General features: G+C 40.7%; 97 protein-coding genes and 3 pseudogenes (2 of these 100 cut by a window edge). 56 read left to right on the top strand and 44 right to left on the bottom strand.

Annotated features, from left to right (window positions below; all coding sequences use genetic code 11):
- The 4 genes and pseudogenes from tnpA to LK453_RS12595 all read left to right on the top strand — a co-directional run.
- Positions 1-46, top strand: partial view of an IS66-like element accessory protein TnpA gene (tnpA, locus tag LK453_RS12610; protein WP_227945149.1) — the final stretch only. 350 nt of this gene lie to the left of the window's left edge; only the last 46 of its 396 coding nucleotides appear in the window; its start codon lies off the left edge, out of view; the stop codon is at positions 44-46.
- On the top strand, positions 43-387 hold the full coding sequence (gene tnpB / locus LK453_RS12605) for an IS66 family insertion sequence element accessory protein TnpB (protein WP_227945161.1): 345 nt from the start codon (positions 43-45) through the stop codon (positions 385-387). The genes tnpA and tnpB (LK453_RS12605) overlap by 4 nt, the downstream gene beginning before the upstream one ends.
- A 42-nt stretch (positions 388-429) precedes the next feature.
- A complete protein-coding gene (tnpC, locus tag LK453_RS12600) occupies positions 430-2,187 on the top strand; it encodes an IS66 family transposase (RefSeq protein ID WP_227945148.1) in 1,758 nt (585 codons plus the stop codon).
- A gap of 9 nt (positions 2,188-2,196) precedes the next feature.
- Positions 2,197-2,955 (top strand): annotated as a pseudogene (locus LK453_RS12595) (RNA-guided endonuclease InsQ/TnpB family protein); the annotation flags it as partial.
- A 175-nt stretch (positions 2,956-3,130) separates the two neighbouring features.
- On the opposite strand, the gene LK453_RS12590 reads toward LK453_RS12595, so the two are convergent.
- Complete coding sequence (locus LK453_RS12590) at positions 3,131-3,736, bottom strand: DUF6231 family protein (RefSeq protein ID WP_201538406.1); 606 nt, start codon at positions 3,734-3,736, stop codon at positions 3,131-3,133.
- Positions 3,737-4,063: 327 nt separating this feature from the next.
- Between LK453_RS12590 and pepN the strand changes: the two genes are divergently transcribed.
- The gene (gene pepN / locus LK453_RS12585) at positions 4,064-6,769 is read left to right on the top strand and encodes an aminopeptidase N (RefSeq protein WP_227674491.1); all 2,706 of its coding nucleotides are present in this window, start codon (positions 4,064-4,066) and stop codon (positions 6,767-6,769) included.
- Positions 6,770-6,888: 119 nt separating this feature from the next.
- Here the strand turns inward: pepN and LK453_RS12580 are convergent, their stop codons facing one another.
- Both LK453_RS12580 and LK453_RS12575 read right to left on the bottom strand, forming a co-directional pair.
- Positions 6,889-7,857 (bottom strand): IS4 family transposase, encoded by a 969-nt coding sequence (locus tag LK453_RS12580; protein ID WP_227945209.1) that lies wholly within the window; start codon positions 7,855-7,857, stop codon positions 6,889-6,891.
- A 295-nt stretch (positions 7,858-8,152) separates the two neighbouring features.
- Positions 8,153-9,238 (bottom strand): 3-deoxy-7-phosphoheptulonate synthase, encoded by a 1,086-nt coding sequence (locus tag LK453_RS12575; RefSeq protein WP_007393771.1) that lies wholly within the window; start codon positions 9,236-9,238, stop codon positions 8,153-8,155.
- 356 nt (positions 9,239-9,594) lie between these two features.
- Here LK453_RS12575 and lpxB point away from each other — a divergent pair, with 356 nt between their 5' ends.
- Positions 9,595-10,917, top strand: coding sequence for a lipid-A-disaccharide synthase (gene lpxB / locus LK453_RS12570; RefSeq protein WP_201538408.1), 1,323 nt, complete (start codon positions 9,595-9,597; stop codon positions 10,915-10,917).
- Positions 10,918-11,046: 129 nt separating this feature from the next.
- Here the strand turns inward: lpxB and LK453_RS12565 are convergent.
- Positions 11,047-12,066 (bottom strand): annotated as a pseudogene (locus tag LK453_RS12565) (IS701 family transposase).
- 318 nt (positions 12,067-12,384) lie between these two features.
- Here LK453_RS12565 and tnpB (LK453_RS12560) point away from each other — a divergent pair.
- Positions 12,385-13,512, top strand: coding sequence for an IS200/IS605 family element RNA-guided endonuclease TnpB (gene tnpB, locus LK453_RS12560; RefSeq protein WP_227945160.1), 1,128 nt, complete (start codon positions 12,385-12,387; stop codon positions 13,510-13,512).
- 167 nt (positions 13,513-13,679) lie between these two features.
- Positions 13,680-14,606: a ribonuclease HII gene (locus LK453_RS12555; protein ID WP_007393769.1), complete on the top strand. Its 927-nt coding sequence runs from the start codon at positions 13,680-13,682 to the stop codon at positions 14,604-14,606.
- A 178-nt stretch (positions 14,607-14,784) separates the two neighbouring features.
- Here the strand turns inward: LK453_RS12555 and LK453_RS12550 are convergent, their stop codons facing one another.
- From LK453_RS12550 to LK453_RS12535, 4 genes are all read right to left on the bottom strand, one after another.
- A complete protein-coding gene (locus LK453_RS12550; protein ID WP_201542045.1) occupies positions 14,785-17,514 on the bottom strand; it encodes an esterase/lipase family protein in 2,730 nt (909 codons plus the stop codon).
- 279 nt (positions 17,515-17,793) lie between these two features.
- Positions 17,794-18,696: a tetratricopeptide repeat protein gene (locus LK453_RS12545; protein ID WP_201530084.1), complete on the bottom strand. Its 903-nt coding sequence runs from the start codon at positions 18,694-18,696 to the stop codon at positions 17,794-17,796.
- A 354-nt stretch (positions 18,697-19,050) separates the two neighbouring features.
- Entirely contained in the window at positions 19,051-19,692 is a 642-nt protein-coding gene (coq7, locus tag LK453_RS12540) for a 2-polyprenyl-3-methyl-6-methoxy-1,4-benzoquinone monooxygenase (protein WP_007393764.1), read from the bottom strand.
- 139 nt (positions 19,693-19,831) lie between these two features.
- Positions 19,832-21,139, bottom strand: coding sequence for a L,D-transpeptidase family protein (locus LK453_RS12535; RefSeq protein ID WP_007393763.1), 1,308 nt, complete (start codon positions 21,137-21,139; stop codon positions 19,832-19,834).
- A gap of 427 nt (positions 21,140-21,566) precedes the next feature.
- On the opposite strand from LK453_RS12535, the gene prmB reads away from it, so the two are divergent.
- The 12 genes from prmB to LK453_RS12475 all read left to right on the top strand — a co-directional run bounded on the left by prmB (position 21,567) and on the right by LK453_RS12475 (position 32,902).
- Entirely contained in the window at positions 21,567-22,631 is a 1,065-nt protein-coding gene (prmB, locus tag LK453_RS12530; protein ID WP_201530119.1) for a 50S ribosomal protein L3 N(5)-glutamine methyltransferase, read from the top strand.
- Positions 22,632-22,741: 110 nt separating this feature from the next.
- Positions 22,742-23,845: a chorismate synthase gene (aroC, locus tag LK453_RS12525; RefSeq protein WP_201530086.1), complete on the top strand. Its 1,104-nt coding sequence runs from the start codon at positions 22,742-22,744 to the stop codon at positions 23,843-23,845.
- A gap of 481 nt (positions 23,846-24,326) precedes the next feature.
- On the top strand, positions 24,327-25,013 hold the full coding sequence (locus LK453_RS12520; RefSeq protein WP_201530088.1) for a nitroreductase family protein: 687 nt from the start codon (positions 24,327-24,329) through the stop codon (positions 25,011-25,013).
- A gap of 113 nt (positions 25,014-25,126) precedes the next feature.
- Positions 25,127-26,437 (top strand): NAD(P)H-dependent glycerol-3-phosphate dehydrogenase, encoded by a 1,311-nt coding sequence (locus LK453_RS12515; RefSeq protein ID WP_007393759.1) that lies wholly within the window; start codon positions 25,127-25,129, stop codon positions 26,435-26,437.
- A gap of 7 nt (positions 26,438-26,444) precedes the next feature.
- A complete protein-coding gene (gene sixA, locus LK453_RS12510) occupies positions 26,445-26,903 on the top strand; it encodes a phosphohistidine phosphatase SixA (protein WP_201538240.1) in 459 nt (152 codons plus the stop codon).
- 220 nt (positions 26,904-27,123) lie between these two features.
- Positions 27,124-27,663: a DUF4870 family protein gene (locus tag LK453_RS12505; protein WP_227672002.1), complete on the top strand. Its 540-nt coding sequence runs from the start codon at positions 27,124-27,126 to the stop codon at positions 27,661-27,663.
- Between the two features lie 203 nt (positions 27,664-27,866).
- On the top strand, positions 27,867-28,904 hold the full coding sequence (locus LK453_RS12500) for a quinone-dependent dihydroorotate dehydrogenase (RefSeq protein ID WP_201530092.1): 1,038 nt from the start codon (positions 27,867-27,869) through the stop codon (positions 28,902-28,904).
- Positions 28,905-29,079: 175 nt separating this feature from the next.
- Positions 29,080-29,613: a CvpA family protein gene (locus LK453_RS12495; RefSeq protein ID WP_201530094.1), complete on the top strand. Its 534-nt coding sequence runs from the start codon at positions 29,080-29,082 to the stop codon at positions 29,611-29,613.
- A 120-nt stretch (positions 29,614-29,733) separates the two neighbouring features.
- Complete coding sequence (gene purF, locus LK453_RS12490) at positions 29,734-31,272, top strand: amidophosphoribosyltransferase (RefSeq protein WP_007393754.1); 1,539 nt, start codon at positions 29,734-29,736, stop codon at positions 31,270-31,272.
- Positions 31,273-31,582: 310 nt separating this feature from the next.
- Positions 31,583-31,894: an IS630 transposase-related protein gene (locus LK453_RS12485; RefSeq protein WP_201538173.1), complete on the top strand. Its 312-nt coding sequence runs from the start codon at positions 31,583-31,585 to the stop codon at positions 31,892-31,894.
- The gene (locus tag LK453_RS12480) at positions 31,857-32,420 is read left to right on the top strand and encodes an IS630 family transposase (protein WP_007396008.1); all 564 of its coding nucleotides are present in this window, start codon (positions 31,857-31,859) and stop codon (positions 32,418-32,420) included. The genes LK453_RS12485 and LK453_RS12480 overlap by 38 nt, the downstream gene beginning before the upstream one ends.
- A gap of 5 nt (positions 32,421-32,425) precedes the next feature.
- Positions 32,426-32,902, top strand: a complete 477-nt coding sequence (locus LK453_RS12475) for a RidA family protein (protein ID WP_201537974.1) — start codon at positions 32,426-32,428, stop codon at positions 32,900-32,902.
- A 146-nt stretch (positions 32,903-33,048) separates the two neighbouring features.
- Here LK453_RS12475 and LK453_RS12470 read toward each other — a convergent pair whose 3' ends face one another.
- From LK453_RS12470 to yajC, 5 genes are all read right to left on the bottom strand, one after another.
- Positions 33,049-34,527, bottom strand: coding sequence for an anion permease (locus LK453_RS12470; RefSeq protein ID WP_007393752.1), 1,479 nt, complete (start codon positions 34,525-34,527; stop codon positions 33,049-33,051).
- A gap of 98 nt (positions 34,528-34,625) precedes the next feature.
- Positions 34,626-36,026, bottom strand: a complete 1,401-nt coding sequence (locus LK453_RS12465) for an MATE family efflux transporter (protein ID WP_201530097.1) — start codon at positions 36,024-36,026, stop codon at positions 34,626-34,628.
- 156 nt (positions 36,027-36,182) lie between these two features.
- Positions 36,183-37,385 (bottom strand): protein translocase subunit SecF, encoded by a 1,203-nt coding sequence (gene secF / locus LK453_RS12460; protein ID WP_201537972.1) that lies wholly within the window; start codon positions 37,383-37,385, stop codon positions 36,183-36,185.
- 9 nt (positions 37,386-37,394) lie between these two features.
- On the bottom strand, positions 37,395-39,272 hold the full coding sequence (secD, locus tag LK453_RS12455; protein ID WP_201537970.1) for a protein translocase subunit SecD: 1,878 nt from the start codon (positions 39,270-39,272) through the stop codon (positions 37,395-37,397).
- A gap of 382 nt (positions 39,273-39,654) precedes the next feature.
- Positions 39,655-39,984 (bottom strand): preprotein translocase subunit YajC, encoded by a 330-nt coding sequence (gene yajC, locus LK453_RS12450; protein ID WP_007393748.1) that lies wholly within the window; start codon positions 39,982-39,984, stop codon positions 39,655-39,657.
- Positions 39,985-40,366: 382 nt separating this feature from the next.
- Here yajC and LK453_RS12445 point away from each other — a divergent pair, with 382 nt between their 5' ends.
- From LK453_RS12445 to LK453_RS12430, 4 genes are all read left to right on the top strand, one after another.
- A complete protein-coding gene (locus tag LK453_RS12445; RefSeq protein WP_201530101.1) occupies positions 40,367-40,741 on the top strand; it encodes a lipopolysaccharide assembly protein LapA domain-containing protein in 375 nt (124 codons plus the stop codon).
- A 426-nt stretch (positions 40,742-41,167) separates the two neighbouring features.
- Positions 41,168-41,935 carry an orotidine-5'-phosphate decarboxylase gene (pyrF, locus tag LK453_RS12440; protein WP_265335042.1) on the top strand — a complete coding sequence of 256 codons (768 nt, stop codon included), beginning with the start codon at positions 41,168-41,170 and terminating at the stop codon, positions 41,933-41,935.
- A 202-nt stretch (positions 41,936-42,137) separates the two neighbouring features.
- Positions 42,138-42,932 (top strand): metallophosphoesterase, encoded by a 795-nt coding sequence (locus LK453_RS12435; RefSeq protein ID WP_201541654.1) that lies wholly within the window; start codon positions 42,138-42,140, stop codon positions 42,930-42,932.
- 207 nt (positions 42,933-43,139) lie between these two features.
- Positions 43,140-43,844 carry a histidine phosphatase family protein gene (locus tag LK453_RS12430; protein WP_201530122.1) on the top strand — a complete coding sequence of 235 codons (705 nt, stop codon included), beginning with the start codon at positions 43,140-43,142 and terminating at the stop codon, positions 43,842-43,844.
- Between the two features lie 106 nt (positions 43,845-43,950).
- Here the strand turns inward: LK453_RS12430 and rpsT are convergent, their stop codons facing one another.
- The 3 genes from rpsT to ppsA all read right to left on the bottom strand — a co-directional run bounded on the left by rpsT (position 43,951) and on the right by ppsA (position 48,333).
- Positions 43,951-44,217: a 30S ribosomal protein S20 gene (gene rpsT, locus LK453_RS12425; protein WP_007393743.1), complete on the bottom strand. Its 267-nt coding sequence runs from the start codon at positions 44,215-44,217 to the stop codon at positions 43,951-43,953.
- A 560-nt stretch (positions 44,218-44,777) separates the two neighbouring features.
- The gene (locus LK453_RS12420; RefSeq protein ID WP_201530103.1) at positions 44,778-45,617 is read right to left on the bottom strand and encodes an RDD family protein; all 840 of its coding nucleotides are present in this window, start codon (positions 45,615-45,617) and stop codon (positions 44,778-44,780) included.
- A gap of 319 nt (positions 45,618-45,936) precedes the next feature.
- Positions 45,937-48,333, bottom strand: a complete 2,397-nt coding sequence (gene ppsA, locus LK453_RS12415) for a phosphoenolpyruvate synthase (protein ID WP_201541652.1) — start codon at positions 48,331-48,333, stop codon at positions 45,937-45,939.
- Between the two features lie 880 nt (positions 48,334-49,213).
- On the opposite strand from ppsA, the gene ppsR reads away from it, so the two are divergent.
- The 6 genes from ppsR to LK453_RS12385 all read left to right on the top strand — a co-directional run bounded on the left by ppsR (position 49,214) and on the right by LK453_RS12385 (position 58,026).
- Positions 49,214-50,110, top strand: coding sequence for a posphoenolpyruvate synthetase regulatory kinase/phosphorylase PpsR (ppsR, locus tag LK453_RS12410; protein WP_201537966.1), 897 nt, complete (start codon positions 49,214-49,216; stop codon positions 50,108-50,110).
- A 273-nt stretch (positions 50,111-50,383) separates the two neighbouring features.
- The gene (gene sthA / locus LK453_RS12405) at positions 50,384-51,904 is read left to right on the top strand and encodes a Si-specific NAD(P)(+) transhydrogenase (protein WP_379652730.1); all 1,521 of its coding nucleotides are present in this window, start codon (positions 50,384-50,386) and stop codon (positions 51,902-51,904) included.
- Positions 51,905-52,207: 303 nt separating this feature from the next.
- A complete protein-coding gene (locus LK453_RS12400) occupies positions 52,208-52,639 on the top strand; it encodes an HIT family protein (protein WP_201530107.1) in 432 nt (143 codons plus the stop codon).
- A gap of 288 nt (positions 52,640-52,927) precedes the next feature.
- Complete coding sequence (locus LK453_RS12395; protein WP_201530108.1) at positions 52,928-54,970, top strand: BCCT family transporter; 2,043 nt, start codon at positions 52,928-52,930, stop codon at positions 54,968-54,970.
- A 164-nt stretch (positions 54,971-55,134) separates the two neighbouring features.
- The gene (gene dusB / locus LK453_RS12390) at positions 55,135-56,175 is read left to right on the top strand and encodes a tRNA dihydrouridine synthase DusB (protein WP_007393736.1); all 1,041 of its coding nucleotides are present in this window, start codon (positions 55,135-55,137) and stop codon (positions 56,173-56,175) included.
- Between the two features lie 126 nt (positions 56,176-56,301).
- The gene (locus LK453_RS12385; protein WP_201530109.1) at positions 56,302-58,026 is read left to right on the top strand and encodes an ABC transporter ATP-binding protein; all 1,725 of its coding nucleotides are present in this window, start codon (positions 56,302-56,304) and stop codon (positions 58,024-58,026) included.
- A gap of 64 nt (positions 58,027-58,090) precedes the next feature.
- On the opposite strand, the gene folE is transcribed toward LK453_RS12385, so the two are convergent.
- Positions 58,091-58,696: a GTP cyclohydrolase I FolE gene (gene folE, locus LK453_RS12380; protein ID WP_007393734.1), complete on the bottom strand. Its 606-nt coding sequence runs from the start codon at positions 58,694-58,696 to the stop codon at positions 58,091-58,093.
- A 234-nt stretch (positions 58,697-58,930) separates the two neighbouring features.
- On the opposite strand from folE, the gene LK453_RS12375 reads away from it, so the two are divergent.
- From LK453_RS12375 to LK453_RS12365, 3 genes are read left to right on the top strand one after another with little or no spacing between them, the layout of a single operon-like run.
- The gene (locus tag LK453_RS12375) at positions 58,931-59,740 is read left to right on the top strand and encodes an enoyl-ACP reductase FabI (RefSeq protein WP_007393733.1); all 810 of its coding nucleotides are present in this window, start codon (positions 58,931-58,933) and stop codon (positions 59,738-59,740) included.
- Between the two features lie 43 nt (positions 59,741-59,783).
- Complete coding sequence (locus LK453_RS12370) at positions 59,784-60,095, top strand: IS630 transposase-related protein (RefSeq protein ID WP_201535551.1); 312 nt, start codon at positions 59,784-59,786, stop codon at positions 60,093-60,095.
- Positions 60,096-60,117: 22 nt separating this feature from the next.
- Positions 60,118-60,621 carry an IS630 family transposase gene (locus LK453_RS12365; RefSeq protein ID WP_227954078.1) on the top strand — a complete coding sequence of 168 codons (504 nt, stop codon included), beginning with the start codon at positions 60,118-60,120 and terminating at the stop codon, positions 60,619-60,621.
- 188 nt (positions 60,622-60,809) lie between these two features.
- Here the strand turns inward: LK453_RS12365 and LK453_RS12360 are convergent, their stop codons facing one another.
- Positions 60,810-60,968 carry a hypothetical protein gene (locus tag LK453_RS12360; protein WP_167896339.1) on the bottom strand — a complete coding sequence of 53 codons (159 nt, stop codon included), beginning with the start codon at positions 60,966-60,968 and terminating at the stop codon, positions 60,810-60,812.
- 268 nt (positions 60,969-61,236) lie between these two features.
- Positions 61,237-62,403: a ribosomal protein uL16 3-hydroxylase gene (locus tag LK453_RS12355; protein WP_201530111.1), complete on the bottom strand. Its 1,167-nt coding sequence runs from the start codon at positions 62,401-62,403 to the stop codon at positions 61,237-61,239.
- A gap of 189 nt (positions 62,404-62,592) precedes the next feature.
- Between LK453_RS12355 and LK453_RS12350 the strand changes: the two genes are divergently transcribed.
- Positions 62,593-62,775: an NF038104 family lipoprotein gene (locus LK453_RS12350; protein ID WP_007393730.1), complete on the top strand. Its 183-nt coding sequence runs from the start codon at positions 62,593-62,595 to the stop codon at positions 62,773-62,775.
- 56 nt (positions 62,776-62,831) lie between these two features.
- On the opposite strand, the gene LK453_RS12345 is transcribed toward LK453_RS12350, so the two are convergent.
- The 3 genes from LK453_RS12345 to mnmA all read right to left on the bottom strand — a co-directional run bounded on the left by LK453_RS12345 (position 62,832) and on the right by mnmA (position 66,571).
- A complete protein-coding gene (locus LK453_RS12345; protein WP_201535767.1) occupies positions 62,832-63,542 on the bottom strand; it encodes a DUF2238 domain-containing protein in 711 nt (236 codons plus the stop codon).
- Between the two features lie 141 nt (positions 63,543-63,683).
- Entirely contained in the window at positions 63,684-65,087 is a 1,404-nt protein-coding gene (purB, locus tag LK453_RS12340; protein ID WP_201535770.1) for an adenylosuccinate lyase, read from the bottom strand.
- Positions 65,088-65,350: 263 nt separating this feature from the next.
- Positions 65,351-66,571, bottom strand: a complete 1,221-nt coding sequence (mnmA, locus tag LK453_RS12335) for a tRNA 2-thiouridine(34) synthase MnmA (protein ID WP_201535772.1) — start codon at positions 66,569-66,571, stop codon at positions 65,351-65,353.
- 54 nt (positions 66,572-66,625) lie between these two features.
- Here mnmA and ispF point away from each other — a divergent pair, with 54 nt between their 5' ends.
- From ispF to LK453_RS12320, 3 genes are all read left to right on the top strand, one after another.
- Positions 66,626-67,138, top strand: a complete 513-nt coding sequence (gene ispF, locus LK453_RS12330) for a 2-C-methyl-D-erythritol 2,4-cyclodiphosphate synthase (RefSeq protein WP_201530115.1) — start codon at positions 66,626-66,628, stop codon at positions 67,136-67,138.
- Positions 67,139-67,264: 126 nt separating this feature from the next.
- Entirely contained in the window at positions 67,265-67,600 is a 336-nt protein-coding gene (grxD, locus tag LK453_RS12325) for a Grx4 family monothiol glutaredoxin (protein ID WP_201530116.1), read from the top strand.
- A 288-nt stretch (positions 67,601-67,888) separates the two neighbouring features.
- On the top strand, positions 67,889-68,374 hold the full coding sequence (locus tag LK453_RS12320; protein WP_201527089.1) for a hypothetical protein: 486 nt from the start codon (positions 67,889-67,891) through the stop codon (positions 68,372-68,374).
- Between the two features lie 199 nt (positions 68,375-68,573).
- On the opposite strand, the gene creC is transcribed toward LK453_RS12320, so the two are convergent.
- The 4 genes from creC to LK453_RS12300 form a co-directional block, all read right to left on the bottom strand.
- A complete protein-coding gene (gene creC / locus LK453_RS12315; RefSeq protein WP_201527092.1) occupies positions 68,574-70,529 on the bottom strand; it encodes a two-component system sensor histidine kinase CreC in 1,956 nt (651 codons plus the stop codon).
- A complete protein-coding gene (locus tag LK453_RS12310; RefSeq protein ID WP_201542087.1) occupies positions 70,526-71,326 on the bottom strand; it encodes a response regulator transcription factor in 801 nt (266 codons plus the stop codon). Before LK453_RS12310 ends, creC begins: the two co-directional genes overlap by 4 nt.
- Before the next feature lie 276 nt (positions 71,327-71,602).
- Complete coding sequence (locus LK453_RS12305) at positions 71,603-72,385, bottom strand: sulfite exporter TauE/SafE family protein (protein WP_201527096.1); 783 nt, start codon at positions 72,383-72,385, stop codon at positions 71,603-71,605.
- Positions 72,386-72,547: 162 nt separating this feature from the next.
- Positions 72,548-73,948: a glycerophosphodiester phosphodiesterase family protein gene (locus LK453_RS12300; protein ID WP_201527098.1), complete on the bottom strand. Its 1,401-nt coding sequence runs from the start codon at positions 73,946-73,948 to the stop codon at positions 72,548-72,550.
- Positions 73,949-74,187: 239 nt separating this feature from the next.
- Between LK453_RS12300 and LK453_RS12295 the strand changes: the two genes are divergently transcribed.
- Complete coding sequence (locus tag LK453_RS12295; protein WP_201542089.1) at positions 74,188-74,856, top strand: alpha/beta hydrolase; 669 nt, start codon at positions 74,188-74,190, stop codon at positions 74,854-74,856.
- A 5-nt stretch (positions 74,857-74,861) separates the two neighbouring features.
- Positions 74,862-75,650: an esterase/lipase family protein gene (locus LK453_RS12290; protein WP_227674471.1), complete on the top strand. Its 789-nt coding sequence runs from the start codon at positions 74,862-74,864 to the stop codon at positions 75,648-75,650.
- Between the two features lie 83 nt (positions 75,651-75,733).
- Here the strand turns inward: LK453_RS12290 and LK453_RS12285 are convergent, their stop codons facing one another.
- On the bottom strand, positions 75,734-76,435 hold the full coding sequence (locus LK453_RS12285; protein ID WP_227953986.1) for an IS1 family transposase: 702 nt from the start codon (positions 76,433-76,435) through the stop codon (positions 75,734-75,736).
- A 60-nt stretch (positions 76,436-76,495) separates the two neighbouring features.
- On the opposite strand from LK453_RS12285, the pseudogene LK453_RS12280 reads away from it, so the two are divergent.
- A pseudogene (locus LK453_RS12280) lies at positions 76,496-76,768 on the top strand (triacylglycerol lipase); the annotation flags it as partial.
- Positions 76,769-76,869: 101 nt separating this feature from the next.
- Complete coding sequence (locus LK453_RS12275; protein ID WP_227674494.1) at positions 76,870-77,985, top strand: lipase secretion chaperone; 1,116 nt, start codon at positions 76,870-76,872, stop codon at positions 77,983-77,985.
- Positions 77,986-78,046: 61 nt separating this feature from the next.
- Here the strand turns inward: LK453_RS12275 and LK453_RS12270 are convergent, their stop codons facing one another.
- From LK453_RS12270 to LK453_RS12255, 4 genes are all read right to left on the bottom strand, one after another.
- Positions 78,047-78,454: a hypothetical protein gene (locus LK453_RS12270; protein ID WP_201527104.1), complete on the bottom strand. Its 408-nt coding sequence runs from the start codon at positions 78,452-78,454 to the stop codon at positions 78,047-78,049.
- A 161-nt stretch (positions 78,455-78,615) separates the two neighbouring features.
- Positions 78,616-79,611 carry an IS4 family transposase gene (locus LK453_RS12265; protein WP_227945199.1) on the bottom strand — a complete coding sequence of 332 codons (996 nt, stop codon included), beginning with the start codon at positions 79,609-79,611 and terminating at the stop codon, positions 78,616-78,618.
- Positions 79,612-79,893: 282 nt separating this feature from the next.
- Complete coding sequence (locus LK453_RS12260) at positions 79,894-80,424, bottom strand: inorganic diphosphatase (protein WP_044297946.1); 531 nt, start codon at positions 80,422-80,424, stop codon at positions 79,894-79,896.
- Positions 80,425-80,796: 372 nt separating this feature from the next.
- A complete protein-coding gene (locus LK453_RS12255) occupies positions 80,797-80,937 on the bottom strand; it encodes an entericidin A/B family lipoprotein (RefSeq protein WP_007393714.1) in 141 nt (46 codons plus the stop codon).
- A 377-nt stretch (positions 80,938-81,314) separates the two neighbouring features.
- Here LK453_RS12255 and LK453_RS12250 point away from each other — a divergent pair, with 377 nt between their 5' ends.
- Positions 81,315-81,860, top strand: a complete 546-nt coding sequence (locus LK453_RS12250) for a tRNA (cytidine(34)-2'-O)-methyltransferase (RefSeq protein WP_201527106.1) — start codon at positions 81,315-81,317, stop codon at positions 81,858-81,860.
- 57 nt (positions 81,861-81,917) lie between these two features.
- Here the strand turns inward: LK453_RS12250 and LK453_RS12245 are convergent, their stop codons facing one another.
- The 4 genes from LK453_RS12245 to tusD all read right to left on the bottom strand — a co-directional run bounded on the left by LK453_RS12245 (position 81,918) and on the right by tusD (position 83,819).
- On the bottom strand, positions 81,918-82,349 hold the full coding sequence (locus LK453_RS12245; RefSeq protein WP_227673734.1) for a TusE/DsrC/DsvC family sulfur relay protein: 432 nt from the start codon (positions 82,347-82,349) through the stop codon (positions 81,918-81,920).
- 117 nt (positions 82,350-82,466) lie between these two features.
- Positions 82,467-82,814: a hypothetical protein gene (locus tag LK453_RS12240; protein WP_201527108.1), complete on the bottom strand. Its 348-nt coding sequence runs from the start codon at positions 82,812-82,814 to the stop codon at positions 82,467-82,469.
- A 184-nt stretch (positions 82,815-82,998) separates the two neighbouring features.
- Positions 82,999-83,322, bottom strand: a complete 324-nt coding sequence (locus tag LK453_RS12235) for a hypothetical protein (RefSeq protein ID WP_201527109.1) — start codon at positions 83,320-83,322, stop codon at positions 82,999-83,001.
- Between the two features lie 89 nt (positions 83,323-83,411).
- The gene (tusD, locus tag LK453_RS12230) at positions 83,412-83,819 is read right to left on the bottom strand and encodes a sulfurtransferase complex subunit TusD (RefSeq protein ID WP_201535806.1); all 408 of its coding nucleotides are present in this window, start codon (positions 83,817-83,819) and stop codon (positions 83,412-83,414) included.
- Between the two features lie 287 nt (positions 83,820-84,106).
- Between tusD and LK453_RS12225 the strand changes: the two genes are divergently transcribed.
- The 7 genes from LK453_RS12225 (at position 84,107) to LK453_RS12195 (ending at position 93,722) form a co-directional block, all read left to right on the top strand.
- The gene (locus tag LK453_RS12225; RefSeq protein ID WP_227674369.1) at positions 84,107-85,519 is read left to right on the top strand and encodes a glycosyltransferase family 4 protein; all 1,413 of its coding nucleotides are present in this window, start codon (positions 84,107-84,109) and stop codon (positions 85,517-85,519) included.
- A gap of 327 nt (positions 85,520-85,846) precedes the next feature.
- The gene (locus tag LK453_RS12220) at positions 85,847-86,395 is read left to right on the top strand and encodes a phosphatase PAP2 family protein (RefSeq protein ID WP_044298095.1); all 549 of its coding nucleotides are present in this window, start codon (positions 85,847-85,849) and stop codon (positions 86,393-86,395) included.
- 326 nt (positions 86,396-86,721) lie between these two features.
- Entirely contained in the window at positions 86,722-89,583 is a 2,862-nt protein-coding gene (gene glnE, locus LK453_RS12215; RefSeq protein WP_201535812.1) for a bifunctional [glutamate--ammonia ligase]-adenylyl-L-tyrosine phosphorylase/[glutamate--ammonia-ligase] adenylyltransferase, read from the top strand.
- Positions 89,584-89,719: 136 nt separating this feature from the next.
- Positions 89,720-90,649 carry a branched-chain amino acid transaminase gene (locus tag LK453_RS12210; RefSeq protein ID WP_201527115.1) on the top strand — a complete coding sequence of 310 codons (930 nt, stop codon included), beginning with the start codon at positions 89,720-89,722 and terminating at the stop codon, positions 90,647-90,649.
- A 103-nt stretch (positions 90,650-90,752) separates the two neighbouring features.
- A complete protein-coding gene (locus tag LK453_RS12205) occupies positions 90,753-91,589 on the top strand; it encodes a glycosyl transferase (protein WP_201527119.1) in 837 nt (278 codons plus the stop codon).
- Between the two features lie 114 nt (positions 91,590-91,703).
- A complete protein-coding gene (locus LK453_RS12200) occupies positions 91,704-92,576 on the top strand; it encodes a glycosyltransferase (RefSeq protein WP_201535815.1) in 873 nt (290 codons plus the stop codon).
- A gap of 63 nt (positions 92,577-92,639) precedes the next feature.
- Complete coding sequence (locus LK453_RS12195) at positions 92,640-93,722, top strand: glycosyltransferase (protein WP_201527125.1); 1,083 nt, start codon at positions 92,640-92,642, stop codon at positions 93,720-93,722.
- 11 nt (positions 93,723-93,733) lie between these two features.
- Here the strand turns inward: LK453_RS12195 and LK453_RS12190 are convergent, their stop codons facing one another.
- From LK453_RS12190 to aspS, 6 genes are all read right to left on the bottom strand, one after another.
- Positions 93,734-94,501 carry a hypothetical protein gene (locus LK453_RS12190; RefSeq protein ID WP_201535818.1) on the bottom strand — a complete coding sequence of 256 codons (768 nt, stop codon included), beginning with the start codon at positions 94,499-94,501 and terminating at the stop codon, positions 93,734-93,736.
- Positions 94,502-94,595: 94 nt separating this feature from the next.
- On the bottom strand, positions 94,596-95,621 hold the full coding sequence (locus LK453_RS12185) for an NAD-dependent epimerase (RefSeq protein ID WP_201527131.1): 1,026 nt from the start codon (positions 95,619-95,621) through the stop codon (positions 94,596-94,598).
- Positions 95,622-95,700: 79 nt separating this feature from the next.
- Complete coding sequence (locus tag LK453_RS12180; RefSeq protein WP_201527134.1) at positions 95,701-96,699, bottom strand: Stealth CR1 domain-containing protein; 999 nt, start codon at positions 96,697-96,699, stop codon at positions 95,701-95,703.
- Positions 96,700-96,769: 70 nt separating this feature from the next.
- A complete protein-coding gene (locus LK453_RS12175) occupies positions 96,770-97,489 on the bottom strand; it encodes a glycosyltransferase (protein WP_201527495.1) in 720 nt (239 codons plus the stop codon).
- A gap of 128 nt (positions 97,490-97,617) precedes the next feature.
- Positions 97,618-98,532: a lysophospholipid acyltransferase family protein gene (locus LK453_RS12170; RefSeq protein ID WP_201527136.1), complete on the bottom strand. Its 915-nt coding sequence runs from the start codon at positions 98,530-98,532 to the stop codon at positions 97,618-97,620.
- 125 nt (positions 98,533-98,657) lie between these two features.
- On the bottom strand, positions 98,658-100,463 hold the full coding sequence (gene aspS / locus LK453_RS12165) for an aspartate--tRNA ligase (RefSeq protein WP_201527145.1): 1,806 nt from the start codon (positions 100,461-100,463) through the stop codon (positions 98,658-98,660).
- Positions 100,464-100,705: 242 nt separating this feature from the next.
- On the opposite strand from aspS, the gene sohB reads away from it, so the two are divergent.
- The 4 genes from sohB to hrpA all read left to right on the top strand — a co-directional run bounded on the left by sohB (position 100,706) and on the right by hrpA (position 108,213).
- Positions 100,706-101,704 (top strand): protease SohB, encoded by a 999-nt coding sequence (gene sohB / locus LK453_RS12160; protein WP_201527148.1) that lies wholly within the window; start codon positions 100,706-100,708, stop codon positions 101,702-101,704.
- 249 nt (positions 101,705-101,953) lie between these two features.
- Entirely contained in the window at positions 101,954-103,054 is a 1,101-nt protein-coding gene (locus LK453_RS12155; protein WP_227673736.1) for an alpha/beta fold hydrolase, read from the top strand.
- A 29-nt stretch (positions 103,055-103,083) separates the two neighbouring features.
- The gene (locus LK453_RS12150; RefSeq protein ID WP_201527151.1) at positions 103,084-103,707 is read left to right on the top strand and encodes a DUF1543 domain-containing protein; all 624 of its coding nucleotides are present in this window, start codon (positions 103,084-103,086) and stop codon (positions 103,705-103,707) included.
- Between the two features lie 249 nt (positions 103,708-103,956).
- Positions 103,957-108,213 carry an ATP-dependent RNA helicase HrpA gene (hrpA, locus tag LK453_RS12145; protein WP_227673737.1) on the top strand — a complete coding sequence of 1,419 codons (4,257 nt, stop codon included), beginning with the start codon at positions 103,957-103,959 and terminating at the stop codon, positions 108,211-108,213.
- 165 nt (positions 108,214-108,378) lie between these two features.
- On the opposite strand, the gene ahr is transcribed toward hrpA, so the two are convergent.
- Positions 108,379-109,419: an NADPH-dependent aldehyde reductase Ahr gene (ahr, locus tag LK453_RS12140; RefSeq protein WP_007393687.1), complete on the bottom strand. Its 1,041-nt coding sequence runs from the start codon at positions 109,417-109,419 to the stop codon at positions 108,379-108,381.
- A gap of 284 nt (positions 109,420-109,703) precedes the next feature.
- Here ahr and LK453_RS12135 point away from each other — a divergent pair, with 284 nt between their 5' ends.
- Complete coding sequence (locus tag LK453_RS12135; protein WP_201535821.1) at positions 109,704-110,609, top strand: alpha-glutamyl/putrescinyl thymine pyrophosphorylase clade 3 protein; 906 nt, start codon at positions 109,704-109,706, stop codon at positions 110,607-110,609.
- Between the two features lie 355 nt (positions 110,610-110,964).
- Here the strand turns inward: LK453_RS12135 and LK453_RS12130 are convergent, their stop codons facing one another.
- A complete protein-coding gene (locus LK453_RS12130) occupies positions 110,965-112,329 on the bottom strand; it encodes a cation:dicarboxylate symporter family transporter (protein ID WP_007393684.1) in 1,365 nt (454 codons plus the stop codon).
- A gap of 361 nt (positions 112,330-112,690) precedes the next feature.
- On the opposite strand from LK453_RS12130, the gene trpB reads away from it, so the two are divergent.
- Positions 112,691-113,911 (top strand): tryptophan synthase subunit beta, encoded by a 1,221-nt coding sequence (gene trpB, locus LK453_RS12125; protein ID WP_201527162.1) that lies wholly within the window; start codon positions 112,691-112,693, stop codon positions 113,909-113,911.
- A 133-nt stretch (positions 113,912-114,044) separates the two neighbouring features.
- On the opposite strand, the gene LK453_RS12120 is transcribed toward trpB, so the two are convergent.
- On the bottom strand, positions 114,045-114,650 hold the full coding sequence (locus tag LK453_RS12120) for an AAA family ATPase (protein ID WP_007393682.1): 606 nt from the start codon (positions 114,648-114,650) through the stop codon (positions 114,045-114,047).
- Positions 114,651-114,914: 264 nt separating this feature from the next.
- On the opposite strand from LK453_RS12120, the gene LK453_RS12115 reads away from it, so the two are divergent.
- Positions 114,915-115,343, top strand: partial view of a beta-ketoacyl-ACP synthase III gene (locus LK453_RS12115; protein WP_201535837.1) — the 5' portion only. It continues 717 nt past the right edge of the window; 429 of the gene's 1,146 nt are visible here — the first part of the coding sequence; it begins with the start codon at positions 114,915-114,917; the stop codon falls past the right edge of the window.

Genomic DNA, 115,343 nt, shown 5'->3' with positions numbered 1-115,343 from the left:
AATAGACACTCAAAGCTTGATTGACCTACTACGAGGGCTGCAATGATACCCATCACTCACATCTGGCTATCCACCACGCCTATGGACATGCGATGTGGTAGTGGCAAACTAATGGCCTACATCCTCACCGAGCACCAAAGCATTCGCCCTCACTGTGCCTACCTGTTTTACAACAAAGCAGGCACACGCCTAAAAGTATTCATTCATGATGGGCTTGGCGTATGGCTTTGTAGCCGTCAGCTCGATGACAATAAATTTCATGGCTTAACCAAGCCGCTCACCACCACTCAGACTGGTATCAGCATCAACCGTGAACAATTTAACGCCTTAATCAGTGGACTGCCTTGGCGTAACATGGGCAAAGATAAATTAACCCCCATCCTATAAATAGCAGATGACAGGCAAATAAAACTCTGGCAACATATCGCCATGACTGTTGCTAACTTATCCGACTTATCAAAAGACCCCATTTACGCCGAGCTTCTGGTGAAAATCCACCTGCTTGAACAGCGTAATGAGCACCTGCAGCAACAGCTTGTTCAAACGAACACAAGTCACGATCAACTACAGCAGCTTTTTAACCAAGTGGTTGAGGAAAACCACAAGCTATATGAACAAGTGCTTGAACTCATCGAAAAACAAAAGCAGCTTATTCACCGGCTCTATGGACAAAAAAGCGAAGGCATCACTGCCAGACAAACCCACTTAAACTATGAGGCCGCGCAAGAGGACTTAGCGCAGCTTGAACAAATCCGAGATGACTACCTTAGCGGCTTAAGCCAAGATGAGCTTGCCAAGCTGCCTGCGATTGATCGTACTGAGGCAGAAACCCTCATTAATGAGGGTGAGCTTAAAGCCGGCAAAGAGAACACAGATGAGCTGCCAGCTTCAGCCACTGATCAGCCTAGAAAAACAAAGCGTGCCAAATACACAGTGATTCCTGACAACCTTGAGGTGAAAACCTGGGTTCATGAACCACTTACCACCGTCTGTGACTGCGGCTGTCAAATGAAGCGAATTGGGGAGGATAAACAAGACAAACTTGGCATTATCCCTAAGCAGTTTTATATTGAGCGTCACATCTACCCTAAATGGGTATGCCGTGAGTGTGACATCATTCATCAAGCGGCTACCCCCAAGCAGATTATTAACAAAAGCATCGCCACCCCAGAGCTGCTTGCACACATCCTTATTAGCAAATATGCAGACCATCAGCCGTTATATCGGCAGAATATTATCTATCAGCGAAGTGGGGTAAATATCCCCGATGCTACTATGGCAGACTGGGTAGGACGCTGCGGCGTTGCCCTTGAGCCTTTAGTCAGTCGCTTGCATGAACTATTACTGTCTGAGCCTATCTTACATGCCGATGAAACCCCGGTATCTATCATGAAGAACCATGTAAAGGTAGGTGGTAAATCATTAAAAAAAGGCTATGTCTGGGCGTATCTTACGCCACAGCACAGCTCCTTAAAAGCGGTGGTCTATGACTTTGCTGAAAGCCGTCGTAATGAGCATCCTAAAGCCTTTTTAGATAAGTGGCGCGGTAAGCTGGTTTGCGATGATTACAGCGGGTATAAGTTCTTATTTCATCAAGGTGTGACAGAAATCGGTTGTCTGGCCCATGCACGGCGTAAGTTTCATGAACTGCATATCACTGGCCAAAGTATCGTGAGCATTGAGGCATTAACGTTATTTAGGCAGTTGTATGCTGTTGAACGTGAGATTGACGAGCGATTTGAAAAAAATACACCCCCAATGCCAAGAGATCCCCAAATAGTTCGGCAAATCAGGCAAGAAAAAGCCAAACCGATTGCCGATAAGCTGCACCAATGGTTACAAGAAAAAAGGCAGTTAACCACTAAAAATGCCAGTATTAGTAAGGCGATGGATTATTGCCTGAAACGTTGGCAGGCGCTGACTCAGTATCTAGATGATGGCAGGCTGCCGATTGATAATAATTGGGCGGAGAATCAGATGCGTCCGTGGGCACTTGGGCGTAAAAACTGGTTGTTTGCCGGTTCGCTGCGAAGTGGGCAGCGGGCTGCGAATATTATGTCAATCATTCAGTCAGCTCGCTTAAATGGTTTGGATGTGTCTGCTTATTTGACAGACGTGCTAAGACGCCTGCCTACTCAAGAGGGTCTGGATGAGTTGTTACCTCATCGCTGGGTGCCACCGCAATAGGGGGTTGGTCGGATGCTTACTAAGAAGGCACTTAAATCAACCATACAGCTATCCTTATCTAAAGGTCAAAAGCTCATCATCGATGTATTCGATAGCTACAACCTAAGCCTATATCAAATTAACACCTTAGAGATAGTACAAGATAGTCGTAATCGTTGGTATGCGTGTATTACCGTTAAAGACTTTCCTAAGCAGGTAAGTGGTAAGGGCAGCGTTGGTATTGATTTGGGCTTAAAAGAGTCTGCTACTACCTCAATGGGTGATAAACTCACTATTAAGAAGACTCAAAGATGGGCTAAAAAGCTTGCTGTCGCTCAACGTGCTAGCAATAAAAATCGTGTTAAAGCAATCCACGCCAAAATCAAAAACACAAGATTAGACTTAATTCATAAGTTCACCACCCAATTAGTTAAGGATAATGCCTTAATTGTAGTTGGTGATGTGAAATCATGCTCATTTACAACTAAAAAAACCAATCTGGCTAAATCGACATATGATGCAGGATGGTTTGAACTTAAACGACAACTGGAATATAAATGCAAGTATGCAGGTTGTCAGCTTGAGATCGTAAATGAGAGTTACACTACCCAGACCTGCTCGTACTGCCTTAAAATAAGTGACAGTAGTCCGAAAGGTAGAGCAGGCTTGCGAATAAGAGGATGGGCTTGTGCTGAGTGTGGCACATGGCATGATAGAGATATCAATGCTGCTAAGAACATCCTCGCGGTCGGGCTTGACCGTCTAGCGGTAGGAATCCCCTCGGTTTAGCGAGGGGAGGAGGTCAAATCACTGCTTGATTATTGACTACCATTATTGTCTTTGACATCAGTTTTTACACTAAAAACTTAATCAATAAAAGGAATCTAGAATACTGACACCTTCAAATTACGGTGACTTTAAAATTATAGTAATTAGCTAAATATAAAGAGGAACATAAAATAAGTTACCAACGATATTTGTCGAAATTTTCAGGATTGGCCCAGTATTTGGCATTTAACCAATTGGGACGCTGCTTATAGTCGTATAGATTGAACTGCCAAATGATTAAATCGGCAGTGTTGTCATCGGTGTTAAGAGGCAATGTTGTATAGCCTAAGCTACTAAAATTAAGCTGAGCAGTCGGTGTCGTAGTTAATAGTAGACTTTGTTCAGCAAATAGATCACGCAATCTAATGGCAATATTTTGATAACTTTGTTGATTAAGTTGTGTATTGCTAACCGTATCTAAATCAGACGCATTTAAAGTAGAATTTGTAGCATCAATAAAGCAGCCTAAGCTATAACGCTTGTTGAAGCCAGTGCCTAGAAACTCAGAAATAGACAGTGAAGTCAGCTCGACTTGTTGCCCTTTATCTGCACAATAATTTAAGAGATAAGCCTGAATTTCAGAATCACTGACCAGTAATATAGACATGGCCACAGGTTTAATGCTGTCATTATTTCTTTCAGTTTCTTTGATAGCGTCACTATAAAGGTGATCAACCACTTCAATAATATGGGCGCAAATCAGGTCTAACTTTAATAAAGTGGGTGAGGTAGTTAATGACATAGTTTATGCTTAATAAAAGTACGATAATTAATGAGGCATATTGATAACATATTTTGCCAAACATAGGTTTAAAAAAGGCAGAATGTTACAATATAGGACTTAGTATTCTAAAAACAGTATTATAAAAATTAGCATCAATCAGCAATAAATAATACTGCGTAAATATAAGGCTCAGAGACCATAAATATCTTGCTGACTACTCAATACTGTTTACCCAATAATAGCCACTTAGTAAACACCGCCTAATAAAGACCACTCACGATGAAATGAATGACGGTCATCTAATGATAGCTACTTAACGATAATTAGTTAATAAAGAGAAATAATATGACAGATTTAACCAATACTGATGCCAAAGACGATGCAATGATTGTCGATAGTCTGACGCCAGACGCGCCAGCCCATAATCCTGAAGCAGTCGAGGCAACTACTGAGAATACTGATAATAACAATGACATACAAAAAATTTATTTAAAAGATTATACCCCACCAAGCTACTCTGTAGACAAGGTGGATCTTGATATTAAATTATTTGAAGATCATGCCACTGTCGATAGCGTATTGATGATGAAACGACAGCACCCAGGTGACTTGGTGTTGTTAGGTCAAAACATGACCTTAACAACAATCAGTGTTAATGATAAAACGCTGCAAGAGGGAGACTATCAGCTTGATAAAGAAAAGCTGGTCATCTCAAATGCACCCGATGAGGCAATCGTAAAGATTAGCGTACATCATCAACCACAGAAAAATACCGAGCTTGAAGGGTTATATATCGCTGGAGAAGGCGATGACGTTATGTTCGTTACTCAATGTGAGCCAGAAGGCTTTCGCAAGATAACTTATTATCCAGATCGTCCTGACGTATTGTCGGTATTTACCACTCGCTTGGAAGCAGATAAGAAATTTCCTACCTTATTGGCCAACGGAGATTTAATCGAATCAGGTGAAGTGGCAGGGGACAGCAGCCGTCACTATGCGGTGTGGCATGACGTGAGCAAAAAGCCAAGCTACCTATTCGCTTGTGTTTTCGCCGATTTAGCGGTATTGGAAGACAGCTATACCACTATTGAGGGTCGTGAGGTTAAATTGCAGATTTACGCAAAAGCTTATGATATCGATAAGTGCCATGTCGCGATGCAAGCCTTGAAAGACTCCATGCACTGGGATGAGGTCAATTATGGCAGAGCCTATGACTTAGACCGTTATATGATTGTGGCGGTAAGTCAATTTAATATGGGGGCGATGGAAAATAAAGGCTTAAATATTTTCAATACCTCGTGTGTCTTGTCTAGTCCTGAGACCACCACAGATGCACGCAGCTTCAGTGTGAAGTCTATTATTGCCCATGAATACTTCCATAACTGGACTGGAAACCGCGTCACCTGTCGCGACTGGTTCCAGTTGTGTTTAAAAGAGGGCTTGACAGTGTATCGCGATCAATCCTTCTCTGCAGATCATCAGTCTCCGGCAGTACAGCGTATTGATGACGTATCGATGCTACGTGCTTATCAGTTTACGGAAGATGCAGGTCCGTTGGCCCATCCACCACGCCCTAACAGTTTTGTGGAAATTAATAACTTTTATACCACCACTGTCTATGAAAAAGGGGCCGAGGTAGTGCGTATGTTGGCCAATACCTTGGGTGACGAATACCGTCAAGGTACCGACACTTATTTTGAGCGTTATGATGGTCAAGCGGTGACCGTAGAGGATTGGCTATCAGCGTTAAGTGCTGAAGGCAAATCAGTTGAACATTTTATCGATTGGTATACTCAGCCTGGAACACCAGAGGTCCTAGGTCATCAGCATTTTGAGCAAGGTGATGACAAGGCGGGCAAGTTGACAGTCACTTTATCTCAAAAAACACGTCAAGTAGAGGGGTATGACGCACCCAAACCCTTACCCATCCCTGTAGCGACTGCCTTATTTGACAGAAGTACTGGCGAACTAATCGAAGAACGCTTGTTGATGTTAGAAAAAGAGACGCAAGACTTTGTGTTTGATAATGTGAGCACAGTAGATGGCATTGCGCCCATCGTATCTGTACTACGTGACTTTAGTGCGCCGGTACAAATGAAATATCAATATAGTGAGGCTGACTTGGCCTTCTTGTTGGCTCATGAGACCAATGGCTTTAATCAGTGGCAAAGTGCCCAAGCGTTGGTAAATCAAATTTTATTGCAAAATAATGAACCAGATGTTTATTTGCAAGCCGTCAAAAAAGCGTTTTTAAGCCTAATTGAAGAAGATGCGATGTTGGCGGCAAGAATTTTAGATATTCCTGCCGAGCGTGAACTTGCGTCAGCGCTCAGTAGTGATTATCAGCCGCTTGTCATGAAAGACAAACGAGACGCGCTAAAAAATAGCCTAGCTCAGGTAATGGCTAGTGATTGGCAACAAGTCTATAATAGCCTACCTATCGAAAGCTATGAGGACACACCAGAAGCTAGAGGTAAGCGGGCCCTACGTAATGTGGTACTGGATATGGCCCTCACCGCAGGTATTGAAGCTGCTCATGATTGGGCCTATCAGCAGTATCAAAATGCCAGCTGCATGACTGAACGCTTAGGGGCATTAAGTGCTATGGTCAATCATGATCACTCACAAAAACAAGCGGTATTGGCTGACTTCTATCAGCGCTTTAATAAAGAAGCCCTAGTGATGGATTTATGGTTTAGTGTACGAGCTGGTGATGATACTGCCACTGTTTCAGATGTTCAGGCATTAATTGAGCGCAAAGACTTTGATTGGGGTACCCCCAATAGAATTCGTGCGGTTGTGGGTAGCTTTGCCGCTCAGCCGACTAAGCTTTGGACCGAAGAAGGGTTAGCGCTTTATGTTGGTGTGGTACAAAAGCTAGATGAGACAAACCCTGTCTTAGCATCACGTTTACTGCAGACTCTATCGCGCTGGTATACTTTAGCAGAGCCAGTGCGTAGTATTGCTAAGCAGCAGTTACAGCAGCTTAGTCAGGTGGTTAAATCGAAGAACGTCACTGAGAGCTTGCATACGATATTAAAAGCAAGCTAGTTGTGCTTTAGTAGTTAGTTGTATGTTAGTAGGATGATAGTTAAATTTAGCAATAAAAAATGCCTAACGTTAAGTTAGGCATTTTTTTATAAGTAGTTGCTCTGCACACGACAAAAAAATCATCCCCACCCGATTTTCATAGGTTTAGGGGTTAAAAAGCTAACTAACTGTCGAAAGACAGTCTGATCATTGTTAAAAAACACCAAACGAAGGCCCTCAATCAACACATCCAGGCCAAGCGCAAACAAACTGGCTTGAGGTCGAGCGTTTGACTTCAACTTGCGTTTTAACGGCTTATCTTTGTCTTTATAAATACCGACATGATAAGCCCAACAAAATGCTAAGGCGTTCACTGCGACTAATTTACTGACTCGATCAAGATGGGTTAAGTGGGTATCTTCAAGATTAAAGCCACGGCCCTTTAGACAAGCAAATAAAGTCTCAATTTCCCAACGCTTAGCATAGCTTGTCATCGCATCCACTGTTTCTAGTTGATTGGTTGCGACAATCACTAAACCGTAGTCTTTATCACGCTTGGCAAATACTCGAACCAAACAACCATCGACAGTCAGTATTCGCCCATGTCGATATGTTTCTTGATGGCTAACATGGCGTAATAACTCTTTAATCTGTACCAACTTGCCATGATGATTCCTAACTTTACTGTTCTTCTTAATCCGTATGGCAAAGGGTATGTGATTATTGGTGAGCCAGTTAAACCATTTTTCGCCAACAAACTCTCTGTCTGCTACTATCATCTCAAGGTTATCTTTGCCAAATTGTTTGATAAACCGCTCAATAAGTTCACAGCGTTCAAGATGGTTTGTATTACCTCGCTTATCTAGCATTTGCCAGTATAAGGGGATGGCTATCCCTTTATATACCACCCCTAGCATAAAGATGTTGAGGTTACTTTTACCCCATTTCCAGTTGGTGCGGTCAATGGTTAAGGTGACTTTGCCTAGCCCAAATAGTCGATATATCATTAAAGCCAGTTGATCGTAGTCTATCCTCGCTTCGGCAAAAAATCGCTGTAGTCTGCGATAGTGACTGTCGGTCTTGCCACCCTTAGGAAGGTGTCTTGCTATTTTTTTTAAGATTACTGCTTTGAGCAGTAATCAGGGCTATTATCATTAGGCTCAAACATGTGATTCTTGCCTTGTTCATGCTCAGGTTTTGGGTTAAAGTTTCACTAAGTCTGTTAAGGTTTGGCATGGTCTGATTCGTCTTGAAAATTACTATTATGCCTTTGCTTTAACAGACTTTTTTGTTTTTTTTGTCGTGTGCAGAGAAGTAGTTGTTAATAAGTGCTAGTTAGTGGCTTTTAGCTAGAAGCTACTATCAGTTAAGCTCTACTATTAACTAAGCATTATTGTCTAATCACTATCGGTTAGGAAGCACGTCTTTAATAGTGTTTCTTAAGTTGTGTAAAGAGGCAACAGTGCTGTCCCAGTCTAAGCAGCCATCAGTAATTGATTTACCATACTCAAGCTGTGAAGGATCGCTGGTTAGTTTCTGATTACCACCTTTTAAGTGACTTTCAATCATAAGACCCATAATTGACTTGTTGCCATTTTTGATTTGCTCGGCCACGTTTTGGATTACCATAGGCTGTAGGTAAGGGTCTTTACCAGAGTTGGCATGACTTGAGTCAATCATAATCTTAACCATGGCATTACCTTTTTCTAACTCATTTTCAGCCTGTTCAACTGAGGACTGGTCATAGTTAGGTTTGCCATTACCGCCACGCAAGACCACGTGAGCATAAGGGTTGCCTTTAGATTTGATGATACAGACCTGACCATCACTAGATAGCCCTAAGAAGTTATGACCCGATTTAACCGCATTCATCGCATTAACCGCTACAGTCATACCGCCATCAGTACCATTCTTGAAACCAACAGGACAAGACAGACCTGAGCTCATTTCACGGTGAGTTTGACTTTCAGTAGTACGCGCGCCAATAGCTGACCAACTGATTAAGTCTTGCATATACTGCGGGGTATTCGGGTCCAATGCTTCTGTAGCACACGGCAAACCCTTTTCATTTAAGTCAAGTAACAGCTTACGCGCCATACGTAGGCCTTTTTCAATATCAAAGCTGTCATTCATGTCAGGGTCGTTAATTAACCCTTTCCAGCCCACTGTGGTACGCGGCTTTTCAAAGTAGACACGCATAACAATATAAATGCTGTCTTTTAGCTCATCGGCAAGTTTAACCAGTTTATCAGCGTATTCATGAGCCGCTTTAATGTCATGGATTGAGCAAGGACCTACCACAACCAATAGACGCTTATCAGTACCATCTAAAATATTTTGGATGGTAGTACGACCTGTTAGCACTGTGTTATAGGCCTTCTCTGACAAAGGATACTCGGCTTTTAGGCTGGCAGGGGTAATCAAGGGGATAAACTTTTCAATATTCACGTCATCAATATCTGCTGTGTGGGTAGTCGAGTTCATAGTCATATTTATAGTGCCTAGTTTAAAATACTGTTAAAAACGTTGGGAAATTAATTTTTGGTATATCGTTATAGGATAAGTGGGTTTCATTATATTTATCACTTATAGGTTTAAATGTCATACCTTTATTTATATCTTATAAGTGTATAACGGATAAGTCATGACATTTTTTAGGGTTAACTTTATTATGGAGGGTTATTCTAAGATTGACAAGTGTTAAGCTTTGCTTATTGCTTCATATAGGGAATGGGTATTACAAATATTTGTTATACTGTCGTCCTAATTTGATGCTTTGTAAAACACATCACCCTCGTTATGGTCTAAGTTTCTTCTAATCCTTTGATATTAAAGTAGAGTTAACTATGTTAGCAAGTGCTTCAGGCAATTCTGAACTCATCAATAAATCTCGGAATCCCAATAAACCATTAGTCATTGGTATTGTGGCAGGAGAGGCGTCGGGAGATTCTCTGGGTGCAGACTTTATGGCACAAGTAAATGACCTTATCGAAGAGGTGGTATGGATAGGGGTAGGTGGGCCTAAGATGAAAGCACAAGGACTACAGTCTTTATTTCCTTTAGACCGCTTAGCGGTTATGGGTTTGGTCGAGGTTATGTCGCAATTGCCAGACTTGCTAAAAGCCCGTTCCGAGCTGGTATCTGCTTTTACTGAGGTTAAAATAGATTGGTTCATTGGCATTGATGCCCCTGACTTTAACTTACGGGTTGCCAAAAAACTCAAACCAAAAGATATCTTCTGTGTTCAATACGTCAGTCCCTCAATATGGGCATGGCGTGAATCGCGTATCGAATCTATCAAAAAAGCCACTCATTTGGTGTTGTGCCTATTTCCTTTTGAGCTTGAGGTTTATCAACGCCACAATCACCCTGCGGTCTGTGTTGGTCATCCCTTATTACACAATCTTCCCAAGGAGTTGGTAGAGATAGCCACTCATGAGCAGCGACGTGAGCTAATTTGGAATAACTCAGAGCTACATAATTTCTTTGCCAATCGTAAAGAGGACATCAGTCAGATGATTTGCTTGATGCCAGGCTCAAGGCGTTCAGAGATTAATGCCATATTGCCACTGATGCTCAATGCGGTGAATCGACTATTAATGGTAGATGAAAAGCTGTGTTTTGTGATTCCTACCATAGATAAAAACCATCAGTACATTGTTCAAGATTTAATTGAGCGTCAGGATGAGTCTTTAAGAAGAGCAGTGGCGGTGGCCTATGACGAAAGCCAGGAACAAAAAGACTTCAGTCAATCTATTATGGCCATGTCCGATATGATTGTCTTAGCGTCAGGCACCGCAACACTAGAGGCAATGCTACTGAATCGACCTATGGTGGTGGTGTATCAAATGAAAAAACTAACCTATGCCATTGCTAAGCGATTGGTCAAAGTTCCTTATGTGTCCTTGCCCAATATCTTGGCAGGAGAGGAGATTGTACCTGAGCTCATTCAGGAGAAGGCAACAGGCGACAGTATTTGCCGAGCAGTGACCCGTTTAATGATACCAAGAGAATATGAGCAGCAGTTAGTTCGTTTGAATGAAACCTCAAATTGGTTGAAGCAGCAAAGCAGTCAAAGTGCGGTATCAGCGGTTATCAACACTTGGCATGATTATCTGAGCAATAATCTAAACAGCTTAAACGATACTTGGTGGTGTTCTAAAAAGTAGGCTGGCGCTAAAAGTCAATAGGAAGTCTATGCTAAGTTCTCTGATTCCATATGGCCTTCAAAGCTTTAAAAATTGTTCAAATTTTAATCAGCCTACTTTTTGAACCACCAACCGATACTTTAATAGGACTTACGCAAATTTAACTGAAGGCGAGCGCAACTGCTCCCTTAAATAACCACTAAGCAAGCCTTTTTTAACCTGATAGAGTGTTTGTTTTAGCACTCTAGCTTGCTTAGCTAACTGCACCCAAACGAGCATTGAACAACAAATATGATTACGCTGAATACGAGCCTTACGACACTGATTGGATTCAATGCCAGTTAATTGTTTGATTTCTCGGTGAAACTGCTCAATTTTCCAGCGAATGGCACACACCAATCGTGTACCAATCGATGAATCTTGAGTGGTGTCATTGGTGACAATCCAGTCCGTGCGGTTGTCATTCACCGCTACTCGGAACAGTTGCACTTTATAATCTTTGGGAAAGCCGTGTATTTTAATGCGTTTGCCGTTTTGTTGTTCTGTGTCAGTCCAAGTTAAATCACTGACGGCTTTATAAGGGTTTATGCCTTTTGAGTCATCAACTTTGCGATTGGATTTTAATGGGCAGTAAAAGATTTTTTGTAAGCCATCAATGTATAGCATGATGTCTTTGGTGGCATACCAGGTATCCATGAGAACATATTTAAATGACAGCTTTTTGTGTTCGATGCTGTGTTTAAGCATGTCTTTTAAATGGTCAAGTTTGCTTTTGCCGTCAGTGGCTCTATCGTAGATGCGGTAGTCGATAAGCCAATACTGCTGGGTTTTTGGGTTGACGTAGATACAGTTGACGATACAGATGCCTTTAATAATGCGATGAACGTTGCCACTGTATTGACGGTTGACGAGTTCAATTTTGTGGCTGTGGTTTTTGTCTAAGATGCTGTCGTCAAAGATGAGACAGCCATCTTCATCCATCACAATGTCGTCTTTGGCTTTTTCCCATACGAGCCTGGGTTTTAGTTTTTCATGACGCAGGTAGCGATTGATGCGGTCATAGCTGATCTATTCTGGATGATGCTCGGCATAGTTGGTAAGAGTGTAGTTTATTTGGCTTACCAGTAAGTATTGACAGTAGTCTAAGCGGGTGATAACTTTTTTCTTCATGCCTTTATGCTACTATAGTTCTTCAGGTTTATGCAAAAATTTATGCGTTTTGCGTAAGTCCTATTTAAGCAACAATATAACTGATAAAACATAATACTTAATAAAACATAATTTGATGAATAGGGCACAAGGTCGACACTGTTATTTATTTAATATTTAACTTATCGTGCGTAATTCTCCACCTATAATCTTTGATTTAGGTGGAGATGTAAGCACGGGCGGGGCGACCTATTCTAAGTATTTAGGTTTATTGCTGATAATTGATGCTAAATGCAAATAATGCTAGGTTATACCTATATTCAAGTTGACTGACAAACCATGCTTAAAGCCTATAAATACAGAATTTACCCAAACTACGAACAGCGAGTGCTAATCGAAAAGCATTTTGGCTGTAGTCGGTTTGTGTTCAATTGGGCGTTGGCATTGCAAAAACGCTACTATGCTATGTTTGGCAAATCATTATCACGTAGCAAAATCCAAAGCCATTTAGTAAAAAAGAAAAAGAAAGCTCAGTTTGCATGGCTAAACGAGGTCAATAGCCAATCACTACTAAATGCCTTACTAAATGTCTATACCGCTTTTACTAACTTCTTCAAAGGTCATGCCAAATTTCCACGTTTCAAATCTAAAAAAATCCCACAGCGTAGTTATCAATGCCCTCAACATTGCACCGTAAACTTTGAGCAAGGTATTATCAATCTACCCAAACTCAAGGGCATTAAAGCGGTGTTTAGCCGTGAATTTGTCGGCAAGGTGAAAACAGTAACGATTAGTAAGACAGCAACAGGCAAATACTATGCAAGCGTACTGGTTGATAATGCTGATATATTGCCAACGCCTACGACCATTGAACCTAGATTAACGGTTGGCATTGACTTAGGTATTAGTCACTTACTCAATCTATCAGATGGTAGCAAATTTGATAACCCAAAGCATTTAGCCAAAGCCAGTCAAAGACTTGCTATACAGCAAAAAATCTTTGCTCGTAAACACAAACAAAGTAAAAACTATCAAAAACAAAAGTTAGCTGTTGCTCGTATTCATGAAAAAGTACGCAACCAGCGCTTAGACTTACACCATAAAGTCACGCATAAACTGATTTGCGAAAACCAAGCTACCAGTTATGCGATTGAAGATTTAGGTGTAAAAAACATGGTAAAGAACCGAAAACTTGCCAAAGCGATTAATGACGTGGGTTGGGGGCAGTTTGTTACCCTGCTTACCTACAAGGCGAATTGGTATGGTAAAAACATTCTAAAAGTGAGTCGGTTCTTTGCCAGTAGTAAAATTTGTTCGCATTGTCATCACAAATTAGATACTGTGCCGTTGTCAGTCAGAAATTGGACGTGTCCTAGCTGTCAAACACACCATGACCGTGATACCAATGCAGCAAGCAATATACGCTCTCAGGCGTTAGCTGATGTAGCAGGACTTGCTACTGTGTAAAGAGTTCCCCCAGTACGTGACTTATCAGCGTAAGTGTACTGGCGAAAGGTAACAACTCAATCTAGGTTGGGGTTGTTATGGGTCGCAAAGATTCCCCCACCATAACCGTTAGGTTTGGTGGTGGGAGTATGTCAAACCGTAAACACTCAATACTAAGCAGCTATTTAATGACTTCGTTTTATAAAACCATTACCGAATTACCGGCTATTTCTTCTTTGCAAAATAGCTTGCCGTTACCTCTTGCCACAACGATTATTATCGAAGGAAATATCAATCATGAGGGTTTGACTGCTGAGCTTAATAATAGAGATACACTATCGGCTGAGTTAAGAGATAAGAAGCCTACGCTACAGTTTGATATTGGTATCGATGAAGTAGGCCGTGGTCCTTTATATGGCAGCGTAGTGGTATCAGGGGCTATATTGCCCTGCCAGTGGTCTGCGGAAATAGAGCAAAATCCATTACAAGACACACCTTTAGCTATCCTTACAGACTCAAAAAAGTTGACAGAGGCAAAGCGCGAGCGTCTTTTTGAGCCTATTAAGCAGCAGGCTTTGGCTTACATGATTGTCGAAATCCCTGCTTCAGTAATTGATGAGGTCAATATTCTACAAGCGACTTTGATGGGAATGCGTTTGGCGTGTGAGCAGATAATGATTGAGATGGTACAAGCTTTGCAATCGAATTTAGACAAGTCTTTAGAGGTAGAAGGCTTTTTAGACATACACAGTTCGTCACAAAATCACATTGCCTTCAACCTATTAATTGATGGTAATAAAGTACCGGATTTAGACAGTCAACTACTGCAACACTATAATATTGGTCCTGAATTAAAGCACAGTGTCAATGCTGAAGCCTGGGTAAAAGGCGATGCGCGTCACAGTGCCATAGCTGCAGCTAGTGTACTGGCAAAAGTAAGTCGTGATAGACAACTGATTAAGGATGGCGCTGCTCATCCAGGTTATGGTTTAGAAGGCCATAAAGGTTATCCCACAAAGGCCCATATTGAGGCCATTCAAAAATTGGGTGTATTGCCACAACATAGACGCAGCTTTAAGCCAGTTCAAGAAGCGCTTAGCCTACAACAATTATAATAGTGAATGGTTAGCGGTTATCAAGGCTGGAAAATCAAAGCTGAATAGTCAAAACTGTAAGCCTAAATGATCTATTAAAGACACATAGCAAGACTACCTATAATAAGGCATACCCATAACTGCATAACAAAAAAACATCTATGCGTAGCGTCTATCAAGGGCTACTGCCTAGCATATATTATGGTTCTATTTCCTCTTTTTGCGTTCCCTGTTCATAAGTCGGATGGTCTTTTAGATGTTGATGTAGAATCTTACGTAAAGTTAGTACTGCTTCTGGTGTATCCTGAATACCATGCCTACCTTTAATAATGGTCTCACTGGCTGCACCTTCTAAATGAGAGCTCTTATAAGGTACAATACCGTCAGAGGTAGGATTGGTAATAGATTGGGCCACATCTTGGACTTTTTCTGCTGCCTTACCTTGTATGCCATCTGATGTTGCCGTGCTGTTTTCTCCCAAAATCTCCGGACTCACCCCAGCTTTAAGGACTTTAGGCGCAGGGTTACTGGACAAAGCAGTATCTGGTGCTGTGGTAAGATTTAAGCGTATCAAACCGTTATATAGATCGGAGTCTCTATTGGCGATAATAGAATGATAAGTCACATTATCAGCAATTTTTAAGTCCGCCGTCAGTTTCATGAATGAGGATTTATCACTTAATTGACTGGCCCCATTTTGGAAATATAGGGCACCCAATGGGTTGCTGGCAAGCTCATCTTCACTGGCAAGACTCGCTAAGTTACCGGTAACGGTTTGGACAAACCCAATCGGTAGCTGTACCACGCGTCTTAATAGCTGAGTAAACCATCTGTCGGCAAAGTCGGTACCTCTAAAGGGGGCTGAGATAAATACTGCAGTGTCTACACTGTCAAGTTGCTTTAAATGTAACCTATTAAGTACTTTTTGTTGATCAAATTCATTGTTCAATATATCACTGAGACGAGGGGTATTTTCTTCTTGCGCTAATTTATGAAACTGATCCTGTAGATTATCATTAGAGACCATCATACGGGCAATGATGGCACCCATGCTATGACCAATTAATACTGAATTATGACTTGCTATGTGTTCAGAATTTGGGTCATTAATTTTATAAGCCGTTTCAATCAGTTCTTGAATTCTATAACGGTTCTCTAAAATTGGAATATTTGTGGGGTAGAAAATTTGCCATACTTGGTAGTTTTCACGCAATTCATCATCGTGTGAAATATCGTTGGTAATACTAATCCAAGTCGCAGGGCTTGATGCCAAACCGTGTAGCATAATAATAATGCGTTTATTAGGATCGTAAGGTTCAAGCATGAATAACTGAGGCATTATCAAGCTTTGCTGGCGGGCCAATAAGTTAAAGTAGCCCACATTATCCAGATTGTTCTCGGCCAGCCACATACCATAACTTGCAGAGAAGTTGGCGGCCAAATAATAGGGTTTACCAAGCATATCAATCGCTTCGGTGTGATGCGGGTTATAAAGTTTAATATCAAAGTTATTGGTGGCTAACACCTCTTGCAATTGCTCGCCTTCTGGAATAACCACCCCGGTGAGTAATAAATTACCGGTTAGGTGTATTCTATCACGGGGGTCTTCTGAGTTAAGTTGCTTGTTGTCAGAGGTTAACAATGCTTTGACGGACGTATTAGGGCGATCATCAAATAAGGTCACGTAGCTGATACCGACACCTTCTCGCTCACTAATAGTATTAAGTCCTGAGAAACTTATATCATGACTGGCGTATAACTTATCAATGCTTTTATTATAGGTCTCAGTATTTTGTAAGTACTCAGGCTCATTGGGCAAGTAAAGATCAATAGAAACGATGTCTTGGTTCTGATTTAAAGCTTCAAACTCTTTAATTGCCTGCTCTTTATCATCTACAGGATTTGAATCATTGCTATCGAAATTTTGTTTGGCACTACTGACTTCAACAGCACTGTCTTCAACAATACTGTCTTCAACAATACTGTCTTCAACAATACTGTCTTCAACAATACTGTCTTTGGTAATACTATTTCCATCGATGCGGTCATTTATATCAGCACCTTCTTTAGCAAGGTCAGTGCTAGACAAGTTGTCGCGCGTAAGGCTTGCGAGATATTTGTCGTCTTGGATTGAAGGGAAGGTAAAATTTAAGACCTTTATCTGTTCTCCATATTTGGGCCCATTAGCATAATTTGAACCATTACGGCTGGACAACCCACTATCACGCACCAGCTTTGAGCTAATAAAAGAGGTGACTTTGCTGGATTGTTGCGAACTGTCTTTATTAGCATAAAGTTGCTTGATGAGCGCATCAGAAGCAGCTTCATAGACATCTTGTGTTTGAATATCCAAACTTGATAATAAAGTCTTCGGCTTACTGAGCGTGTTGTCATTATCCCTGGTATTAGGGTTTAATTGTGAATAAAATAAATAAGCGTAACTGTACTTGATAGCACTTAATAGATTGTCGCGATAAGCGGCATTACATTGCTTTAAATAAATCAATGCTTCGGCTTGCTGTTCCTCGGTCAAAGGCGCATTTGCATAGTAAGGGTCAATGGGAGGCCGCACAACTCTTTCAACGCATTGTTCAGATTCTGCGATAGACTTTGCCTTTGCTAGATGCAGTTCTGCCAGTAACGCCAAATACTCTCGACTGTCTTTTTTCAAAAAACCTTTGTCAATTTGGACAAGACACTTATTAAAGTCATCTAAGCATTCGTTGTCAGGCATACCAATAGAAAGTAGCTGAGAAGCACTTTTATTACTTAAAGTGGGCCTAGTCACGATATTGCCTCGGTTATTGGCAATGGTTTGGCTAGATTTTTGTTTTTTAAAAGAGACCGTACTACACGACGTGGTTAAAACCATACTTGACGCTAACGCAAGGGCGGTAGTCAGTTTTGAGAAACTAGGTTTATTATGCATAAATATGGCCGTAATCAATGACTTAGAAGAAATAATTGCATTTTATTTTTGAAATTAAATAGATCAGATAACGAAATTTTATACAGTTAAGATAAATTATAATACTCTATTTTTAGAGCATTAGTATGACAATAGTGAGAGAGGTCAGGTCAAAAATAGGGTTGAAATTTGGAGATAAGTCACTAAGAACTGTAAGTGACGAGAGATAGAGTAAAAGCAATAAAGCCACAATTAAGTGGCTTTACTGTTATCGATAGATAGTTTTTTATCTGTTATTGATTAGCGTAAATCCCAAATATAGTATTTACCGGCTTCAATGATTTCAATTTGCTTAGCGATGGTGGCATCTTCAGGATGCTTTTGCTGAAGCGCTTGTAAACGAGATAGGGCAGCGGCGCGGTTGTCGTTTAATAAGTCAGCTTGAGCCAAACTTTGCTCTGCTTCTTTATAGTTTTGAGAAGCCGCTTTCACTAGGTATTTTTTACCTTCTTTAAAACCGCCGCCTTCAGACAGCATCATGCCATAAATAAAGTTAGCTTCAGCACTCTCAGGCTGTCTATCGATCGCTTTGGCGATAAAAGTACTGCCACGAATGGCATAGTCAGAACCTAAGTCTAGGTTACGACCCATACCATTTAGTTTAGCCGCTCTTAGAAGTACATCATAAGAAGCATTTTCGTTTTCTGCAAACGGACGAATCCAAGCTTCTAACTCTTTTAATTTTTCTTTAGCGTAGTAAAGATCAGATTTGCTATCGAAGCGCGGCGGATAATGACGTGCATTAGAGCTAATTTCATTAATGAAATCATCTAATAAGCTTACATCTAGTAAGTCATTTGGATTGATGCGCGTTTTAGGAATTAATACCGTAGTCACATAGCTTGCATCAGATACTTGAACCATTGGGGTTGGAATACCAGGTAATCTAGTTGTAGTGATGTCAGTAGCATTGACCAAAGGATTGTTTTTTAATTCGTTGGCATCGTACTTAACTTTGTACACTCTACCATTTGACGTGTCTGCGTTAATAGCTGCTGTATCATCAACAGAATCATCTGTAACCACAGCAGTAGTTGAGCCTGTTGTTCTGCTGCCAGAGTTTGGTAGTGACTCACAGCCTGTGGCCACCAAGCTCACTAAAAGTGCACTTGAAAGAAGTTTTACAGATACCGATTTATTCATTATTAGGTCCTTATAATCAATGGTAATTACTGATAAAAATTATGTATCCAAAATTGAAAACTAGCGGGAGTAAGTGACTATCTAAAATAATTTAGAGGCCAAAAAAATAGAGGTAATTTAAGCCGTTAAACAGCCAAACGCTGTCTGACATTCAATGTTTTCACCTGCTAAATTTCTAGATATAGGTTTTTCTATATATAGCTGTTTTAAGGAAAATTGGATTTTTGAATATAATAAGTTGTATAACATATCAATTTTACAAAAGGCATTAAAGAGGCCAGATGTAAACTTTGATTATGATTTGGTCCAAGAAGTTATTTTTTAAACCAAGGACAATAGCCATTAAACCAAAAGCTATAGATGATAAGCCAAGTTTTTCATACGGTTAGCCATCCAACGCATGGAGACTCTGACGGGAGCGGATAATGCTTTGCCACCGTGATTTAGCGCCGCCTCACGGTGTTGCAGTTCTTCGATGTTCATTTGAGCCAAAATCTCTTTACTTCGAGTGTCTTGCTTGGGTAATTGGTCAATATGATCTTGTAAATGCTCACTCACCTGTGCTTCAGTCTCTGCCACAAAGCCTAAACTAAACTCGTCAGAAATAAGACCGGCAACAGCGCCAAGTCCAAAAGACAAGCCATACCAAACCGGGGTAAATACACTAGGATGGCTACCTAACTCGTCAAGGCGAGTCTCACACCAAACTAAGTGATCAATCTCTTCATCGGCAGAGTGTTGCATTGCCTGTTTTACCTGTTGATCTTTGGCGGTAAAGGCTTGACCATGGTAAAGGCCTTGAGCGCATACTTCACCAGTATGATTAATACGCATAAGCCCCGCCACATGGCGAGACTCATTGATCGATAATTCAGGAAGGGTATCGGAGCTAACAGGTAAGGGGCGAGCGGTCTGATTCGAATGGGGAATGACTGAACGCAGGCTGCTATCAAAGCCAACAATAGCGCGGTCAATAATACTCAAACTTTTTGTCATAACTTGCCCCTATATATTTACAGTTATTAACTTACGGCCATTACACTAATAGTATTTGCTGAATAGTCTTTGCTGTCATTAATGTTCGATGCGATTTGCAATAAAACAGAACTAAATCTATAATCCAAAACAGGGTTTATTATTTAAGCTCTACTGAAGCGCCATTTTCAACGTTCGCATATACTTCAAGCACGTCCCAGTTGGTTAAACGCACACAACCTGCAGAAGCTTGACGGCTGATACCTTCAGGAACTGGTGAACCGTGAATACCGTAAGAAGGTTTAGATAGACCCATCCAGACCACACCTACAGGGTTATTTGGTCCTGGTGGCAACATGAATACCTGTGACTTGTCACCATTTTTGACGGTTGATTTGTACCATGGCATCTTAACTTTATTAACAATTTTGAAAGTACCTGATGGAGAAGGGGTGCTGGTGCTGCCTACAGTAGTAGGATAAGTAGCCACTAGCTTATCACCGTTATAAGCATATAAAGTCTTGGTCGCTTTATCAGCAATAACACGGTTAATCTTCTCTTTTAAGGGCTCGCCAACATTAATAACAGTCAGTGTTTCACCTTCAGTAAAGCTTTTACCCTTGTTTAACTTCTCAAGGTAGCGCACGTCCATATGGAAGCGTTCACCCAACATCTCTTTGATGTTCTGATAATACAAGCCTTTCATTTTGGACTTGGCTTCTGATCCAGAAGGGGTGTCCTGAAAATTAGTATTAACATCTTCTTTGGTTAACGTATATTGAACCAGTACTGGCTGATTGGGATCAATATTCTTGGTTAAAGCATTCCAAGTGGCGGTGTCCATTTTACCCGTGCTTGGCAATCCTTTCATGGTTTGGAAGTTAGACAGTGCTTTGGTACTGTTCATACCCCATCCACCATCAATAGGACCTGGTGAAGCATGGTTCCAATCTAGCAACGCTTGCATTTTTACAGTCATGGCTGTGTTTTTACGCATATTTGGGGTCCAAACAGCACTATTTACAGCACGAGCATAGTTAGATAGGTTGGTGGTTTTATAGACCTTACCATCTTTGTTTTCGATGCTCTTAATAGAGTCATCATCCGTGGCTGAGTTACTCATAGCGACGGCTTGACCGGTGCCAACATCATCATTAGTTTGTTCGGCAATCTCTTTATTGACCTGGGTCTGAATAGCGACGTCTTGGGCATCGTCAGAGGCCAGTTCACCACTTACATCAGCTTGCTGGGCTTTTTCAGCCGCAACTCGTTGTTGCTCGCTCTCAGTATTTTTATCTTTAATAAGCTGCTGAAGGCTATCCACTGATTTAGTGGGCTTTTTAGGTGCTGTTTCTGCCATAGCTGTGCTGCTAAAAGCAAATAAGGTAGCCGCAACAGTCGCTGCAAGTAATTTAGGAGCAAATTTAGCGGTTATCTGTGTAGTGATAGGTTTAGCGTTCATAGTCATACAGTTATTCACAATAAAAAGAGGTGTCGCTATTATGCGACGAAAAGTATCAACTGGCAAATGTTTACCACAAATTCTAAAGTAACCGTAACAATTGTGCTATTTAAGTCAGTTAAAAATAGAGGGGGATATTTATGGTGGTGATAGTGCCAAGTGCGAAATGTTGGTTATAATGGGTAAGTGCATAAAACTAACCTGATTTTTTTTATTAATATCATATAGAATGTTTTATTAGCAATTTAACTTTAGCATTTAACTCAGTAATGGGAATAGCAGATTAACTATGTCAACAGATAACTCAAGCTCAATAGACAGTTCAAGTTTAGACGAAATGACCAATCAAAGTACTTCGTTGGCTTCTTTAGATGCCCAAGCCATTCTTGCCCAAATCCAAGGTTCAGAAGGCACAGGCATAGCAGATGATGTCATGGCTAGCCCCTTAGATGGTGAATTTGATGGCTTGTTAGCCGATTGTGAGGAAGCCGCTCAGTCGCTTTATAGTATCCGTGACTTCATTCGTTTTTGTGTGACTCAGCTGCGTAACTATGAGGTAGTAGTGGCACAAGGTACCAATGATGTCTTTGCAGAAGCCGCCGCTATTGTATTGCATACTTTATCGTTGGATTGGTCTGCTGATGAGCAAATTTTAGACTGTCGCTTGACGCCTTCAGAGAAGGGCGAAGTGCTGGCTTTATTACAGTCACGTATTGTGTACCGTAAGCCTTTAAGCTACCTAGTTAATTTGGCCTATTTCTGCGACCTACCTTTTTATGTCGATGAGCGGGTGCTTATTCCAAGATCGCCTATTGCCGAACTGATTCGTCAGCAATTTTATCCTTATTTCGAGACCAATGGCGTTGCACAGCCATTGGGTGCGGACTCTACCCCAGACTTACCTTCTTTTTATCTACATGGTCTTGAGAACAAACAGCTTTACCAACCAGAACGTATCCTAGATTTATGCACTGGTTCTGCCTGTATTGCTATAGCGCTAGCCAGCAGATTTAGAGATGCTTTGGTAGATGCAGCCGACATTGACACCTCTGCTTTAGAAGTAGCGGCAGTGAACGTTGAGCATCACGGTATGGAGCATCAATTAAATCTAATAGAATCAGACTTATTTGATAAGATTCCGGCTGAAAATCAATACGAATTGATTGTGACCAATCCTCCTTATGTCGATGCTGCTGCAATGGCTGAATTACCTCCTGAATTTATTCATGAGCCTGAGCATGCTTTGGCAGCGGGTCAAGATGGCTTAGATTTGGTTCATAAGATATTAAATGAAGCAGCCGATTATCTTTCTCCAGAAGGATTATTAGTTTGTGAGGTGGGTGACAGTGATTGGGCTTTACGTCAAGCCTATCCTGAAATTCAGTTTAATTGGTTAAGCTTTGCCCGAGGCGGCAATGGGGTATTCGCTATAGATCGTGATGAACTGGTCGCTAACCGTCATCTATTTGCCGCTCAAGTGGCACAATTAGAGTCATAAGCCTATAGCAACTAACCGTGAGTGATAGTCAGCAAAGTGCTATAAATGGGGCAATTAAAGTTGCCCCAAGCATTTAGCAAAATAAACCAAAATAAGATTGAGCAAGAGTTATGGCAGGGAATAGTATTGGACAGGTGTTTAGGGTCACCACATGTGGCGAATCACATGGTGAAGGATTATTGGCCATAGTAGATGGTATTCCGCCAGGTGTGGCTTTGAGTAGTGAGGACTTACAGGTAGATTTAGACCGCCGTAAGCCAGGTACTTCCAAATTTGCCACTCAGCGCCGAGAGCCTGATGAAGTAGAAATTATTTCAGGGGTGTTCGAAGGCAAAACCACGGGTACCTCTATCGGTTTGTTAATTCGAAATACCAATCAAAAGTCGAAAGACTATAGCGATATCAAAGATACGTTTAGACCGGGCCATGCCGATTATACCTATAGCATGAAGTACGGATTTCGCGACTATCGTGGCGGTGGCCGTTCTTCTGCGCGTGAAACGGCGATGCGAGTGGCGGCAGGTGCTATTGCAAAGAAATACCTAAAGCAGCGTCTAGGCGTTAGTATTCACGGTCATGTGGTGCAGATGGGTAATGAGAAAGCTGCGTTGCAAGACTCGGCTGCAATTGATTGGCAGTTTGTCAACAGCAATCCTTTCTTTTGTGCGGACGCTGAAGCCATTCCCAGATTTGAAGCCTTAATTGAACGCTTAAGAAGAGAGGGTACCAGTTGTGGCGCTAAGCTTGAAGTGATTGCTTCAGGCGTTCCTGTCGGTTTGGGTGAGCCTGTTTTTGATCGTCTTGATGCTGATATAGCCCATGCAATGATGAGTATTAATGCGGTTAAAGGGGTGGAGATTGGTGACGGAATGAGTGTGGCTGAGCAATTCGGTCATACCTCACGGGATGAGTTGACACCAGAAGGTTTCACTGCCAACCATTCAGGCGGTATTTTAGGCGGCATTTCATCAGGTCAAGATATTAAGGTAAGCATTGCTTTAAAGCCTACCTCTAGTATCACCACGCCAGGTAAAAGTATTGATGTGGCTGGAAACTCTATAGATATGCTGACTAAGGGTCGCCATGATCCCTGTGTGGGTGTGAGAGCAACGCCTATTGCCGAAGCAATGTTGGCCATCGTTTTGCTTGATCATTATTTGCGTCATCGTGGTCAGAATGCGGATGTTCGGCCTCCTGTCTCTGCCATAGCCTAGACACCTCCAAGTTTATAAGTGTCAATTTTATAAAATAGTTAATAAGGTGTTAAAACCACAATTGCTGCTTAACGGCAGCAATTGTGGCGGATGGTAGATTTTGAAATACCTCGCCTGATAGCTGATCCACTATTAATCTAAAACACTCTAACCTACCTCCTTTCATTCGATAACTCTTTTCAAACTGTCTGCTGAGTAGCAGTTTGGTAATAAGTATTGTAAAAAATACTTTGGGTACCAATATTAGTTTAATAGCCTGCTAGCTTAAGCGCATAGATAAATTATTTTAAGCAATAATTTTAGTAGATTGGCAGATGTCTAAAAGGTTGCCTAGTAAATATGATAGTAAGACCTGTTTATTAAGACGTAATTCATAATTAGGATAAACATAATAAAGACGCACCCTGCTTAAAGGCAAATACTATCTAAGCTAGGAACAAACACTATTTAAGGACAAACACCATTTATAATAGAGGATATTATGACTGAACAAAATTTGACCGATAATTTAAACCCTAATAATTTAGACCATAATAATGACAGTGAACAGGATGTTCTAGACTCAAATTCGACCCAATCAGTGAAAGTCACTGATGAACAAGTGATTAACTGGATTAAATCACGCCGTAGTATTGGTAATTTGACCATACCTGCGCCAAAGAAAAATCAGCTTGAAGTGGCTATAGGATGTGCGATGACCGCACCTGATCATAAGAAACTGCAACCTTGGCGATTTATTGTGACAGAAGGTCAGCAAAGGCATGCTTTAGGTCGTGCTTTATTGGCAGCAGCAGAAGCAAAAGCCTTACGTGAAGGGACAGAGCTTGATGAGCGTAGTGCAGAAAAGACCTTAAAGATGCCGTTAAGAGCGCCGATGATTATCACGGTGGTTACCAACATGCAGTACCATGAAAAAGTGCCTGAATTTGAGCAGTTATTGAGTGCAGGTGCTGCGGTACAGAATTTAATTTTGGCGTTAAAAGCACAAGGATTTAGTACAGTATGGCGTACGGGCCCTTTGGCAAATGAGCCTGCGGTTAAGACTTATTTTAATGTCGGTGCAGAGGACTATGTTACAGCATTTGTCTATGTGGGCACTAGCCATTGTGTGATGCCGAGTCGTGGCGATATTGAGACTGCTGATTTCATCCACTACGACTCAGAATAAATGACTGGTTGAGTATGGAGCATGAATTAAGATAGCCAACCGTTTATAATAAAATTATGACCACTCATTTAACCTGTTAAATTTAACCCTATTAAAAAATAGAGAGCATTCTTATGTCAGATGAACAAAAGAACAAGGACGTTGAAGATAAAGACATGGAGCAGACAGAAGCCCCTATAGATCCATCTTCTAACGAAGAGAAGTCCGTATTTACCTCTGGACTTTTGGCCAGCTTATTTGACAGAGCGGCCAAAGTGAGTGCCAAAGCTAAGCGTGAAAACCCACCGCTAGACTCTGATGAGATTGAAAAAGCAGTCTTAAATAACATGAACAAACCTCAAGGGATAGCAGCACCTCATAAATTGCGTCTGGCTTTCTTAGGCGGTGGTAGCTTCGGTACCGCTATGTCTAATTTAGCGGCGCGTAATGGGTGCGACTCTACCTTATGGGTTCGTAATAAACGCACTGTAAAGTCGCTGCAAAAAACGCGTATTAATAAAAAATATTTGCCAGGCTATACCTTAGATGAGCGTTTAAAATATGAGCATGATTTAAAAGAGGCGGTGCAAAATAAAGATGTTATTTTTGTGGCGGTTCCGAGCTCAGCATTTAGAGAAACGCTAAAAAATATTCGTCCGTATCTGAGCGGTCAGTCTATTGTGTCATTGACCAAAGGTATGGAAAAAGACACATTTAGCTTGATGAGTGACATCATTAAAGAAGAGTTACCTGAGGTAAATTTTGGCGTAATGTCAGGGCCTAACTTGGCAGTTGAAATTATGCAGAATATGCCATCTGCTTCGGTGATTGCCAGTGACTCAGAGTTATTACGTCATGCTGTGCAATCTGCATTACACAGTGCCTTTTTTAGAATATTTGCCTCAGATGACATCAAGGGCGTTGAGCTTGGCGGTGCGTTAAAGAATATTTATGCCATCGCTATGGGTATGGCTGCCTCATATAATGTGGGCGAAAACACCAAAGCGATGCTGTTGACCCGTGCGTTGGCTGAGATGAGCCGCTTTGGCGTGGCTTCAGGTGCCAATCCTTTAACCTTCTTAGGCTTATCGGGCGTGGGAGATTTGTATGCAACCTGTAGCTCAGAGTTAAGTCGTAACTACCGTATAGGGAATATGTTAGGTAAAGGCATGAGCTTGGAGGCCGCTATTAAGAAGTTGGGTCAAACTGCAGAAGGGGTAAATACCATTCAGCAGGTGCATGAAAAAGCGACCAAGCTTGGTATCTATATGCCTATTACCCATGCACTACATGCGGTTATCTTTGATGATCAAGCCACATTAGGGGTTGCTCTGAATCTAATGGAGTCAGGTTTCAGAAGCGATGTTGAATTTGTTATGCCCCATGAATATAGTAATGAGGCCTTAAAAGCGCAAATGGATGCTGCCTCAAATAAACAGGACTGATAAAATTATGAAAATTATTTTAATGCGTCATGGAGAAGCTGAGCGTCAGACTCAGCAAGATTCTGAACGTCATTTAACTCCGTTAGGCGTGCAACAAGCTGAGGCCACTGCCGAATATATTATGGCGAACTATAAGCCTGATATGTTTGTGGTCAGCCCGTATGTTAGAGCGCAGCAGACATTGCAAGCATTAACCACTCTTAAGCCTGATGTGCCGGTGAAAGTGCATTCAAATATCACGCCAGATGATGACGCTATGCAGGGGTTGCACGGTCTAATGGACGTCGAAGGGGAGTGTGTGGTGGTGGTATGTCATATGCCAATTGTGGCGAAAATGGCTGGCTTACTGACTGCGGATATGCCTGAGTCCTATCATTTGGCTGAAGCGCGTGTCTTTGAAGCATCGCTCATTGCGCCTGACATGGGTGATGAAGTAGACCGTTATGTGCCTGAGCTAAGTTTGTAGTACTCTATTTAGATCACGGCTATTTATAATGCTACTATTTACAGTACTGCTACGGCTATCAATTGGTAGAGCAGCGCTAAGACAATGTATAACGCTAAGCCAGTATTAACACAATAGTGAGTGCTATGACTATGACAAAATTATGTGGCAGTAGCATAGAGATATAATAGTAACTGCTCTAACAATAATAACTGCTCTAATAATGATAAAGGGGAATATTATGCAGGATGATCGCGATATGCAGCGAACCACGGAGCTTGAAAAGCCTGATTTAAAGATACCTGTGGGCGGTATGGGTGATGCCAATTTGCAATATTCCCAACTTATTAAAACGCCAGATTATAACCATGCGCCTGTTATCAGTAAGGAACAGGAAGAGTCTTTGGTTCGCTATAATCACATCACTTATTTATTGTATGTGCTGAGTTATTTTACAGCAGGTTTGTTATGGATTGTGCCTATCATAATGAACTATGCCCGTCGTCAACAGGCCAATCATACTTGGCTTGCTACTCATTTTGATTGGCAAATCAAAACCTTTTGGTACAGTATTGTGTTTGGTTTTATCGGTGTTGTTTTGGCGGTCATCGGTCTAGGCGGGCTGGGTCTTGGTGTATTTGCAGACAGCTCAAATGTGGCATTAGGTTCGACTGGACTGGCCGCATTTGGTGGTATCATGATTTTATTTTCATTTATTTGGCACATTTATCGCATCGTTAAAGGCTGGATAGCACTAAGTGACAAACGACCGGTTCAATAATGGATTAGAGTGATACTCAGGGTGTTTATAAGTCATTTATTAGTTGACACTAATCGATGATTTACAATGATTATACTGTTATAATCAACAGCTTCTGAGTAGAACACAGCTTAATCTTGAATAGAATTATCGTTTTTATCTAAGAGTCGTGCCTGACCGCAATTCTCTAAATTTACTTACTTCATAGCAGGTTATCTAGCGTTATGTCCTACGCCTTATTACGTCCTTTCTTATTTAATTTAGACCCTGAGCAAGCTCACGATTTGACCCTTAAGCTTTTAGAAAAAGCGCATAAAACACATACCCTAGGTTTTATTTATTCTCAGCAGTCCTTGCCAACGGAGTGTATGGGATTGCAGTTTTCAAATCCGGTCGGTTTGGCGGCAGGGTTAGATAAAAACGGCCGATATATTGATGCCTTAGCAGAGCTAGGTTTCGGGTTTATCGAAGTAGGGACCGTGACGCCTAGACCTCAGCCGGGTAATGATAAGCCGAGGCTGTTTAGAATAAAAGAGGCAGACGCTATTATTAACCGTATGGGGTTTAATAACCTAGGCGTTGACAATCTAATTAAGAATGTCAAAAACTGCAAATATCAGGGCAATATCGGTATTAATATCGGAAAAAATGCGTCAACGCCCGTTGAAAATGCAGCGGATGACTACATATATTGCTTAGACCGCGTGTATCCACATGCTTCTTATATCACTGTAAATATCTCCTCTCCCAACACCAAAAATTTACGTGATTTACAAAGTGGAGAGGCGTTGACCGAGCTATTAGACAACATTAAAAATCGTCATAACCAATTAGCGACAGACTATGGCTTTTATGTGCCTATGGTGCTTAAAGTAGCCCCTGATTTATCAGAGGATCAAGTCGATTACATCGCAAAACAGCTTATAGAATTTGAAATTGATGGTCTGATTGCAACCAATACTACCTTGAGTAGAACGGGGGTAGAAGACTTACCCTTTGGGGATGAAGCAGGTGGGCTATCAGGTCGTCCAGTAGGTCACTTGAGCACTGAGATCGTTCAGCAATTCTATGAGCGCTTAGAAGGCAAACTGCCTATCATAGGTGTCGGTGGCATTGACAGTGGCGAGAAGGCGGTACGTAAATTAGAAGCCGGTGCAAGCATGGTGCAGCTGTATAGCGGTATGATTTATAAAGGGCCTGGACTGGTTCAACAGTGTGTAGAAGCGATTACCAGTCATCGTGATGCGCTGTTTATCGACTAATAAGGTTGGTTATTAAATGAGTTGGTTTGTTAGATAAGTAGTGGCGTTTATTACGCTACTATCTTCTACTGCCTTACTATCTTCGAATAAGCAGTCTTTAATACCAAACGTTTAAAACAAAAAAGTAGGCCTTCTTTATTAAAACTCGATATCGAATACAAGCTAAGGTTACAGCATGGGCTTCTTAGACATTATTATTGCAGTCATGGTGCTAGCAGGGTTGTGGCGAGGATTTAACGTAGGGTTTATCCGTAGTTCAATCTCATTAGTGGGCTGGTTTATTGCGCTTTTGGCCGCCACTCGCTTAGCGGATGATGTTGCTCCCTATTTGGCCAATTACGTGAGCTCCCCTGTATTACAGATGGGGGCAGGATTTTTAGTCATTGTGCTTATGGTGCTGATTGTTATTCAGCTATTGACGGTACTGGTCTCTGGCATTGTAAAAGGTCTGAAGTTAGGCTTGATTGACCAGCTGGCAGGTGGCGTCTTAGGGGCCGCTAAAAACGTACTGGTGGTCTTAGTAATGTTGAGCGTGTCTGCACCGGTTATTATAAATACTTCTTTATGGCAGTCCTCTGTTATTGCCCCAGAATTACTTCCTTATGCGCCGTTCGCTAAGGAATTTGCAACAAACGTATTAGGAGAGGCATGGCAACAAATTGACGTGCCTGATTCGCAACAGACGGACCAAGAGGCCATTGCTCAATAATATTGAGACAACGGCTGAAAGGTTGGTAAGTAAAAAGCTGATTATTCAGCGAATAAGTGTAATTTAGCCACTACTAAATGAATCTTTCAACCAGTAAAGACTATTTTAAAAGGATAGAGTATGTGTGGAGTTGTAGGTGTTGCAGCACATGAACCAGTCAACCAAGTGTTGTATGACGCATTAACTGTGCTTCAACACCGTGGTCAAGATGCCGCTGGTATCGTGACTATGAAAGATGGGCGCTTCTTCTTGCGTAAAGACAATGGCATGGTGCGTGATGTGTTTATGACACGTCATATGATGCGACTAGTAGGGGAGTTTGGTGTGGGGCATGTGAGATACCCAACCGCTGGCACCTCAAGTAGTGCAGAAGCGCAGCCATTTTATGTGAACTCTCCTTATGGTATCACTCTTGCGCATAATGGTAATTTAACCAATGCTGAAAAATTGGCTAAAGAGCTGTATCAAGATGACTTACGTCATCTAAATACTAACTCGGATTCTGAAGTGTTATTGAACGTGTTAGCGCACGAAATTCAAGCATTACGTAAGACTCAACCCACGCCTGAAGATATTTTTGATGCTATTAGCTCAATGTATAACCGCATTGAGGGCGCTTATGCAGTCGTTGCCTTAATTACAGGTCAAGGCCTTATTGCTTTTAGAGATCCAAACGGCATTCGTCCTTTAATTTATGGCGAGCGTTTGTCAGCAGATGGTCGCACTGAATATATGGTAGCGTCAGAATCTGTAGCATTAACTGGCTCTGGCTTTAAAGTGGTGCGTGACGTTAAACCTGGTGAAGCTATTTTTGTTGATTTAAATAATCAGCTTCACACCCGTCAATGCACACCGCCTAAAGAATATACGCCTTGTATGTTTGAGTACGTTTATTTTGCCCGTCCAGACTCTATCATGGACAACATCTCTGTCTATAAAGCCCGTTTACGTATGGGTGAGAAGTTGGCACAGAAGATTCGCAATGAATGGGGTGAGGATCATGGCATCGATGTGGTTATTCCTATTCCTGATACGTCAAGAACCTCAGCGATGGAATTGGCGCTTAACTTAAATGTTAAGTACCGCGAAGGCTTTATGAAGAACCGTTATATCGGCCGTACTTTTATTATGCCAGGTCAACAGCAGCGTAAAAAATCAGTACGTCAAAAACTAAACGCGGTACCTTTAGAGTTCAAAAATAAAAATGTACTGTTGGTTGATGACTCAATTGTACGTGGTACAACCTGCCATGAGATTATCCAAATGGCACGAGATGCTGGGGCCAATAAAGTATTTTTTGCTAGCGCAGCGCCACCAGTGAAATACCCTAACGTGTATGGTATTGATATGCCAGTCCGCCATGAGTTAATTGCTGCTGGACATACTGTAGAAGAAGTACGTCAAATTATCGGTGCTGATCGTCTGATTTTCCAAGACTTAGATGATTTAATTGATGCGGTTCAAGATACCAAGCACAGTAAAGTGGAAGGTTTCGACTGTGCGGTATTTGATGGTAAGTACATTACAGGTACTATCACTGAAGAGTACTTAAATTACTTACAAGAACAGCGCAATGATAAAGCCAAAGCCGGTGGCGTTGAAGTTATCGGTAGTACGCCCGACACCCCCGTGGATATGACTGGCGTTCAAGAGAATTAATAGGGCTCAATAATACCGCTTTAACGGCTTAAAGTATCTTATACACTTTAACAGAGAGCCCAAAGGTTATTATTGGTACTATGAAGGCAGGTTGTGAGCAGTAATGGCTCATGACCTGCCTTTTTTTTGAAGATAAGAAAACTTGGAAAGCTTTGGCACGAAATGTGTTTATTGCTTTAATAAGCTAGTTATCAGGAGATATTATGAAACTGCCAATACTGCAAACAATTGTACCTTCTATGATTTTAGGTTTGGGTTTGCTAAGCGCTTCTATATAGTCATAGCCCCATAAATAAGATACACTGATAAGATGGCATATTCAAAAGACTACAGACAAATGATATTAGACAAGCTTGACGAAGGTTACAGTTATCGAGAGCTTGCCGAAGAATATCAAATCAGTACAACGACAATTCAGCGTTGGAAAAAGAACATTGAGCGTAAAGCTTACGTCTATACTGTTTACAAGGTGGATAGCGATAGTCTTAAAGCAGATGTTGAGCTTTATCCAGATGCTTATCAAATAGAACGAGCAAGACGTCTTAACTGTAGCCAAAGAAGCATCAGTCGTGCACTGAAGCGACTTGGTATTACTCAAAAAAAAGACACTGCATCATCCTAAATCAGATGAAGAAAAACGTCAGTTATTCGCTGAGCAGTTAGCCTGGTATGAAAAAGATAACCGTCCTGTCGTTTACTTAGATGAAAGTGGCTTCAAGGCACATGATTACAGACCTTACGGCTATGCCAAAAAAGGTGAGAAGTGCTTTGGCGAGCATAACTGGCAACTAAAAAACCAAACCAATGCTATAGGTGCTATTTACAATAATCAGTTATTCGCAGTAGGTCTTTACGACTGTAGTGTTAATAGTGATGTATTCCATAGCTGGGCTCAGCAACTGTTATTACCACAACTTCCCCTTAATAGTGTGATCGTTATGGATAATGCAACTTTCCATAAGGGCCTTGATATTCAAAAAACCATTGAAGATTCAGGACACACTATTCTATGGTTACCGCCTTATAGTCCTGACTTAAACCCTATTGAGCAAACTTGGGCTTGGGTTAAGAAAAAGCGTCAAGATTGGGGAATAGATTGTATCGATACGTTATTCTTCTATTTTCTTTGGCTGTGTGACTGTTTTTAAGGGCTATGACTATAGCACAGGCTGAGCAACATGAAAGTGTTCAAAGTGCTCAATATAGTAGCGATCAAGATAATACAGTTGATACCACACCGGTTAAGAGTGTTGCTACCCAGTCTAAAACCACACCTATCTTTTATAGCACTGAGGGACAACTGCCTTTCTCTAAAGCCGTAAGGGCAGGTAATACTTTATATATTTCAGGTGAGCTAGGTCTTAAAGACGGCAAATTAGTAGAAGGTGGGGTACGAAAAGAGACCGAACAGGCTTTGGACAATATCAATAAGACATTGATGAGCTATGGTTATCAATCATCAGATTTGGTCAAATGTATGGTAATGCTAACCGATATGAAGGATTTTGAAGCGTTTAACGAAGGTTATAAGGCCAAACTAAGCAAACCTTATCCGGTACGTTCGGCATTTGGTGTGGCAGATCTCGCAATGGGGGCGAAAGTTGAAATTGAATGTATGGCAGTTAAATAAGGTTTCGTTATTTTCCGAGATCAGAACATGGTGCCAAACCTAAAAAAAAGTCGATAACGGATTAAAGTTATCGACTTTTTTATTTTTGAGGTTATAACGTTGCCCAACATTCATAATAATAAGGGCAATTAGGGTAATCAGTAGGTTTAGTAGTAACCCAGTACTTTCCACCAGATTAACCCAGAGCCAATCCAAATAACAAGGTTAACCACACTCATAATAGCCCCAATAGTCCACCATTCACGCAACGTGGTATAGCCTGAGTTGAAGATAACAGGCGCAGTCCCTGTGGCGTAATGGGTTAAAGTCATCATAATATTGCCTGCGGCTGCTAGGATTAAGGCATATAACATAGGTGGTGCACCCAAGGTCAAACCTACCGCATAAAAAGCAGCAAACATAGCAGTAATGTGGGCGGTAGTACTGGCAAATAAATAATGCATATACAAATATACCAGTGTCAGGATGACAACAGCGCCAACCCAACCTACGCCAGTTAACCCAATGGCGTTTTCAATACTAGACGAGAACCAAGAAATCAGTCCCAATTTATTGAGGAAGTCTGCCATCATTACTAAAGCACCAAACCAAACAATAGTGTCCCAAGCAGACTTCTCTTTAAGCACATCTTCCCACGTTAATACCCCAGCAATTAGCAAAACTGACAGACCTAAGAAAGCAGTCGCAGTCGCATCGACACTAAATTGATCACCAAAGATTAACGCCGGAATGTTGGCCCAAAGCAATAACATTAAAGTAAACACTGCCAACATGATTTTTTCATGATTGGTTACTGATCCTAATTTTGCTAGGTTATCCGTGGCATACTCTTTAGCATCAGGGGTTTGCTTAATTTCTGGCGGATATACCAAATATATAACCAACGGCATAACTAAAAGACAAAGCAGCCCTGGAATGAACATCGCCACTGCCCAAGTAGTCCAAGATAGGTGTATTTGACTGCCTGTTGCCTTATTGACTAGGTCTACCACCAAAGGGTTAGGGGCAGTAGCGGTAATAAACATACCAGAAGTAATAGGGTTGGCATGGTAGTTGACCATCGCCAAATAACGACCTATTTTATTCTGTGTGCCTTCTTCAGGAGTGGAGTGAAAGCTTAAGGCGATTGAGCGCATGATAGGGTGAATAATACCGCCACCTCGGGCAGTATTTGAGGGCGTAATAGGCGCAATCATTAATTCTGCTGCAGCCAAGGAATAGCCAATGCCTAGCGTCTTTTTACCAAATATTGAAATGAAGTAATAAGCAATTCTCGAACCTAGCCCTGTTTTGATTAGGCCACGTGATATCATTACTGCTATACCGATTAACCAGATTAAAGGACTAGAGAAACTAGACAAAGCGTCCTGCATGGCCTGCTTTGGGGTGTCGGCCGTGACACCGGTTAAAGCCACTAAAGAGATGGCTATAATAGCCAATGCCCCGATAGGTAGAGCTTTACCAATAATTGCCACGATGGTAGCCACAAATAGTGCTAATAAGTGCCAAGCGTTGTCAGTCACACCCTCAGGGGTGGGAATCACAAACCAAATAATAAAGCCAATGGCTATGGCCAATAGAGTAGGTATTGGCTTAAAAGGGAGTTTTTCAGAGAGTTCTGACATAAAAAGCCTTTTTAGTTAATTATTCAAAAGAAAAATTCGAAGTGTTATTTACTTTTATATTTATACTTACTTTTATACTTTTATTAAGTTGCTTATGGCTATTTATGATAAATAAGACTTTGTTGATTACGCCATAGAACAGTAGCGGCGATTATGAAACGAGATATCAGTAACCAATAAACAGCAAACCAAACAACGGGCATTGCATACTGTGCACCATATAATTCATAGACCACATATGTCAATGGGAAGAATATGCTAGATACAATAATAGCTACCTGACGAATTTTAGCACCTGCTGTTAAGCCAAACATTATGCCATCTAGCCAGTAAGCGCCTGCACCTACTAAGGGCAGTAAGGTAGCGATATAACGATAATCTAGTGCCAGTTCATTAACCGATGGTAAATCGGTCATAAGTGCTAAAAAGCTAGGTAGGGCAAAGGCCCAAATAATTGTTAGACTTAATGCCAGTACGAAAGTAATCACCCCTGTACGCTTCACAGCGGTCATAAACTGCGGTCGTGACTGACGGGCAGCCGCTTGACCAGATAGGCTCTCAGCGGCCACGGCGACACCATCTAATGCAAAGGCTGAGATACTTAATACTTGTAGCAACACAGCGTTGGTCGCCATTACCAAATCGCCTTGTTGGGCCGATAAACGAGTAATCCAGGCAAAGCTGAGCGTCAATAAAATAGTCCGAATAAAAATGTCTTTATTAAGAGAAAAAAGACTGAGCATTTTGTCAAAAGCATATATTTCTGACAGTCTTTGCTTTGAAAAAGTATTTTTTATGACAGTCTCAGTGGCCTCACTTGAATCAATAGCAAGTGTCTTTTTGGCTAAAGTAATGGCAGTCAAGCAGCCGATAGCGTATCCAATCACCGTGCCTAGAGCCACCCCCTGTAATCCCATGTCAAAGAGATAAACAAAGGTGAGTGTCAAAATAATGTTAATAATAGAGATAAGCAGTTGCACCATCATCATTTGATTGGTCTTGCCTTGTCCGGCGAACCAGCCGATGAAAGCGTAATTCATCAGCTCAAAAACGATGCCATAGTAGCGTACACTTAAATAAGTATGGGCCGCTTCACTGCTGGCAGGTTGCGCCCCTAATAGCTGCAAGCCTAAACTTATAATGAGAGGTTTAAATAACCACAGTATTGTTGCCAATATCAGTGCGAGGCCCAGTGAGCGGTATAAAATATCAGCAAGCTCGGTGGCATGAGTTTTCCCTGTTGCCTGTCTTCCCAAAGCCTGTGCCGCTAATCCAGATGAGGCATACTGCAGAAAGTTGAAACTAACCAGTATCAACAACCACAGTTGGGAGGCGATACCCAGCCCCGCCAAATGATAGGATTGAGGGAAGTGTCCCACCACACCCACATCAATAGCGCCTTGCAAGGGCATGGCCAAATTGGCAATTAGAACAGGGGCAGCAATCGCAATAATATGACGATAGCTTAAATCTAATGGGGCAGGTTTAATATGACTCATAGACTCAATACTTTTATAACGTTAAATGGCTCAAAATAAATAAAAGGCTCAAACAATAAAAAGCACCCTAAGGTGCTTTTTATTGTTTCATATCCTACCACAAGTATATAGCAGTGTTTGGTTTAACAAACCATCAATAAAAACTAACTTATACCCTTAGTCTTCAAAAGATTTAGGATCGTTAAATGTCACCACTTCTTCTTGGAATTCAGGTTTAATCTTCACCACAAAATCGTCACGAGACAAGCCCATTGCTAAAGGAATTGAACTTGAGATGTAAGTAGAAGAATAAGTACCTGCAATTAGACCGATGAAGAAGGCAACTGAGAACCAGAATAAGCCATCACCTCCTAAGAATAACATCGCTAAAACCACTACCAATACAGTAGACACGGTCATAATGGTACGACGCAATGTCTCAGTTAACGACAAGTCAACAATCTGTCTTGGCGTGGCATCACGTACCCTTCTAAAGTTCTCACGAATACGGTCAAAGACAACAATGGTATCGTTTAATGAGTAACCGATTAAGGCTAGGATAGCCGCCAATACTGTTAGGTCAAATGGGAACTGAAATAGGGCGAAGATACCCACAGTAACAACAGCATCATGGACCAAAGCCAATAATGCGCCTACCGCCAACTTAAACTGGAAGCGGACTGCCACATATAGCATCATCATGCCCAGTGCGGTCAAAATGGCAAGCATTGAGCTTAAATAAACCTCGCCACCTACCTGACTCCCAATAATATTAACGTTACTAATACTGGCATGGTTATTGGGTAAATCTAACGCTTTGCCCAAACTTTCATTCAAGCCTTCAACGTTATCAGACTGAGGAGGGAGGCGAACCAACAGCTCTGTCGTACCTCCTAGATACTGTACAACCGCATCTTCAAAGCCTGCTTTTTCTAGAGACTGAATAACTTCAGCCTGTTCAACAGATTTTTCATACTTTACATCGGCAGAAACACCACCGGTAAAGTCGAGACCTAAGTTAAGACCATTGATGAATATAGCAGCAATACTAACCAATATCATGATAGCTGAGAAAATTGCCATGGGCTTCTCAAGCTTCATAAATGGAATGATTCGCTTAGAACCTACTGCCTTAATACCACCTTCTGCCAAAGCAGCTTCATCTTCATAAATATCAGAATCTAACTCTACAGGGTTCATTAACTCTGTATTATCAAGATCTGTTTTTTCGTTTGGTGCTTTTAAAGCGGTATTGTTGCCTTTGCCATCACGGCGAGGCCCACGTCTGCGACGACGGCCTCCTTCAACATAAGCAGGTGTTGAGCTTTGCGGCGTTCCTGAGTTTGTATTTTGATTGTCATTCTGATTATTAGTAGACATTATTCTCTCCTAGCCTATGCTCAATTTATCGACAGATTTACGATTGCCATAAACCAGATGTACCAAAGCACGGGTTACCACAATGGCGGTAAACAATGAGCTTAAAATACCAATGGCAAGGGTAACAGCAAACCCTTTGATTGGGCCAGAACCAATAGAGAATAGGATGATGGCCACCAATAACGTGGTAATGTTACCATCAAAAATACTACTAAAGGCACGATCAAAACCAGCCACAATAGCTGTTTTGGGTCTCACACCTTCGGCAATCTCTTCTCGTATCCGCTCGAAAATCAGTACGTTGGCATCTACTGCCATACCGATTGTTAATACAATACCGGCAATACCAGGTAACGTTAATGAAGCCCCTAGGATAGAGAGTACGGCCACCATAATAACTAAGTTAAAGGCCAAAGCAATGTTCGCAATTACCCCAAACAGACGGTAGAAAACAATCATAAATAAGAAGACCAGTAAGTAACCTACCTTGGTAGAGAACAAGCCGTCATCAATATTTTTCTGACCCAATGAAGGACCAATGGTACGCTCTTCAACGAAGTACATTGGCGCTGCAAGGGCACCAGAGCGAAGCAATAAAGCCAATTCGGCAGCTTCTGCATTACTGTTTAAACCAGTAATACGGAAAGAAGAGCCTAATACTGCTTGAATGTTCGCCTGACTAATAATCTTAGTTTCGGCATAAGGCGTACGAGTTTCGACAGTCTCTCCAGTTTTTGGATCCTTGTCGTAAGTCACTTTCTGTTTATTTTCAATAAACAGAACCGCCATTTGTTTGCCCACTGCATTTTTGGTAGCGTTTTGCATCAGCTTACCACCAGCAGTATCAAGGGTAATATTTACTTCAGGAGAACCATTTTCATCTAAACCAGAAGTAGCGCCCTGAACTTTTTCACCCGTTAAAATAGGCTGACGATTCAGAAGTGATGGAGGACCGTCAAGTGCCATATAAGGGAAAGCTTCAGTACCTGCAGGAGGCACACCGCCTGCATAACTAGCATTCTCATCGGCCACTAGACGGAACTCAAGGTTAGCGGTACGACCTAGAACACGCTTAGCTTCAGCGGTATCTTGAACACCGGGTAATTCCACGACAATACGGTTACTACCTTGAGACTGAACCAGCGCTTCAGTAACCCCTAATTCTGAAATACGATTACGCAGTGTGGTTAAGTTCTGACCCACGGCATATTCGTTGATTTCTTTTAGGGTAGCTTCGTTATAGTTTAGACGTAGCGCTGGACCGTTATCATCCATTAGTGCTTGCATTTCAAATTGCGTACCCTGGTCACGTTGGATAATGCGCTGTGCTTTATCACGTAAGTCAGTGTCTTTAAAATGAAGCAGTAAACCTTGGTCAATAACATTGATGCCTTTTACAGGTATGCGCTCACCGCGTAAGCTGCTACGTACATCATTACTTGTGGTTTTTAAACGTTGCTCAAGGGCTTTATTCATGTCCACTTCAAGCACAAAACGCACACCACCACGTAAGTCTAGACCCAGTTTCAGTGGCTTAGCACCGATACTACGTAACCAATCAGGGGTAGTCTGAGCCAGGTTTAAAGCCACAACATAGTCATTACCAAGTTGTTGGCGTAGTACTTCTTGAGCTTTACGCTGCGCAGCACCATCTTCCACTCGCAACAGCGCACTGTTTTCTGAGAAGGTAGGGTCGTGATAAGCGATACCCGCTTCTTCAAGAAGTTTTTTCGATTGAGTCAGTACATCATCAGTAAGCTCGGTACCTGCTGAGGCACTGGTTATTTGTACCGCTGGCTCATCAGGATATAAATTGGGCAGAGCATAAAGCCCAGCGATGATGAGCACGGTGACTATTAAGAAATATTTCCAGGCAGGGTAATGCATAGTAGCTTCTTCACTTGAGGGAAGGTAACAGTAGAACGCTACGCTATGGACGATCTTCGATAGATAGGAACCTATAAAACGACATGATAAGTCTTTTTAGCCCTTATTTATTGCGATTTATGGCAATAATAAAGACCTTAGAACTTAACAAAGTTGAATACAGTTACGCAAAATTGAATACTAACTTTCGCGATTAAGATATCTGAAAATAGCCCTATCGTGTCATAAAGCGGGTCAATACAACGGGCTTTATGGGGTAGCGCACTCTAATTAATTTAATTAAAACAGATAATCCAAAAACCAAACCCTAAGAAGATGAAGACTAGCCTTTAACTCTTAATAGGTTCAGTTTTTGGATTATTAAACGGATGCAATAAAGTTATTACAAACCGTCAATAGTACCATTTGGCAATACAGAGATTACAGAAGCACGCTGGATCATGACATCATTTCTATCGTTTAGAGCAACAACGGCGTAGTCACCCTCGATTGATTTGATTTTGCCCATTAAGCCACCAGCAAAAATAACTTCGTTGCCTACGCTTAAAGAGTTGACCATATTGCGGTGCTCTTTAGCACGCTTAGACTGAGGTCTAATGACTAAGAAGTAAAAGATGGCAAAAATAGCCAATGGGAAAATCCACTGCATAATCATAGCAGTGCCGCCAGCAGCTTCTGGAGCAGCATGAGCTGCTTGGATGAATAAATTCATATTTAATCCTTAAATTGCTATATAACATTCACAAATAGGGCACTATAACATGGGCTTAACGCCTTTGATTAGACACAAAGGACCAATCAATTAACGACCCTGTCATAAGTGAGCACCCAAGTATTGAGCTATATGGGTATAGTTATCATAAATTAACACGCATAGTATCAAAAAAATGGGCCATTGATAACTATTACTTGTAATACAGACAGTGAATAGGGGCTATTAAGGCTTTTAATCGTTAAAAACCGTTTTTTAGCCAAAATGAAAGCTAGCGACAGTCACTAATATAACGTTATAATCTGGTTCATTAGTATATTTAATAAAACCTTATATAAAAATATACTTACCTTAATTCTACTTTCATTATTTAGAGGTGACTATGCGCTTTGTTATTCTTGTCTTATTGTTTTTAATTTTTGGCTACTCATTAGGCTTGGTTGTGGCTAATAACAATGAGGTTGCCGTTAATTTATTATTCACCCAAGCGCCAGCAATGAGTTTAGGACTACTGTTAATCCTATCTATTTTCCTTGGGGTGCTTATTGGTATTTTATTGGCATTACTATTGTTCAAAGTCTTCCAAAACAAATGGGAGATTGGCCGACTGTCTAAAGAAAATAGACGTTTGCAAGAAGAGTTGGCACAATCTAATATCGAAATTCAAAGACTGTCTCAAGGTACCCCAGCTGATCAGACAATATACGGTGACTCACAGCCTCATATTGATCCAATCGACACAACGGTAGTGAGATAACTTTATTTAGTACGGGTATTGCCTTTGTACGCTTGTGATATGAGTTGCTGTTAGCAGTAGATGAAAAACGACTTTAGGGTCGTTTTTTTATGCTTGATGCTAAAATTAATGACCTATTAATGTAGCCTTTTGAATTTGAGCAATGTTAAATCTAGCAATTTTAAATTTAGCGCTTTTAAGGGCGCTCCTATATACTATTTGATCAACAGCTATTTGATGAACGGTTATTCGATGAACGGTTGTTCGATAAATAGCTATTTGATGAACTACTGTCGGTTAATAAACGATTGTTGGCTAATAAAATAAAGTAAATACAGTAGGCCAATAAACCATAACCGATATATAAAATATAATGGCGTCAATGCAATAACACTGAGCCAAATCTATTTTCTTTCATCTGTTTTACTTATTCCATTACCCTTACTAATGAAGCCTTTATTTTTAGGAGACAATGTGACTGACCTTCAGCAAACCAACCAACCGCATAAACAGCAATTAATCCGTCCTAATTCTCCCATTGTTGTTGCACTTGATAAAGCATCAATCAAGGAAGCGTTAACGTTAGCAGATCAATTAGACCCCAAATTATGTCGGGTTAAAGTAGGTAAAGAGCTGTTTACACGTTGTGGTCCACAAATCATTCATGAACTACATAGCCGCGGCTTTGAGGTGTTTTTAGATTTAAAATTCCACGATATTCCAAATACAACTGCGCAAGCCGTATTGGCAGCTGCGGACATGGGCGTATGGATGGTCAATGTACATGCCAGTGCTGGATTGGTGGCGATGCAAGAGTCCAAAAAGCGTTTGCTAGATGCTGGTCATGAGACATTACTTATTGCTGTGACTGTATTGACCTCAATGACAGAAGAGGGCTTACAAGGCTTGGGCATTAACGTTCCAGTGAGTGAACAGGTCGAGCGTTTGGCCTTATTGACCAAAGAGGCGGGTCTGGACGGCGTGGTATGTTCTGCACAAGAAGCCAGTCGTCTAAAACAGCTTTGTGGTCAATCCTTTCAGTTAATCACTCCCGGTATTCGGATGGCAGAAGATTCAGCAGATGATCAGAAGCGTATCTGTACCCCAAGCCAAGCCATACAAAATGGCTCAGACTATTTGGTTATTGGACGCTCAATCACTCATGCTGAGAATCCTATCAAGAAAATGACGCAAATCTTAGAGACGTTAAAGTAGCGCTGTTTGAACATAGCAGTCCTAATCACATTAGACTATAGAGCAGTAAGCTGTAAAAATAGTGGAAACTAAAATAACAGGTGCTACCAAGGCTATGAGTCATTGGTAGGGACAGTTAATCCAATAGCTGTTAACCCACAAGCCGTTAACCAAAAGATGGTTAATTGAAATTTTCTTCAACCGGATTGTTTTGTTAAAACTTATGAAACTTCAAGTATTAAGTGATCTTCATATTGATAGTTATGCCAAGCGGCAACAGCTAATAGGCTGTATTCCGTATACAGACGCAGACGTTATACTAGTAGCGGGAGATACCGCAAATAGCGATAAAGGTATGGCCTGGCTACAGCAGCAAGCTGAGTTGAACAATAAACCATTAATTACCATAGCTGGCAATCATGAGTATTTTTCTGAAGACATACTGTCGTTTGATAATCAGCTTAGTCAATGGGATACCTTTGATGCGGATTCATTTAGTGGCTTAAAGTTTTTGCAGTGTCAGCAGATAGACGTGGGTGATATTCGGATTTTAGGCTGTACGCTTTGGACCGATTATCAGTTTCAAGCCACCAGTGATACCCGAGAGTCGGTGATGTCTTTTATGCGCGATTATCGTCAGATTATGGCCGGTGATTACTTATTCTCACCTGAGATATCGATAGAGATTCATAATCAGCACCGAGCTTGGCTAAGGCAAGCTTTGATTGAGGCGCACAGTCAACAAAAGACCGTAGTGGTGATGACTCATCACAGTGTGACACCACGGTCAGTGTCTGAACAGTACGCAGATAAACCCAGTAATGCCGCCTTTGTCTCAGACCTGAGCGCTTGGATGCATGAATCTTGGGCGCCTAAGTTTTGGTTACATGGGCATACTCATGAAGCGTTTGATTATGTCGAAGGCAAGACGCGAGTTGTGGTCAATCCTCGTGCTTATCCCGGTGAGATTAGCAGCACAAAATTAGAATTTCACTGGTCAAAGGTGGTGGAAGTTTGATACGGTTGACTCATGACTAAAAAAACAAATAATACGGCAGCCAATACAATAGGCAGTCCAACAAATCAGACTCATTCAAGCTCTGATAGCCTGATAGTGCCTGCCACTTCAGGCAAGGCAATAATGCAGCCTGAGTTTGGTGACGCACCGCTTACAGCAGGTACTGTTTCCAATACTACAGGTCAGGCGGCCCGCTTGCGTGCCCCAATGCCGGCACATTTACCACCTAGTATGATGCATTCGGTTAAGCATTTGCCCAATAATAATGAAAGGCTGATTTTATTTACTAGACATTCATTGCGTGAACGCTCTAATGGGCAGGGTTTTGCCAGTTACGATTTACCGTTAACCCCACAAGGTCGAGTACTAGCCAAGTCATGGGGACGCTGGCTTGCAGAATATCTTCCTTATTCTTTAGATACGCAAAGTATTGCCAGCCCCATTTGGCGGTGTGTCGATACTGCAAAGTTAATGCAAGAGGGCGCAGGAGTTAGACAGCCCATTTCCCATGAGCCATTATTGGTAGAACCAGGGAGTTTGGTCACAGATGCCAAGCAAGCCAATGAGGAGTTTAAGAGAATAGGGGCCTTAAACTTCATCAATACATTTTTGCAAGATACGTCGAGCAGTACCAAGCCTGCCAAGCAAGGTGGCTTAGATTTACTATCGTTACTATATCAGTCTCAGCCAGAGCCTGGGCACTTATCATTGGCAGTTAGCCATGATACTTTGCTGGCCGCCTTTTTGGGGGTAATGCGACAACACAAACAAATCACTTGGGATGATTGGCCAAAGATGATGGAAGGGATGTTTTTGTGGTTTGATGACAAACCTTTTGAAGAGTCTACTGCAAACTTTATATGGCGGGGTGAAAAGTTTGAGGTGCCGACACAACGTTTAATCTTGCCTTAAAACATTATATAAACTCAAGACATCATATAGACTCAAAACACTACATAAAAAAGAAGCCCCTAACTCTCACTGAGTTAGGGGCTTCTTTTTATTTACAACGAATCAATTAAGCTTTAAGTGCTTTAATTGCTTTGTTGTAACGGCTCTTATGACGAGCAGCTTTGTTCTTATGGATAACGCCTTTGTCAGCCATACGGTCAATAACAGGTACTGCTTTGTTATAAGCGGCAGTAGCTGCTTCGTAGTCACCAGCAAGAATAGCGGCATCTACTTTTTTGATGTATGTACGGATCATTGAACGCTGTGATGCAGCGTGCTGACGACGAGTGTTGTTTTGACGAGCGCGTTTACGAGCTTGTGCTGAGTTAGCCACGGATGTCTCCTTGGTAGAGTTTAATTACTAAATTAGGACTCAGTAATAAATACTGATGAATATAAAAATCAATAGTTTATAGTAAAAACTGATCGACTCAAAATTATATTTATAAATTTACACAAAACTTATCAATCCATCTAACGCTAGAGGATAATAAGTTTGCCTACTTTAGCCATTATGGATCTGAGACTATCCATTGGCTAGCTTAAGTTAGCTATAGTAACGTTATTTATGCCCTGTTAAAGCAGCCAGTTCAACAAGAGGAGTATGGTGATTAAACTTGTTCTAAGAACAGTTTAAACGCATACTCTGGCATTAAATAACGTCATCAACACAAATTTGGAATATTATATTTGTGTGCAAATTAAAGCGGACAATTTTAACAAACTTAAGCCAAGATTACAATACAAAGTACTGGAAACAAGCGGTATTAGACAGATAAAGGACTTACTATTGTTAAAAACACACTATAGGCAGTACATAATTCAAATAATAGATAATTTAAACAGTAAACAATGGCTAAAATTAATCCTTCATGGTTTTATTATCGAAGTATCTTATTTTTTAAGCTGATCGGGCTTTGCTTTAACTACCATCGTTTTGGCAAACTTATCATGAAGACTACGACGCTGTTTGTTGGTTACCATTATGACAAAATCAGCGATAAGTATGATAGGGCCAACCATAGGTAGAACATATAAAGCAGAAGTCACAAGACTACGCCATAAAATAATATTGGTAGCAGAGGCCAGTCTTCTGCTTTGCACATCGACAATTCTAATACCCATCACTAGCTTGCCAATGGTTTGTCCTTTTCTTAATAGCAGAACCAATTGAACCGCAAATAGAGCCAAAAACATAAGCGAGCTCATTGAACTTAAATGTTCAGGTACGGACTGTGCCAATTGGGTCATTTTATCCATATCACCCGCAGTAGCAGTTATTTTATCAAAATCGTAATTTAATCCTGATAAGAAAGGTAAATAGCAGGCCATCAATAATAGAGAGTCAATAATTACAGCCAGTACTCGATTGCTAATGGTGGCCAATTCATCTGTTGTATTATTAAAGGGCCGTGCCTTAATAGTTTTATTATGGGCAGAGGCGGGTGGGGATTTAGAAAGATCTGTGACTTGCTTTAGATCAGATTGGGGCTCTTTTTTGCCATAAAGCTCAGCAACCGAGACTCTTCTAGGCGGGGTATTAGGTGAGGCTGAAGCATTCGGATTATAGTGAAACTGACCTTGGGTCATTTCACCCACTGGCTTCCATTGTTCCATACCAGCATGCCACATAAGATCACCCAATTCTACCTGTCCGGTAGCAAGCATATTATTAAGCTCGGCAAGGGTGTAAGGGCCTGCTTGAACCTGATTTCTAGCCAAATAAATCTGCATTTGTATAACAACCTTTTATAAAATTAAAATCTGTACTTAAAAGCAAAGTGAACGATTTTTATGAAACAATAATTATCACAAAATAATAAATATCATAAAGCTAATCATAGCTAAAAAATCAAACAGTAATTAAGGCTAATTAGTAATTGATGACACTGAGCTAAAAAGAAAGATTTTAATATTATGAATTTTAATATTTATTTAGAATATTAAATGAAAACGACCACAATAATCAATGAAAGTTGATAATTGTGGCCGCTATAGGAGCTATTGATAACCAATAACCCTCATTTTAGACAGTAAAGTAAGTCTTTAGAGGTTATTTAGCAACAACGTTGGCATTAGCGTTGGCGTCATTTGCTAAGAACATCCAAGTATCTAGTACTGAATCTGGGTTTAATGATACTGAGCTAATGCCCTTTTCCATTAACCAGTAAGCTAAATCTGGATGGTCTGATGGGCCTTGGCCACAGATACCCACATATTTGCCTTGTTTACGACATTCAGTGATAGCCATTGACAATAGTTTCTTAACTGCAGCATCACGCTCATCAAATAAGTGAGATACGATACCTGAGTCACGGTCTAGACCTAGTGTTAACTGAGTTAAGTCGTTTGAACCGATTGAGAAACCATCGAAGTGCTCTAAGAACTCTTCAGCCAATAGGGCGTTAGTTGGTAGCTCACACATCATGATTAACTCAAGACCGTTTTCGCCACGCTTCAAGCCGTTTTTACCTAGGATTTCTACTACTTCAGTAGCCTCTTTAGTGGTACGTACGAATGGAATCATAATCTTAACATTGGTTAAGCCCATATCGTCACGAACACGTTTTAGAGCACGACACTCTAATTCAAAGCAGTCACGGAAGTTATCAGAAACATAGCGGCTCGCACCACGGAAACCAAGCATTGGGTTTTCTTCTGAAGGCTCGTATAGTTTACCACCAATCAAGTTAGCGTATTCGTTAGACTTAAAGTCAGACATACGAACGATAACTGGCTGCTTTCTGAAAGCAACGGCTAGTGTAGCAATACCTTCAACCAATTTATCAACGTAGAAATCAACCGGTGAAGCATAGCCTGAAATACGTTCTTTAATGGCTTGAGACACTTCACGTGGTAAAGAATTCATGTTTAATAGGGCTTTAGGATGCACACCAATCATACGGTTGATGATGAATTCTAAACGGGCTAGACCCACACCTGCGTTTGGAATTTGTGCAAATGAGAAAGCACGGTCTGGGTTACCCACGTTCATCATAACTTTGAAAGGAAGTTCTGGCATGGCATCAATAGAATTGCTTTGAACTTCAAAATCTAGCATGCCTTCGTAGATAAAGCCTGTATCACCTTCCGCACATGATGCGGTTACTTCTTGGCCATCAGACAATACTTCAGTAGCATTACCACAGCCAACGATTGCTGGTACGCCTAGCTCACGAGCGATAATTGCAGCGTGACAAGTACGACCACCACGGTTGGTAATAATAGCTGAAGCACGCTTCATAACTGGTTCCCAATCTGGGTCAGTCATATCAGAAACAAGAACGTCACCTACTTGAACTTTATCCATTTCATGAATACTGTTCACAACACGTACTTTACCTGAGCCTACGCGTTGACCGATTGAACGACCTTCACAAAGAACTTTGGCATCTTTACTTTGAATAATATAGCGTTCCATCACGTTACGGTCTTGACGACTCTTAACAGTCTCTGGACGTGCTTGAACGATAAATAGTTTACCTGAGTCACCGTCTTTGGCCCACTCGATATCCATTGGCTGACCGTAGTGCTTCTCAATAGTCAATGCTTGCTTAGCAAGTTCTGTTAACTCTTCAGTGGTTAAAGAGAACTGGTTACGATCTTCTTTTTCAACTTCCACTGTTTTAACAGAGCGGGTAGTACTGCCTTCGTCACCATAAATCATTTTCTGGTGCTTACTACCTAAGTTACGGCGAATAACCGCAGGCTTATTGTCTGCTAATAACGCTTTAGATAGATAGAATTCGTCTGGGTTAACAGCACCCTGTACAACCATTTCACCAAGACCATAGCTTGAAGTGATGAATACTACTTCATCAAAGCCACTCTCAGTGTCTAGAGTAAACATAACGCCCGCTGCACCGGTTTCTGAGCGAACCATACGCTGGATACCTGCTGATAAAGCAACACCAGCATGTTCAAAGCCTTGGTGTACACGATATGCGATAGCGCGGTCATTATATAAAGAAGAGAATACTTCTTTAATCGCAATTAAAACGTTCTCAATACCACGGATGTTTAGATAAGTCTCTTGCTGACCTGCGAATGAGGCGTCTGGTAAGTCTTCTGCAGTAGCAGATGAACGAACAGCAACCGCAATATCTTCACCTTCACTCATCACTTCAAAAGCATCACGGATTTCTTGCTCAAGTGATTTAGGCAGTTCTTGCTCGATGATCCAGTTACGAATCTTCTCACCAGTTTCAGTTAACTTTTTAACATCATCAACGTCTAACGCTTTTAGTTCGTTGTTGATTTTGTCCAAAAGACCAGTTTCAGTCAGAAAGTTATTAAATGCATCGGCAGTGGTTGCAAAGCCGCCAGGTACGCTAACCCCAAGGTCTGATAAGTGGCTAATCATTTCGCCTAGTGAAGCGTTTTTACCGCCCACGATATCGACGTCGTTTTTGCCTAACTTGTCTAGGGTAATAACTTGCGGTGCTGTCATGATAACTCCAGGAAATAAGGTTATTTTTTTAAATTATACCGCTATTCATCTAATTTGTGTATAGGTAAGCACGAATTATACGATTCGATTGTATGAGTAAAGAAATGCCCATTTAAGCTTTCATAGGGTGCTTTATTACAGGCCTTTGAAAGTATTAAAAATGGCAAAACTTTAATGATTGCTATCTACGGTAATCGGGTGTGAGGCGACTATAACATTTAACTCAATTAGGAGTCCATGAGGCAAAATACAGAAGTGATGTTTTAGGAGGGGTGGCACCATAATTCTAAAAGACTATTTATTTATTAAATATATCGTATTTTATATATCTATGGTGAGTTGTTGATTGGTTTTTTATAAGAAAAAATAGAATATTGTTAGTAAAATAAATGGTGGTGTTCTAAAAAAAATTAGGCTGGTGCTAAAAGTCAATAGGAAGTCTATGCTAAGTTCTCAGGTTCTATATGGCTTTCAAAGCTTCAAAAATTGTTCAAATTTTAATCAGCCTACTTTTTGAACCACCACCAAATAAATATAGCAGACCTGTTTTAATGTTCGGTTCTTAGGGGGCTATAAACTTTAATAAACCGTAGTGACGTTCTACTTACCGACAGTCGACAATGCTGACGCTCAATATTATCTAGACACAGTCGATAGTTAATATTGTTATAGTAAACTTGATTGTAACAATAACTATTTGCTCAAGTAAAGAGGCGGTTAAAAAAGTAACGATTGTTTAAAAGTACGCATTATTTAAGCATTGTTAAAGTTATAACACAGCTTAGTACGGTGTTTTTTGATAACATGACAACTAACAATACATAGATATTATCTGCTCAAACTTTAGTTATCAATCTTTATGATTCAGTTAAGGAAATTTATGGAAAACCTAATTAACACGTTATCTGCAAAACCCACCATCCAAAACCGCAGTGCTTTAGCCGTAGATAAGCCACAAGTTATCCGTGTGGCTTTTTTCATATCTGATGGCACGGCCATTACTGCTGAAACTTTGGGGCGTTCTATATTAAGTCAATTCGCCAGTGTTCCGTTTGAGACCCGTGTCATTCCTTATGTAGATACTATAGAGACTGCGCAAGCTGCGGTCGAGCATATTAATAAAGCTTATCAAAACACCGGTATTTTACCGTTGGTATTCGATACCATCGTTGACCCTGATATCCGTGAGATTGTTAATTCAGCACAGGCGTGTAATCTCGATATGTATGAAGGCCTAATCGGCCGCATTACTGATGAAATTGGGGTGGAACCTGACGGCCACTCAGGTCATGCCCATGATGATGTGGATTCAGAGACTTATAAATCTCGTATCGATGCGGTGCACTTTGCACTAGACAACGATGATGGCGCGCGTACACGTCACTACGATATGGCGGATATTATCTTAATTGGGGTGTCTCGCTCGGGTAAAACACCGACCTCTTTATATCTGGCGCTACAGTTCGGTATTCGTGCTGCAAACTATCCATTAACCGAAGACGATTTATTTGATAACCAATTGCCTAAAGCGTTACAACCGTACCGCGGTAAGTTATTTGGTCTAATTATTGACACAGAGCGACTACAAAAAATCCGTCAAGAGCGTAGAGCAGGCAGTCGATATGCCAGTTACAAACAGTGTGAGGAAGAGCAGCGTGCTATTCAGGCCATTTATATGACTCAAAATATCCCTAGTCTAAATGTATCAGAAATGTCAGTGGAAGAGATTGCGACGCGAATTTTACAGATAACAGGGTTAAAACGTCGTATTGGATAATGACTTTCGCAATGACCTTAAGCGCTGAAGTTGCTATAATAGCGCCAAACTTTTGAAATACCTTAAGCCAAGCGCGAAAATATTATGTTTCGTGGCTTGGCCATTGTAATACCCCGTGAAAAACTTAAGCAATACAAAATTAAAGAGGATGATATGTCAAAGAAGCATAAAGGTGATGAAACCAACGATATTAATGACGACAAACAAGATATTGAAGTATCTAATCAAGACAGTGGTAGTGCGCCAAGCGTAGGTCCTTCACTGAACCAATCTATGGTTAGACAAAGTACTGCTTCACTAGAAGACGATCATTTGTTTCATCCTAACTTAATTAGTCCTTTAGACAATGACCGTATTCGTGTCAAGTCTACCCTTATTAGTGGCTCTGAACGCATCAAAACCGACCAACATGAATATGAATATGATGCCGTCGTTATTGGTGCTGGTCCAGCCGGTGAAGCCGCCGCGATGAAGCTAGCAAAATCTGGTAAAAAAGTAGTGGTGGTTGACCCGCGCAACCAAGTGGGTGGTAACTCAGCTCACGTAGGAACAATCCCAAGTAAAGCATTACGTCAGTCTGTGTTTAACCTTATCAACTATCGCCGTGATCCTCTATTTTCACAGGGCTTAGATTATTATCAAGTGCCTTTGAATAAGGTATTAACCAATGCGCGTAAAGTGATTCGTACTCAGGTTGATACCCATACCCGCTTTTATGAGCGTAATCAAATTGAGGTTCGTCATGGTTGGGCAAGTTTCGTAGATAAGCACACGCTTCATATTGAATTAGGGGATGGTACAGGCTATGAAACCATCTCCTTTAACAAAGCCATTATCACCGTCGGTAGCCGTCCTTATCGTCCTGATTTACTAGATTTTGATCATCCTCGTGTTTTCGATTCTGACAAAATCTTGCAAATGGATTATGTGGTCAGAAAGATTATTATTTATGGCGCCGGTGTCATTGGCTGTGAATATGCATCAATCTTTACAGGTCTTGGTTACAAAGTGGATTTAATCAATAACCATGATGAGTTATTAAGCTACTTAGATAAAGAGATTAGTGATGCTTTAGCACATGACTTTAGACAGTTTGGTGTATTAGTCAGACATAACGAAGAAATTGAGAAGCTAGAAACCTATGACGATTATGTGGTGCTGCACTTGAAGAGTGGTAAGAAAATCAAGTCTGACGCTATCTTATGGTCGAACGGCCGTTCAGGAAATACAGAAAGCTTGAATCTTGAAGCCATTGGTCTTAAAGCGAATAATCGTGGTCAATTGAAGGTTGATGACACTTACTGCACCGAAATCGATAACATTTATGCAGCAGGGGATGTTATTGGCTGGCCGTCATTGGCTTCAGCCGCTTATGACCAAGGCCGTTGTGCGGCGGCATTCATGGTAGGCGATAAAGATGCTGAGCCGGTATCGAGTGTACCAACGGGTATTTATACCATTCCTGAGATTTCGAGTATTGGTAAAACTGAGCAAGAGCTTACCGATGAGAAAGTGCCTTATGAAGTCGGACAAGCTTTCTTTAAACATTTGGCCCGTGCTCAAATCATTGGAGAGCGCTCAGGGGTATTGAAGATCTTATTCCACCGCGAGACATTAGAAATCTTGGGCATCCATTGTTACGGTAACCATGCTTCAGAGATTATTCATATTGGTCAGGCGGTAATGAAACTTCACGGTACACTTGACTACTTCGTGAATACTACTTTCAACTATCCGACTATGGCGGAAGCTTATCGTGTTGCAGCCTTAAATGGCTTGAACCGAGTGTTTTAGACAAGCTCAAACAAGCTGTATAAACGAGACCTTTAAAACTGTAGCTCGTTAAAAACAGGGGCTTGTCAAAATAAGAAGAGACTGCATTGCGGTCTCTTTTTTTATGATATAGATTTCTATGTTAATCCGATACTGAAGTTGCAACTTATCGGCAGTTAGTGTTGAATAAAAGCAAATAAGTTAAGCTAAATTAATTATTGGTCCAGTGTCATACTGAATAGATAACAATTGAACTTAACTTATTGAATTGAAGCACTAAACTATTAAATGGTTAAACCATCAAAATAATATAAGGACTTAAGCATGACTGTAAAAGCGTATCAGGAAGACAATATTTTTGCCAAGATGCTATTGGGAGAGATTCCTTGTCATAAGGTCTATGAGGACGATAAAACTTTGGCCTTTATGGACATCATGCCACAAGCCAAAGGCCATGTATTGGTTATTCCTAAACAAAAAGCTGTTGAATTGTCGCAGCTAGAGCCTGAGTATGCCAGTGCAGTATTAATGACTGCCAAAAAAGTAATGCAAGCGCAGCGTAAAGTGTTTGATCGAGAAGGCATTATTCAGATGCAGTTAAATGGGGCAGAGGCAGGTCAAACTGTTTTCCATTATCATGTGCATCTTATACCTACTAATATTCATGAACTCGGTAAGCATGCTGCGAAGCAAGCAGACATGGCTGAGCTTGTCCAACAAGCGAAGCAGCTTGCTGAGGCTATTGAACAGGCTTAGTGTCATTGTCATCAATATTTGCAAGTAGTGGTAGTTACTATTGCTTGCATTCTTTCAGGTATCGCTTTTGAGTGACGGTCTCAACATGTCTCAATAGGCCATACTAAAAGCGATACACACTTACCACCATTCATTACTAAGATAGAGTTCTGTGTAGTTGAATAGGGGTCTAATTATTAAAACCAAGACACCGTTTAAACATTCGGTTAACGGTGGACTTTGGGCCTTTTACTGCTATCAGGGTTTATCCAGTAATTTTAATTTAGAAAATAGAAAATATAAGTCACTATGTCTAAATCCTGGAAATCAACCATTCTAATGCCGGTGTTTGCACCGGCTGTCATTGTACTCGTACTATTGGTCATTGGTACTATTTCTAATCCTGAAGCAGCGGACGAGCTGTTTGGCCAAGTTCTCAACTATACTACCACTACTTTTGGTTGGTTTTATATGTTGGCGGTGGCCCTGTTTCTAATCTTTATTTTAGTTCTTGCATTCTCGTCTTACGGCAATATTAAACTTGGTCCTGACCATTCAGAACCTGACTATAAGTTCAGTGAGTGGTTTGCGATGTTGTTTTCGGCAGGCTATGGTATTGCTTTGCTGTTTTATGGGGTTGCCGAGCCCGTCATGCATTTTGCTCAACCGCCAAACTCGCCGCCTGAAACTGTGGCGGCTGCCAAAGAGGCGATGCAAATCGCTTATTTCCACTGGGGGCTACATACTTGGGCAATTTACACCTTTGCCGGTCTGGTATTGGCTTACTTTGGTTTTAGACATGGGTTACCCTTGTCAATGCGATCTACTTTATATCCGCTGATAGGCGATAAAATTTATGGGCCTATTGGTCATGGCGTCGATGTCATTGCGTTATTGGCCACCATATTCGGGGTCGCGACTACGCTTGGGCTATCGGTATCACAGATTAACTCAGGATTAAATTATTTATTACCTGATACAATCCCCATTAGTACCACAGTACAAATAATCACAATTGCTATTATTACGATGGCCGCTTTGTTTTCAGTACTGGCAGGTATGGATAAGGGCATTAAGCGGTTGTCCATGCTTAACGTCTTATTGGCGACGGCATTAATGCTATTTGTGTTTATCGCTGGACCCAGTGTTTTTATCTTAAATGCCTTTATGGAAAATACGGGCAGTTATTTAAGTAATATTGTCGAACGTACTTTTAGTTTACAGGCTTATGTTCATAGTGATTGGATAGCCAGTTGGACTTTATTTATTTTTGCGTGGACCATTGCGTGGTCACCTTTTGTGGGTACCTTTATTGCTAATATTAGCCGTGGACGTACCATCCGTCAGTTTGTGCTTGGGGTGTTATTTGTTCCGGTTATCTTTACCTTCTTCTGGTTTGCTGTCTTTGGTGACACCGCACTTAATCTAATCATGGTTGAAGGGCTAGACACCTTGATTGGTGATGTTCAAGCTGATAAATCAGTGGCGTTATTTAAGCTATTTGAAGCATTGCCGTTTACCCAAGTGGCGTCTTATTTGACGGTACTGTTGATCATGACGTTCTTCGTAACTTCCTCGGACTCTGGGTCATTGGTTATTGATTCTATTGCTTCAGGTGGTCGTCCTACGCCGCCATGGCAACGTACTTTCTGGGTAGTGATTCAAGGTGTTGTGGCCTCGGTGTTATTATTAGCCGGTGGTCTGACAGCACTTCAAACAGTGGCTATCGTCAGTGCTTTACCGTTTGCCATTATCTTACTCATTTCAATGGGCGGCATGTGGCGAGCCCTTATTATCGAAGAGCACCGTACGGATAGCTTGGCTCAGGATAATCGGGTACCTCCTCATTTGTTGGCCCCCAGCTCTTGGCGTGATCGCATCGATTATTTAACGAAGCAGCCTACTAAAGAAGAGGTATTAGTCTATATTAAAAATACTGTCGAACCCGCTATGCAAGAAGTGGCCAGTAAGTTTATGGACTCAGGCTGGGAGGCAAGTGCAGAGTTTGATGAGGTAAATAGCCGGGCTAATTTAGAGCTAAAACGTGGTGATGAAGTCGATTTCTGGTATGAAGTACGCCTAGGGCAACACGAAATACCAGGTTACTATGACGACACTGATAACAAAGTGACGCAGTCTCACCGTTATCGTGCTGAAGTTTATCTTCGCCGTGGGGGTCAAACTTACGACTTGTATGGCTATCAGCCAGATGCAGTTATCAATGACATTATTGATCAGTTTGAAAAATACTTGCACTTCCTTGACGTGTCTCCTGACAGCTTGCCTTGGCGTATGGAGCAACATGATGAAGGATTGATAGTTGAGTCTACCAGTGAATTTGATAAAGACTAACATAGCGTGCGTCGATTAACCTTTTAAAACTTGAGTTTTAATGGTGAATCTTTACAATACGGGCTTGCTCTGAATAAGAGTAAGCCCTTTTTGAGACTTATCACTGGCAATTATGCTTATCACCAGCATGTCAGGTGATAGCTCTCATTATCTCAAGCTGTTAAATGGCCTCTAAAATGACTTTGAATACCGAAACTAATACCCATCCTTTATTACAGCCGCTCTATATCGGTGGATTAGAGATTAAAAACCGCTTGATGGTTGCTCCCATGGCGGGCGTGACCGACAATCCGTTTCGACGCCTATGCAAGTCATTTGGGGCAGGGCATGCTGTGAGTGAAATGATGACCGCAGATGCCACTTTGTATGCGCATAAAAAGTCATTGTTTAGAGCCAACTTTGATGGGGAGATTGCCCCTATATCCGCTCAAATTGCTGGGGCTGATGTGGATAAACTGGCAGAAGCAGCTCAGTATCAAGTCAACAACGGCGCACAGATTATTGATATTAATATGGGTTGTCCGGCCAAAAAAGTATGTCGTAAGCTGGCAGGCTCTGCTTTACTAAAAGACGAAGACTTAGTGGCTAGGCTTTTGGATGCGACGGTTGCTGCCGTCGATGCCCCAGTGACTTTAAAAACACGTCTGGGTTATGAGAATGGACAAGAGAATATTTTACGTGTGGCTAAACGTGCCGAAGAAGCAGGTATTGCAGCCATTGCCATTCATGGTCGTACCCGTGAAGATAAGTATGGCGGTAACGCCCGATATGATTTGATACGAGAGGTAAAACAGCTGGTTAATATTCCAGTGATAGCCAATGGTGATATCGACAGTCCACAAAAATCGATCGAAGTGTATAACCAAACGGGCTGCGATGCCATCATGATAGGACGAGCAGCGCAAGGTCAGCCTTGGTTATTTCGTGATATTGCTCATTATTTGCAAACGGGTGAGGTGCTACCAAGCCCAAATATAGAGCAGCTTAAAGAAATTGTATTGACTCATTTAGAAGAGTTGTATGACTTTTATGGTGAATATTCAGGGTGTCGTATTGCACGCAAACACATTGCTTGGTATACCTCAGGAATTGAAGACTCAAATGCCTTTAGGCAAGCGATGTATGGAGAGGAAACCACGTCAGGCCAATATAAAGTGGTAGACACCTTTCTATCTTCACAGCGTATTATGGAAACTCAGTCTTAGCCCATAGTAAGACAATGGTTTGGGCAGGTACCAAAGCCGTGATTGAAATAAGTTAGGTTGTTACGGGTATTAAATAAAGCCAATTTGAGGTAAATTACGGTTAAGACTATTTTTGAGACAGACTTTATGCTGAACAGTCATAATAAAAGCAATTCAGTGGGACACCGTTTATCAGACTCTGCCGTCCAAAAATTGAAGCAGCAGGAAATTATGGAACCTGTATTGACTGTCTCTAATCTTAACATTGCCAACAAACAGCAGACTTTGGTGCATAACCTTTCGTATCAACTGTATCAAGGTGAAACGCTGGCCATAGTGGGTGAGTCCGGATCTGGCAAATCTATTTCCAGTCTAGCATTGTTAGGATTGTTGCCTGATAGTCTAAGCGTTCAAGGTAAAGTCGAATTGCGAGGGGTAGGCGTACTGCCTATCGGTCAAGATTTTGACAGTCGCAATAACACCGCCAAATTTGACAAGCAGCTAAAACAGATAAGAGGGGCTAAAATAGCCATCGTGTTTCAAGAGCCGATGACTGCTTTGAATCCGCTACATACAGTGGGGAAGCAGATAGCCGAGAGTTTGCGTCTGGCAGGCACCCCAAAATCACAAATTAAACAAAAAATCATTCAACTGTTAAATGACGTTAATATCAAAGCGCCTGATACCAAGCTAAATCGATATCCTCACGAGCTATCAGGGGGACAGCGGCAGCGGGTCATGATTGCCATGGCATTGGCTCAAAATCCAGATGTACTAATTGCTGATGAGCCTACCACTGCTTTAGATGTTAGCTTGCAACATGAGATATTAGAGCTGCTGAATAGGCTAAAACAGCAGCATGGTATGGCAATGCTGCTGATTAGCCATGACTTAAACTTGGTTCGCCGTTATAGCAATAATATTATCGTGATGCAGCAAGGACAGGTTGTCGAAGCTGGGGCAAGTAACGCTATATTTACCAACCCTAAAAGCACTTATACTCAATCATTAATAAGCCAAGATTTTGGCGATCCTCTAAAAGTTAATAACGATATCAGTACCTCACCTGTCATTACAGTCAATCAGCTAAATATTGCTTTTCCTCAAAAGAAATCTCTCTTAGGCGGGGTAAGCGAATGGATGACAGCCGTAAAGGCCTTAAGTTTCAGCTTACAAAAAGGCACTTCATTGGGCATTGTGGGCGAATCGGGATCTGGAAAAACCACCATTGCCTTAGCTTTGAGCCGCTTGTTGAGTAATCAAGCTGAAATAAAAGGGGAGATTATTGTTGATGGTGTTGATATAAATAGCCTAAGCAATAAAAATCTTCGCCAATTTCGATCAAACATCCAAATGGTATTTCAAGATCCATTCGCTAGCATTAACCCTCGATTTAGCATCATGCAGATTATCGAAGAGGGGTTGTTGATTAGAGGGGAGTCAAAGCCTAAACGACAAAAGGCGGTTTTGGAGGCTCTAAAGACAGTTCATTTGCCAGAGAGTTTTGCCTACCGCTATCCGCATGAATTGTCTGGAGGTCAGCGCCAAAGAGTGGCACTGGCAAGAGCTTTAATTATGCGCCCTAAAGTCATTATCCTGGATGAGCCGACCTCAGCATTAGACAGCAGTAATCAAGTGGCCGTAGTGCAATTACTGCGCGATATTCAGCAGCAGTATGGCATAAGTTATATTTTTATTAGTCATGATTTAAACGTGGTGCAGGCACTATGCCAGAACATTATGGTCATTAAGGCGGGCGAGTGTGTGGAATATGCGGCGACTGAGGATTTATTTAGAGCGCCGCAGCACCCGTATTCAAAATTGTTAATTGAAACGAGTGTGCGGAGTAAGGATTTTGCTCAGTTTATCTAGACTGATAAGGTTATTTCTAAACAATAGACCAATATCTAATAAACTATCGGCCTTTATAGCCGTTTTAAATTTTAGAAGCAGGAACGGCAGCTAAGAACTCATTACGGGCTTGCATGTCTGTTTTGAAGTCCCCTAACATAGCAGTTGTACGAGTGCTAGAAAGCTGTTTGTTGACCCCACGCATCATCATACACATATGCGAGGCATCCATCACTACAGCCACACCACGGCAACCTGTCACTTCCATAATGGCACTAGCAACTTGGTGACTTAAGTTTTCTTGGATTTGTAAACGACGCGCGTACATATCGATAATACGGGCCACTTTTGATAAACCTATCACTTTACCATCAGGTAGGTAGCCCACATGAGCTACCCCATGAAATGGCAGAAGATGGTGCTCACATAATGAGTAAAACTCAATATTATGGATAAGCACCAATTCAGGGTTATCCGTTGGGAACACCGCATTGTTGGTTACTTCTTCGAGCGTCTGATGGTAGCCTTGAGTTAAATAACCAAATGCTTTAGCGGCACGGGTAGGCGTATCAAGTAAACCAGGTCGACTTAAATCTTCACCGGTAGAAGCGATAAGATTGGCATATAAATCAGGACTGGGTAGTCTAGGATCTAGATTTGAATTTGAAGCGTTTGAATTAGAATCACACATAGTTATAAGTAGCAAATTAGAAGAATGCTATAGCTTAACGGCTACAAATAAATTGTAAAGGTCTTTGTCAAAAAATTGCTGAGTATTTTTCAGTTAAGCGTTAAAAAACCTCATAATTGAGCATAACATTTGGTTTTTGGCTTACTAGTTTATTTCCAGTATTGAGTTAAAATACGGCACCCCTCAAAAATGTTTTAGTTTTGAGGATTAAAAATTAAAGTAAGGGAGTAGTTTGTGAAATTATTACAAGGTAAAAGATTTGTAGTGACAGGCATTGCTAGTAAGCTGTCTATCGCTTGGGCCATTGCAGAAGCACTGCACAGGGAAGGGGCCTCATTGATTTTAACGTATCCTAACGAAAAGATGAAAAAACGGGTAGATATGGCTGCTGAACAGTTTTCTGCAGACTTAGTATTGCCATGTGATGTTGCTTCTGACGCAGAAATTGAAGCTTGCTTTGCTGCCGTTGCTGAACACTGGGAAGATGGCATTGATGGGGTGGTGCATGCCATTGGCTTTGCGCCTGCCGAAGAGCTCAGCGGCGACTTTACCGAGGTCACGAGTAGAGAAGGCAGTGCCATCGCGCATGATATTTCGGCCTATAGTTTCGTCGCTTTGGCACGCGCTTCACGTGAATTACTGGCAAAACGCCAAGGGTCTTTATTAACCCTAACCTATCAAGGCAGCACTGCCGTTATTCCGAACTATAACGTTATGGGCATGGCAAAGGCGAGTCTAGAAGCCAGCGTACGTTATTTGGCATCCTCTTTAGGGGGTGAAGGTATCAGAGTCAATGCCATCTCGGCAGGCCCAATTCGCACATTAGCAGCCAGTGGCATTAAGTCATTTCGTAGAATGCTCGACGTTAATGCCAAGATTGCGCCCCTACAGCGTAATGTTGATCAAATGGAAGTGGGCAATGCTGCTTTATTTTTATTGTCTCCGTGGGCTTCTGGTATCACTGGGGAAATCTTATTCGTAGATGCGGGATTTAATACTGTGGGTATCAGCGAGCAGCTGTTACATTTAGGTGAAGAAGAATAGACTTATATAGTCAAAGAACGAATAAAGTGGTACACTAAAACTTATGGCATATTCAAAAGACTACCGACAAATGATTCTTAGCAAACTTGACGAAGGCTACAGCTTTCGAGAGTTAGCCGAAGAGTATCAAATTAGCCCAACCAGTATACAAAACTGGAAGAAACGGCTTGAGCGCAAACAATGCAAACGAATCCCCAGTAAGATAGACAACGATGCCCTTATAGCAGATGTCAAAGCCTATCCTGATGACTATCATTATGAACGAGCAAGGCGATTTAACTGTAGCGACAGAGGCATAGGAAAAGCTCTCAAGCGTCTCGGCATTACTCAAAAAAAAGACACTAAATCACCCTAAAGCAGATGACGATCTAAGGCGTCTGTTTCTTGAACAACTGTCTGAGTTTAAAGAAAGCGATAGAGCTATTATTTATTTAGACGAAAGTGGTTTTAAGTCTCATGAGAACCGACCACACGGCTATTCCTATAAAGGCAAACCGTGCTTTGGCAGTTATAACTGGCAACTAAAGAATCAAACCAATGCTATCGGTGCTATTCACAATAATCAACTATTCGCTATTGGCCTTTATGATTGTAATGTCAATGCCGACGTCTTCTATAGCTGGGTGACACAATTGCTACTGCCAAACCTCCCTAAGAACAGCGTTGTTGTTATGGACAACGCCACCTTTCATAAAAGACTTGATATTCAAGAGCTTATTAATGATGCAGGACACTGTATTTTATGGCTACCACCTTATAGCCCAGATTTAAATCCCATCGAAAAAGCCTGGGCTTGGATCAAGCGTAAACGTAAAGACTGGCGTCTGCAGTGTATCGATACTTTGTTCTTTTATTTTCTTTGGCTTTGTAACAGTTTATAAGTTCTTTCACTATAGTTATAGGTAAGATGAACGGTGACAGTTTAACCAATTATCCGCTTAAATAAAAAAAGACGCTTAATTTAAGCGTCTTTTTTATGGGTTATAAACAGGTCGTGTTTTATACTAGAAATAATCTCTCTTATGAAATAAGGAACTAACTAATAGTAAAAGCAGTTAATCATAAGAGATTATTTTTCTTCTGGAGTATCATGCTCTTCATGATCGTGCATACCTTGCATCATGTCTAGAGCTGAATCATCAGTACGCTGCTGATCTTTTTTCTCTAAATGATCTTGATTGATATCAGTGCGTGCCATTTTCGTAGTTTTATCTGTAGGGTTTGACATAGTGATCATCCTTTATTGTTATCAGTAAATGAGCGGGTAGAGTGGAATAAATTCTCTAAGCTTTCATCTTCATTATAAAAGTAAATCCAACATTTTGTGTTTACGTATGTAAACTAATAATGAGATGCCGTTAAATCATTACTGATATTCAAGCCACTGTGTCATCGCTGTAAGCAATCGCAATTACTAACCATAAAAGTCGATAAGCCCATAGTCATTTCACTGGCAATTTCTACATCTAGTCCTAGCAGAAAAACCCATCATATCATTAGAAGTCTAACCATACCCAGCTATTTTCAAGCCAACTCAGAACGGTTACAGTGGCAACATTGGCCTGCGTTAAATCTTCAAGCGTTAACGATTCTGCATCAGCCAAACGCTTTAAAAGAGACGCTTCAGAATCATTAATGTCATCAAGCAATTGACCGTTAGCAAATATAGTTATCTCATCATTAAGTACAGTATAGATTATACGGCTACTATAATCGGTACGTATTACAGCCCCTTGTTCTAATGCTTGTTGTAAGTCTTCTTCATCGATGGCATCTTCTGGTACCAAAAGTTCGTACTGACGTTTACTCACTACTTCACTCACGGCTTGAGTGATAAGCTCATCACCTTGTTCAGACTTCAGTAGCTCAAGTAATTGGTCTTTAATCTGAGTAATACTATCACGGTCAAGCTTGCCAGCAGTTTGTAACGGTTGATCTAATAACATAGGTACAAATAGTGACGGTTCGCCCGTTGCTGCATCGACCAAACTGTCTAACACCTGCATTAGATTAGGACGTCTAAAGCCAAACGAGAATGTCAGACAGTCATCTTGAGCCACGCCATAATGCGATAGTTTAGGGGGAACATAAAGCACGTCACCGGGCTCTAAAATTTCATCAAAAATAATCTCACCCATATCATCGAAGATACGAATGGGCTGATTTTCGATAAATTCAGTGCTTTCATTGCAGAATTTACCCAATTGCCATCGTCTATGGCCAAATCCTTGGGCCAAAAACACATCATACTCGTCATAATGCTTGCCCACAGAGCCACCTTTTGGGGCATAGGACACCATAATGTCATCTCGTTGCCACTGCGGTATAAAATTAAACGCATTCCACAGTTGGCCAAGCTCTGGCGACCATTGCTCTAAATTTTGAACCAATACCGTCCATTGTTCCGGTAAATTATCAAACATCTCCTCAGACAAGGGGCTTTGTTGCAGCTGCCATTGATCGCCATTATTGGTGTTATTTTGGGTGATTAGGCGAGAGGTAGCGGCTTCATCAAGACTAAGTCCCAAGATGTCATCCGGTTCAAACATGTCTTTTAGTTGAGGTAAACCCTGCTTAATAAGCAGTGGCTTTTTTTGCCAATATTCAGCTAGAAATTGTTCAGGGGTAAGGTTATCCGGTAAACAAAAATTAATAGAGGTCATAAATTATCCAGAGGTTGTTAAGTAAATATTATGCAAAGGCTAATGAGGTAACTAATGAGTTAGTTTAAGCGTTAGTTTTTGAATCCGTAAGATTCAGTCAAATAAAAAATATAAAATCTGCCTTTAGTATTGTATTTTAATGCTTTATGATTGTCGCTGAAATGAATCTATAGAATTCTTAGGAAGGTTATGAAAAAATTAACGCTATTAACCATTATTATTAGCAGCATTATGATTCAAGGGTGTGTCCATAAACTGGTCACTGTACCGGTTAAAGTAGCTTATAAAACTACCAAAGGGGTAGTGAAAGGAACAGTAGCCGTTGGTAAAGCCATTATACCTGGTGGCAAAGATGATGATAAAAAAGATTAACCATCAACTGTAATACCTAATCTACTGTAATACAGAGTTTCATGCTTCAGTTATCTTTATTTAAGGCCGTTTGAATAGACGGCTTTTTTATTATTTGAGCTTTGTGGCTTTAGATAAATAATAATGGCACTAATTAATGCACCAATAAATGCTAATAGAATGTCTTTTTGAGCATCCCAAATATCGCCCTGTTGACCATTATAGGCTTCAGCAGATTCAGGCGATAAGGTAACCCCCAATATCCATTCAAATAATTCATATAAAGCACTGGTGGCTAAATTAAATTGCAGCACCAGTAATAATATGACTTTTAAAGATAGGGTTGGCATTAAATAATGAAAAACGTCTTTCATTAAAGGCAGTAATAGCAGGCCATAACAAAAATGAACCAGCCTATCATACATATTGCGTTGCCAGCCAAACACCTCATTCAAACGAAAGCCCAAAAGATTTTGGGTCCATTCATCATAGGGAACATAAGAGTATAGGTATCTCGCCCCTATAATATGTATCACTATAAACAAACTTGCCAGCACAAACGAAAACGTTGTGCTGGCAAGATATCGATAACATGCCCAGACTATAGCCATGAACACTAGGGTGCCTAACTGATGCAACAAATAGTCATGCCAGTTTAATGGAAAACTTAGTGGCAAAATGCTCACCAATACCATAACTGCTAAAACAACTATCAAACAAAGTATGACAAGGTAATGATTACCTTTGCAGTCTAAATTAGGATCTGCTTGCTCTTTAAGAGTTGCCATACTTTGAGGTACTTTTTTAGAAGCCTAGTTATTTGAAAAACTTAGTCATTTAAAAGCATAGTCATTTAGAAGGCTAGCCATTTAAAAGCTTAGCTTATTTACAGAGCAAATGACATGGCCAGTTAAGTCGATTGACGACAATTAAAGCTTAGCAATCCACTCTTCAATTGCCAAAGCTTGTTCATCAGCGTTGCCAATATAAGTGGCAGGCGTTAGCTCAAGCAAACGTTTTTTATCTGCTTCAGGTACAGCATCTAACTCATTGCCATTAACGAATTCAAGCATTTTTTCACGGGTCATGGCTTGACCACGGGTTAAGGCTTTTAGTTTTTCGTATGGGTTTTCCACACGGTAGCGGCGCATAACGGTTTGAATAGGTTCAGCCAGTACTTCTTGAGCATTATCAAGATCGCTATCTAGCTTCTCTGGGTTTACCTCTAGCTTGCCGATACCTTTTAGGCAGGCATCATAAGCAATCATACTTTGCGCCAAGCCAACACCGATGTTGCGCAGTACTGTTGAGTCAGATAGATCACGCTGCATACGTGAAATAGGCAGTTTTTCGCCTAAATGAGCCAACATAGCGTTTGCCACGCCTAAGTTACCTTCAGAGTTTTCAAAGTCGATTGGGTTAACTTTATGCGGCATGGTTGAAGAGCCGACTTCGCCTTCTTTTAACTTTTGCTTGAAATAGCCTAAGCTAATGTATTGCCAGATATCACGGTTATAGTCGATTAACACGGTATTGAAACGGCGTACTGCATCGAATAACTCAGCGATGTAGTCGTGTGGTTCAATCTGAGTAGTGTAAGGGTTAAAAGTTAATCCTAAGCGTTCAGTGATAAAACTTTGAGCATGAGCGGCCCAATCTACTTCTGGATAAGCAGATAAATGAGCGTTATAGTTACCCACTGCGCCATTGATTTTACCCAATAGTTCTACTTGGTTGATTTGCTTGATTTGACGTGCCAAACGGTAAGCCACGTTAGCCATCTCTTTACCTAACGTAGTTGGGCTAGCTGTTTGGCCATGAGTACGTGATAACATAGGCTGAGTAGCGTGCTCTTTAGCAAGGCCAACGATAGAGTCGGTAACTGCTTGTAGTTTCTCAACCACAATTTCACGGCTGTCTTTTAGCATTAACGCATAAGATAGGTTGTTAATGTCTTCAGAAGTACACGCAAAGTGAATGAACTCTAGACTGTCCTCTAATTTAGCATTACCACGGAACTTGTCTTTGATGAAGTATTCAACTGCTTTTACATCATGGTTGGTGGTTTTTTCAATGTCTTTAATAGCTTGAGCATCGGCTTCACTGAAGTTATCAACGATAGCATTTAAGAAGTCATTGGTCTCTGCATCAAATTTGGCCAGCTCGGTAATAGCGTCATTATCAGCCAAAGCTTGTAACCAGCGAATTTCAACAGTAACACGGGCTTTGATAAGACCAAACTCAGATAAGTGTTCACGTAGTGAATCAGCTTTGCTGGCATAGCGACCGTCAATAGGAGATAGGGCAGTTAATGCAGATAAAGAGGCAGACATAAATATCCTTCAACTCAGTGGGTTAATAAAAAAGAGTAATAAAAACGCAGTTTAAAGTTTAAAAAGAATAAACCAAATCAAACTTAAAAAATTAAGGGAACCAGAGTTCCCTATAAGTATAGTAGATTTTTGCAAATACTGAGAGGATTATACCAAGTTATCTCATTCATAGAATGTTGAAAGTCAGATAACGGGGTGAAAGTAGTATTAAATACACTACTGACGGTAAAATATTTTATATGATGCCCTCTATGTAGGTCACTTTAAAATTCATATGCTTTAGCAGACTCAATTACACCACCGCCCAAACACACCTCGCCAACATAGAATACAGCAGATTGTCCAGGAGTAACCGCACGTTGTGGATCGTCAAATACAACCTTGACTCGGCTACCGTCTTCAGAATCTGCAAATACCGTACAGCTTTGATCAGGCTGGCGATAGCGGGTTTTAGCCATACATTTGAGACCCTTGTCACTAAAGATAGCATCAGGAGCAACACGCTCAACCCAGTCAAGCTTATAAGCGGTTAGGCTTTGGCTTAGTAGCATAGGGTGGTCATGGCCTTGGCCCACAATTAGCTCGTTGTTGGTTAAGTCTTTTTTTAGTACAAACCAAGGTTCTTCAGGGCGATCTTTTACACCGCCAATACCAATACCACCACGTTGACCTAGGGTGTAGTACATTAACCCGTCGTGTTTGCCAATGGTAATACCATCATCGGACACAATATTGCCAGGTTTGGCTGGCAGGTATTGCTGTAAAAAGTCTTTGAAGCGGCGCTCTCCAATAAAGCAGATACCGGTAGAGTCTTTTTTCTTCGCCGTTGCTAAATCATGTTCTTCGGCAATTTTACGTACTTCAGGCTTTTCTAATTCACCCACTGGGAACAGGGTTTTAGCAATTTTGTCGCCGCCCACCGCATGTAGGAAATAACTTTGGTCTTTGTTGTTGTCTAGGCCACGTAATAGTCGAGCAACTTCAGTCCCATCTTCACGCGTGTAATTGATACTGCGACGAGTGTAATGACCAGTAGCGATATAATCTGCGCCTAGACCAAATTTAGGGTCAGACGCGTAATCTAAGAATGCTTTAAACTTAATTTCTTTATTACAAAGAATGTCTGGATTTGGGGTACGACCCGCTTGGTATTCGGCTAAAAAGTGCTCAAATACTCGGTCCCAATATTCCATAGCGAAGTTGGCAGTATGTAAGGTAATACCTAATTTATCACACACTGCTTGGGCATCGGCCAAATCTTCCATTGCGGTGCAATATTCGGTGCCATCATCTTCTTCCCAGTTTTTCATAAATAGGCCTTCCACTTGGAAGCCTGCTTTTTGCAGCAGCACTGCGGAAACTGAAGAGTCTACACCACCAGACATACCTACCACCACTCGAGTCTGGCCAGGGTTGGGCACATCACTTAAGCGTAATGCAGGTAAATCGTAAGGGTTATTGTTAAAAGAGGCAGATGTCGTCATATTATCAGAAACTATGCTAAAATTTGGCTAAATTATAACACCGATAGGCTGATAATGATAAGAATTGGACAAGGTATTGACGTACATGCTTTTTATGACAAATCAGCAGAGAGTAATAGCCATGATAGCGGAAGCTCGCAATTTGTTACTTTAGCGGGCGTGCAGATTGAGCATAGCCATAGCTTATTGGCTCACTCTGACGGCGATGTTGTATTGCACGCTCTAGCAGATGCCTTACTGGGCACCTTAGGCTTAGGTGATATTGGTCAGCACTTTCCTGACACAGACGATGCCAATGCAGGTCTAGATTCAAGAGTATTGCTGCGTCATGTGTATGGCTTAATTCAGCAAAAAGGCTATAAACTGGTTAATGCTGATATTACTGTGGCCTGTGAACGCCCAAAGCTAGCCAAACATAATTTGGCGATGCGCACCAACATTGCAGCAGATCTTGAGACTGACGTGGATAACATCAGTGTTAAAGCGACCACGACTGAGAAACTTGGCTTTGTCGGTCGTCAAGAAGGCATCTTGGCCAGTGCTGTGGTACTTGTAACCAACGACTGATTTATTTGAATAGCCATTAACGTTGTATTTTTTGTGACCATCCCCATTAATTGTTAATACAAACTTTGATAGCCCTTACTTCTCTAACTGAAGTTTTTAAACGTGTCTTCCCATTAAGGATTTATTATGACAGATCAAAATCAAGATATCGAAACCCTAATCCGTAACCAAATTAAAGAAAACCCAGTACTTCTTTATATGAAAGGCACTCCACAGTTCCCACAATGTGGCTTCTCAGCTAAAGCCATCGAAGTGTTGACTCAAATTGGTCGTCCATTCGCGTTTGTTAATATTTTAGAAAATCCAGAAATCCGTGCCACCTTACCAAAGATTGCTAACTGGCCAACTTTCCCACAGCTTTGGATCAATGGTGAGCTAATGGGCGGATCTGATATTATCCTAGAAATGTACCAATCTGGTGAGCTTAAGCCTTTGGTTGAAGAGCATAGCCCAGCCAACTAATCTAATCATTAGTTAAAGTCAGTGATACAAAATTAATGCGTAAAGCTGCAGAGCCTCAGATGTTATCTGGGGCTTTTTTTATGACAGTTTTAACTTGATGATGGTGATAGCTTTGAGAAAAATCTGATTTGATGATGAATGCGGTTTAATAGTAAATCTGATTCAATGGGAAATGTAATTCTATAAATAGGCAGCTGTTATGTTTTTGTATGCCACTGCTTTATAAATTGATAATTATCACCATATAACAGATAAGTGAAAAAAATTTAATAAGTATAGGAATAGAACATGACTTCAGCAGAAAAATTAGCCCAAAAACGTAAGCTATTAGAACAACAATCAGAAAAAATTAAGGCTCTTGCAGATAATGAAGCTCAATCTTCGCTTAAGTGTATTCATTTGTTGAGCGTGGCAGGTGGGGCGACTAGCGAAACCTATACGGCTATCGAGCGTCGTATCATTGAAGACCAAGATACACATGGTGCTTATCATTTAGCATTGATGGCTCAATCGACATCAGATTTGCCGGTTGATGCCCGTCAATTAATTGAGCTAGTAGTGACTAAAGGTAACAACACTCAGTTATTGTCATTATTGAAAAATCTACCAGTACCTCCTGTTGAGATGATTAAACAGAAGGTGGTAGAGAGTGGTGATGCCGCGTCAATTGCCGAGATGGTGGCTTATTTAAACGCAAATCCTGAAGGTATTGGCAGTCACAGTATTTTAGGTAGCGGCCAAAAAGAGCGCATTGTGCCATTAAGTGAAGGTTAATTTTAGAATTAAATCTAGCCTTATAAAAAAAGCCCATGAGTGAATTTCATGGGCTTTTTTCATTTTGATTAAAGTAGGCTTAAAGGACTGTTATTCAACAGTACTGGTCACAGTTATTACTTAACACAGACATTTGATAGCGTTATTGTGCTTGCTATTGTTTACAGTGGCAATAGCTATTTATATTGTCGCATTATGGCTATAGTGTTGCCATATTCTTATCTTTGAAAGCCATAAACGCTACCGGTAAGTAGATAATTAATTCCACCCCTGTGGTAGATTGCTGATCAGTTCCTTCCGGAAAAGATTCAAGGTTTTGAATGGTAACCATACCGCCATGTCGCTCAATAACTTGTTTTACCAAGGTCAGCCCTAATCCAGTGCCTTTTTTCCCTTGTGAGCGATTTTGAGACTGACCTTGAGAGGTATAGTCGTGATTTAACGCATTATTATTTAAACCATTGTCCTTATTTAATCCAGTATTATCGTTTTGAGAGTTACTTTGACTAGCAGCTGGAGCTAAGTTAACAGCTTGGCGATGATATTGATGCGACAGGCTAAAATAACGGTCAAAGACTTTTTCCAAGGCATATTCGGGTATTAAGTCGCCATTATTGATAACAGATAACTGTATATATTCAATTTTATTAAAGTGTTGTAGAGATAAATAAACGATAACTTTGCTGTTGGCGAAGTATAGAGCATTGTCCAATACATTTTGCAGGGCTTGGGTTATCCAAAACTCATCTGCCAGTATAGGTTTGTTTTGCGGCTGAGCAATCTGACATTGATAGTCAATTTGAATGTGTTGGTTTTGACGTTGCATCTCACAACCTGCAATCAAGGTCTTCATTAACGCGTCTGGATTAATGGGCTGCATCGATAGCTTAAATGTTGGCTGCTCGATTTTAGCCAATAGCAATAATCTATCAATTAAAGACTGGAGCTTAATACTTTGCTCAGTAATGGTTTGACTAAGCATCAGTCTGTCTTCACTGTCTAAGTCCGTTTCTTCGAGCAGCTCGCCACTGGCTCTAATAGCGGTCAATGGACTTTTTAACTCATGAGTGAGGGTATGTACATAATCGGTCACATAAGCTCGATTTTCCAAACGGTGTTTCATGCTCTCAATAGTATCACTCAGCTCATTGAGCTCCTTACCTAAATAAAAATAAGGCTTTTTGGTATCTTGTGCCAGCGACTGAGTATAGCGGGTAACCAATAAGGTGCTTTGACGAAGCCACCACGCAATAAGACCTGCCATCAACAAGGTGAGAATACTAATGATGAGCGACGCGGTTAGCATCCGCTGACGGGTAGCATTCAGATAGGGCAGTATAGTGGCAGTAGGTTTGCCTATACTCACCACCCCAATAATCTCTTTATTGTCACTTGAGCTATAAATAGGTTGGGCCACGTACATGATAGATGAAGTTGAATCTTCAGGGTCAGTGCGAGTGGTTCTCGCCCCATATTTGCCTTGTAGTGTTAAATTGACATCATTCCAGCTAGAGTAATCTTGTCCTTCAGCGTTACTTTCGACAAGATTTGTAGAGCCTTCTTTAGGCAGTGAATCATAGATAACAATGCCATGTTTGTCAGTGATATATATTCGAAAACTGCTGTGGGTTTTTTCATGGTACCAAGCATCTAGCGGCAATGACGAGCTTAACCATCCGCCGTCAAGCTCACTAGGATGTTGGGAATGACTAGGGTGTGAGTCAGTAGAGGTATTGTTAGAGTCAGCGTCGCTATTAGCATCCAGTTCAGGCACCAAAAAAGCATTGTCGAGCATTGCCTGATAATGCTTATCATAAATCTCACCTGATTCAACCGCAGCTTGCAAGCTGGCTGCCACCAACTTCGAGGTATCCACCAAAGTGTCTTCAATCACTTGCTGCGTGATAGGACGCACATAGTTAAAAAGCTGGTTAAAAACCACAATGCCAGAAATAATAACAATAATGCCAACCGCTATCCAAATTCTGAAGAATAGACTAAGGTTAAGAATTTTTTTAGGTTTATTGTCCGGCACAATAGGTGGGTTTTCTTTACCAATAGGGTGTAATTTCGCATACCAATTATTTGAATTAAGGGATGGTTTAGCGGTTTCATTGGTACGCTTTTTAGTATTATTATCAGTGCGATCACTCATGAGGCACAGAGTCCATAGCCTAGGCCACGATGGGTATGAATAATCTCTTGATCATCGTCACTTATTTGAGCCAACTGCTTGCGAATAGACTTAACATGACTGTCAATGGTACGTGCCAAGCGGTGGTCGGGATAATCGCTGATAGAATTTAATAGTTGCTCGCGACTAAACACCCGCTCTGGGTTGGCCAATAAAGCCAATAACAGTTTACGCTCAGTATTGCTCAGCTCTAGTTTATTGTCATTCCAGTATAAGGTGTAGGTCAGTGGCTCATAACGCCACACCCCTGACTCAAGCTCAAAGATTTGTGGTGCTGAGCCATCTTCGGCTACAAGATTCTGATTGTCTATATTCGATGCGGTTAACTGCTCACGGCGCCAAATCGCTTTAAGACGTGCGACCAACTCTCTGGGGCTAAAAGGTTTGGGACAATAGTCATCACCACCCATTTCAAGCCCTAAGATTCTATCTACCTCATCGCTACGAGCGGTCAAAAATATGATAGGCAATTGTTTTAATAGGCCTATTTCATCGGAATGACGGATATCTTGACACAAATTTAGCCCATCACCATCTGGTAATCCCACATCCAGTACAATACCTGAAATAGAGTGGTTTTGTTGATTAAAGCTTTGTAGCGTAGGAATAACGCTGCTGGCATTATCAAGCCAAGTCACTTGCCAGCCTTCGCGTTTGAAAGTCACTCGTAACGAGGTAGCAATAGCGGGATCGTCTTCAACAATTAAAATATGGGGCGTAGGGGTGTTGGTGGCTAATGCATTTTGAGTAGCAGTCATGAGGAATACCGATTAATAGAGCAAGGTGGGTAAACTAAAGTATTTAGGACAAAGGGATTTTGTCAAAATATAGTCATAATCCTAGCATAGCCGGTGTGAAAAGAGGTGTGTTTCGGATGATGAGAATATGGAAAATTAATGAATATTTATTTGGTGTAAATCAGGCCAGTCTCTAACCAAAGCACACTGGACAAAGCAAGTGGATAGACAATGAAATCGAGACAGTAAAAGCCAAATAATTAAAACAACAATTCACTCAAGTATGGCTATTATCGTTTAAAACAACACGCCAATATTTTCATAAATCATATACAAGCCACTGACAGTCATAAGAATCAGCAATAACAGTCGGAACTGTTGCACACTCATACCTGCTAGAAACCGCTTACCAATGTAATTACCCAGTACAGCACCTAGGCCTAGTACCAAACCATATATCCATAATTTAGCGGTTAATACTCCAAAAAACGCATAGCTGCCGATTTGAGCAATACCCACAAAAAAAGAATTGGCTGTTTTGGTGGCAATTAAATCCTCTTTTTGTAGGCCTGCATTCATATAAAAAGGATTTAATACAGGGCCTAGACCACCGATAATAGTACTAATAAACGCCACAATAAAGCCCAGTGGGATAAATCCTGCTTTGGGCATATTAAAGGTTTTGTCTATTTTGCCAAATTTGTATTGAAATAAAGTAGAAACTAAAAATATTCCGACCAGAAGTTGTATCCAACTGGCGTTAAGTTGACTGAATAATAAGCCTGCAAGCCCCGCACCGACAATAGCACTCGGCACATAATACTTAGTGAGTCCCCAATCGATATCATGCCAAAACATAATCATGCGCGAGGGCCGGGATATAAAAGTCCCTAAATTTATCACAGGAGGGGCAGCCGGCGCACCAATTAAAGCAGAGGTGGCAGGAATTAAAATTAAAGCACCGCCACCGCCAGAGATGGTAGAGATAACAAAGGCTAAGACACCCAATATAAATAAGCTGGCAAGATGCCAAAGCGGAATAGACTCAATAAGTGTTACGAAATTAATGAGCATTAACATGGATATTTGGCCATCATAAAATCAGAAGGGTTACTGAGGTTTAGTCAAAAAAGCTTTAGCCCAAAAATTTTAGACTAAAGCTTTGCATTAAATCACATTTATTCAAACAAGCATTAATTTAACCGATTATGGCTGCTGCCTGTTACTATTTAAAACTATAAGCTACAAGCCTTTACAGTTGGCGTAATAGGTCACAGTCGCTGGCCAATCTGAGAAAATACCCATGACCCCAACGTCTTGTGCCAATACATCAATGTAGTTCATCAGATCGCCATCGTTATTAATCGCATCTTCTAAACCAGTATAGTACCAGCCACCACCATTAGCCAGAGGACCCGAGCGCTCTATTGACCAAGTGAGCATCTTAAGCCCAGCTTGTTTTGCTTGCTTAGCGTATTCTGAAGGCATCATGTGCCCTTTGCCATCTGTAGTAACGAGCATCCAGGTTGCCGGTGCAATGATATTAACGCCCATGGCTTTTAATTCTTGCATAGAATGTTTCCAAGTTCTTGGATCATTCTTGTCAAACTTTTTGCCCTCTGCGGTCTCATTGCTATCTTCGATAAGATATACTGCGGTTTTTGCAAAGTCAGGATTGTTTTTAATCCAGTATTTTATATCTTCAATATCAAAAGATTGGGCATAAACATCGCTGCCAGACACGCCCGCTTTTTTGTAGGTATCAATCAACTGTTTACGATATTGATCTTGGGTATAATCGCCAAAAGGCATTTTTTCTACTGGCGCTTTTAACTCTGGGGTATGTTTTAAGCCTAAGCTTTTCGTTAAGGCAATATGTTCTTGTAAGCTTAGCAATTTACCGTTTTGGTTATAAAGCTCAGTACGCCAAGGGGCGGTAGCATTGATATAATCATTAAGCGTGGTGGCTTTGGTATCTGCCGCATCCATCTTGCCTTTTAAGGACTTAAACTCAGCCAAAGTAAGGTCTGAGGTTCGACATTCAATACTGTCTGCATTGGTTAATTTACCCTTGGCATCTATTTTAGGTGGTGTACTACATTTTTTGGCTAGCGGGGTACTGAGGATATTGGTAGTGGTGTGTAAGTCATTTTGAGCATGGCGACAAACCAACTGCTTGTCTTTGGTAAATGCCACATCGCATTCTAAGACACCGGCACCCATACGAGCCGCGGCCATATAGCCGTCTAGCGTGTGTTCAGGATATTGTAAAGGGGCACCGCGATGAGAGATTGAAAAGTCAGTTTTCTTAGCTATCTGCCCTTCGCATGATTTTAATTGTTTTTTTAGAGGGCTCTCATCCATATCATCTACCAAGTACATTGGCCGGCTACCATAACTTACTATAGACTTTGAATCTGTGGCAGGACTCATGATTGGAGTGGATTGAGCGGAGCTGATAGGCACATTATTTTCGTTAGGTTGTGCCAAAAGATTGCTACATCCGCTCATGACGACACTAGACAAACCCAAACACATACTGGCTAATATTATTATTTTGCTTTTAGAGGTAGGTGCTTTATAGTTATTAGTATGACAGTCGCTAATAAATGATTTACGTACTGTGTTTTTATGATAAGACATTCAAAGTTCCTTATGAATGGGTATGTTAATATTAGACTTAAACCGCACCCTTAGTTTTCGATGCTCAATAATTATTTTTAAGCATTACGGTTAAAAGGGGTTAAAAGGGTGCGGCACGACTTTATTCGCCTCAAAGTGTATAACTCAAGCCGTTAAATTAACGGAAGTTATTGACGGTTTTATGACATTCGGTTTTTAATTTAGATAATAGATTTTGATACACAAATTTAAGGACAGTTATGACCCAATATTTAGAGTGTGTGATTGTAGAGCACAACCCTTCAAACAAAAGCATTGATAAATCGGTAATCTGGTTACATGGTTTAGGCGCTAACGGCCATGATTTTGAGCCTATCGTGCCTGAGCTAGGACTTAGTTCAGATATGGCAGTACGTTTCGTATTCCCACATGCACCGCATATTCCGGTGACGATTAATGGTGGTATGGTGATGCCAGCTTGGTACGATATCTTAGAAATGAGTCTGGATCGCAAAGTAGATGTGGCACAAATTGAAGAATCAGCAGCGGCTATCAATGATTTGATTCAGCGTGAAATTGAGCAAGGGGTTAATCCAGAGAATATTGTGATTGCTGGGTTTTCACAAGGCGGTGCGGTGGCGTATCAAGTGGCGTTAACGTATCCACAAAGATTGGCCGGTTTAATGGCTTTATCGACTTATTTGGCAGTCAATGATGCTTCTAAATACAGCGCTATCAATAAAGATTTGCCGATTAAGATTGATCATGGTACTCAAGATCCAGTTGTACCTGTCATTTTAGGTCAACGTGCCAATGACACTTTGACTAAGCAGGGTTATCCGGTCGATTTTAATACTTATCCCATGGCACACCAAGTTTGTCTGCCACAGATTAAGGCAATTGGCCAATGGTTAACCAAGGTACTTTAACGGTTATGGGTTCTTCAATTGTCGTAATTCCACAAAATTTCGTCATGAATACTTTGGCCAAGTTTACTACTTCTGTAGTGAAATTGGCCATTTTGAGTGTGGTCAGTTTTTTTGGTCTGATGCAGATCGCTTCTGCGGCAGATTATTATAACTGCTCCAATCCTACTGGCTGTCAACTGGTCTCTAGTATTGATCCCAAAGATGATTCAACTGCGACCCAGTATCCAGTGGTATTGGTACATGGCCTAAACGGCTTTAATACTCTATTTGGGGTGTTAGACTATTTTAACGGTATCCCACAAGCACTTATGGAAGGTGGGTCAGACGTTTATGTGACAAAGACCTCAGCCATTCATGATGCAGAATTTCGAGGTGAACAATTACTACAGCAAGTACAGACCATTACGGCCGTCACAGGCAAACAAAAAGTCAACTTAATAGGGCACAGTTTGGGCGGTATAGATATTCGCTATGTGGCAGCTGTTGCTCCCGAGCATGTGGCGTCAGTGACAGCTGTGGCCAGTCCTGAACAAGGCTCAAAGATGGCGGATTGGGTACTTAATCTAATCACTGAAGGCAGTGCTCGAGCTGGCTATCCTGAGGGGGAGTATAATTTGCTCGGTAGGGCACTGATTTCCTCGCATAAGTTCTTTGGAAGGTTTATAGACTTTGGGTCAGGGATTAATCTAAAGCAGCTACAGCAACAAGATGCCCTAAAAGCGGCGACGGGACTTACTACTGATTACATGACCAACTATTATAACCGTAAGTATCCCGCCGCCATGCCCAGTTAATATTGTGGGCAACCGCCGAAAGAGTTTGTGGTTAATGGCATTCCTTACTATTCTTTGGTGGTGGTTCAAAAAGTAGGCTGACATTAGACATATCCATGATTGATGTAAAAGAAAGCTAAATCAAAGGCTTTAAAGTGATTTTCCAGCTTTTTAGAAAAGTTACAACTTCGCCTAAATGCTCGCCTTACTCGATGTCTGATAGTGCAATTATTACCTTCAATACCGACCGTGAAAAACTTGCCAATGACTTGGGTAAAGCCCTTAAAACCGGTAACAAAGCTATCCCAGGTATCACTAGCGATTCTAGCACAACTTACGCCTAAGGCTTGCAGTTTAGCTTTAAGCTTTTTGACAGTGTTAAGGTCTCGTTTTCCCCACACATAGGCAACAATTTCACCTGTGTCACGGTGATAGGCATAAATTAGCCATTGTTTGTTGGTCTTCTTGCCTACGAATGTCCAAAGCTCATCGACTTCAAGACAGTCGTATTGCCTTTGCTTGGGGGTTATTTGGTAGTGACACTTTTTTAGGGTGGCCAGTACTTTGCCTTTGCTGATTCTCTCAACGCAAGCGATGTCTTTTATGCCACTGCCTCGAACCATAAGATGGCGTATTTTGCTATCTTTTTGGGAGTGACAGCCTTGGTACGTTAAGGCATGGTCGCCAATAAACTGCCGTTTGCAGTCTTTGCATTTATAGTTTTGTTTACCATAGCTTTTGAAGCCATTTTTCTTTATACTGTCACTTAGACAGGCTGGGCATTTGATGTATAGTGTGATTTGCATTTCACTATTTTATCAATTTCTCAGCCTGTTTTTTTTCAGCCTACTTTTTGAACCACCACCTATTCTTTTAGTGGCGTAGGTACGATAACCAATGGACTCGATCCGACAGATTATTTGCTGGCCTTAACCTCACGTACTTTTGACAAAGGAGATGCCAATGATGGTTTGGTCTCTGCTTGTTCTAGCCGTCTAGGCTATGTGATTAGTGATGATTATAAGATGAACCATTTAGACTCGACTAATCAGTTCATAGGTTTGGTAGCTTGGGGGGAAGTCGACCCAGTTTCAGTGTATCGCAGCCAAGTCAATCGCTTAAAAAATCAAGGGTTATAACGAGTTTACATAGCAAAGTAGGTCTTGCTCGGATAGGTCTTGATAAAATAGAACAAAACGCCTCGTTAGAAAATAAGAGCACAAAACCATGGGTAATGACTATGACAAATAAGCCTACTCGCAAAGGGTTATGGCTGTTGCTGGCAGGGCTGACTATGCTGGCGGTGTTACTTATATTAGGTCTAATTGTAAAATTAGGAGCAAAAAAAGACGACACTGAGCCGACTGCTAATGAGGCTACAATCCGATCTACCCAGTCAAGCGGTTCTGCTTTAGAGGACGGCTCAGATACCACAATTGAGGACTTAGCCTATACGCCTGATAAGTTTATTACAGGTACTGAGCAGTTACCTAAATCTTTACAAGGTACGCAGGTGGATGGTGAAATCATCATTACTGATGAAGAGCAGTTGGTGCCCACTCGAGGTTTAAGACGTTTATTTGATTACTTTCTTTCTGCGTTAGGTGAGGAAGATACGAAGACTATCGATGCACGGGTAGAGGCTTATATTTTAAATACCACGCCGCAGCCTGCAGCAAGTGAAGCATTAAAGCTTTACCATCAGTACCAAGCTTATCTCAAGCAGGTCTCAGCGATTCAAGGCTCACCGACTAAACCTATCAATGATGTTAAAAGTTTGCAAGAAACGGCTCAAGGCAAGATGGATTTAGCAGCACTTGAGCGACAACAAAAGCAGGTAAAGCAGATACGAAGTCAGCTGTTTAATTCAGAAGTTCAGGCTGCTTTTTTTGGCACTGAAGACCAATTGCATGCCTATAATAAGCAAATGATAGAAATAGCCCAAGATAAGTCGTTGTCAGCATCCGAAAAACAAAAAGCGAAGCAGGCTTATCTAAAGCGTTTGCCTGAGTCTTTGACTAAAAAGCAAGCTGAGCAACAGGCCAATATAGACCAGCTGATGATACGTACTGAGCAAATGAAAAAAACAGGCGCTGATGAGAGTCAGTTGTTTGAAATGCGCACTGAACTTGTGGGAGTAGAGGCGGCAGAACGCTTGGCCGCCTTAGATCAGCAAAACCAAGACTTTGACCACCGTTTTGAGCGTTATCAACAGCAAAAGCAAAAAATTAATGGCTCTAATATCAGTCAAGAGGTCAAGCAACAACAAATAAAGGCGTTAGAACAGAAGATGTTCAATGAGAATGAACAGAAGCGTCTGACAGGTTATGAGCAGTTCAAAAATCAGTCCTCATAATCTGGTGCCCTGTACCCAATACAATAATATTTTATAAAAGGTTAGACGTTTATCAAGGTGTTTATGAAGGCATTAATTGCCAAAACAGAAAGCTAAGCACAGCCATGATTAAAAGGATAATAAAAACACGCTTAACCCAATAAGGTACCGCAGGTTTTTTATATCCCATAGTCTCTAAGCGCTCATCTAAACCATTATTTAACGCTTGTAACTTTGGATTTTCCTTAACCGGCAGGGTAGAGGTAGTTCCTTTTGCAGCATTTTTCTTTTGTTGTTTCTGGTGGATTGCCTCAACTTTTTTGGTCTGCTGTTGTTTTAAGTTTTCCTCATAGCTATCAATAAGGTCTTTGGCTTCACCCATGCTAATATTTTGTTCTTCAGACAGTGTTTTGATGGCCAATACCAGATTGTTTTTTTCGACCATTTGAGCAATGTGCTTTGGCAGTTTAGTAGGCGTGTTATTAGACATAGAGAACTCTTATTCAAACATTGAAGGATAGGATGTCATTGGAATAGGGTAGCGACATAGGATATCAGCTACTTTTCATGCAAACCCATTACTAAGACCAATTGTATAGGGCCAATTCTATCAGCCAATTATAAACGGATTCTCTGCACACGACAAAAAAATCATCCCCATCCGATTTTCATAGGTTTAGGGGTTAAAAAGCTAACTAATTGTCGAAATACAGTCTTATCATTGTTAAAAAATACCAAACGAAGACCTTCAATCAATAAATCCAGGCCAAGCGCAAACAAACTGGCTTGAGGTCGAGCGTTTGACTTTAACTTGCGTTTTAACGGCTTATCTTTGTCTTTATAAATACCGACATGATAAGCCCAACAAAATGCTAAGGCGTTCACTGCGACTAATTTACTGACCCGATCAAGATGGGTTAAGTGGGTATCTTCAAGATTAAAGCCACGCCCCTTTAGACAAGCAAATAAAGTCTCAATTTCCCAACGCTTAGCATAGCTTGTCATCGCATCCACTGTTTCTAGTTGATTGGTTGCGACAATCACTAAACCATAGTCTTTATCACGCTTGGCAAATACTCGAACCAAACAACCATCGACAGTCAGTATTCGCCCATGTCGATATGTTTCTTGATGGCTAACATGGCGCAATAACTCTTTAATCTGTACCAGCTTGCCATGATGATTCCTAACTTTACTGTTCTTCTTAATCCGTATGGCAAAGGGTATGTGATTATTGGTGAGCCAGTTAAACCATTTTTCGCCAACAAACTCTCTGTCTGCTACTATCATCTCAAGGTTATCTTTGCCAAATTGTTTGATAAACCGCTCAATAAGTTCACAGCGTTCAAGATGGTTTGTATTACCTCGCTTATCTAGCATTTGCCAGTATAAGGGGATGGCTATCCCTTTATATACCACTCCTAGCATAAAGATGTTGAGGTTACTTTTACCCCATTTCCAGTTGGTGCGGTCAATGGTTAAGGTGACTTTGCCTAGTCCAAATAGTCGATATATCATCAAAGCCAGTTGATCGTAGTCTATCCTCGCTTCGGCAAAAAATCGCTGTAGTCTGCGATAGTGGCTGTCGGTTTTACCACCCTTAGGAAGGTGTCTTGCTATTTTTTTTAAGACTACTGCTTTGAGCAGTAATCAGGGCTATTATCATTAGGCTCAAACAATTGATTCTTGCCTTGTTCATGCTCAGGTTTTGGGTTAAAGTTTCACTAAGTCTGTTAAAGTTTGGCATGGTCTGATTCGTCTTAAAAATTACTATTATGCCTTTGCTTTAACAGACTTTTTTGTTTTTTTGTCGTGTGCAGAGAAACGGATTATAGATTGGTCACTCAAAATAATATAAAAAAAGCACTTTGACTACGAATCAAAGTGCTTTTTTGCAATCAATAGGTCTAAATTAAGACCAGGTCTTGATTATTTGTCTTTCCAGCGCTGAATAGCTTCTTTGATAACTTCTTTGGCTTCAGCAGCATCACCCCAAGATTGAACCACGGTGGTACCTGCTTTTTTCAGGTCTTTATAATGGCTGAAATGGAACTCTAATTGCTCAATTAGACGTTTTGGAAGGTCTTCTAAGCTGTTGTAAGCATTGCCGTTATTACGGTCATCTGCAGGCACCACAACTACTTTATCATCAACTTCACCATCATCAACAAATTTCATAACACCGATAACTTTTGCTTTTAAGAAGATACCAGTAGTTAGTGGCTGTTCAGTGATGATTAAGGCATCAAGCTCATCGCCATCTTCATCAAGAGTTTGTGGAATAAAACCATAGTTACATGGCTTAGCAAAAATAGCAGGCTCTACACGATCTAATTCAAACACACCCAGTTCACGGTTCCATTCGATTTTATGGTTACTGCCTGTAGGAATCTCAACCACAACGTTGATTTCGCCGCCGTCAACATCGCCTGCATCTAAAATTACGTTAAAATCTGCCATTCTATTCTCCGTTATAAGCTCAATAAAGAGCATTGATTTGTAATAGTTTTAAATTTCATGCTGATTATAACAACTTTTATTCGAATGCCAAGTTATGAGAATATTCCAAATTAACATTTGTCACCGTCGATATAATATTTATGCGGCATAACTAAGTAAATATATACGTTCCAACAGAGAAAAAACCATTACTTTAAGAATTGCTATATAAAAGATAAAGCCTAAAAAACAAATGCTCAAAAAAATAAAAGCCCACTAAAAAGTGAGCTTTTATTTTTAGACCATCACTCATATAAATTTAAAAGGGGTATATTACTTACCTACCATCCTTAAAATATATATTCGCTCTGATATAAAATCTAAGTTAAAAAATTAGATCTTTTGTTCTACTTTGTCAGCAGTTTTAGTTACGCCGTCGCCAGCTTTAGAAACGTCTTGACCAAAGCCTTTGAAAGTGTTGCAACCAGATAATACGATTAATGCAGTTAAAGATGCGAAAGCTAACTTTTTCATACTGAGTCCTTAATAAGATCGAAAGAAATGCTAAAAATTTATCATAAAGTGATAAGAATAAAGTCATGCAGCAATGTGTTCAGTACTAAACATTAAGTATTAAACAAAAATCAATTAATTTTTTAAAAGCTTTTAAGCCAACATTAGGTTTGAAAAATGTCAGCTTTAAAAAATCTTTGTAATACTTAAGGTTAACTACGTCATTACAGCAACATAAGCGTTATCCTTAATTACATAGTATATTAATTTGAAGGGAATCGACAACATATTAATGTGTGTAATTTGACTAAAACTGTCATAGAATTGTAAATTTGAAATTAATTTTTACAATTATCTCAAAGAAATTATTTTAAATAGATTGATAAGGGCAGAATCCTATGACCATTCATATTGTATTGGTGCATCCACGAATTCCTAATAATACTGGCAGTGCCATTCGCTTGTGCGCAAATACGGGGGCACAGCTGCATTTGGTTGAACCTTTAGGTTTTGACTTAGAAGATAAGAAGTTACGCCGTGCTGGTCTGGATTATCATGAATATGCCAATATGAAGGTGCACAAAAATTGGCAAGTAGCCAAAGAGGCATTAAAAGCAGCAGGCTGTGAGCGTATGGTGGCCTTAACCACTAAATTAAGTCATCCTTTTTATGAATACGACTTTAGTTCTAGTAATGAAGATTCACAGCAAGAAAATATTGCTTTGGTATTTGGCTCAGAAACAGCGGGATTGGCAGACGATATTCGTGAAGATATTGGTGCGGATAACTGGCTAAGATTGCCCATGCTACCGGATTCACGTAGCTTAAATTTGGCCAATAGTATCAGTATTTGCTTATATGAAGTGTGGCGTCAGCAAGGATTCTTCGGTGATGAAGGTCGCAGTACAGGCTATACCGAATTAACCCCTTACGACCCAAAATAGTAAATAAACGTCAGCAATTCAGCTTTTCTAAAAAAAGTAAATTTCTTAAAAAAGAGCTTATAGACAGTTTGGTGGTTTAGGTAGTCCCGCTATGCGATTGACATGGCGGGCAACCAATCCGGTATTAAAAATCTGTTGTAGCTGCTGATTGCTGATATCCATATCTGGTAGAGTTTTCATCAAATACTTAATTAAGGGGCGGGTAGAAGGGGGGTGATTAAACTCATCATGAAACGCCCTGACTTGTTGCAAAATCTGATAATGACGGTCAGTCAACGTTACCGATAAAGTGTCAGCAAGCTGTTGGGCGACTGCTGGAGTCCATTGAGTATGATCTACCAGATGACCTTCTTCATCAAGCTCTAAAACCGAGCCCTCATCTACGGTTAAACTATTGGAGTCAATGGCCGAAGATGAGGTTGCTGTTGAGGATCGTGGTGACTTTGAGGTCGTAGTAGAAAGGCTATTAAGGTCAGAAGATTTAGTCATGGTTCGCTCATTACTTATGGGCAGCTATAGAAATTAGCTATTAGGAATTATTCAATACTGATAATAAACTGGGTCAATATTATTGGTATATTCATCGCACACATAGTGTCAAAACGCTTAGCTAAGTGAGTTAAGGGTAATCACTCTATCAACCTTCTGGGTCAATTCCACCCACTGTTTATCGTTAATAAGATTAACTTTAGAAAAATCTGTATTCTCTCTCGCACTTTCATTCAACTGATTGACGTCATCTTCTAATACGTATATTGAGGCAATATTATCAATACGCGCGCCCAACTCCTCGTCGTAATTTAACTCGTCAATATATGCTTTTAGCCAAGTAATATAACCAGTAGTCTCTGCCATTAATAGTATGCTATCGCCCGAGTGCCAAAGAGGCGCCATTTCTCTAACCATGGCTTTTAGGGTATTCATAGGGGCATGTATTTGAAATAAAGTAGACATAAGGTGGCTCTTAATGGGCTTTAAAGGTAATAGTAATAGTAATAGGTTGTAAATGCAGTGAGTCTTAACACAATAGATTTTAAAGGCAAAAGTCTCAATGTAATAATTTCTAAGGCATGAGTTTTTCAGTTAAAAACTTCTAAGGCACTAAGTTTTAAAATAATAACTTTCGAAGTACTAGGTGTTAAAACGAAAAGACTTGCTGAAACTTATTAGAATCAAAGTCTTCCGGAATAAAATCAATTTGCTTTGATACCTCTGAAGGCACCATACCAAATATCCAACTGCTAAATACATCATCTGGTAGCCATGCCGGTGGAATATCATATAAATCCAAAGATTTAATCATGCCATGTAGGCGGCTCTCTGGCTGCATTAGAATACCAAATACTGAACTACTCAGCATAAGCTGTACATCATGACCAAAGCTTGCCAAAGTTAAAGCCAGAGCGCAGCCTTCGTAAGTTGCCAGTTCGGTGGCTGTGGTTAATCGGATAAGTATTGACACAAATCTTCCTTTTTCTTTATTGAGTCGTTTTTTATTCTATTTGCTTGTTTGTCCGTTAGTGACGTTTGGATAGACGTACAACAGAAGAGCTAAAATGTGACTACCTTTTCTGCCACAGAAAACTGCTGTGCTAATTCGCCTAAACCTACTAATTCAAAGCCCGCTGCTAGGTTGGCTCCTTCTAATTTATGACGACGCGCATTTTCTTCATCAGTCACGCCACGAGTCAAAGCGGTACTCACACAAATGGGCAGTTTAAGCTGATAATCTTCGCTAAGCTGTGTCCATAATTGAGTCAAGCTTTGTCTGTCTGCGGTTTGCCAACGTAGAGCATTACCTGTATTCGCCGCTTCCCCATAAAAAAAGATACTAAGCTGCGGTTTATCATCACTATTTGCAACACTCTCTAAAAAAGCCTTCGCATAGCGATAGGCATGCCAAGCTATGCTCTGGCTAGGGTCCACGTTAATCAATAATAGCGTATTTGCAGTCGTCATAAGCACATCAATCTGAATGAATTTATAGGAAGGGTAAGATATCAACTCTATTTAATTATACATGATTAGGGCTATAGCGTATTTTACAAGAGGTATGCTGACAGTAGGTACTTTTACTTATAGCATCGACTTATAACTTCTATTTTTAAGATTGGATTAACTTATGTGTTTTTAAGTTAATGTCATCAAACTGTGATTTAAACGCAATAAAAGTGTCAAATCTTTTCTTTAAAGTTAAGTTTAAGTCAAAAAGTAATTTAACTCAGTACAAAAAAGTAGAGGGCATTATGCTAAAGCAAAGCATCAGTAGTAGCGACGGCATAGAAATCAGCCAAATGAAGCCACTCATTAACATGAGAGCAAAAGTTCATGATCCTTTAATGGACTTACAAACTCATACCTCGGTACAGGTTGGCTCACATGCTCCAGCCAATATCTCTGTCTATTCTAAGCCATTACATATTTTATTGGTCACCGAAACTTGGTCGCCAGAAGTTAATGGCGTGGCCATGAGTTTAGGTCAATTAATGACTCAATTGGCTTTAAAGGGACATCAAATTAGTTTGTTAAGGCCTAAGCCAAGACAAGAGTTGGCTTTAAGTACTTCTGACTCTCGAGACAATCAGGCTCAAAACAGCCAAATGATTAGTGACACAAATACGACACCTGCATGTCCTCTAGTTAAGCCAATCATCAAAAACGACTTACAGGTAAAAGGTATCTCGATACCTAAATATTCAGATTTACAGTTTGGTTCGCCCGCTTATTTCAAAATTAAAAAACAATTGCAGCATTTACAGCCTGATGTGGTCCATATTGCTACAGAAGGTCCATTAGGTTTGGCGGCTTTGTTAGCTGCTAAGCATTTGAACATTACTGTAACTAGTGGTTATCACACCCAGTTTCATGACTTTAGCCGTCACTTTGGGCTTGGTGTCTTAGCCAGACCATTGATGGCTTATTTTAAATGGTTTCATAATGCCTCGAAAGCCACCTGCGTTCCCAGTAAAAAAACATTTAATGATTTAGATTGTTTAGGATTCAGGCGGTTATATGAGGTCGGACGCGGCGTTGATTTAGAGCGTTTTAATCCTAAACATCGTAGTGAGTCATTAAGGGCACAATGGGGAGCTCACAATCAGCATACCGTGCTGGTTATGGTAAGCCGTTTGTCTCCTGAAAAAGGCGTGGATTTAGTGATTAGAAGCTTCAAAGCGTTACAGCGAGAGCAGTTACAACGAGCGGTTAAATTGGTAATAGTGGGCGATGGTCCTGATAAATCACGCCTTCAATCTTTAGCCGCTGACAGTAAAGATGACATTATATTTACCGGCGCAAAAACAGGGCAAGACTTATCAATGCATTATGCAAGCGGTGATGTTTTTGTTTTTGCCAGCCAAGTCGAAACTTTCGGTAATGTGGTGGTTGAGGCCATGGCCAGCGGCTTGCCGGTTTATGCCTTCGATGACGCGGCTGCCGGCATGTTGGTTACTGAAAAGAGTGGCAAATTGATAAGCGTTGGTGATGAAAAACAATTTATTGAAAAAGTTGCTAACTTACCAAAAATGCAATTGCTAAAAGAGCAAGGGTTACAGGCTGCTAAATCTGTTGAAGGTTATTCTTGGCAACGTCCTGCTGAGCAGATGCTAACCATGTTTTATGAGGCTCTAAACCATTCTAAACACAGTTATCAGTCATAAATCATCAAGATAGATAATAGGGCTATTTGTAATTGAAAATATACGACCAATTAAGAGGTGTTATAAAGAGTAAAAACTAATACTATCAATAAGTTATACTGGCAAGCGCTCAGTTAAATGAGAGCCAACAGCTTAGTCAGATTAGATTGTGATATAGCACTACTAAAGCAATCGAGCCATACAAAATGTTCGATTTAATTAAGCTATAAAATAAGGAGATAAGTCTTGAAAACAGATAAATCTAAGCAATCATTGAACATTAAGTTGACGCCTAAAGTCGTCCCCAGCCCTATATTCACTTTGATTTCTCGTAGCCCGGCGTTAGCGGTGTATGCCAATTATTTTATTTCTTGGGATACTAGCGTATGTATCCATATCAATCGCTATTCGACCAATTATGCCATTGCCACATTTTTTAAAATGATTAGTAGATTGGGCGACGGTTGGTTTTGGTATGCAATGATGTTAGGAGCTTTGGCCTTTTACGGGTGGGAAGCAGTACTACCTTTAACCACTACAATTTTGATAAGTACCTTAGGTTTAGCGGTATACAAGGTGTTAAAAGTCAAGACAGTACGCCCTAGACCTTACCAAGTACACCAAGTAATCGTGCTCGGTGAGCGTCCGTTGGATGTTTTTAGTTTTCCATCTGGCCATACCTTACAAGCAGTATTGTTTACCGCTACTTTGGGCAGTTACTTCCCTGAGCTATTGCCTATTATGTTGCCGTTTACCTTTTTGGTTGCTTTGTCACGTATGGTATTAGGTTTGCATTATCCAACTGATGTCATCATCGGTGCCGCCATTGGCTATGGTCTATCGTTATGGGCGCCTAATTTTTATGGCGTCATTGAACAAAGCTTGCCTGTTTTATAAAGTTTTAAATCACTGGCTAAATGAGTTTCATTGGCTTACTAACAAATCAATCCTACTAATGACCCAATTTTATTAATTCCTAGTTTTGCTTACGTCTAATGCTATTAATTTTTGATATTTTCAGCTTTAATATTAGACGCTTAAATAGAGGGTTATATAACACTCTCAGATGAATAACCTTCTATATTACGCTGAAATTCATATACTTAGGAAATGTTTTTTTTGATACAAGGATATAAAAATTTAACACTAACAGTCATCTTATAACTTCTTTTTATGTGGTAGGCTAATAGCACACTAGCACTTTTAAGGAGTCGTGCCACATCATGCCATCTGACAATAGCTTTGCCGCCACCTTTGCCCAAGAGGCTTTATCGTCCACCCCTGAGAAGATAACGGCTGAGCAAATCCAAAATCTAAAATTAGCCAGTCCTTTTGCCTATCAAATATGGCAGCAAAAACAATCTGTTTGCCAAAACTTTTTAACCAGTTATCCCTTAAGCCAATTTTTGACCCGTCAGCAAATCAGTGATTTGATTGACGATTATACCTTGGATGATGGACTAGATGATGAGCTAAAACGTGCCGATGAAGCTGGTGTTATGCGTGGTCTACGGCGTTTGCGTGGATTATTGATGCTACGCTGGATATGGCAAGATACGCTAGGTATTATCTCATTAGAAAAATTAACTTCAGAACTATCAGACTTTGCCGATAACTGTATCAACTTTACCAAAGAGTATGTTTGGGAGCAGTTAGTCGAGCGTTACGGTCGTCCCACTTATATTGACAGTAAAGGTCAGCGTCAATTTGACGATATGGCCATTTTTGCTATGGGCAAACTTGGGGCCCAAGAGCTTAACTTGTCGAGCGACATTGACCTCATCTTCGTACATCGGGCCAGAGGTGAGACAGACGGTGATAAGTCAAAAGGCACTAAGTGTATCGACAATAAGCGCTTTATGATTCGTTTGGGCCAAGGGATTATCAAGATACTAGATACTTGTACTGCTGAAGGGTTTGTGTTCAGGGTTGATATGCGTCTCAGACCTTGGGGTGAGGGCAGTGATTTAGCGATACATTTAACCGCATTGGATAAGTATTTTTCAGCACATGGCCGAGCTTGGGAAAGATTCGCTTGGTTAAAAGCACGTATTGTGAATGAAGTAGATGACGACTTTGCTGATGATCTTGAAGATATTGTTAAACCTTTTGTGTTCAGATATTACGTGGACTACAGCGCTTTTGCTGCCTTGCGAGAAATGAAATCGCTTATTCAAAACCAAGTAGCGCAGCGTGAAGACTTAGATAATATCAAATTAGGTGCCGGTGGTATTCGTGATATTGAGTTCGTGGTACAAGCCTTTCAGCTAATTTATGGCGGTCGTCACTCTCAGCTTGAAGTCAAATCTTGTTTGAAAGCAATGAAAGCGTTAAATGATTTTGACTTTATTGATGATGAAACCTATGAAAAGCTTGAGGCCGCTTATCGATTCTTGCGCCGAGTGGAACATGGTATACAAGCGATAAATGATCAGCAGACGCAGCGCTTACCTAGTAATCCCGAAAGTCAGCACAATCTGGCAGTGACATTAGGTTTTAAAGATTGGTCCGATTTCTTACAGTGCTTAAATGAGCACCGCCAGAATGTACATATCCCCTTTGATCGAATGGTAACTGAGCGTCAGATCGCTAAAGATGCCACTATTAGTAGTGACAAAGAAGCAGAGGCTTTAAATAAGATCCTAACTGATGAAAATAAGGCCAAGCTTGAGCAGTTTTGGAACAGTAAAATGGTGGCCAGCTTGTCAGAGGAAGCAAAGGAACGGCTTGACGATGCTTATCCTGTTTTGGTACATGCGCTGTTGGTTCACGAAGAGCAACAAGGCCTAGCGAACGTCGCATTACCGAGACTCATTAATCTGATGGAAGCCATCTGCCGTCGTTCGATATATTTGGTGATGTTGGCAGAGAACCCGAATGCGACCGTCAATTTGATTCCTATGCTGTCTGCCAGTCCTTGGATTGCTGGCGAGTTAACGCGTTATCCAGTACTGTTAGATTCATTTTTACAGCAGCGTTATCGTCATTTACCAGACAAACAAGAGTTGGCCAATATTTTACGCCAGCGTCTATTACGGGTTGAGCCGGACGATGAAGAGATGCTACTCAATGTACTGCGACTGTTTAAGAATAATCAGGTATTGGCAGTAGCCGCCAGTGATGTAATAGCTGAACGTCCCATTATGAAGGTATCAGACTCATTGACTGATATTGCCGAAGTGGTGCTAGAATTTACTTTAGAGCGTGCGTTTACTGAGTTGGTTAAGCGCCATGGCTATCCTATCAATCAGCAAGGTGAGTCGGTAACTGAGGCACATAATGGGTTTGCTATTATTGGATATGGCAAGCTGGGCGGTATTGAGATGTCTTATACCTCAGATTTAGACTTGGTATTTATTCATCAAATCAATGAACAAGCCATGACTACGGGTGCCAAGCCAGTCAGCGGTATGAAGTTCACCGCTCGACTTGCTCAAAAGTTAATGACTTATCTTAATACCCAGACCCGTGATGGCAGTGCTTATGAAATTGACATGCGCCTTAGACCCTCAGGAAATGCCGGTATGATGGTAGTTTCAAGCCACTCATTTGAGCGTTATCAGTTAGAGAAAGCTTGGGTATGGGAGCATCAAGCCTTAGTTCGTGCTCGAGCAATTTGTGGAGACCGTCGAGTAATGAGTTCTTTTAATCACACGCGCAAACAGGTACTGACTCGAGAACGTGATATCAATGATTTAAAGCAGCACGTGATTGAAATGCGCTCAAAAATGAAAGACCATCTTGGTAGTAATCAAAAGGCACAACAAGAAGGTAAATTCCATCTTAAGCAAGATGCAGGCGGTATTGTGGATATTGAGTTTATGGCTCAATATGGGGTGTTGGCTCATGCCCATGAGCACCCAGAGCTTACTGAATGGAGTGACAATGTAAGAATATTTGAAAGTTTGGCAAAAGCAGGGGTGTGGGACGTAGCAACCTGCGAAGGGCTTACTCAAGCTTACTTAAAGTTGAGAGCGACCATGCATCAAATTGCTTTGGCCAATGAGGAGGTTATGGTGGACGCCGAACCTTGGAATGAGACACGAGAGTATGTCATATCCAAATGGAATGAGATTGTTGTATAATCCTTGAGGCTAGTCCTATATAACTAAATAAAATAACTCACAAAACTAAAAATTTATAGTCAATTTGGGTGGCAGTGATATACTTAAATTGTCTATACGTTTTATAGATATTATTAGATGCAACGGAATAATTATTATGAATATGGCAACGACAGAAGGTAAACTTTGGCTTAATGGCGAGATAGTTGAGCAGCCAGACGCTAAGATCCATGTATTAACCCATAGCTTACATTATGGTATCGCTGTTTTTGAAGGCGTACGTGCTTATCAAACAGATGATGGTAGAACCGCTATTTTTAGACTAGATGATCACACCGACCGCCTACTAGGATCAGCAAAGATCTTCCAATTAGACGTGCCGTATGACAAAGAGACATTTAATCAAGCGCAAAAAGATGTGATTAAGCAAAATGGTTTTGATTCAGCTTATCTACGTCCTTTAATTTGGATCGGCGCTGAAAAGCTAGGTCTGTCTTCACGTGGTAATAGTATTAATGCGATGGTCGCTGCTTGGAAATGGGGCGCTTATTTGGGCGAAGAGGGTATCCAAAAAGGTATTCGTGTTAAAACCTCGTCATATACCCACCATATGACCAACGTGACCATGTGTAAAGCGAAAGCAGCCAGCAACTACCCAGTTTCAATTATGGCCAACCAAGAAGTGACCCGTAGTGGATATGACGAAGCCATCTTGATGGATCCTCAAGGTTATGTGTGTCAAGGCTCTGGTGAGAACTTATTTTTGGTTAAGAATGGAGAGCTACATACTCCTGATTTAGGCGGTGGCGCTCTTGATGGTATCACCCGTCGTACTATCATTCAGTTTGCTGAAGATTTGGGTATTAAAGTGGTGGAACGCCGTATCACTCGTGATGAGTTCTATCTAGCCGATGAGATATTCATGACTGGTACCGCTGCTGAAGTAACCCCAATTCGTGAATATGATGACCGTGTTATCGGTAATGGTGGCCGTGGTGAAATCACTGAGAAGCTTCAATCGTTATACTTCGATGTGATACATGGCCGCAATGAGCAATACATGCATTGGTTAAGCTTTGTAGACTAGTCAACACAATTGTTTATTAAAAAGGCCGAGCACTGAGTGTTCGGCTTTTTTATGCTAAAATAATACGAATATTATTTATCTAATTTTAAGGCAAAGGTTATTTATGGCAAATCAAAACTCAACCTCTGAGTCACAAGAAGTAAAGCAGATCATTTGTATCAAATGGGGAACAAAATATGGTCCTGATTATGCCAATAAGCTTTATGGCATGGTATCGCGCAACATAACCCCACCTTTTAGATTTGTGTGTTTTACGGACGATACGACAGGCGTTCGTCCAGAGATTGAATGCCAAGAGTTGCCTCCTTTAGATGTGACTATGCCAACTAATACCTTAGGGAAATGGCCTAAATCTCGACTGTGGGGAGAGAAGTTGGGTGATCTTACAGGTACAGTTTTATTCTTAGATTTGGATGTGGTTATTGTAGATAGCTTAGATCCTTTCTTCGAATATGGTGAGCCGGACGATGTGATTTTGTCCTACAATCCAAGTAATCCTTTGGAGCGTCTGGGTCAAACCTCATGTTTTAGATTTAAAGTGGGTTCATTAGTATCGCTACAAGAGAAGTTTAAAGCCGATCCTCAAGGTATTGCTGATAAATACCGTTTTGAACAACGTTTCGTGACGCGTAATGCACCAGGTGGGGTTAAACTGTTTCCTAAAAAATGGGTAGTACATTTTCGACGCAAATGTCGCCAGCCTTTCCCATTAAACTATTTTAAAGTACCTAAAATACCTGAAGGGGCACGTATCATCATTTTCCCTGGTGATTTATATCCTTCCCATGCTATTGAAGGTAAATATAATAAAAATGCAGCAAATAATGCAAAAGACCATTTAAAAAGCATTACTGAACCTAAAAATCTCAAAAAGCCGCTGCGCCATTTGCGACATTTTATTTTACCTGTTGATTGGATTGAAAAATATTGGCGAGAATAATATAGCCGATAAGACAAGTAACAATAGAGCTTTAGTTTCGGATTTAAAGCTCATAATATTTATAAGTCAAAGTCGTTGATACATTAATACGGGCATTTCTTGATGGTTAAAACTATGGAACAAAACAATACTATAAAAGTTTTTGTGGGATGTGATCCTAATAACTGCGATCTTGAACAAATGATGGTGCTTGACTATAGCATCAAGAAACATACGAGTATGCCTGTAGAGATTGTGTGGATGCAACTATCTCGTGATCCAAATAGTTATTGGTATTCTAATCCAGAAACCGGTGAAGGTTGGAATACTATTAACTGGTCTACTCCATTTTCAGGATTTCGTTGGGCAATACCTGAGTATAGTAATCATTCAGGAAGAGCAATATATATGGATGCGGATGTTATAGTTTTAGATGATTTATCTAAATTATGGCAGCATCCTATATCAAAGAATTCTGTAGTTGCTGCTAAAACTAATGCTGATATGACGCGTTTGTGTACCTGTGTTTGGGATTGTCGAGCAGCTAAAAAAGTTATACCGCCTGTTGTAGATTTGAAAAAAAATTCTGAGAGTCATAAAAAAATGATGAAGGTATTTAAGAAAAATAGAGAACTAATTGAACCTTATAATGACAGCTACAATTGTATAGATGGAGAAGATTTATCCATCGAAGATATTAAAATATTACATTATTCAGATATGGGTACTCAGTTCAGCCACAAGTATGCGCTAAAGCGTGTTGAAGGTGAAGGCCATAAGCACTGGTTTGATGGAGAGATTCTAGTTCATCCAAGACCCGATTTGGCTCAAGTATTTAATACTTATTATGAAGAAGCTCTTGCAGAAGGATATTCTTTAGATGATTATAGAATAACTCCTTTTGGTGATTTTCCAAAAAAATCACAGCAACACTATAAAGGCAATCAAGTAACCCGCAAAAGCAAAAAAGTCTCGCAATCTTTCTTTTCCAAACTGTTTAAAAAATAGTAGGGTTTTATGAGAGCTATAAAGTGATGGGATTATTTTAATATATATAATAAAAGGTGGTTTATGGGAAAAAAGAAAGTTTTACTAGCTATTAACTGTCTACAAGGTGGCGGGGCAGAACGTGTAGTTTTAACTCTAGGTAAAGGGTTTTATGAACTTGGATATGAAGTTCATATTTTAAGATTTAAGCCGTTAGCAGAATACGATCTTGACTCCAATCTCAATTATCATGTTTTAAAATTTAAGCCTTATAAGATATTACCTAAATTCATGAATCGCGAAAAGATATTTGCCTCTAAAGTAGATAAATATATTTTAGAGAAAATAGGACAACCAGATATTATTTTGTCTAACCTTGATAAAGCAGATATTATTTTCAGTTATAGCAAGCTTAATAATATTTTTCATATTATTCATAATACCTTATCTTTGTTGTACAAATTTAATGAAGGTGAGAAAGCAGCTAATAGAAAATACATGAGAATGAAAAAAGTTTATTCTAAACATCCTTGTATATGTGTCAGTGAAGGTGCACATAAAGACTTTATTAAAAGTTTTGGAGATATTACGCCCACTATTGCTATTCATAACCCGATTGATAAAGAAGCAATTTTAAAGCAAGCTGATGCTTTTACACCTGAATATGAAAACTATCTAATCCATGTGGGAAGTTTTAAAGATGCTAAGAGACATGATCTATTAGTTAAAGCATATGCTAAAACTAAACAAAAAATGCCGTTATTGCTATTGGGACAAGGCAAGCATCAAGAAGCTATTAAGACATTAGTAAACTCTCTAGACTTACAGGATAAAGTAATATTCCTAGGTTTTAAACCTAACCCTTTTCCTTACATTAAACATGCACAACTAAAGGTTTTAACTTCCGATTGGGAGGGGTTTGCTTTAGTAATTGCAGAAGCTCTGGCACTTGGTGTACCGGTTATAAGTACGGACTGCCCTTCAGGGCCGAGCGAGCTATTGCCTAAATATAACCTTATACCAATGGGTGATATTGATGCCATTGCCAAGAAGTTAGATCAAGCTATGGAAAATCCTAAACAATTTTGTTCTCAATTTGATGAGGGTTTATTGCCAAAAAATACAGCTCAAAAATATTTAGATTTTACAGAAAAATATCAAGTTTAAATTTTTAGGTTTTAGTTTTGCCACCATTTAGACCAATCATCTTTATGTAGTGATCGTAGTGTAGTAAAGGCGCTTTTATTATTTTGGAGTTTCTCAAAAACGTCTAGTAAGATAGTGGTTGCAAACTCATCTACTTTATAAAACTTAGTATAGCGTTTGCGCATGTTCCTTAAACTGTCGTCGGTGCCTATACGAAAGTAGGTGAGTCCATCATATAGGGGTAAATCGCCTTTATAGAGCTCTGCTTTTTTATCTTCATTAAAAGGAGGTAAGTCAGTACCTGTCGACAAACGCAGGTAACGATCAGTTTCATAAGTCCTTAGAGTATTAACTAAGGTAATGACATTCATCAAGATCGCCCTTCTACTTGGGTTATTTGAGTAATCTATAAAGGTATCGCAGGCAGAAACAATCCAGCGTATAGACAAGTGAGATAATAAGAATTCAGTTTCTGTGAGCCATAGTCTTTCAAATTCAGCGAAGGTTTCCTTGGTTTTATATTTTCTACGTAGCAATATAACTAAGGTATTATGATAGAAACAAAGCTCTGGTTCACCAATAGAGCGATACTTTAAGTTATTTAAATGTCCTTCTAAGTCTTTAGTTTTACGCACATCAGTCACTAAGTCTAAATCACACATATCTTTTGTGATTTCAGTTTTTTTCATATCTTCATAGCTTTTGCCATCATATGATTTAACAATGCTAGAAGCATTGAGTCTTTTTTCACTTCTAAATAAAAGAACCAGTTTTCGTTGCCAGTTTTTTGATTCTTGCATTTATCTATTCCTTAATAAGTGATGTAAAACTATGAAGCATGCAGTTAAATTTTTGACTTATAGATAAGTTATAACAAAGCCTGAAATAATAAGATTATTCATTAAGTAAATTAGATTCAATTTTGTAATAATCTTTATACCATATGACAAACTTACTAATACCTTCTTCAATATTCACATTTGTTTGAAAGCCTATATCTTTTATTAAGTCTGTCGTATCTGCATAAGTAATAGGTACGTCACCTGCTTGCATGGGTAATAAGTTTTCAACAGCTTTTTTCCCACAAGCGTTCTCAATTGCAGTAATGAAACGTCTTAAAGTTATTGGTTGATTATTACCTATGTTATAGATTTTATAAGGAGCCTGAGCATTGGTGGTATCTACTGATATACGTGCAGGTATTTTATCTTTTATTAGCATAATGCCCGCTACTATGTCATCAATATATGTGAAATCTCGTTTCATGTCTCCATTATTAAAAACATCAATACTCCCACCAGTTAATATCTTTTTGGTGAAAGAAAAGTACGCCATATCTGGACGTCCATAAGGACCATAAACTGTAAAAAATCTTAGACCTGTTGTTGGGATATTATATAAATGACTATAAGCATGAGCCATAAGTTCATTGGATTTTTTAGTAGCAGCATACAAGCTTATTGGATAATCAACATTATCTTCTGTACTAAAGGGCTGTTTAGTATTCATGCCATATACAGAGCTTGAACTTGCATATAAGAGGTGCTTAACTTTTGAGTGTCGGCAGCCTTCGAGAACATTCAAGAAACCTACAATATTTGAATCAACATAGGCTTCTGGATGATTAATAGAGTGACGTACGCCAGCTTGTGCAGCCAAATTTATCACAATATCAAAGCGATTGTCATTGAATAAAGCACTCATATTTTCACGATCTGCAATATCCAACTTAATAAACTCAAACTGCCCCATTATTTTCTTAGAATATTTATTCAATAGATCTAATCTATCTTGCTTTAAACAGACATCGTAATAGTCGTTTAAATTGTCCACACCAATCACAGTATGCTCTTCCTCTAAGAGTGCTTTGACCAAATGAAAGCCAATAAAGCCTGCGGCACCTGTGACTAAAATTTTCACTAATTTCTCCTAAATAAATTTTGTTTGAAGCATCAATTATTCAATTTAAATTCTTAAACACCCATATGAGGTTGATAGTTTACGTTGGGGTATTTAACAAGGACTGAGGTAAGTAATCGGACAGCTTTTGTTTCATCGCTTCATTAACTTGCTTAAAAGCTTGCTGGTCTAGTTGATCCATACTTTGTATGCATCCATACTTAATCTTAGTATCTTCTAACCCCTGAATGAATTGACCAATACTGCGTTCGTTTTTTAGATAGTTAATATCAATATCTGGCATTAAAGACACTTCTTGTTTTTTAATTTTAAGGTGGTTCATTAAAGAGATAGGGTTGAATTGCTCAACATCTCTAAATTTATATTTGATTTGGTTTTTTAATAAATCTGGATGATTTAAAAGAAAGCTTTCCAAGATATTCCTATCGACAATATGTGGATAATGATGGATTTCGAAAAATTTATTCATGCCCACTATTTTTGCACCTAGCATTTGGGCAATGGTATGTTTGGGTTGAACCGGTTTGCCAAATAGCTTCTGTAATGATTTTCTATATTCAAGTTTGGTAGTAAGCGGTAAGCTATTTCGCCAGTGACCATAAACAACCATTTGGCCATTATCAAAAAAGTCAGTCATTGAAGCAGTTTGATTAAAATAAAAATCATCATTTAAATATATAAAATAATCAGAAAGACCAGGGATATTCCATAGCATTGTCTCAATTGAACGAGTATTAAATGTAGGAAGGGCTGCCTCATAACCAGAAAAAATAGTTTTATGATCAACAATGCGAATCTTATCTACAGAGCATAGTCCTTGCTCAGCAAACTCCTTAATAAATTTAGGCTGTTGCTCATCTGAAACTATATATATGTGACGACAAAATGGAACATACTTTAAGATTGAAGCTATGTTGAAATAAATTTCATTGTTACTCGCAAAACGAGTCGAGCTTATTGCATCAGAGGCCGCTGTGACCCGTTGTTGGTACTGTGCTCTTTTTTGCTTTAGTTTCGGGTCATCACCATCTACCCATGCAATAACGATGTCTAATATTTCTGGCATAGCTTGCGTCATATTAAATCCAACAAGTACTTATAAATAGTCTGGTTTATGTATTGGGATAAGTGCTAATGGTACATTAAGTTTACTGCCAATACTTTTTTAACCAAGGACTTGGCTTTACATGACGATACCATTTGCCACCGCCACCTTTGATTGCGTCTGGTGGATTGATTTCACCATGAAAGATAATGATTTTAGCACCTTCTGGTAAGGTGGGTGCTTTGATAAAGCTCATAGCAGGAGACGGCATACACTGGTACTTAAAGCTGACACACCAAGTTTTGTCCCAGTATTCTAAGTGATGATGCTGGCGTAGATAATTAGATAAATAGGCCTGTTCATGACGAACTTCTGAGCTTATTTTTGCAAAGTTTTGCTCAAAGTTGCTGAGTAGATTGGGATAAGTATTTTGGCCAACCTTAAAGCGATATACTGAGCTATTGCCCACCATACGCCAAGGCTTTTTCCAGTCACGAATAATGACCACGCTGTCTTCATGTTCTGCTTCGTATTCAAAAAAAGCATTTATATTGTCGACGATAACAATATCAATGTCTAAAAATAATGCAGTGCCCTTCAAGTCATAGAGTTCAGGCTTGAAAGTAGTTAGCTTCTTCCAACCACGCTCAGGCAAACCATCGGGCAAGTTGAGCTCGGGAATAGGGTAACAGCGGACATTATGATCAATACCGGTTTCATCATCGGTTAAGCACACCATTTCAAAGTCCAGAGTTAGATTGCGCTTAACCATATTATAAAGACGATTTACATACTCTGGACCATATTTGGTGCCCCATTTCATACAGATAATATAACGCTTATCTTCAGAGTCTATAGTGTTATGGCTTGGGACTGAGCGGTTTGGTAAATCAGAGTTATTAATCATTTTATGCTCGCACTTAAGTAGTAGTGACTGTCATTTTAGTGATTTTATTTCGATAATATATAGTTATTTATATAACTTTGTAATTGTTCTTCGGTGGCTTTATAGGGATTTTTAATAATAGGGATGCGTTTGAAACGTTTATAGCTCCACATGTAATGTGCAGAATTTGCTTTTATCATATTTTCCATTGCTTGGTTTAGTGCTTTGGTCGATACCATGAGATCTTTTGAATAAAGCTCAGGATCATCAAGTTTTGTACAATAAATATCAAATCTATTATTTTTGTTACGTAAGCAAGTAAGCCCAACAAGAGCACATTTTGTTTTGCTAGCAAGTTTAGGCGCTAAGGTGCTACTTAGAGTTTCTATCCCAAAAAATGGGACAATAACGCCACCTGAGGGTTGAGGGACATGATCAGGTAAAATAATACTAAACCCACCTGATTTTAAGGTTTTAAATAGAGCTTTAACCCCACTGGCATCTGTGGGTACTAAAGTGGCATTTAGACGCTGCCGACCTTGCAAAACGAAGTCGTTGCCTACTTTACCTTTGACTGGCTTATACAAGATGGTAGGCGAGCCAAATTGATTTAACCATGCATTCATCATCTCCCATGTACCAAGATGCGGCACAATGGCTAACATACCATTAGGATTGGCTAGCGCTTCCTCCAATATCTCCCTGTCGAATACATTATCAATCTGTTCAATGCTCCATTCAGGCGGCATGGCCCAGCATTTAATAGACTCAACAGTGCTAAGTGCTTGATTGCGCAGTATGGTACTTTTAAATTTACGTCTTTGTTTATCGCTCAGCTCAGGGTAAACCAAACGCAAATTAACCATGGTGATTTCTTTGATGGTCAAATTCGGTATATATTTGGCAACGGCCACTACAAAAAGTGCCATGGCCCGCATAACGGACAATGGCACGTATTTAAAAACATTAAATGGATTCATATTAAAACACCCAAAAGTAAGGCGATACTGGTTTCTATTAAGTTAGCCATTATCGCCTTACAAGTAAAACTCACTGATTTGGATTCAGTAAATAGTTTAAAAGAGTAGTGTTAATTAACGACAAATTACTCTTTAGGCTCAGCTTGAGCTTTTTCACGAACACGGATACCCAGTTCGCGAAGCTGACGGCCATCTACTTCCGCAGGTGCCTGTGTTAATGGGCAATCTGCTGTTTTGGTTTTCGGGAACGCAATCACGTCACGGATTGAGCTTGCGCCTACCATTAACATGATTAAACGGTCTAGACCGAAAGCCAAGCCGCCATGCGGAGGCGCACCAAATTTAAGCGCGTCAAGTAAGAAGCTGAATTTCTCATTGGCTTCTTCTTCAGAGATGCCTAACGCATCAAATACTGCACGCTGCATCTCTACCGTATTAATACGCAAGCTACCGCCACCGATTTCAGTACCGTTTAATACCATATCGTATGCTACAGAAAGGGCAGTCTCAGGGTTGTTTTTCAACTCATCTACTGAGCCTTTAGGCATAGTGAATGGGTGGTGCATAGAAGTCCATTTACCATCATCAGTCTCTTCGAACATTGGGAAGTCAACCACCCAAAGAGGGGCCCACTCGCAAGTTTCCATGTTCATGTCTAGACCAATCTTCACACGTAGTGCGCCCATGGCATCATTAACAATCTTCGCTTTATCAGCGCCGAAGAAAATGATGTCGCCGTCTTGAGCTTCAGTACGTTCAACTAGGCTAACCAATACGTCATCACTCATGTTTTTGACGATTGGTGACTGTAAGCCTGATTCTTTATCAACGCCATTGTTGATGTTGGTGACATCATTTACTTTGATGTATGCCAAACCACGAGCGCCATAGATACCGACGAACTTAGTATATTCATCAATTTGTTTGCGCGTTAAAGAACCACCATTTGGAATACGTAGGGCAGCCACACGTCCTTTAGGATCGTTAGCAGGGCCGGCGAATACTTTAAACTCAACGCCTTGCATTAGATCAGCAACGTCAACAAGTTTTAAAGGAATACGTAGGTCAGGCTTATCTGAAGCATAGTCACGCATCGCATCTGCATAAGTCATGCGAGGGAATTCACCTAGGTCTACATCAAGCATAGTTTTGAATAGGTTTTGAATCAACCCTTCATTAATGCTCATGATTTCTTCTTCGGTTAAGAAAGAAGTTTCGATGTCCACCTGAGTAAATTCTGGCTGACGGTCAGCACGTAAGTCTTCGTCACGGAAACACTTGGCGATTTGATAATAGCGGTCGAAACCAGACACCATTAATAACTGTTTAAACAGCTGTGGCGACTGTGGTAAAGCGAAGAAGTTACCTGGACGGGTACGTGATGGCACAAGATAGTCACGAGCACCCTCAGGAGTAGCACGAGTCAAGATAGGGGTTTCTACGTCTAAAAAACCATGTTCGTCTAAATAACGACGAATAGTAGAAGTGGCCTTAGCACGGAAAACCATGCGCTCTTGCATTTGTGGACGACGCATGTCTAAATAACGATATTTAAGACGTAGGTCTTCGTTTACCGTGGTATTTTCGTCATTCAATGGGAACGGTGGTGTTTCAGATTTTGCTAAAACTGTAATTTCTTTGGCCAATAGCTCAACCTGACCACTGGTCATATTTGAGTTCTCAGTACCTTCATAACGCTTGCGAACTCGACCAGTGATTTCTAATACATACTCTGGACGGGCGGCATCAGCTGTTGCAAAAGCCTCTGGTGTATCTGGGTCAATCACAACCTGTAGAATACCTTCGCGGTCACGCATATCTAAAAAGATAACGCCACCATGGTCACGGCGACGGTGAATCCATCCTTTTACAGTGATGGTTTGCTCTAGCAACGCTTCGGTTACTGCCCCACAATACTCGGTACGCTTCATAAACTGTCCACTACCTATCAGTTATCAAAAAGAATAATTATAAAATTAAGAAGGTTATCTCAATAAGAATTTTTATCAAACGCACATTATGCCTAATCTTAGCGTTTGATACAACCGAGCACCCTTGAAATTGTTTAAATGCAAACGCATATTAATAACAATACTATAAAAAATATAATGCCGATACCCCGCTATTATATCAGTCCTATTTTCGAGTTGTTTTATCTAATTAAGGAAAGTTTATGTTGTTTCATCCTGCCAAAAATCTAGTTGAGTTAAAAGTCGTCCATTTGAACAAAAGTCAAGACCAACGTCGCAAGAGTCTTATAGAGGCGATGGAGGACAAAAATGCGGTAAAACAATTCCAAAAAGCCCTAGCCAAAAAAGCCAAGCAAAAGTTAAAAGAAAAAGGCAAGTCTAAGCAAAAAGAAAAAAGACTGTTCGTATTAGATTTCGATGGGGATATTAAAGCCTCTGCGGTAAAACATTTACGTGAAGAAATTAGTGCCATTATTAGTACCGCAAATAAAGGAGACGAGGTTGTACTTCGCTTAGAGTCAGGTGGTGGCATGGTGCATGGCTATGGCTTAGCAGCGGCTCAATTAGTACGACTAAAAGAAGCAGGACTAACGCTTACAGTGTGTGTTGATAAAATTGCAGCCAGTGGCGGTTATATGATGGCCTGTGTGGCAGATAAGATTTTGGCAGCACCTTTTGCGGTGGTAGGCTCTATTGGTGTGGTATCGCAAATGCCAAACTTTAATAAATGGTTGAAAAAACATGACATCGATTATGAGATGTTTACCGCTGGTGAGTATAAGCGTACCGTGACGATGTTTGGTGAAAATGATGATGAAGACCGTGCTAAATATAAAGAAGAGTTAGAGCAGACTCACGAATTATTTAAACATTTTGTGACTACTTATCGTCCTCAGCTTGACCTATCTAAAGTAGCCAACGGTGACCATTGGTATGGGGAAGACGCGCTTAAATTGAACTTAGTGGACGAGCTTAGCACTTCGGATGCTTATTTATTAAAGCAAATGGAAGATTACCAAGCGTATGCATTGATGTCGCGTCAAAAACCTACCTTTGCAGAGAAGTTAGGCTTAGCAAACGCTGCACATTCAGCAGTGTCAGGTATGGTGAATACCGCCACTAAGTCTGCATTGACGGCGCTTGGTGATAAGTTACCAGAGGTTATGAGTAAAATTGAACAGGACAAGCGTTTAAAATTTTAAGGCTGACACTTTAAAGTGAATTGTTAAACTCATTTAGGGGCTAACTATCTTCCTTAAGTGTTGACTCTCAAATTGGTTCTTATTTATTAAGGCCTATCTATAGCGACCCCATAAGTAATTATTAGGGGGTCGCTTTTTTTATGTCTTTATGTTTTTATGTTTTGACTGTTTTCATATAAAAGTAGCTTATTGAGCTAGTTTTTACAATGCTCTACCAAGGAATGACATTTATCAAGGAAGGATAAAATAATGCAACAAGTTAATATCCATTACAGTACGATACAAAGGACTACAATAAAAACTCTAATGACTATAGGCACTATGGCGACGTTGTTGTCTACAGGCTGTGTTTGGAAACCAGACTTAGCCCCAACTGAACTAAAAAAGTGGGAGCTGCCCAACAGCCAGTATGTCTCTGTGGATGATTTAAAAGTGCATGTGGTACAGTCACCTTCCTGTCAATCAAACGACACAATACAGTCTTCTACAATAGTGGGTACGCCTTTAATCAAAGCTGCGACAGATAAGGAAAATAGCAATAGTACAAGTGATAATAGTAGTACAAGCGATAAAGACAATAAAAGTAAGGAGACCATTGTTTTATTGCATGGTACGTCTGCCAGCTTACACACTTGGAATGGTTGGTCGGATATATTACAGCAGCAATATTGTGTAGTGCGCATGGACCTGCCAGCCTTTGGTCTAACCGGACCTTATGCCAATCCAAATAAACGCTATACCATAGATAATTATGTCGATACGGTTATTGGCGTGATGGACCGAATAAAAATTGACGACGCAACGATTGCGGGCAACTCATTGGGTGGCGGGATTGCTTGGCTGACCACATTGCGACACCCCGATAGAATCAATCGTCTTATTTTGGTGGATGCGTCAGGGTTCCCGTTTACACCGAAACATGTGCCAATGGGCTTCAAATTGGCTCAGTATCCTATTTTGGACCCTTTGGTTGAAAAGGTATTACCGAAGAGTGTGGTACGTAAGAGTATTGAAAGCGTTTACGCTGATGACGCCAAGGTAAGTGATGAGCTGGTAAATAGATATTATGAGTTAACCAGACGTGAGGGCAACCGTAAAGCTTTAACCCAACGCATGCGTGAATCGTTAGCTGAGAACGAGGTGGCGCAAATTGGCAGTATCAAACAACCGACGCTCATCCTTTGGGGTGCAAAAGATGATTTAATTCCGCTAGAGAATGCGTATAAATTTAAGAAGGCCATACCAAACAGTCAATTGGTTATATTTGATAATCTAGGTCATGTGCCTCAAGAAGAAGACCCTGAAGCCACCGCAGCAGCCGTTATGCAGTTTTTACAACAGTCAAAATAGACTACGCAAGAATTTACATAGGATACGATATGCCAACGTTATTTATGGTCCAACTGGGCGCCCGTCCTAAAGGGCGTCTAATCGAGCAACACGATATTTTCTTTGGGGTGGGTGATAAATTAAGTGCTCTTATTCCGGCCATAAATACCCATTGGCCAGAGGTTAAAAATACGTGGCATATTGACTCGTATCAAGCGATCACTCATGTAGCAGGGGTAGAGGGAAAATACTACAAAATATCTTGGAAGTCAGATGAGCCACATGATGACTTGATCCAAAATCAAGCTATACAACAGCAACAATCGCCTAAGTTATATTTTATTAATTTAGGCGGTTATCAGCAGGGCAGTATCGAAGAGTTTCATCATAAGTTATTGGTGGTTGCGCCCACAGAGTCAGCGGCCAAAGCCTATGCTCGAAAGACAAAGTTTTATAAAAACTTTAGTTACAATGATAAGGCAACCCCCTTTAATGGCGCCTCGCACATTGATGATAAGCTGTGCGTCGATGTTGATGAGATATATGATGTGTCAGGCTTGATTGACTCAGGTAGACTACTTATAGAGCCGGTAGCTGAAGACAGTAAGGTAGTCGAGGATAAAGCGTATGTTGGTTATCTTAGTATCAAAAAGCTTAAAGCGTTGGACTTATAGGCTTTTCAAACAACCTCTAAGCAAGCAGATTCATAGTTATTTGAGTGTAATTATGTCCTCAAAACTTGATAACTGCTTGTAAACCCTCATAAAGCTCTAAAGCAGGGTCACTTATTTCGCTATAATAAATAGCCTAAGCTAACATTTTCAGCTTTTATTAGATGGCCCTCATTAAATCTCCTCATCAAAATCTTGTCAAAGTGGTTGAACAACCTTAACTATAATATCGCTAATAAAGCCAAAATATATATGACTAAAGACAGTAATGACATTCATACAGCATCAGAAGTTGCTGTCACTGCTTCCAATGATTTTCAAACGGCAAAACAAATCGACGAGTTGCCAGTATTGGCCAAAGACCGTCATTTTTTAAGCCGTCTTCAACGCGAGTTGAGCCGTCCTCCCAAGAGTGCCAGTCCCAAAGTAATAGCAGAAAAACAAGCCAATTTTGAAAAGATTAAGGCACGTTCACAGCAGGTGGTGCAAGAGCGCATTAATAGTATTCCTAAAAACTTAGCAGAAACGTTAAATGCTGAATTACCAGTTAGTAAACGTAGCGAAGATATTATTCAAGCGATTAATGACCATCAAGTGATTATTGTGGCAGGCGAAACCGGTTCGGGTAAAACCACTCAATTGCCGAAGCTTGCGATGTTGGCAGGGCGCGGTATTACGGGTCAAATTGGCCATACCCAGCCTAGACGATTGGCAGCACGTAGTGTGGCCAACCGTATCGCTGAGGAGCTAGGAGAGCAGCTCGGTGATACTGTCAGTTTTAAAATTCGATTTAATGAACAGGGCACGGCCAAATCCGTCGTCAAATTGATGACAGATGGTATTTTGTTGGCTGAATTGGGTCATGATCGCTTTTTAAGTAAATATGACACCATCATTATTGATGAGGCGCACGAACGCAGTCTTAATATTGACTTTATCATGGGCTATCTAAAACAGCTGTTACCCAAGCGTCCAGATTTAAAGGTTATTATTACCTCAGCGACTCTTGATACCGGACGCTTTAGTGAATATTTTGCCCAGTATGATAAAACCAAAAAGCGTATGGTGCCTGCACCGGTTATCGATGTGGAGGGCCGAGGTTACCCTGTTGAGGTCCGCTATCGTCCTTTAACAGACACGCCGGTCACTAGCTCTGACGATGACAGCTTTGATGATTTTGAAGACAACTTGCCACGTGCTTTAGTAGCGGCGGTAGAAGAGTGCTTTGAAGATGCGAATGCCAAGGGTCATCCTGAGCATGCAGATATTTTAGTCTTTGCAGCCACTGAAGCAGAGATTAGAGAAATGCAAGAGGTTCTGATTGCGCATGGGCCACGTCATACCGAAGTATTGCCTTTATTTGCGCGTCAGACTTATGCTGAGCAGCAGCGAATTTTCCAGCCCTCAGGGCGTGGTAGACGTATTGTTATTGCTACTAACGTGGCAGAGACGGCACTAACCGTTCCCGGTATTCGTTACGTGATTGATTTAGGTTTTGCCCGTATTTCTCGCTATTCATATCGCTCACGGGTTCAGCGTTTACCGATTGAAGCTATCTCACAGGCGGCAGCCAATCAGCGCAAAGGACGCTGTGGTCGTGTGGCGCCTGGGGTTTGTATTCGACTGTACTCAGAGGAAGATTTTGAGAGTCGTCCTGAATATACAGAGCCTGAGATCCTACGCACCAACTTGGCTTCGGTTATCTTACAAATGACCAACCTACGCTTAGGCACGGTGGAGAACTTTGATTTTATCGAGCCACCTGACAGTCGTCTGGTAAAAGATGGTCGTAAGTTGCTTGATGAACTAGGGGCTATTGCTCCCAAAAATCCTGATAATAAAAAGCCCGTGGCTAAGCAGACTTTAAATGAAGTGAAGCTGACACGTATTGGTCAAAAAATGGCGCGTATGCCGATCGATCCAAGGCTGGCTCGAATGCTAGTGGCAGGTAGTGACTTTGATTGTATGCTTGAGATGCTGATTATCGTCGCCGCTTTAGCTGTACAAGACCCGCGTGAGCGTCCTGCAGAGAAGCGGGCTCAAGCTGATCAAAAACACGCTATCTTTCGTCAAGAAGACTCCGACTTCTTATTCTATCTGAGTTTATGGAATGCTCTTTATGGCGGTGGTAGCAATAAACTGAGCAGCAGCCAGCGCAAATCATTTGCTAAAAAGCATTATTTAAGTTTCCCTCGTCTACGTGAGTGGGAGAAGACCTACCGTCAGCTTGAGCAGATGGTCACTGATCTTAAGCTATTAACTGACTCTGGTACAGATAACAAAGACAAGCCTAATGCGAAAAATGGCAAGACTAAAGGTAAGGCCAATCAAGCCGTTAAAGTGGCTAAAAGTGTTGCCAGTGATCTAATCGTTGATAAAGCGGCACAAAATAGCGACATTGATGAAGAGCAGCGTGCGGTCAAATATGCCAATTTACACCGAGCCTTATTGACAGGGCTATTATCAGTGATTGCGCATAAGACCGATCAACGCGGCGAATACTTAGCAGCTCGCCAGCAAAAAGCGAAAATATTCCCAGCCAGTACTGTTTTTAAGCAAGCCCCTGCTTGGGTCATGGCCTTTGAAATAGTGGAAACCTCGCAAGTATTTATGCGCACTGTGGCGAAGATTGAGCCAGAATGGATTATTTCTGCAGGTGGCAACTTACTTAAATACCATTACTTTGAGCCGCATTGGTCGAAAAAGACCGGGCGTGTTCGTGCCTATGCTCAAATCAGCTTATTTGGTCTTATTGTGGTTGCGAAACAGCTCACCAACTATGAACAAATTAATCTCGAAGAGTCGCGTGAAATATTTATCCGAGATGGTTTAGTGACCGGTAACTTAGGTCGCCAAGCGCCATTCCTGCAGCATAATATGGATAAAATTGCCGATGTCGAGCGTATTGAAGAAAAACTACGTCGCCGTGATTTATTGGTAGATGAAGAAGATTTATACCAATTCTATGAGCGTAAAATACCGAGCCACATTGCTAGCCGTAAAGCGTTTGAAGATTGGCGAGCAGAGGTCGAAAAAGAAGATCCTAAATTCTTATTCTTTAGCGATGAAGATGTCTTAAAAGAGACTGCACCGACTACGGGCGAGTTCCCTGAAGTTTGGCAATTGGGTGATTTGAAGTTACCGCTTAAGTATGTGTTTGACCCTGCATCAGAAGATGATGGGGTCACCATTCGTGTACCGCTAGCTGCACTACCACAGCTTGATGCGATTGAGCTACTATGGGGTGTACCAGGCTGGCGCTATGAATTGGTGTTGCAGCTTCTTAAGTCATTGCCTAAAGACATTCGCCGCAAGATTGTTCCTATTCCTAATACGGCGGATGATTTGTTTGATGAATTGCAAGAAAATCATCAGGCAGGTTTATTAAATCAGTTGTGCGAAGCCTTACAGCGCCGCGGTGTGGTCGGGGTGAAACCAGAGGATTTTAACCCTGCAACGATTGATCGCTATTTACAGCCCCAGATTTGTGTGGTCGATGACAAAAAACGGGTTATCGAAAAAGGCCGTGATTTAAAAGCGTTGCAGCAGCGGCATGCTAGTGAAACCAGTCAAGCGGTATCGAAAGGTGGGGATTCGCAAGGGGTACATACCGATTTCCCTGAGCATTATCGGTTCAGTAAAAATCGCCACAGTGCCGGTATCGTCATGAAAGAGTTTTCTGCATTAGTGGCTGACGAAGCAGGCGAGGCCGTGACCATTCATCAATTTACCGATGTGACTGCTGCTTTAAAAGCGCATCGTAAAGGCGTATTGACTCTCATTCGAACTAAGCTAGGGGCCAAACAAAAGCAATTAACCAGCCAAATAGATAAGACCTTTAAGCTGGCATTTGCACCTCTAGGCGATATGGATAAATTAAAAACCATCGTTGTCGATGCCACTTTAGATGCCGCCTTAGAGGTTCATGCTCCTAAGTTCAAAGACCATGACGAAGAGTTGCCCGATAATGCTGATAAGGTAGCAGAACGGTTGGCTGCACAACTGCCTCTTGATGATTCTGAATTTGCGAAGACTAGTGAGGCAGTACTCGGACAATTTTTATTAGAGGGTCAAACGGTTCTTAGGCTACTTAAAGACGTTTATGCCCGTTGGCAACGTATTCGTCGTAGTTTACTGATGTTAGATCGTGAAGTATTTGGTGAGTCTATTGATGATATTGAAGATCAGCTCGATGATTTGCACTTATCGGACTTCGTTTATCGTATGGATTATGAACATTGGCAACAGTATCCACGCTATTTAGAAGCATTAGAGGTTCGTATCGAACGCCTAGAGCATAACCTAGATGGTGATTTGGATGCGGTATATGAGCTTGATACTCATATGGAACGATTGGCAGGACGTGCCGATGACGAAACTATTAGCGAGTATCGCTGGCTAGTAGAAGAGTTTCGTATTCAGCTATTTGCTCAGCCTATGAAGACCCGCCAAGCAGTATCACAAAAGAGGCTTAATACGATGTGGGAAAAAGTTAATGCACGTCGATAGGCAAGCAGATAAATACAAGTATATAAATAATAGGCACATTGCTTATTAACTACGCTACACTGTAGAGTATAAGCAATCTTTACAAAAACGCCGGTCAATAAATTAACCGGCATTTTTTATTAAAGTTTTAAAGGTCTAAGCTTGTCGAGCCTAATTCGCTTAGAATTAGTCAAAGTCATTTTCTAACACGATACGATAACGGGCTTTGCCTTCTCGCATATGGGTTATCGCTTCGTTAATCTTCGACATAGGATAGGTTTCGATAACCGGTTTAACACCAGCTCGTGCCGCGAAATTAACCATTTGACGGATTTCAGCAGCGCTACCAGTGGGGGAACCCGCAACAGATTTTGCACCGCCAATTAAGTTAAAGGCTTGGATATCTAATGGACTAAGGACTGCGCCCACGTAATGTAACTTTCCTTCAGGCTTCAATAGGTCCAGATAAAGATTCCAGTCCAATGCCACATTAACGGTTGAAATAATTAAATCTAGTGAACTTTGCGCTTCCTTCAAAGCGTTCTCATCTTTAGAGTTAATGATATTATGAGCACCTAATGATTTAATTTCGTCATATTTATCTGGACTGGAGCTAAAGGCAGTGACTTCACAGCCCCATGCATTTAAAAATTCTAATGCCATGTGGCCAAGCCCACCAATACCAATCACGCCAACTTTTTTACTGGCATCCATATGATGTTGGATGATAGGGCGATATACAGTAATACCACCACACATTAATGGACCTGTTGATTCCATATCGATACCCTCAGGTAAAGGAATGACCCATTGCCATTGAGCTCGTACTTTGTCAGCAAATCCGCCATAATGACCAACAATAGTAGGACGAGCTTCTGGGCATACGTTCGCTTTACCATCAATACACCAGTCACAGTGCTGACATGATTCAGCAGTCCAACCTAAGCCAACCTTTTGTCCAATTTCCAATCCTTTAACGGCATCTCCCATACGGGTCACCGTACCAACCACCTCATGACCGGCGACGACTGGGAAATCGCTCATCCCCCATTCATTATCGATAATGGACAAGTCAGAATGGCAGATACCGCAGTGGCTGATTTTGATTTCGACTTCATCGTTTTTTAACTCGCCTGCATCATAGTCATAACGCTCTAATGAGCCGCCGGCCTCTTTTGCCGCATAGGCACGGATGGTATTGTCGGAGGTGGCATTATTAGTAGTCATATATTTTCCTTTTATTATTCTATGAGTTACGCTTAACTAGTGTCAGTTTTTTAAAACTGGATAATAGTTAGGGATTAGTAATTAGTAATTAGAAAGGGTAGGCTGTACTGATTAGTATTGCTGAAATAATCACAATATACCATGTTGTTTTTAATGGTTTTTGTTAGTGTTTATTTAAGGAAATGAAAGTTATCAAATGGTTATAAAAGACACCGGTTATAAAAGATAATAATGATCTGTATCTAAATCTTGATACCCAAAATAAAAGCTGAGACTTACCTCATATGAAATTTACAGATACCAGTGATTCTTCAATTAAAATTGCTGAAGACATACGCAGTTATCTACAGTCGAATAATCTTGCTGAGAATTTGCCCACTATTACTTATGAAGTACTGGCGTTACAACTTATTGAAAGCGAAGAGGCGAATGCTCGGATACAGGCGCTGTTGAACAGCGAAATTGATCCAGAATCTATTAACCCTGAGTCAGACAAGTTCGATCCCATAAAAGCCATTATCTCATTAAGACATACCAATTATGATGAGGCCTGTTGGCTAAGTTTCTTACTAATCTATACCGATGATAGTGCGCAGACCGAGTGGGCATTTATGAAAAAGCTGTATGGTGGCGAAGGCTTGAATTTACAAAGCCCGTTAACTTGGCAACTCCTAAATGAACAACCCTCACTTAACGAGCGACTAGAAGCCTTGGCGGTTTCGCTATCACAAAATTATCCTAAACCAAAATTTGGTCATCATCGAGCTTATGAATCATTAAGTCATTTGCCGATAGTATTCAGTAGTTATGTTGACTTTATTGATGAACAGGGTGGACATAAGGCATTATTTAGACCAGTAGATAATGCTTTAGATAGACAACAGTATTTTAAATTACTATATGATTTGATCCGTCAAAATATTTATCGCTTTGGCAGATTATCGACTTATGAGTATTTATGCTTACTAGGTAAGCTAGGACTGGCTGAGGTAGCACCGGATAGTTGTTATATCGCTGAAGCCAGTGGGCCTAAACGTGGCGCTAAGTTACTGTTTGGTATGCTAAGTAATGAGCAGCTAGATGAGCATGCTGTGGGTCTAGCGGATTACTTAGAGATTGGCTATCAAGAGATGGAAGCGGCTTTATGCCATTGGCAAAAGTCTCCTGAGCGGTTTATTAAATATGATTAGTTGAAAAGATGTTATTTGTTTTTAAAATATAACGATTGGCTATTGAGATTTTTCAATTATTTATATTCGGTTAGAAAGGTGTTATTACGTAATTTTATTTCATTGGCTAGATAGGCGAAGAGTAGGCTCAATATAAGCTATATTATTCAGTCTACGCCAAAAGCAGGTAAACAGTAAAGTAATTGAGTGAATGGTTATGGCCGATTTATATCAAAGTCATATGACATAAAAAAACGCCTTAATAAGGCGTTTTATCATTACATCCTTGCTATATTTATTAAACAGCTAAGCCAGCAAGGTAATCTTAAAACAGTCGATTTTGAATGATTATATTCTCAATCAGTCGGTTACCAGATTAGCCAACCTGAGCAGAGCTGTCATCGAAGCTAGCTTGTTCTGTTGTATTACCCAAAACTTTGTCACCCACCACGCCAGCAGTGATAGAGCCGCTAACGTTGACCAAAGTGCGCATCATATCAATCAAAGGTTCGATTGAGATTAATAGACCTGCCAACTCTAAAGGCATGCCTAAGGTCGATAAAACAATAATAGCGGCGAACGTTGCACCGCCACCGACACCAGCCACACCGAATGAGGCAATCATAGCCACGCCTGCTACCGACGCAATAAAGCTAATCGACCAAGGATCAATGCCCATAGTAGGGGCAATCATCATTGCTAACATAGCCGGATAAACCCCAGCACAGCCGTTTTGACCAATGGTTGAACCAAATGAAGCTGAAAAGTTAGCGATGGGTTTGGCTATGCCTAATTTATTGACCTGAGCATCGATACTTAAAGGAATGGTCGCCGCCGAGCTACGAGAGGTAAAAGCGAAAGTCAAAACTGGAGCGATTTTCTTAAAGTGATCAATAGGCGATCTGCCTGCCAACATAATGATAAAGGCATGGACTATTAGCATAATAAATAATGCTACATAAGAAGCGACTAAGAACTTGGCCAGTTGCCAAATAGCATCAGCATCAGTGGTCACAATCACTTTAATCATTAAAGCCATAACTCCATAAGGCGTTAGGCGAATAATGAAGCGTACCAACGCCATAATCCAGCTTTGTAGCACGTCGATCGCTCGAATAATAAGCGCGCCTTTTTCAGGATCATTTTTATTAACTGTCAGCGCTGCCATGCCCAATAGGCTGGCGATAACCACTGCTGAAATCATGGAGGTGCTTTCTAGGCCAGCAAGTGTGCCGCCAATACTGGTAGGAATGAAACTCAAAATCAGACCCGGGATCGTTAAGTCCGCCACCTCACTACTGCTTTCAATCATGCTTTGACCACGGGCCAGTTCCTGTTCACCTGCCACAATCGAGCTGGCATCTAAATGAAATAGGTTGGCGATAATGGCCCCATCTACGGCAGCGATACCGGTGGTAATGAGTAAAGTGCTGATAATCCAGAAACTCATTGAACCGATCATTGAGGCTTTTTCTAAACGGGCGATAGCCGCTAAGATAGAGACGAATACCAGTGGCATGGCAATCATTTTTAGTAGATTGACATAACCGTTACCAACGATATTGACCCAAGGTAAAAAACTCTCTGTATCTATATTGAAAGCAGATAAGACTAGACCGTAAAGCACACCGATAAATAGTCCTAGAAATACGCTACGACTCAACGAGTCGCTTTGACGGTGATATCGCCATAAGCCATATAGCAAGGCTATAAAAACAATGACCAGCAGTAGTAATAGCATGACGTACTCCGCAAATAAAAACGAACTATTATCCGGATTTTAAGTCAAAGGTCTAACAGTTAATTGTTAACTACTTATTCCAATAGGTTATAAACCCTCTTATATAAAGTTTTTTAACCATAAGTTTATGAAGTAACGCCTATTTCTATTAATTATTTATCTCATAGCTTATTAGCTATTTTGCTGTCAATTCACTTGACCGATTTGATAACATGTTTTAGAATTTGTATCACTGTACTAGAACACAAATACAAATATTTTGAAATTACGGTTTGATTAATTGGTTAGGTAAACGAGTACATAGCTAAGCTAAGTAAATAAAAAATGACAATGACGAGTCACTTGAGACAAGGTGCGATTAATGACTGAGATTAAAAATAGCTACGGATTACACGCGTCAACCCTACCTAATAAAGAAGGTTTAATTGGGGAGTTTGGTGGCAAAATTGGTCATCCTGAATTGGCCAAAGCGTTAGATGAGCTTGAAGTTGGTTTCCGTGAAATAATTAACAACAATGAGTTTATCGATGAGATGAAAAGGCTACGTGAGACTTATGTGGGTCGGCCTAGTCCTATTTATCATGCCAAGCGTTTGTCGGAACATTGCGGTGGTGCCCAGATTTATTTAAAACGTGAGGACTTAAACCATACTGGCTCTCATAAAATTAATCACTGCTTAGGTGAAGTATTACTGGCAAAGAAAATGGGCAAGACCAAAGTCATTGCTGAAACAGGCGCAGGACAGCATGGGGTAGCATTAGCAACAGCGGCAGCACTGATGGGTGTTGAATGTGAAATTCACATGGGGGTAGTCGATATTAAAAAAGAGCATCCCAATGTGAGTCGCATGAAGATATTAGGTGCCAAATTAGTGCCAGTATCACAGGGAGCAGGTACTTTAAAGGAGGCAGTAGACAGTGCGTTTGAGGCCTATTTAGGAGACATCGAAAATAGCATGTTCGCCATTGGTTCAGTAGTGGGGCCGGCACCCTATCCTGAAATGGTAGGCTATTTTCAATCGGTTATCGGTCATGAAGCTCGTGAGCAGTTCTTAAAAGCAACGGGTAAGCTGCCTAATAAAGTAGTGGCCTGTGTAGGCGGTGGCTCGAATGCCATGGGAATGTTCAGTGGGTTCATGGATGATGAAAATGTTGAGAAAGTAGGGGTAGAGCCGGCAGGTGAAGGACTTGATACAGCTAAACACGCAGCGACAATGAGCAAAGGGGTAAAAGGCGAGATTCAAGGTTTCAAATGTTATGTGTTACTTGATGATAAGGGCGAGCCTGCACAAGTCCACTCTATCGCTTCTGGGTTAGACTATCCTGGCGTTGGGCCTCAACATTCTCATTTACGCGATGCCAATTTAGCCACTTATGAAGCAGTAACAGACCAAGAGTGTTTAGATGCGTTTATGGCTTTGTCACGTATGGAAGGGATTATCCCCGCTTTAGAATCATCTCACGCAGTAGCCTATGCGATGAAGATTGCCAAAGAGATGTCTAGCGATGAGAGCATCTTAGTGAACTTATCAGGCCGTGGTGATAAAGACATCGATTTTGTATTGGAAAAAATTGACCTTTAATCTAGGTTTTAACTAAGTCTAAGCTTTAACCGAGATTACTGAACTTACTAACTAATTAAATACATAGCTCACCCTCTGATGTGGTGGGCTATTCTTATAACAGCTGGTTTTGTAGAAGCTGACTTGATGACTGTTATGACAGAGTATTTAAATACTGTGTGACTGTATTAACCCGTTGCTCTCGGTTGCCACCAATTTTTTTGAATGGTCGATGGTGCGCCGTAAGCGCCTGTTCAAAAGCTTGGCTAATCTCATGACGTTGGTGAGGCGCATCTCGTAAGTCATCAGCCTCCCACGGCACATCCACTTCGGTTAATAAAATTAAATCGTACCTGTGATTATTCGCTGCAGCTTCAATAGGTTGCGGGCATTTATCATAATACCAATAGGCATATACCATTAATTCAAATAGAGTAGTGTCACAAAAGAGATAGCGATTAGCTTGCTGCGCTTTTGCATTCTCTTCGGCCATTTGCCCTTCAGCGATCGGCATTAAGTCTTGCCATTCACAAGGGGTTTGAGTCAGATCCCACTTCTGTTGTAAATAAGGCCGCATAAATTCAATAGTGTACTGAGTATCAAAATAATAAGCCAAATCCTGACACAAGGTCGTTTTACCGGTACTTTCAGCACCTAATATCGCAACTTTGAAAACGTTTTGAATAGGGTACTGCTGTAGTGAAGGTACAACAGATAAGGGGGCAGTTTCAACAGTCCATGGTTTATCGATCGGGGTCATAAGAAGGTCTCAGAATTTTAAAGTAGGCCTAGATAAAGAATTTATAACACTCAGGATTAGGAATAATGACTCAAAACAGGCATAATATATGGCTTGGAATTTCAAATCCATGATGAGTATGACTCGCTGCACCATTATGCAATATATTGATGCAACATATTGAGTTAGACGTATAAATTTAATGATTGTGCGTGTTGCACAGCCATTTGACGTAATCGTAAACTGCGTTAAATACCTTATTTGCTAAGAAAAATAGGAAGCGATATGAAAACATATATTACAGGGACAGGTCTATATATTCCGCCGTATAGCATCAGTAATGAAGAGCTGGTTGAGTCGTTTAATCAGTATGTTGATAATTATAATCATAAGTATGCAAGCGAGATTGAAGCGGGCAGTCGTGAAGCATTAGAGAAGTCTTCAGCTGAATTTATCGAAAAGGTGTCTGGTATTAAGTCACGCTATGTGATGGATAAGAAAAACATTTTAGATCCTGAAGTGATGATGCCCGTCCTGCCAGCTCGTAAATTAGGTGAAGAGCTTTCAGTGATGGCTGAGATGGGTGTAGATGCCCTGCAGCAAGCTTTAGATGAGGCCGGCATTGATGCAACTGAACTAGATGGTGTCATCGTGGCATGTTCAAATCTACCCCGTGCTTATCCTGCTTTGGCCATTGAAATTCAACATGCTATT

The sequence above is a fragment of the Psychrobacter sanguinis genome (assembly GCF_020736705.1).
GTDB lineage: Bacteria > Pseudomonadota > Gammaproteobacteria > Pseudomonadales > Moraxellaceae > Psychrobacter > Psychrobacter sanguinis.
Note: the sequence above shows the minus strand (reverse complement) of the source record. Positions and strands in the feature narration are given on the sequence as shown.

What these genes read in the sequence shown, in the direction of transcription:
- LK453_RS12470 (WP_007393752.1), bottom strand. Translation starts at nt 34,527, where the DNA reads ATGTCAGAACTCTCTGAAAAACTCCCTTTTAAGCCAATACCTACTCTA.
- LK453_RS12310 (WP_201542087.1), bottom strand. Translation starts at nt 71,326, where the DNA reads ATGACTGCTACTCAAAATGCATTAGCCACCAACACCCCTACGCCCCAT.
- LK453_RS12155 (WP_227673736.1), top strand. Translation starts at nt 101,954, where the DNA reads ATGCAACAAGTTAATATCCATTACAGTACGATACAAAGGACTACAATA.
- prmB (WP_201530119.1), top strand. Translation starts at nt 21,567, where the DNA reads ATGGCTAGCCCCTTAGATGGTGAATTTGATGGCTTGTTAGCCGATTGT.
- tusD (WP_201535806.1), bottom strand. Translation starts at nt 83,819, where the DNA reads ATGACGACTGCAAATACGCTATTATTGATTAACGTGGACCCTAGCCAG.
- LK453_RS12545 (WP_201530084.1), bottom strand. Translation starts at nt 18,696, where the DNA reads ATGAATAAATCGGTATCTGTAAAACTTCTTTCAAGTGCACTTTTAGTG.
- sixA (WP_201538240.1), top strand. Translation starts at nt 26,445, where the DNA reads ATGAAAATTATTTTAATGCGTCATGGAGAAGCTGAGCGTCAGACTCAG.
- LK453_RS12555 (WP_007393769.1), top strand. Translation starts at nt 13,680, where the DNA reads ATGACTTCGTTTTATAAAACCATTACCGAATTACCGGCTATTTCTTCT.
- LK453_RS12395 (WP_201530108.1), top strand. Translation starts at nt 52,928, where the DNA reads ATGTCTAAATCCTGGAAATCAACCATTCTAATGCCGGTGTTTGCACCG.
- LK453_RS12360 (WP_167896339.1), bottom strand. Translation starts at nt 60,968, where the DNA reads ATGTCAAACCCTACAGATAAAACTACGAAAATGGCACGCACTGATATC.
- lpxB (WP_201538408.1), top strand. Translation starts at nt 9,595, where the DNA reads ATGTTAGCAAGTGCTTCAGGCAATTCTGAACTCATCAATAAATCTCGG.
- aroC (WP_201530086.1), top strand. Translation starts at nt 22,742, where the DNA reads ATGGCAGGGAATAGTATTGGACAGGTGTTTAGGGTCACCACATGTGGC.
- LK453_RS12515 (WP_007393759.1), top strand. Translation starts at nt 25,127, where the DNA reads ATGTCAGATGAACAAAAGAACAAGGACGTTGAAGATAAAGACATGGAG.
- trpB (WP_201527162.1), top strand. Translation starts at nt 112,691, where the DNA reads ATGACTGAGATTAAAAATAGCTACGGATTACACGCGTCAACCCTACCT.
- LK453_RS12520 (WP_201530088.1), top strand. Translation starts at nt 24,327, where the DNA reads ATGACTGAACAAAATTTGACCGATAATTTAAACCCTAATAATTTAGAC.
- LK453_RS12400 (WP_201530107.1), top strand. Translation starts at nt 52,208, where the DNA reads ATGACTGTAAAAGCGTATCAGGAAGACAATATTTTTGCCAAGATGCTA.
- LK453_RS12190 (WP_201535818.1), bottom strand. Translation starts at nt 94,501, where the DNA reads ATGCAAGAATCAAAAAACTGGCAACGAAAACTGGTTCTTTTATTTAGA.
- pyrF (WP_265335042.1), top strand. Translation starts at nt 41,168, where the DNA reads ATGAAGCCTTTATTTTTAGGAGACAATGTGACTGACCTTCAGCAAACC.
- sohB (WP_201527148.1), top strand. Translation starts at nt 100,706, where the DNA reads ATGTTGTTTCATCCTGCCAAAAATCTAGTTGAGTTAAAAGTCGTCCAT.
- LK453_RS12260 (WP_044297946.1), bottom strand. Translation starts at nt 80,424, where the DNA reads ATGGCAGATTTTAACGTAATTTTAGATGCAGGCGATGTTGACGGCGGC.
- LK453_RS12275 (WP_227674494.1), top strand. Translation starts at nt 76,870, where the DNA reads ATGACAAATAAGCCTACTCGCAAAGGGTTATGGCTGTTGCTGGCAGGG.
- creC (WP_201527092.1), bottom strand. Translation starts at nt 70,529, where the DNA reads ATGAGTGATCGCACTGATAATAATACTAAAAAGCGTACCAATGAAACC.
- LK453_RS12180 (WP_201527134.1), bottom strand. Translation starts at nt 96,699, where the DNA reads ATGACGCAAGCTATGCCAGAAATATTAGACATCGTTATTGCATGGGTA.
- ppsR (WP_201537966.1), top strand. Translation starts at nt 49,214, where the DNA reads ATGGAAAACCTAATTAACACGTTATCTGCAAAACCCACCATCCAAAAC.
- LK453_RS12350 (WP_007393730.1), top strand. Translation starts at nt 62,593, where the DNA reads ATGAAAAAATTAACGCTATTAACCATTATTATTAGCAGCATTATGATT.
- LK453_RS12175 (WP_201527495.1), bottom strand. Translation starts at nt 97,489, where the DNA reads ATGAAATGGGGCACCAAATATGGTCCAGAGTATGTAAATCGTCTTTAT.
- LK453_RS12200 (WP_201535815.1), top strand. Translation starts at nt 91,704, where the DNA reads ATGGAACAAAACAATACTATAAAAGTTTTTGTGGGATGTGATCCTAAT.
- LK453_RS12210 (WP_201527115.1), top strand. Translation starts at nt 89,720, where the DNA reads ATGAATATGGCAACGACAGAAGGTAAACTTTGGCTTAATGGCGAGATA.
- ppsA (WP_201541652.1), bottom strand. Translation starts at nt 48,333, where the DNA reads ATGACAGCACCGCAAGTTATTACCCTAGACAAGTTAGGCAAAAACGAC.
- folE (WP_007393734.1), bottom strand. Translation starts at nt 58,696, where the DNA reads ATGTGTGATTCTAATTCAAACGCTTCAAATTCAAATCTAGATCCTAGA.
- sthA (WP_379652730.1), top strand. Translation starts at nt 50,384, where the DNA reads ATGGTTAGACAAAGTACTGCTTCACTAGAAGACGATCATTTGTTTCAT.
- LK453_RS12345 (WP_201535767.1), bottom strand. Translation starts at nt 63,542, where the DNA reads ATGGCAACTCTTAAAGAGCAAGCAGATCCTAATTTAGACTGCAAAGGT.
- LK453_RS12255 (WP_007393714.1), bottom strand. Translation starts at nt 80,937, where the DNA reads ATGAAAAAGTTAGCTTTCGCATCTTTAACTGCATTAATCGTATTATCT.
- mnmA (WP_201535772.1), bottom strand. Translation starts at nt 66,571, where the DNA reads ATGACGACATCTGCCTCTTTTAACAATAACCCTTACGATTTACCTGCA.
- LK453_RS12495 (WP_201530094.1), top strand. Translation starts at nt 29,080, where the DNA reads ATGGGCTTCTTAGACATTATTATTGCAGTCATGGTGCTAGCAGGGTTG.
- LK453_RS12550 (WP_201542045.1), bottom strand. Translation starts at nt 17,514, where the DNA reads ATGCATAATAAACCTAGTTTCTCAAAACTGACTACCGCCCTTGCGTTA.
- grxD (WP_201530116.1), top strand. Translation starts at nt 67,265, where the DNA reads ATGACAGATCAAAATCAAGATATCGAAACCCTAATCCGTAACCAAATT.
- LK453_RS12385 (WP_201530109.1), top strand. Translation starts at nt 56,302, where the DNA reads ATGCTGAACAGTCATAATAAAAGCAATTCAGTGGGACACCGTTTATCA.
- LK453_RS12505 (WP_227672002.1), top strand. Translation starts at nt 27,124, where the DNA reads ATGCAGGATGATCGCGATATGCAGCGAACCACGGAGCTTGAAAAGCCT.
- tnpC (WP_227945148.1), top strand. Translation starts at nt 430, where the DNA reads ATGACTGTTGCTAACTTATCCGACTTATCAAAAGACCCCATTTACGCC.
- hrpA (WP_227673737.1), top strand. Translation starts at nt 103,957, where the DNA reads ATGACTAAAGACAGTAATGACATTCATACAGCATCAGAAGTTGCTGTC.
- coq7 (WP_007393764.1), bottom strand. Translation starts at nt 19,692, where the DNA reads ATGACAAAAAGTTTGAGTATTATTGACCGCGCTATTGTTGGCTTTGAT.
- dusB (WP_007393736.1), top strand. Translation starts at nt 55,135, where the DNA reads ATGGCCTCTAAAATGACTTTGAATACCGAAACTAATACCCATCCTTTA.
- secF (WP_201537972.1), bottom strand. Translation starts at nt 37,385, where the DNA reads ATGTCTACTAATAATCAGAATGACAATCAAAATACAAACTCAGGAACG.
- LK453_RS12120 (WP_007393682.1), bottom strand. Translation starts at nt 114,650, where the DNA reads ATGACCCCGATCGATAAACCATGGACTGTTGAAACTGCCCCCTTATCT.
- LK453_RS12445 (WP_201530101.1), top strand. Translation starts at nt 40,367, where the DNA reads ATGCGCTTTGTTATTCTTGTCTTATTGTTTTTAATTTTTGGCTACTCA.
- LK453_RS12295 (WP_201542089.1), top strand. Translation starts at nt 74,188, where the DNA reads ATGACCCAATATTTAGAGTGTGTGATTGTAGAGCACAACCCTTCAAAC.
- LK453_RS12355 (WP_201530111.1), bottom strand. Translation starts at nt 62,403, where the DNA reads ATGACCTCTATTAATTTTTGTTTACCGGATAACCTTACCCCTGAACAA.
- ahr (WP_007393687.1), bottom strand. Translation starts at nt 109,419, where the DNA reads ATGACTACTAATAATGCCACCTCCGACAATACCATCCGTGCCTATGCG.
- ispF (WP_201530115.1), top strand. Translation starts at nt 66,626, where the DNA reads ATGATAAGAATTGGACAAGGTATTGACGTACATGCTTTTTATGACAAA.
- LK453_RS12575 (WP_007393771.1), bottom strand. Translation starts at nt 9,238, where the DNA reads ATGACTATGAACTCGACTACCCACACAGCAGATATTGATGACGTGAAT.
- LK453_RS12170 (WP_201527136.1), bottom strand. Translation starts at nt 98,532, where the DNA reads ATGAATCCATTTAATGTTTTTAAATACGTGCCATTGTCCGTTATGCGG.
- LK453_RS12430 (WP_201530122.1), top strand. Translation starts at nt 43,140, where the DNA reads ATGCCGGCACATTTACCACCTAGTATGATGCATTCGGTTAAGCATTTG.
- LK453_RS12475 (WP_201537974.1), top strand. Translation starts at nt 32,426, where the DNA reads ATGACTATAGCACAGGCTGAGCAACATGAAAGTGTTCAAAGTGCTCAA.
- LK453_RS12195 (WP_201527125.1), top strand. Translation starts at nt 92,640, where the DNA reads ATGGGAAAAAAGAAAGTTTTACTAGCTATTAACTGTCTACAAGGTGGC.
- yajC (WP_007393748.1), bottom strand. Translation starts at nt 39,984, where the DNA reads ATGAATTTATTCATCCAAGCAGCTCATGCTGCTCCAGAAGCTGCTGGC.
- LK453_RS12245 (WP_227673734.1), bottom strand. Translation starts at nt 82,349, where the DNA reads ATGACTAAATCTTCTGACCTTAATAGCCTTTCTACTACGACCTCAAAG.
- LK453_RS12300 (WP_201527098.1), bottom strand. Translation starts at nt 73,948, where the DNA reads ATGTCTTATCATAAAAACACAGTACGTAAATCATTTATTAGCGACTGT.
- LK453_RS12135 (WP_201535821.1), top strand. Translation starts at nt 109,704, where the DNA reads ATGAAATTTACAGATACCAGTGATTCTTCAATTAAAATTGCTGAAGAC.
- LK453_RS12150 (WP_201527151.1), top strand. Translation starts at nt 103,084, where the DNA reads ATGCCAACGTTATTTATGGTCCAACTGGGCGCCCGTCCTAAAGGGCGT.
- LK453_RS12485 (WP_201538173.1), top strand. Translation starts at nt 31,583, where the DNA reads ATGGCATATTCAAAAGACTACAGACAAATGATATTAGACAAGCTTGAC.
- LK453_RS12320 (WP_201527089.1), top strand. Translation starts at nt 67,889, where the DNA reads ATGACTTCAGCAGAAAAATTAGCCCAAAAACGTAAGCTATTAGAACAA.
- LK453_RS12130 (WP_007393684.1), bottom strand. Translation starts at nt 112,329, where the DNA reads ATGCTATTACTACTGCTGGTCATTGTTTTTATAGCCTTGCTATATGGC.
- LK453_RS12590 (WP_201538406.1), bottom strand. Translation starts at nt 3,736, where the DNA reads ATGTCATTAACTACCTCACCCACTTTATTAAAGTTAGACCTGATTTGC.
- purF (WP_007393754.1), top strand. Translation starts at nt 29,734, where the DNA reads ATGTGTGGAGTTGTAGGTGTTGCAGCACATGAACCAGTCAACCAAGTG.
- secD (WP_201537970.1), bottom strand. Translation starts at nt 39,272, where the DNA reads ATGCATTACCCTGCCTGGAAATATTTCTTAATAGTCACCGTGCTCATC.
- LK453_RS12465 (WP_201530097.1), bottom strand. Translation starts at nt 36,026, where the DNA reads ATGAGTCATATTAAACCTGCCCCATTAGATTTAAGCTATCGTCATATT.
- purB (WP_201535770.1), bottom strand. Translation starts at nt 65,087, where the DNA reads ATGTCTGCCTCTTTATCTGCATTAACTGCCCTATCTCCTATTGACGGT.
- LK453_RS12500 (WP_201530092.1), top strand. Translation starts at nt 27,867, where the DNA reads ATGTCCTACGCCTTATTACGTCCTTTCTTATTTAATTTAGACCCTGAG.
- tnpB (WP_227945160.1), top strand. Translation starts at nt 12,385, where the DNA reads ATGCTTAAAGCCTATAAATACAGAATTTACCCAAACTACGAACAGCGA.
- LK453_RS12290 (WP_227674471.1), top strand. Translation starts at nt 74,862, where the DNA reads ATGGGTTCTTCAATTGTCGTAATTCCACAAAATTTCGTCATGAATACT.
- tnpB (WP_227945161.1), top strand. Translation starts at nt 43, where the DNA reads ATGATACCCATCACTCACATCTGGCTATCCACCACGCCTATGGACATG.
- LK453_RS12270 (WP_201527104.1), bottom strand. Translation starts at nt 78,454, where the DNA reads ATGTCTAATAACACGCCTACTAAACTGCCAAAGCACATTGCTCAAATG.
- LK453_RS12420 (WP_201530103.1), bottom strand. Translation starts at nt 45,617, where the DNA reads ATGCAGATTTATTTGGCTAGAAATCAGGTTCAAGCAGGCCCTTACACC.
- pepN (WP_227674491.1), top strand. Translation starts at nt 4,064, where the DNA reads ATGACAGATTTAACCAATACTGATGCCAAAGACGATGCAATGATTGTC.
- LK453_RS12250 (WP_201527106.1), top strand. Translation starts at nt 81,315, where the DNA reads ATGACCATTCATATTGTATTGGTGCATCCACGAATTCCTAATAATACT.
- LK453_RS12305 (WP_201527096.1), bottom strand. Translation starts at nt 72,385, where the DNA reads ATGTTAATGCTCATTAATTTCGTAACACTTATTGAGTCTATTCCGCTT.
- glnE (WP_201535812.1), top strand. Translation starts at nt 86,722, where the DNA reads ATGCCATCTGACAATAGCTTTGCCGCCACCTTTGCCCAAGAGGCTTTA.
- LK453_RS12285 (WP_227953986.1), bottom strand. Translation starts at nt 76,435, where the DNA reads ATGCAAATCACACTATACATCAAATGCCCAGCCTGTCTAAGTGACAGT.
- LK453_RS12435 (WP_201541654.1), top strand. Translation starts at nt 42,138, where the DNA reads ATGAAACTTCAAGTATTAAGTGATCTTCATATTGATAGTTATGCCAAG.
- aspS (WP_201527145.1), bottom strand. Translation starts at nt 100,463, where the DNA reads ATGAAGCGTACCGAGTATTGTGGGGCAGTAACCGAAGCGTTGCTAGAG.
- LK453_RS12535 (WP_007393763.1), bottom strand. Translation starts at nt 21,139, where the DNA reads ATGACTATGAACGCTAAACCTATCACTACACAGATAACCGCTAAATTT.
- LK453_RS12205 (WP_201527119.1), top strand. Translation starts at nt 90,753, where the DNA reads ATGGCAAATCAAAACTCAACCTCTGAGTCACAAGAAGTAAAGCAGATC.
- LK453_RS12370 (WP_201535551.1), top strand. Translation starts at nt 59,784, where the DNA reads ATGGCATATTCAAAAGACTACCGACAAATGATTCTTAGCAAACTTGAC.
- LK453_RS12225 (WP_227674369.1), top strand. Translation starts at nt 84,107, where the DNA reads ATGCTAAAGCAAAGCATCAGTAGTAGCGACGGCATAGAAATCAGCCAA.
- LK453_RS12240 (WP_201527108.1), bottom strand. Translation starts at nt 82,814, where the DNA reads ATGTCTACTTTATTTCAAATACATGCCCCTATGAATACCCTAAAAGCC.